Raw genomic sequence first — 109829 nt, 5'->3', positions numbered from 1 at the left:
TTCTTCACCATCGAGAACGTCGACGTGGTGGACGCCACGCACATCGTGGTCGGCAACGACAACAACCTGCCCTTCTCGAGCAGCCGCGAGCCGAACAAGGCGGACGACAACGAGCTGGTGCTGCTGGAGGCGGGGGCGCTGCTGCAGGCGAAGTGATTGGTGTGTCCGGGGCGGGAATGCCCCGGATCGCAGGTGGGGCGGGTGGGGGAAATCTTGTCAGATGAGTATCATTCTCATCTTTCTGGGCTTTCTTCTCCCTCTTCATGAATCTCCGAACGACCTCGCACGCCGTCCGGCGCGCGTCGTGAGCGCTGGCGTTCGCCGTCGCCTCGGCGTGGCTTCACGTGCGATTGCCGCCATCGCGGGCGGCTATGGCGTCGCGGCGCTGTCTTCCGTCGTGCTCGCGCTATGCCTGCCCGCCGTCTTCGGCATGACGCGCAGCGAAGCCACGATGACCGGCCTGCTCGCTTCCTTCGCCATCTTCGCGCTCGCGGTGATGTGGGTCTTCGCCGCGCGCACCGCGTTGCGCGCATGGTCCGGCCTTGCCGTTGTCGCGGCGGTGCTGGGGCTGTTCCTGCTGTTGCTCATGCACGCTGCCGGAGGCGCCGCATGAAAGAAGGCTTCCGCCAGTCGATGGCCTGGCTGCACACCTGGTCGGGCTTGCTGGTCGGCTGGGTGCTGTTCATGGTGTTCGCGGCCGGCACGGCTTCGTACTTCAAGGACGAGATCACTTTCTGGATGAAGCCCGAGCTGCATGCGGTCGCGCAGGCCCCGGTGCCGCCGCTTCAGGTGGCCGAGGGCGCGGTGGCCTATCTGCAGAAGCATGGTGCGAGCAGCCCGCGCTGGTTCATCAACATGCCGACCGAGCGCCAGCCGTCGGCCGACGTGCTGTATCTCGCCGCGCCCGCCCCGGGTGCCGCATCCGGCGACAAGCCGCGCCGCCGCTTCGACCGCGTCTCGCTCGACCCCGCCACCGGCGAGGCCCTCTCCGCTGCTCGCGTCACGCGCGGTGGCGAGTTCTTCTACCGCCTGCATTTCGACCTGCACTACATGCCCGCGCAGTGGGCGCGCTGGATCGTCGGCTTCTGCGCGATGTTCATGCTGGTGGCGATCTTCAGCGGCATCGTCACGCACAAGCGCATCTTCAAGGACTTCTTCACCTTCCGCCCGAAGAAGGGCCAGCGCTCGTGGCTCGATGCGCACAACGTGACGGCGGTGCTCGCGCTGCCCTATCACCTGATGATCACGTACACCGGCCTCGTCACGCTGATGTTCATGTACATGCCCTGGGCTCCGCAGGCGGCCTACAGGGATCGCGGCGGCGAGCAGGCCTTCTTCTCCGAGGTGTTTCCAGGCACCGGCCGCGACCAGGTCAAGGCTTCGGGCAGCAAGGCACCGCTCGCGCCCATCGCGCCGATGATGGCGCAGGCTTCCGCGCACTGGAACGGCGCCGCCGTGGGCCGCATCACCGTGCACCAGCCCAACGACGCCAATGCGATCGTCGCGCTTACCCGCGCCGAGGGGCCGCAGCTGTCGTACGAGAAGCCTTCGATGATGTTCAATGGCACCACCGGCGCGCTGATCGGCGCATTCGGCGACGTGCCCAAGCCCGCGGCGGAAACGCGCGGCGTGCTCTACGGCCTGCACATCGGCCGCTTCGGCGATCCGCTGCTGCGCGCGCTGTTCTTCCTCTCGGGGCTCGCGGGCTGCCTGATGGTCGCGACGGGGCTCCTGCTGTGGGCCGTGAAGGAACGCCAGAAATACGCGAAGACGCTCAAGCAGGGCGGGCGCGTCAGCTTCGGCCTGCGGCTCGTCGACGGGCTCAACCTCGGCGCGATTGCCGGCCTGCCCGTCGCGATGGCTGCCTTCTTCTGGGCCAACCGCCTGCTGCCGGTCGGCATCGCGGAGCGCGGCGAGGCAGAGATCCGCTGGTTCTTCATCGTCTGGGGCGCGGCCGCCGTGCTGGGCCTGCTGCGGCCCACCTTGCGCATGTGGCAGGCGCAGCTTTCGGCTGGCGCGCTGCTGTTCATGCTGCTGCCGGTGCTCAATGCCTTCACTGGCCCCGCGCCGCTGACCGTGAGCCTGCGCTCGGGTCCGGCCGCGGTGGCTGGCTTCGATCTCGTGACGATCGCGCTCGGCCTGGGGCTCGCCGGTGCGGTGTGGATCGTGGAGCGCAAGCGGCGCAAGTCCATTGCCGCCAAGCAGCAGCAACATGCGGAGAAGAAGGCGCAGGCGCCGCAGCCGGCATCGACGCTCGCCGCATCGGGCCAGGGCTCGTGATGACGATGGATTCCTCGCTGCTCCTCGGCCTGGTGTTCGCCGCATCGCTCGCGGGCTTCTGCGCACTGAGCCTCGCGATGGACCGCCACAGCGAGGATGTCTTCGGCCGCGGCAGCACGCCGGGCGCGTGGCGACGCTGGCTGCAACTCGGCGGCGCGGCGCTGCTGTGCCTGTCGCTCGGGGCGAGTCTGCAGGCGGCGGGCGGCTCGATCGGCTGGGTGCTCTGGCTGGGCGCGCTCACGGCGGCGGCGCTGTCCACGGTAGCGCTGCTCAGCTACGCACCGCGCCGCTTTCACTGGATCGCGTTCGCGGCGACGGCCGTCGCGCTGAGCAGCCTGTTGCTCGCTTCGTAGTGATGACAAAGCTTGTCGCAGTGGGCCAGCTCGCTACAGCTCCCGCACAGCGCGCGGCAACCGCTCGGCCAGGATCGTGATCAGCGAACGGGCCTCGGCTTCGTCGAGCGAAGGCGCGATCCTGAAGCTGCGCTGTCCGTAGTCGAACGCGATCGGACCCATGCCCGCGCCGAACAGCGGCGGCATCGCGGCGCGTTGATTGCGGAAGAAATCGAACGAGAACTCGACGACCCGCAGCCGCGAAATCGCGTGGATTGCATAGGCGCGCGTGCGCCCCAGGCCCCAGATTTCCACGCGATGAACCAGCGAGCCTTCTTCGACCGAAATCAGCTCGCGGCCGAAGAGCTGCCACAGCACGCAGAAGAATGCCCACGCGCCACCCACGGTCCAGCCCGCGAGCCAGAGCGTGAGGAACCACCGCTCGTCGGTGCCGTGGCGGCGCGGGTGCAGCAGCTGGTTCGCGGCCGTGAACTCGCCGAAGCACCAGCCAGTCAGCCACACGCACATGAAGAGCAGGAACAGCCAGTGCTTGCGCGCGGGTACCACGGCCCGAAGGCCGCCGCCGGGCGTCGTCTCGATGACGTAGCGGGCGGCCAGCGGCTCGACGTTCATGGTTGGCCGGGCGTCAGGCCCGCATCAACGCCTCGATCTCGTCCGCCTTCACCGGCACGCCGCGCGAAATGAGTTCGCAGCCGGTGGCGGTGACGATCGCGTCGTCCTCGATGCGGATGCCGATGTTGTGGAACTGCTCGGGCACGCCGTCGGCGGGCCGCACGTAGATGCCGGGCTCCAGCGTGAGCACCATGCCTGGGTGCAGGATGCGGCTGGGCCGGTTCTTGATGACTTCGTTCGACAGCGGATCCTTCCGCTCGCTCACTTCGCCGACCTGGGTGGGCTCGACGTAGCTGCCGCAGTCGTGCACGTCCATGCCGAGCCAGTGGCCGGTGCGGTGCATGTAGAACTGGAAGTAGGCGCGCGAGTCGATCACGTCCTGCACATTGCCGACCTTGCTGGCGTCGAGCAGGCCGAAGTCGAGCATGCCCTGCGCCAGCACCTTCACCGCCGCGTCGTGCGGGTCGGTGAAGCGGTTGCCGGCCTTGGTGGCGGCGGCCGCGGCGTCCTGGCTGGCGAGCACCAGGTCGTACAGCGCGCGCTGCGGGCCGCTGAACTTGCCGTCGGCCGGGAAGGTGCGCGTGATGTCGCTGGCGTAGCCGTCGAGCTCGCAGCCCGCGTCGATCAGCACCAGCTCGCCCTTGCGCACCGGTGCGGCGTCGGCGCGGTAGTGCAGCACGCAGGCATTGGCGCCGGCCGCGACGATGGAGTAGTAAGCCGGGTACTGCGAGCCGCCGAGGCGGAATTCATGCAGCAGCTCGGCGTCGAGGTGGTATTCGCGGGCGTCCTTGCCCTCGCGCAGCATGCGGGCCGACAGCTGCATCGCGCGGACGTGCGCGCGGGCGCTGATCTGCGCGGCGCGGCGCATGATGTCCTGCTCGTGCGCGTCCTTGACGAGGCGCATCTCGTCGAGCGGGCCGCACAGGTCGCGCTGCTCGTCGGGGCACAGGGCGCCGTAGCGCACGCGAGCACGCACCGACTGCAGCCAGCCGTCGACACGGCTTTCCAGGCCCTTGTGGATGGCGAAGGGGAACCACACGGTCGAGCGGTTCTCGAGCAGCTTGGGCAGCTTCGCGTCCAGGTCGGTGACCGAGAAAGCCTCGTCGACGCCGAGCGCCGCGGGCGCCGCATCGGGGCCGAGGCGGTAGCCGTCCCAGATCTCGCGCTCCAGGTCTTTCGGCGCGCAGAACAGCGTGGCGCGGCCGTCGCCCGCCAGCACCAGCCAGGCATTGGGCTCGGTGAAGCCGGTCAGGTAATAGAAGTAGCTGTCGTGGCGATACAGGAAGTCGGTGTCGCGGTTGCGCGGCCGTTCGGGCGCGGTCGGGATGACGGCGATGCCGTCCTTGCCCAGTTGCGATGCGAGGCGTGCGCGGCGCTCGGCGTAGATCGTCATCGTGGTGGTGGTGGCTGCTGCTGAAGTCATCTTCTTGGCGTGTTCAGTTGGGCGAGTCGTTCGGGGGTGCCGACATCGGTCCAGGGGCCGGTGTAGAGCTCGGCGCTCACGAGTTCATTGTCCATCGCGGCGCGCAGGATCGGCGCCAATGGGGCTTTGCGGCCGGCCGGGTTGCCGTTCGGGATGTCGCAGTACGGCGGCGCGAAGAGCGCGGCGCGGTAGAGGCCGATGGTCGAGAAGGTGAATTTCTCGGCCGCCGTGTTGAGCGCGAGGCCGTCCGCCGCGAGACCGAAATCGCCCTTGGTGTTGTGCGCCGGGTTCGGCACCAGCCAGAGATGCGCCAGCTTGCCGCTGGCGACGAAGCGGTCGACCGACGCCTGCGTGAAGGCGAAATCCGGCGCGAACACGTCGCCGGCCGCGACCCAGAACACGTCGCTGAGCAGCGGCAGCGCGCGCACGATGCCGCCGGCAGTTTCCAGTGCACCGCCGAAGTCGCGGCCCTCGTCGGAATATGAAATCGATAGCGCAGAGTGCCCATCCAGCAAAGGCTTCGGGCCGAAGCGGTCCGAAATCTGCGCGCCCAACCAGTCGGTATTGACCACCAGTTCGGTGAAGCCGCCGACGGCCAGCGCCTCCATCGGCCACTGCATCAGGGGCTTGCCGCGCACCTCCAGCAGGGGCTTGGGGCAGGTGTCGGTCAGCGGCCGCATGCGCTCGCCGCGCCCGGCGGCCAGGATCATCGCCCGCACCGCGTTGCCGCTCACGCTGCGACCCGTCCGCGCTGCAGCTCGTTGCGTTCGCTGTGCAGGGGCTGAAACACCGACACCAGGCACTCCATCAGCGCATGGGCCTTGGCCGAGTGGTCGCCGCTGAAGTTGCAGACGTACACGTCGAGCGTCACGCCGCGCTGCTCGGGCCAGGTGTGGATGCACAGGTGCGACTCGGCCAGCAGCACCGTGGCCGTGACCCCGCCCGGCCCCTGCGGCGTGGCCGGAAAGCCGTGGATCAGCTTGCCCACCGCCTGTAGTCCGGCGGCGCTCACGGCCTTGAGGCAGACCGCGCCCAGGGCGTCGCGGTCGGTGAGCCATTGAAGGCCGCATTGGCAGTCGTGGAGGTCGGCGGTGAGGTGCAGCCCGTGCATGGGTGGCAACTCTAGCAGTCCATCCGCCGGGCAACGCAGGTGGGAACGCACGGAAGCATCGGAAGGGTGTTCAGGCCGTATCGGAGGCGTCCGGGGCTCGCCCGGTAAAATCGCGGGTTCTCCCCACCCCAATCCTCCCTTTTCCCTCCGAAAGCCCACCGCACATGGCAAACCACGCCCTGATGGCCAACGCAATCCGCGCTCTGGCCATGGATGCCGTCCAACAAGCAAATTCCGGACATCCGGGCGCACCGATGGGCATGGCCGACATGGCCGTCGCACTCTGGGGCGATCACCTGCGCTACAACCCCGCCAACCCGCACTGGTTCGACCGCGACCGCTTCGTGCTGTCGAACGGCCACGCCTCGATGCTGCTGTACTCGGTGCTGCACCTCACCGGCTACGACCTGCCGATCGGCGAACTCAAGAACTTCCGCCAGCTGCACAGCAAGACCGCCGGCCACCCCGAAGTCGACGTGACCCCAGGCGTCGAGACCACCACCGGCCCGCTGGGCCAGGGCATCACCAACGCCGTGGGCTTCGCGCTGGCCGAGAAGCTGCTGGCCGCCGAGTTCAACCGCAAGGACCACGACGTGGTCGACCATCACACCTACGCCTTCCTGGGCGACGGCTGCATGATGGAAGGCATCAGCCATGAAGCCTGCGCACTGGCCGGCGCCTGGCACCTGAACAAGCTGATCGCGCTGTATGACGACAACGGCATCAGCATCGACGGCCAGGTCAAGCCCTGGTTCATCGACAACACCGAAGAGCGCTTCAAGGCCTACGGCTGGAACGTCATCGACCCGATCGACGGCAACGACGCCGAGGCGGTGTCCAAGGCCATCGCCAAGGCCAAGAAGGAAGAAACGAAGCCCACGCTGATCGTCTGCAAGACCACCATCGGCAAGGGCAGCCCGAACCGCGCCGGCACCGCCAAGGCGCACGGCGAGGCGCTGGGCGCGGAAGAAATCGTCCTCACCCGCGAAGCCATCGGCTGGCCCTACCCCGCCTTCGAGATCCCGGCCGAGGTGTATGCCGACTGGGACCACAAGGAGGCCGGCGCCAAGACCGAAGCCGCCTGGAACGACAAGTTCGCCGCCTACGCCGCCGCGTTCCCCGAGCTGGCCGCCGAGTTCACCCGCCGCATGAAGGGCGAGCTGCCCAAGGACTTCCACCAGGTCGCGTTCGACACCGTGGTCGCCGCCCACACCAAGGGCGAGACCGTGGCCAGCCGCAAGGCCAGCCAGCTCGCGCTGGAAGCCTTCACGGCCGCGCTGCCCGAGATGCTCGGCGGCAGCGCCGACCTGACCGGCTCGAACCTCACCAACACCAAGAGCACGCCCGCGCTGCGTTTCGACGCCAAGGGCGCCGTGGTTCGCACCGAGGCCACCGAACAGCACCCCGAAGGCCAGATCGGCCGCCACATCAACTACGGCGTGCGCGAGTTCGGCATGGCCGCGATCATGAACGGCGTGGCGCTGCACGGCGGCTACATCCCCTACGGCGGCACCTTCCTCACCTTCAGCGACTACAGCCGCAACGCCATCCGTATGGCCGCGCTGATGAAGCGCCGCGTGATCCACGTGTTCACGCACGACTCCATCGGCCTGGGCGAAGACGGCCCGACGCACCAGTCGATCGAGCACGCCGCCTCGCTGCGCCTCATTCCGAACCTCGACGTCTGGCGTCCGGGCGACACGGCCGAAACCGCCGTGGCCTGGGCCGTGGCGCTGCAGAACCAGTCGCGCCCGACTGCGCTGCTGCTGAGCCGCCAGAACATCGCCTACGCACCGAAGAGCGAACTCGGCGACATCAGCCGCGGCGCCTACGTGCTCGCCGAGCCTGAAGTCGTCGGCCTCAAGAGCAAGAAGACGGCCGCCGTCATCATCGCCACCGGTTCCGAAGTGCCGCTCGCGCTCGCCGCGCAGAAGCTGCTGGCCGAGAAGAAGATCGCCGTGCGCGTGGTGTCGATGCCCTCGACCACCACCTTCGACCGCCAGGACCTCGCCTACAAGAAGAGCGTGCTGCCCAAGAAGCTGCCGCGCATCGCCGTCGAGATGGGCTGCACCGGCGGCTGGTGGAAGTACGGCTGCGCGGCAGTCGTCGGCATCGACACGTACGGCGAGTCGGCACCGGCACCGGCGCTGTTCAAGCACTTCGGATTCACGGCGGAGAACGTCGCCGCCACGGTGGAAGCCGCGCTGCGCGACTGATCGATCGGTCCGATCTCTCGCCGGTTCACGACAAACAAGTTTTTCAACCTTAGGAGCAAGTCAGATGGCTATCAAACTCGGTATCAACGGCTTCGGCCGCATCGGTCGCAACGTGCTGCGCGCAGCGGTGCAGAACTTCAAGAACGACATCGAGATCGTTGCCATCAACGACCTGCTCGAGCCCGACTACCTCGCCTACATGCTCCAGTACGACTCGGTGCATGGCCGCTTCAAGGGCGAAGTCACGGTCGAAGGCAACACGCTGATCGTGAACGGCAAGAAGATCCGCCTCACGCAGGAGCGCGACCCCGCGCAACTGAAGTGGAACGAAGTCGGCGCCGACGTCGTGCTCGAATCGACCGGCCTCTTCCTCACGAAGGAAACGGCGCAGAAGCACATCGACGCGGGCGCGAAGAAGGTCATTTTGTCGGCGCCGTCGAAGGACGACACCCCCATGTTCGTCTACGGCGTGAACGACAAGAAGTACGCCGGCGAAGCCATCGTCAGCAACGCCAGCTGCACCACCAACTGCCTGGCCCCGCTGGCCAAGGTGCTGAACGACAAGTGGGGCATCAAGCGCGGCCTGATGACCACCGTGCACGCAGCCACCGCCACGCAGAAGACCGTGGACGGCCCGAGCAACAAGGACTGGCGCGGCGGCCGCGGCATCCTGGAAAACATCATTCCCTCGAGCACCGGCGCAGCCAAGGCCGTGGGCGTGGTGATCCCCGAGCTCAACAAGAAGCTCACCGGCATGAGTTTCCGCGTGCCGACCTCCGACGTGTCGGTGGTCGACCTGACGGTCGAGCTGGTGAAGGAAGCCACGTACAAGGAAATCTGCGCTGAAATGAAGGCGCAGAGCGAAGGCGCGCTCAAGGGCGTGCTGGGCTACACGGAAGACAAGGTGGTGGCCACCGACTTCCGCGGCGATCCGCGCACCTCGATCTTCGACGCCGAAGCCGGCATCGCGCTCGACGGTACGTTCGTGAAGCTCGTGAGCTGGTACGACAACGAATGGGGCTACTCGAACAAGTGCCTGGAGATGGTGAAGGTCGTGTCGAAGTAAGGCTTCGCGGCTTCAAAGAAAAACGCGCCCGAGGGCGCGTTTTTTCTTGGGGACGGCAGCAGGTGCCGGAGGGTTCAGCGCAGTTTCTCGTTCCTGCGGAGCTCGCTGCTGAGTTCGGTGGCCATCTTGGTTGCCGCGCGCTTGGCGGCAAGACCGAACTCGCCCTTGAATTCGCTGAACTCCGCTTCGCCACGGCCCGATGCCTTGACGCGGGTCACTTCGACCCCGGCAGGATCAGTCACGACACAGGACACCTCGGTCGTGAAGTAGGTCGGCGGCCATGTGAAAGGTGAAGGCGAACCCGAGTCCGTCTTGATTTCCGGCGTGAACACCAGGGCGGCGCCCGATGCCTGCACGGCGTTGGCATCAGCAGCGGACTTGATCACGACCACGTCCTGATAGACCGCGCGCAATGCATCGCGGATCGACTTTTCCAGATCGCGGTAAGGGTAGTAGCTGATGCGGTCGCCGCCGCCGCCCGGCGTGACCGCCTGCATGGCGCGCTGGGCGTCCGTCATGGTGTACGCCACTTTCTTCTGGACCAGGGTGGCTTCGACGCGTTGCGGCGCGGCGTCGGTGCCGACATTGATGGGATGGGCGCAGCCCACGAGCAGTGCTGCGAATGCCAGCGCCATGCCGGCGCGAAGAGTTCTGGAAACGAGGGACATGAAAATTCTTCTCCGAATTGTGTTTTCTGTTCTTCAGGGGGCGAGTGCTGCTGCGAACTGGGGGTCTGAATAGACCTGGCGCAGCAACGTGCGCACGAGATCCGAGTACGCCGCCTGTCCCGCAGGAATGGCCACGATGCCTGCGAAGCTGGACTCGAAGCTGGTGTTCGCCTTGTAGTTCTTCTTGAGGCGCTGCACGCCTTCGCGCGTGACTTCGATCTGCGCTTCCATCACACCGGTGCCCGTGACGATGTTCCCCACGCTGATCTCGTTGCTGAGAATGCGGGCGTCGAGCCGCGTGCGCGATTTCGCGTCGTAGGCCGAAACTTCCTTGAGGTCGCTGACCAGCGCGTCCTCGAGGTACTTGGCAAAGGTCCCGCTGGGCGAGATCAGCCGCGCGCCGCGCAGCGACAGGTTGTTGACCGGATCGTTCGGATCCGTCGGCTGCACTTTCACCACTGCCACCGGTGCCGGTTTGGCTGCCTTGAGCCGGTCAAGGGCTTCGTAGTCCGCCGCGTAGGGCGGGGCCTTCAGTTGCGCGCAGCCCGTTGCTAGAACGGCCAGGGCACAGAAGGCAAGACCATGCATGCGAGCGATCGCCATGCTCTCCTCCTCGTTGGTTGTTGGAGACGCGACAGTAACACGGGGTTACTTCGCATGCGTGGCAATACTTCACACCGCGCCGCGCCGCGCAGGACGCGTGACGAGCCTCAGACCGGCTCGAGCACGTGGATCAGCTTGCTCTCGGTGAACTCCTTCGTCTTCTCGCTGTGTGCCTTCATGTGCGGCGCGACCGCATGCGCCTGCAGGTGCGCCAGCGTTTCCCACTTCTCGATCACGACGAAGATGTCGGGGCCGAAGCTGGCCTTCGACGTGGGGATGCCTTGCGCATCGACCGTGGCGCCGTATTCGATGCAGCCCGCCTCGGCCAGCACGGCCGCGCGGTTGGCGGCGAAGGCTTCGAGCAATCTGGCGCGCTGGCCCGGCTTGGCGGTGATGACGGCGACGACGTGGATCATTGAAAAGGTCTCCAGTTGGATGAGTGATGAATGACGACGGTCGAATCTAAGAGATTCGGCGCGACCGTGCCGGTCAGGTCCGCGACAACGCCACGGCCTTGTCCCTATCATCGCCCGCATGTTCTTCCCGCTGCCCCGCACGGCCACCGCGCCTTTTTGCCCGTCCGAAGTCAAGGGCAGCGTGGCCGTCCCGCAGGACCTGCCGTTCCACAAGAAGCTGATGCGCTACGCGGGCCCAGGCCTGCTGGTGTCGGTCGGCTACATGGACCCGGGCAACTGGGCGACCGATATCGAGGCCGGCTCGCGCTTCGGCTACGGCCTGCTGTTCGTGGTGCTGCTCGCGAGCCTCGCCGCGATGCTGCTGCAGACGCTGTGCGTGCGGCTGGGGCTTGTGGCGCAGAAGGACCTGGCGCGCGCCTGCCGCGAGCACTACTCGCCGCGCGTCAACCGCCTGCTGTGGCTGGGCGCCGAACTGGCCATCGTGGCCTGCGACCTCGCCGAGGTGCTGGGCAGCGCGCTCGCGCTGCACCTGCTGTTCGGCGTGTCGATTCCGGTGGGCATCGCCATCACGGCCTTCGACACGCTGCTGGTGCTGGGCCTGCAGGGCGCGGGCTTCCGGCGCGTCGAGGCCATCGTGCTGGGGCTCGTGGGCACCATCGCGGGCTGCTTCGTCGTCGAGCTGGCGATGGCTCCGCCCAACTGGTTCGGCGTGGCGATGGGCTTCGGGCCCAGCCTGGAGCGGCTGCACCAGCCGGGCGCGCTGTACCTGGCCATCGGCATCGTCGGCGCGACGGTGATGCCGCACAACCTCTACCTGCATTCGTCCATCGTGCAGACGCGTCTCGTCGCCGACACCGAGCCCGCGCGCCGCGAGGCGGTGCGCTTCTGCACGCTCGACGCGGTGGTGTCGCTCTCGCTCGCGCTGCTGGTCAACGCGGCCATCATGGTGCTCGCGGCCAGCGCCTTCCACGCCACCGGCCACCGCGAGGTGACGGAGATCGACGACGCCTACCGGCTGCTGGAGCCCATCGTCGGCAGCGCGGTCGCGGCCACGCTGTTCGGCATCGCGCTGCTGGCCTCGGGGCAGAGCTCGACCTTCACCGGCACCATCGCGGGCCAGATCATCATGGAAGGCTTTCTCGACCTGAAGATCCCGTGCTGGCAGCGCAGGCTCATCACGCGCGCGCTGGCGCTCGGGCCGGCCTGGCTCGGCGTGTGGTGGTTCGGCGATGGCGGCGTGGGCAAGATGCTGGTGCTCAGCCAGGTGGTGCTGAGCTTCCAGCTGCCCTTTGCGATGTGGCCGCTGATCCGCTTCACGAGCAGCCGCGTTCTGATGGGCAGCTTCGCCAACGGCCCGGTGGTGAAGTCGCTGGCCTGGCTGCTGTTCGGCGTGATCGGTGCGGCCAACGTGTGGCTGATCGCGTCGGTGGCCCTGGGCAGCGCCTAGGCTTCAGGGCTTGCCCGCTTCCTTCCAAAGGTGCACCAGCGCCTCCGGTGCCTCGGCCTCGGGCACCTCGAAGCTCACGAAGATGTCCTGCTGCTCGCCGGCGGTGCGCACGAGCACCTCGACGCGGTAGAAGCGCTGGTCGCCGCCGGACACTGTCGCGCTGGCCTGTTGCTCCGCGTGCGGCACGGCGCTTTGCAGCGCGTCGCCGATCTGCTGGCGCAGCTCCGCCGTGCAGTCGCCGAGCCGGAAGCTGCGCGGTTGCGCGAGGCCCGGCATGTAGGCCAGGCCGCCCTCGCGCGTCACGCGCACGGTGGTCGCCTCGTTCATTGGTGGCAGGCGGATCATGGCTCGATCACTCCCACGGCTTGCCAGGCATCGGCCACTGCCTTGTGGACCGCGCTGCCGGCACCGAAGCGCCGCGAGGCGACATCGGCGCTGAGCATCGCGAAGGCCTCGAAGTCGGCGTCCTGGCGCAAGCGCCTGTCGCGCAGCGTGTCGTACCAGACGCGGCCCGCGGTTTCCCACGCCGGCCCGCCGATGGCGACGGCCGCCAGATGGAACGCGCGGTTCGGGATGCCCGAGTTGATGTGCACGCCGCCGTTGTCCTGCGAGGTGACGACGAAGTCTTTCATGTGCGCTGGCTGCGGATCCTTGCCGATCACCGGGTCGTCGTAGGCGGTGCCGGGTTCGGCCATCGAGCGCAGCGCCTTCGCCTTCACGGTGGGCATGAAGAGCCCGGCGCCGACGAGCCAGTCGGCCTGCTGCGCGGTCTGCTTCAGCACATGCTGCTTCACGAGCACGCCGAACACGTCGCAGATCGACTCGTTCAGCGCGCCGGGCTGGCCCTGGTAGACGAGCGCTGCCTCGTGGTCGATCACGCCGTGCGTGAGCTCGTGGCCGATGATGTCCACCGCAATGGTAAAGCGGTTCATGACCTCGCCATCGCCGTCGCCGAACACCATCTGCGTGCCGTTCCAGAAGGCGTTGTCGTAGTCCTTGCCGTAGTGCACGCTGCCGGTCAGCGGCATGCTCGCGCCGTCGATGGAGTCGCGCTCGTACACGTCGTGGTACAGCCGCCAGGTCGCGCCCAGGTGGTCGTACGCCTCGTCGGCCGCGATGTCGCCGGTGGCGGGCCTGCCTTCGGTGCGCACGAGCTTGCCGGGCAGCATGGTCTTGTGGCCTGCGTCGTAGATCGCGCGTTCCGGCGAATTTGGCCGGGCGGTACGCGGAGGTATGGCCGTCGTGCCCTGCACCACTGCCGGTGGAACGAACCCGCGCAGCGCGCGGTGCTCGCGATCGATCGTCAGCGTGTTCACCGCGCGTTCGCTGACGGGCGCGCTGGCGTGTTCGGCGAGCCGGCTCAGCAGGTAGGGCGGCACGAAGGCGGGCGGCAGGGTCTGCGGCGTGCGCGAGGGCATGAACGGGCCTTTCTCCGGGTGTCGATCGGTTCGGAACACCGTAGCAGAAACACAGGCCCGCGCCTGTCGGATCGGGGCTCAAGCCCTGGGCGGCATGTCGTCTTTTCCGAGCGCGGCGGCCATGAAGTCGACGAAAGTTCGCACGCGCGCAGACAGCTGATGGCGCTGCGGATACACGGCGTAGATGTCGGCGTCGGGTGTGCGGTAGTTGGCCAGCACCTGCACCAGCCGGCCGCTGCGCAGGTAGCGCGCGATGTCCCACTCGGCGCGCATCAGGATGCCGTGGCCGTCCAGCGCCCAGTTGACCGCGATCTCGCCGTCGTTGGTGCTGAGCGCGCCGCGCGTCTTCACCGCCTCGGTGCGTTGCGCCGTGCCGCGCCCGCTGCTCAGCCGCCAGATGCCGTAAGCCTCGTAGCCCTGGCGGATGCCGATGCAGCGGTGACGGGTAAGGTCGTTCGGCACCTTGGGCTGCCCTGCGCGCGCGAGGTAGGCGGGCGAGGCGCACAGCAGGCGGCGGTTCGACGCGATGCGCCGCGCGATCACGCGGGCCTCGGGCGGCGCGCCGAAGCGGATGCAGACGTCGAACGCATCGTCGGTCAGCGGCGGCGGGTTCACCGAGAGCTGCAGCTGCACTTCGACCTGCGGATGCTTGCGCGCGAACTTCGAGATCAGCGGCGCCACGTGGCTGCGCCCGAAGCCCAGCGTGGCGTTCACGCGCAGCAGGCCCTGCGCCTCGCCCTTCGCGCCGCCGAGCAGTTGCGCCATGTCGTCGATCTCGCCGAGGATGCGGCGCGCGTGCGCCACGTACAGCTCGCCTTCGGGCGTGAGGCTCATGCGCCGCGTGGTGCGGTTCACCAGCGTGACGCCCAGGCGCGCTTCCATCTGCGCGAGGCGCTTGCTCACCGCCGGCGTGCTGATGCCGAGTTCGCGCGCCCCGGCGCTCAGGCTGCCGCAGGCCGCGAGCGTGGAGAAGAAACCGAGATCGGCGGGCTGGACCGGGGCTGCCATGAGTGATCCGATTGTTGAATTCAGGTTAACGATGGATTCACTTCCGGCGTGAATCGTTCGATGCGGTCGATCCTACAGTGGGTGCCCCGACAGAGCACGTACACACGAACGAGGACATCGACGATGAGCAGCTACAGCATTGCCACCATTCCCGGCGACGGCATCGGCAAGGAAGTGATCCCGGCAGGGCGCCAGGTGATGGAAGCGCTGGCCGCGGCCTCCGGCGGCGCACTGGACTTCAGCTTCGAAGATTTCGGCTGGGGCGGCGACTGGTACCGCGAGCACGGCGAGATGATGCCGGCCGACGGCCTCGACGCGCTGCGCAGCAAGGACGCCATTCTTTTCGGCTCCGCGGGCGATCCGCACATCCCCGACCACATCACGCTGTGGGGCCTGCGCCTGAAGATCTGCCAGGGCTTCGACCAGTACGCCAACGTGCGGCCCACTCGCATCCTGCCCGGCATCGACGCGCCGCTGAAGCGCTGCAAGGCGGAGGACCTGAACTGGGTGATCGTGCGCGAGAACTCCGAAGGCGAATACGCCGGCGTCGGTGGCCGGGTGCACCAGGGCCATCCGATCGAGGCCGCCACCGACGTGAGCATGATGACCCGCGCGGGCGTCGAGCGCATCATGCGCTTCGCCTTTGCCCTGGCCCGCTCGCGGCCGCGCAAGCTGCTCACGGTGGTCACCAAGAGCAATGCGCAGCGCCACGCGATGGTGATGTGGGACGAGATCGCGCTGCAGGTCTCCAAGGAGTTCCCCGACGTGAGCTGGGACAAGGAACTCGTCGACGCCTGCACCGCCCGCATGGTCAACCGCCCGGCCTCGCTGGACACCATCGTCGCCACCAACCTGCACGCCGACATCCTCAGCGACCTCGCGGCCGCGCTCGCGGGCAGCCTGGGCATTGCGCCCACCGGCAACATCGATCCCGAGCGGCGCTATCCGTCGATGTTCGAGCCCATCCACGGTTCGGCCTTCGACATCATGGGCAAGGGGCTCGCCAACCCGGTGGGCACCTTCTGGTCGGTGGTGATGCTGCTGGAGCACCTGGGCGAGGCCGAGGCCGCGCGCCGCGTGATGGCCGCCGTGGAGCACGTCACGGCCAACCCCTCGCTGCACACGCGCGACCTGGGCGGCACCGCGACCACCGAGCAGGTGACGCGCGCGGTGTGCGCGCACATAGCGGCCGAGCCGCTGCGGCTGGCGGCCTGACGGGCCCGGCCCCTCGGGGCGATTTCCACGGTATCCGCGCGCCTCGATGCGCGCACCACTACAACGACCCGGAGACAAACCATGAACGCTTCATCGAATGCGCGCCGTCGGCGCACCGTGCTGCGGGCCGCAGCTCTCGCGCTGGGCCTGGGCGCCAGCGCCACCTTGGCCCTCGCGCAGCAGGCGCCCGCCGGCTGGCCCGCGCGGCCCATCAGCCTCGTCGTGCCCTTCCCGGCCGGCGGCACCACCGACGTGCTGGCCCGCGCGCTGGCCGACAAGCTCTCGCAGTCGCTCGGCCAGCCCGTGGTGGTCGAGAGCAAGCCCGGCGCCGGCGCCACGCTGGGCGCCGACTACGTGGCCAAGGCCAAGCCCGACGGCTACACGCTGCTGATGGGCGCGGTGCATCACACCATCGCCACCAGCGTCTACAGGAAGCTGCCCTATGACTTCCAGAAAGACCTGGCGCCCGTCACCGTCGTGGCCATGGTGCCGAACGTGCTGGTCATCAACGCCGCCAACACGCCCGCGAAGAACGTGGCCGAGCTGGTCGCGCTCGCCAAGGCCGCGCCCGAGAAGCTGGCCTACGGCTCCAACGGCAACGGCACGGCGCAGCACCTGATCGGCACGCAGTTCCAGGCCAGCACCGGAGCGAAGCTGCTGCACGTGCCCTACAAGGGCAGCGGGCCGCTCACCACCGACCTGCTCGGCGGGCAGGTGGCGATGTCCTTCGACACCATCACGCCGGTGCTGCAGCACATCAAGGGCGGCAAGCTGCGCGCACTGGCCGTGACCACTGCGCGGCGCTCGTCGGTGCTGCCTGACGTGCCGACGCTCGAGGAGGCGGGGCTCAAGGGCTTCGACATCGGCACCTGGTTCGGCGTGCTCGCGCCGGCGGCCACGCCGAAGGAAATCGTCGCGCGCCTGAATGCGGAGATGGTGAAGATCATCCATTCGCCCGAATTCGCGCAGCGCATGCAGGCCATCGGCGCCGAGCCGCTGGGCGGCACGCAGGAAGAGATGGCGCGGCAGATCCGCGAGGAGACGGCCAAGTTCGCGAAGCTGGTGAAGGAAGGCGGCGTGGCGATCGAGTAAGAAAGAAATATGCGCCCCGCGTGATACCGGTTACGCCCGCGCACACCTGCGTGCGGCGCGCGCCTTGCCAAGGCCATAGGATCGGGGCTTCCGCATTCACCGCCGCCGCGCACATGTTCATCGTCACTCTCACCTACATCCGCCCGCTCGAGGAAGTCGACGCGCTGATGGACTCGCACATGGTCTGGCTCAAGAAGCACTACGAAAGCGGGCTTTTCGTGGCTTCGGGCCGGCAGGTGCCGCGCACGGGTGGCGTGATCCTGGCGCGCTCGGGCGACCGCGAGGGGCTGGAGGCGGTGCTGGCGCGCGACCCCTTCGTGCAGGGCGGGGTGGCGCGCACCGACGTGATCGAGTTCGTGCCGCGCATGACGGCGCCGAATCTCGAGGTGCTCAAGAACTACTGACAGGCTGCGCCGGCACTTCCTCGCGCCCGCCGGGATGCCGGGCGAAGCGCGGGGTGTCGTGGCCGTGCACCGGCGCCGCGTCGTCCCAGGGCCAGCCGCCGAACTGCGTGCGGCGGTAGTCGGCCATGGTCTGGCTGATCTCGGCCTGCGTGTTCATCACGAAGGGACCGTACTGCGCCACCGGCTCTGCGATCGGGCGGCCCTGCAGTACCAGGAACTCGCCGGTCTCGGCGTCACCGTTGACGATTTCCACGGCAGCGTCCGCGCGAAGCTCGACGGCCGCCGGGCCTTCCACGCGCTCGCCGGCAATCTGCGCAACCGCGCCCTTGAAGAAGTACAGCATGCGCCGCGTGCCCTCGCCGCCGGTGGCGGCGGGCAGCGTCCATTGCGCGCCGGGCGTCATCTTCAGCGTCCAGATCGCCACGTCGGCATCGGCCTGCGCGGCCCACGAATCGGGCGGCGGCGCCAGCGGCTGGATCGGGGCCCTGCCGTTGGCGGGATCGTCGCCGAGCCGGCCGGCGATCACCGCGACCTCGGTGCGGCCGCCCTTCGCGTCGTCGGAAACGAAGCGCGGAATGGCCTCGGACCAGAACATCGTGAAGTGCGGTTCGGCCATCTTGTTCTTCGCCGGCAGGTTGAGCCAGATCTGGAACAGCTCCAGCGGGTTGGCCGAGGCGTTGTCGAGCAGCGGGAACATTTCCGAATGCACGATGCCCTTGCCGGCCGTGAGCCACTGCACGTCGCCGCCGCCGAAGCGCGCGGTGGCGCCCAGCGAGTCGGAATGGTCGACGAGGCCCTTGCGCACGATGGTCACCGTCTCGAAGCCGCGATGCGGGTGCGAGGGAAAGCCCGGCACCGTGTCGCCGTGGTACATGCTCCAGCCGTCCTTGCGGCTGAAGTCCTGGCCGATCTGGCGGCCGGCCAGCGAGGCCTCGGGGCCCATGCGGCCGTTGGCCTTCGGGTAGGCGTCGTCGTGGTAGACGCAGAAGAGGAACGGGTCGATCGTCTGCCACGGGAAACCGAGCGGCTTGACCTGGACGATGGGGCCCTTGTTGTTGTCGGACATGCGGATATTCCTTTCCATGTGGGGCGCGACCGATGGTGCCGTGCCGGTGGATGGAATATCGGGGCGCCGCCGTCTTCCGCCAGGGGCCTTCCGTGCAACAGTGAAGAGCGCATATGGAACGATGGGCATCGCTCTTCTCCCTCGTCGGTGCCGGTCCGGTTCTTCTCTTCTCTTACTGCTTCGGCATTTCGGCGTTCGGGTCCATGTAGACCAGCTCCCACAGGTGGCCGTCGACGTCCTGGAAGCCGTGGCCGTACATGAAGCCGTAGTCCTTCGGCTCGCCCGGGATGGTGCCGCCGGCGGCCTTGGCCTTGGCCACCAGCTCGTCGACCTCGGCGCGGCTCTCGCACGAGAGGCACAGCAGCACCTCGGTGCTCTTGGCGGTGTCGGTGATGCTCTTGGTGGTGAAGGTCTTGAAGAACTCCTCGACCAGCAGCATGACGTGGATGCTGTCCTTCTGGACCACCATGCACGCAGCATTGGCGTCGGTGAACTGCTCGTTGAAGGTGTAGCCCAGCGCGGCGAAGAACGCCTTGGTCTTGTCGAGGTTCTTGACGGGGAGGTTCACGAAGATCTGTTTGGTGGCCATGGTGTCGTCCTGTAGATGAAAAAGAGTGGATGTGGGTTGAGTCCGGTGTCCCGTTTCGCCATGTGTTGTGTACACCGTCCACAAAAGATATCAAAGAAAATGTACGGCGTCCACATATTTTTTCAAACAGGCGGATTCGACCCTCCGCGGCGCAGGTGCCGGCATTGCATGCGGTGAAAAAGAGCGGGCATCATGGCCGCATGGAAATCGAGTTCAAGTTCTGCATTCCCCCGAGCCGCCTGAAGGCGGTGGAAGCCGCCCTGAAGCGCGGCACGGTCGTGCGCACCCGCCTGCAGGCCCGCTACTTCGACACCGCCGACCAGCGGCTGGCCGCCGACGGCATGGTGCTGCGGCTGCGCAAGGAAGGCCGGCGCTGGGTGCAGACCGTGAAGGCCACCGGCGACAACGCCCTGCACCGGCTGGAGCACAACGTCGACCTCGGCACGGCGGGGCCCGCGCCGCAGATCGATCCGCTGCGTCACCAGGGCACGCCCGTGGGCGAGCGGCTTGCGAAGCTGCTGGCTGAAGGTACGCCACTGGTCGAACGGCAATCGACCGACATCGTGCGGCTCACGCGCGATCTGCGCGTCACCGGGCCCGGCGGCGCGGTGGTGGAAATGGCGCTCGACGTCGGCAAGGTCGTCGCGCACGCCGGCACGCCCGAACAGCGCGAATCGCCGGTGTGCGAGCTCGAACTGGAGCTGAAGCGCGGCGACGTGCAGGGCCTCGTCTCGCTCGCGCGGCGCTGGTCGCAGCAGCATGGACTGTGGTTCAGCACTGTGTCGAAGGCCGAGCGCGGCGCGCGCCTGCTGGCGGCGCAGGAAACCGTGGAAGCGGTGAAGGCGGAGACACCGCGTTTCGCCGCGCAGCATCCGGACGGGCAAGCCATCCAGCGGGCCGTGGTGGCGTCGTGCCTGGCGCAGATGCTGCCCAACGCCAGCGAGATCGCGGCGGGCAGCACGGATGAGGAACAGATTCACCAGTTGCGCATCGGCATCCGCAGGCTGCGCACGGCGTTGCGTGAACTCGCCGAACTGGGCCTGCTCGACATCGCCGAATGGGAGCCCCCGCTGGTCGACGCCTTCCGCGCACTCGGCGCACTGCGCGACCGCGAGCAGGTCGTGAAGCTGGCGCAACCCCGTCTGCGCGAGGCTGGCGCTCCCGACTTCGACCCGCTGGCCGGCGACGACACGGCCGCCGACGCGCCATCGCCCGGCGACATCGTGCGCGCCCCGGCGTTCCAGAACGTGCTTGTCTCGCTGATCGGCTTCACCGCTGCTGAGCCCGTGCAAGCTGCGCCGGCAACCACCGATTCCGATGTGCCGACCGACCCGCTGGCACCCACCCCGATCGGCGCCAGCGCCGCCCGTCGCCTGCTGCGCAAGAACCTGCTGCGTCTGCACGAGCAGGTGCTGCGCGACGGCGAACGCTTCGAGTCACTGGACACCGAAAGCCAGCACCGCGTCCGCAAGCGCCTCAAGCGCCTGCGCTACCTCGCCGAATTCGTGGTGCCGCTGTTCGATGAAAAAGAAGAAGGCGGCAGCGCCAGCCGCTACCTGAAGGCCCTGCGTCCCGCGCAGGACGCATTGGGCGACTACAACGACGAGGCCGTCGCGCTCGCTCTGTACCGGGAGGCCACCGCGCGCGACGCACGCGCGTGGTTCGCCGTGGGATGGTTCACCGCGCGACACGCGGCCGGCGCGAAGGCCTGCCGCAAGGCGCTGGAAAAGATCGAAGACGCGCCGAGGTTCTGGAAGAAGAAATAACCGCTAGCCGGGCGCCGGCGGCCGGGCCGGCAACCGCTCAGTGATGGTGCCCGTGCGCCCCATGAACATGCCGGTGCTCGATCTCCACCGGCTGCGCCGCGCGCACGTCCGTCACCTGCAGGCTGAACTTCAGCGCCTTGCCGGCCCACGGATGGTTGCCGTCCAGCAGCACGACCGGGCCCTTGATCTTCATCACCGTGAAGACGTGCTCGCGGCCGTCGTCGAGGCGGCCCTGCAGCTGGCCGCCGACCTTCACGCCGGGCGGGAAGTCGGTCTTGGGGATGCTGCGAACCAGCGACTCGTCGCGCTGGCCGAAGGCGTCTTCGGGCGCGAGGTTCAGCACGGTCTGGTAGCCCTTTTCCTTGCCGTCGAGCGCTTCCTCGATCTTGGGCAGGGTGTTCTCGTATCCACCATGCAGGTAGGCCATCGGCTCGGGGCTTGCCTCGATGAGCTTGCCCTGGGCGTCGGAGACCTTGTACTTGATGGTGACGACGGTGTCTTTTTCGATTTTCATGGGGTCGCATTCTCAGCCGAAACCCGAAAGCACTGGCGGCCGGGCCTTTGCCGGCGGCCCGGCTACCTGAACGCGTCCATCTGGTCGAGCTTGCCCATCACCAGCCCGATGAAGGCCGACACCGCCAGCGGTAGGTGCTTGCGGCTCGGGTAGACCACGTTGAGCCCCCGGCCCCTGTATTCGTATTGCGGCAGCACCCGCACCAGCAGGCCCGCGTGCTCGTCGCGCGTCGCCATCGCGGGCGGCAGCTGCGCGATGCCCAGCCCGGCCAGCGCCGCCTTGCGCAGCGCCTGTGCGGTGTTGCCGGTGAAGCGGCCGGAGACCTGTACCTCCTCATCCACGCCGTCGGGGCCGGTGAGTTGCCAGATGGCGTGGCCGGAGGGGCTCGAGGGCGTCACGCAGTCGTGATGGGCCAGGTCCTGCAGGTTACGGGGCTCGCCGCGCCGTTCGATGTAGGCGGGGCTCGCCAGCAGGCCGCCGCTGCGGGTGATCAGCCGCCGGCCCACGTAGCCCGAGTCGCGCAGCACGCCGCCGCGGAAGGCCACGTCGATCTGCTCCGCGATCAGGTCGGCGGCCGCGTCGCTGAGCACGAAGTCGAGCTTCACCAGCGGATGCGCGGCCAGGAAGTCGGCGACCCATTCCATCGGGAAGAAGTCGAAGAAATCCGCCGGCGCGGCCACGCGCACGAGGCCGCTGGGTTCCTGGCCTCCGGCCGCCAGCGCCTGTCCGGCGGCGGCCAGCCCGTCGACCAGCCCCGCGCACTGGTCGTGAAAGGCCTGCCCGGCGCTCGTCAGCGTGAGCTTGCGCGTCGAGCGCTGCATCAGCCGGGTGCCGAGCTGCGACTCGAGCTGCTGGATGCGCCGGCTCACGTTGTTGGGCGGCAGGCCCAGCCGCCGGGCCGCCTCGGCAAAGCTGCCGTGGCGCACCACCTGCACGAACATGGCGACGTCGTTGAGATCGAGCATGGCGGGTTGATTCCTTCAGTTTATGGACGAGTGCAATCCGACTCTACCGTCTAGTCGACCAATGGGTGCATGCCTAACCTTGTGCCCATGACTACTTCATCCCTTGCTTCCCCCACGCAGCGCCGCATCGTCTGGGGCGTCCGCATCCTCCTGGCACTGGCTTTCGGCGCCGCCGGCACGGCCAAGCTGGCCGGCGCGCAGCAGATGGTCCAGGTGTTCGACGCGATCGGCTTCGGCCAGTGGTTCCGCTACCTGACCGGGCTGGTCGAGGTCGGCGGCGCCTTGCTGCTGCTCGTGCCCGCGACCGGCTTCCTCGGCGGCCTGCTGCTGGCCGCGACCATGGTCTGCGCCGTGGCCACGCACCTCGTGCTGATCGGCGGCAATCCCGCGCCGGCGGTGGTGCTGGCGCTGCTGTCGGGCTTCGTCGCCTGGCGGCTGCGGCCCGTGTCCCGGCCCGTCATCTCGGCGGCCTGATTTCCTTTCTTCCAACTTTTTTCCGGAGTACCCCATGACCCAGCAAAAGCAACCCCGCATCGGCATCATCCTCGGCTCCACCCGTGAAGGCCGCTTCGGCGAGAAGCCCGCGCAGTGGATCCACGAGATCGCCGTGCAGCGCACCGACCTCGCCTTCGAGCTGGTCGACCTGCGCGACCATCCGCTGCCTTTCTTCAACGAGGCGGGCGCGCCGGCCTGGGGACCGGTGAAGAACGAAGCCGCGCAGCGCTGGCAGGCGAAGCTGGCCACTTTCGACGGCCTGATCGTCGTCACGCCCGAATACAACCACGGCCCGAGCGCGGTGCTGAAGAACGCGATCGACTGGGCCTACAAGGAATTCATCCGCAAGCCGATCGGCTTCGTGGGCTATGGCGGCGTGGGCGCGGCCCGCGCGATCGAGCAACTGCGGCTGGTGGCGGTCGAGATGCAGATGGCACCGGTGCGCAACGCCGTGCACATCGGCATGGTCGAGTTCCTGGGCATCTGGCAGCAGGGCAAGAGCTTCGGCGACTTCCCGCACCTCGCGCAGGCCGCTGGTGCCATGCTCGACGACATCGCCTGGTGGACCAAGGCGCTGAAGGGGGCGAGGGAGGCCGCATGATGAGCACCGCTGTCGAAACAACCGCCCGCGCCATCGTCTACCGCACGCGTGGCTCGCGCCACGGCGGCATCACGCGGCTGATGAGCCCCGGCGACCTGGGCGAATTCCTCAAGCCCTTCGTGTTCCTCGACCTCTTCGGCTTCGACGTCACTGGCGGCCACAGAGGCTTCGGCCTGCACCCGCACTCGGGCATCGCCACGCTGACCTGGCTGATGGAGGGCGACACGCTCTACGAGGACACGACCGGCGAGCAGGGCCGGCTGCAAGGTGGCGGCGTCGAGTGGATGCGCGCCGGCAACGGCGTGTGGCACACGGGCGCGCCCGCACCGGGCGTGGAGCGCGTGCGCGGCTTCCAGCTGTGGGTGGCGCTGCCGGCCCCGGAAGAGAACGCACCGGCGCAGAGCATGTACCTCGCGCCCTCGCAGGTGCCGAAGGAAGGCCCGGCGCGCGTGCTGCTCGGGCGCTACGGCTCGGCGCAGAGCCCGATCGCCGCGCCCTCCCCGATGAACTACCTGGCCGTGCAGCTGAAGGACGGCGAGCGCTGGAGCTACGTGCCGCCCGTCGGTCACACGGGGGGCTGGGTCGCGGTCAACGAAGGCGCGCTCGAAACAGGCGACGACAGGGGCGGCCCCATCGGCGCGGGCGAGCTCGCGGTGTTCGAGGAGTCGGGCGCTGCCATCGACTTCGTCGCGCATGGCGACACCTCCTTCGTGCTGGGCTCGGCCGTGAAGCATCCGTACGACCTGGTGTTGGGCCACTACTCGGTGCACACGAGCAAGGCAACCCTCGACCAGGGCGAGGCCGAGATCCGGCGCATCGGCGCGAGGCTGCGGCAGGAAGGCCGGCTCGCGTAATCCAGCGTGCGCCCGGCGGGCGGCTGCGCCAGAATCGTTCGCTTCTTTTCATCGAACGACTCCGCAGCCAGCAGCCCCCGCCATGAACATCGCCGATTCCTTCGTCGCCAACGCCGCCCGTTTCGTCGAGATCCGACGCGACATCCACGCACACCCCGAGCTCGGTTTCGAGGAGCACCGCACCTCCGAGAAGGTGGCGAAGCTGCTCACGGAATGGGGCATCGAGGTGCACCGCGGCATCGCGGGGACGGGGCTCGTCGGCGTGCTGCGCAAGGGCACGGGCAGCCGCACCATCGGCCTGCGCGCCGACATGGACGCGCTGCCGCTGCACGAGGCCAACGAGTTCGCCCACAAGTCGACGAACCCCGGCCGCATGCACGCCTGCGGCCACGACGGCCACACGACCATGCTGCTGGCCGCCGCCTGGCACCTGTCGCAGCAGGGGCCCGACGACTTCGACGGCACCGTGCATTTCATCTTCCAGCCCGCCGAGGAGATGGGCAAGGCCGGTGCGAAGAAGATGATCGACGAGGGCCTGTTCGAGCGCTTCCCGTGCGACGCGGTCTTCGGGCTGCACAACTTCCCGGTGGGCGACGTCGGCCGCTTCGCGCTCAACGAGGGCGCGCTGATGGCCTCGAGCAACACCTACATGATCACCGTGCGCGGGCGCGGCACGCACGCCTCGATGCCGCACACGGGCATCGACCCGGTGGCGGCGGTGGTCACGCTCGCGCAGCAGCTGCAGACCATCGTGGCGCGCACCATTCCGAGCACCGAGCGCGCACTGCTTGCCGTCACCCAACTGCAGGGCTCCGACGCGCCCAACGTGATTCCCGACGTGGCCACGGTGGGCGGCACCATCCGCACCTTCTCCATCGACGCCATCGACAAGCTCGAAGCCCGCCTGCGCGAGGTAGCGGCCGGCGTGGCGGCGGCGCACGGCTGCACGGCCGACGTGTTCTTCAGGCGCTCTTCGCCGCCGACGGTGAACCACCCGGCCGAGGCGCGCTTCGCTGCCGGCGTGATGCGCGAGGTGGTGGGCGACGACATGGTCACCGACGACTTCCCCGCCGTGATGGGCGCCGAGGACTTCGCGCACATGCTGCTCGCGCGGCCCGGCTGCTACGCCTTCCTGGGCAACGGCGACGGCGACCACCGGCTCGACGGCCACGGGCCCGGCCCTTGCATCATCCACAACACCTCGTTCGACTTCAACGACGAGATCATCCCGATCGGTGCCAGCTACTTCGTGAAGCTGGTGCAGCGCTGGCTGCCGTCGGGCGCCTGAAGCCTTCCCTCCTTTTGTTGTTGATGATGAAGAAGAAAGCGGCCACCACGATGCCTTCGACCCTGTTCACCCGACGTTCCCTCGGCGCGCTTGCCGCCGCTGCGGCGCTCTGCGCGTTCGCGCCCGTGCATGCGCAGCAGCGCGTGCTCCACATCGTCGTGCCCTTCGCCACCGGGGCGGTGCAGGACACGGTGGCGCGCGCCTTCAACAACGAGCTGGGCGCGGCGCTGAACGCCAGCGCCATCGTCGAGAACCGCGCGGGCGCGGGCGGCACCGTGGGCGCGGCCCTGGTGGCGCGCGCGCCGGCCGACGGCAACACGCTGATCCTCGCGGCCGCGAGCCACAACATCGCGGGCTTTCTCTACAACAAGCTGAGCTACGACCCGCTGAAGGATTTCGTCGGCGTGGCGAATGTGGGCAACGCGGGCTATGTGCTGGCGGTGGCGAGCGGCATGGGCGTGTCGAACACGGCCGACTTCATCAAGGAGGTCAAGGCCAACCCCGGCAAGTACAACTACGCCTCGGCCGGCAACGGCAGCGCCACGCACCTGGCGATGGCGTCGTTCCTCGCGAAGGCGGGGCTGCAGATGACGCACATCCCCACCAAGTCGACCGGCGAGGCCGTCAACGAGGTGCTCGCGGGCCGCGTGCAGGCGGTGATCTCGTCGAGCATCGGCGTGATCGGCTTCCAGGACGACGCGCGCGTGAAGCTGCTGGCCTCCACGGGCCAGTCGCGCAGCCCCTTCCTGCCGAAGCTGCCGACCGTGGCCGAGAGCGGCCTGCCGGGCTACGCCTTCGATTCGTGGATCGGCCTGCTCGCGCCGGCCGGCACGCCCAGGGCGGAGGTGGAGCGCATCAATGTCGCGGCCAACAAGGTGCTGGCCGATCCGGCGATCCAGGAGCGCTTCAAGCGCCTGGGCGTGGAGCCGCGCAGCCAGAGTGCCGACGAATTCCAGAAGCTGCTGCGTTCGGATTGGGATGCCATGGGCGCCGTGGTGAAGGCTTCGGGGGCGAAGATCGATTGAGAGGGTCCGGGGCTTGCCGCGCCCCGTGTAGGACGCCGGTCAATTGACAACGCGCCGGCCGCGTTCATGCTTCCTCGTGGGTTCCGGGGCATTCCGCCGCGGACCGCGAAAGGAGCTTTTTCATGGACCCGACGTCGCCATTCAACCCGCCTCCGGGCCAGCCGGTGAGCAGATCGCCCAAGGCGCTGTGGGCAGTGATCGGCGCTCTATCAGTGGCCGTGGTGGCGCTGGGCGGGGTGCTGCTGCACCGGCAGCAGGGGCCGGATGCGGCTGCGAGTGCGCCGCCGCCTGTCGCCGCCGCCGCGTCGCCCCAGGCCCCGGACGATTTCAAGCCCGAGGCGATGCCGGCGCCGCCTGTCGCGCCGGCACCTGCGCCTGCCAGTGCGCCGAACGTTGCGCCGGCCCCGTCCCCCATCCAGCCCGCGATGCCTCAGACGCCGGCTCAGGCGATGCCCGCGCCGGCACCTGTCGCCGCCGCGCAACCCGCTCCGCCGCCTTGCGCGGTCTGTGGTCGCGTCGAATCGGTCCGCCCCGTGCAGCGCGCGCAGAAAACCACCGGCGTGGGCGCGGTCGCGGGCGGCGTGGTGGGCGGCCTCGTCGGCAACCAGTTCGGCCATGGCAACGGGCGCGTCGCGACCACGGTGCTGGGCGCGGTCGGTGGCGGCTTTGCCGGCAATGCCATCGAGAAGCACGTGCGCACGGTCACGGTCTACGAGGTTGGCGTGCGCATGGACAACGGCACGCTGCGCACCGTCGAGACGAAGACCGCGCCGCCCATCGGCAAGCCCGTGACGCTGCGGCGCGGCGTGCTGACGCCCGCGGACGGGCACAAGTAAGAAAGGACGCGGCACCCGTCAGGCCCTCGGGCCGGACGGGTGCTTTCCGCCGTCGGTATCACAGAAGAACCCGGCCCGGAAGAGCGCTTGCCCCACGGATATCTTGACGATATATCCTTAATATATTTAAAGTGCGGCGCTTCCACACCGCATATCCAAAGGAGCGATCAAGTGAGCAATCCCCGCTGGCAAGGCATCTTCCCCGCCGTCACCACCAAGTTCCACGCCGACGAGAGCATCGATGCAGAGGGCACGGCCCGGCACATCGACTTCCAGATCCGCAACGGCATCCACGGCCTCGTCACCTGCGGTTCGCTGGGCGAAGCCAGCACGCTGACGCTGGAGGAGAAGCTGCAGGTCGCGAAGATCGCGCTGGAAGCGGCCGACGGCCGCATCCCGGTGCTGGCCAATGTGTCCGAGACCAGCACGCGCGAGGCACTGCGCTACGTCGATGGCGCCAACAAGCTCGGCGTGGCCGGCTTCATGGTGATGCCCTCGGTGATCTACGTGGCCGACGCGCGCGAAGCCATGCTCAACGTGCGCACCATCGCCAACGCGGCGCAGAAACCCATCATGGTCTACAACAACCCGGTCGCCTACCGCGTCGACTTGAAGCCGCAGCACATGGTCGAGCTCGCCGACTGCGAATGGATCGCCGCCATCAAGGAAAGCACCGACGACATCCGCCGCATCACAGACCTGCGCAACACCGTGGGCGACCGCTACCAGCTGTTCCTCGGCGTCGACGACCTCGCCTACGAAGGCCTGGCGCTGGGCTGCGACGGCCTGCTGGCCGGCGTGGGCTGCGCCTTCCCGCGCGAGACCGTGGCGCTCTACGACCTGATGAAGGCCGGCAGGTTCGCCGAGGCGCTCAAGCTCTACCAGTGGATGACGCCGATGCTCCACCTCGACGTGTCGACCAAGCTCGTGCAGAACCTCAAGCTCATCGACGCGCTGGTGGGCGTGGGCACCGAGCACATGCGCCGCCCGCGCCTGCCGCTCATCGGCGCCGAGCGCGAATTCATCGAAGGCATCGTGAAGAAGGCGCTCGCTACACGCCCTGTTCAATATCAGTCGGTCATGTAATAAACCGACGGCGCGCTGGCGCCGACTTACCCGTCGGCCGCCGGCAGCGTGTTTTTCATCGTCCCCAACCCGTTAGGAAGAAGCATGAAGACAAAAGCAAGCATGGTTTCGTTTCTCGGTCTCGCCGCCGTGGCCCTCGCCGGCCAGGCGCATGCGCAGGAGCAGGTGGTCAAGATCGGCCACAGCGGCCCGCTCTCGGGCCCCAATGCCTTCGCGGGCAAGGACAATGAAAACGGCGTGCGCCTCGCCATCGAGGAGCTCAACGCGAAGAAGCTCGTGGTCGGCGGCAAGACGCTGAAGTTTGAGATGGTCTCGGAAGACGACCAGTGCGACGCCAAGACCGGCGTGAGCGTGGCGCAGAAGTTCGTGGACGACGGCGTCAAGTTCGTCATGGGCCCGTACTGCTCGGGCGTGGCCATTCCGGCCTCGCGCATCTACAGCGACGGCGGCACCATGGTCTCGACCGTCGGCACCAACCCGAAGGTCACGCAGGGCGGCTACAAGAACCTCTACCGCATCATCGCTAGCGACAACCAGATCGGCGGCGCCATGGCCGTGTATGCGGCCAAGGAGATGAAGGTGAAGAAGGTCGGCGTCATCGACGACCGCACCGCCTTCGGCCAGGGCCTCGCCGAGGAGTTCACCAAGGAAGCGAAGAAGCAGGGCCTGACCGTGGTCGGCCAGGAGTTCACCACCGACAAGGCCGTGGACTTCACCGCCATCCTGACCAACATGAAGGCCAAGGCGCCCGAGGCGATCTTCTTCGGCGGCTACGCGCCGCAGGCCGCGCCCATGGCGCGCCAGATGAAGCAGCTGGCCGTGCCCGGCAAGCTGCTGGGCGGCGACACCGTCTGCAGCCCCGCCACCGGCAAGCTCGGCGGCGACGCGGTCAACGACCTGGTGTTCTGCGCGCAGGGCGGCTCCATCCTCGAGAAGGCGCAGAGCGGCCCGGCGTTCAAGGAGAAGTTCAAGAAGCGCTTCAACATCGATGCCGACGCCTACGCCGCTTCGTACTACGACCAGGTGCTCTTCATCGGCGAGTCGATGAAGAAGGCGAACTCCATCGATCCCGACAAGGTCGGCGCCGAACTCTACAAGGGCACCTACAAGGGCGTGGCCGCGACCTACGCCTACGACGACAAGGGCAACATGAAGCAGGCGCCGATCACGGTGTTCACCTTCAAGAACGCGGCTCCCGTGCCCATCGCAAGCTACTGATCCGAAGCGAAGAAGAACATGCAGCGCATCCAGGTCATCGACTCACACACGGGCGGCGAGCCCACGCGCCTGGTGATCGGGGGCTTCCCCGACCTGGGCAAGGGCAGCATGGCCGAGCGCCGCGCGCTGCTGGCCGAGCGGCACGACAAGTGGCGCGCCGCAGCCGTGCTGGAGCCGCGCGGCAGCGACGTGGTGGTGGGTGCGCTGCTGTGCGAGCCCGTCTCCGCCGATGCGGCCGCGGGCGTCGTCTTCTTCAACAACGCCGGCTACCTCGGCATGTGCGGCCACGGCACCATCGGGCTGGTCGCGAGTCTTGCGCACATGGGCCGCGTCGGCATCGGCGAGCACCGCATCGAGACGCCCGTTGGCACCGTGACCACCACGCTGCATGAAGACGGCTCGGTGAGCGTGCGCAACGTGCCGGCCTACCGGCACTTGCGGCAGGCGGCGGTCGAGCTGCCGGGCCATGGCACCGTGCGCGGTGACGTGGCCTGGGGCGGCAACTGGTTCTTCCTCGTGAGCGAACACGGCCAGCGCGTGGCGAGCGACAACCTCGCGGCGCTGACCGACTACACGGCCGCATTGCGCAAGGCGCTCGCGGCGCAAGGCATCACCGGCGCGGACGGCGCCGAGATCGACCACATCGAACTCTTCGCCGACGACAGTGAAGGCGCCGACAGCCGCAACTTCGTGCTGTGCCCCGGCAACGCCTACGACCGCTCGCCCTGCGGCACCGGCACCAGCGCCAAGATCGCCTGCCTCGCGGCCGACGGCAAGCTCGCGCCGGGCGAGGTGTGGAAGCAGGCCAGCGTGATCGGCAGCGTCTTCGAGGCGAGCTACGCGCTGGACGGCGAAGGCCGCGTCATTCCCACGCTGCGCGGCCGCGCGCACATCAGCGCCGAGGCCACGCTGCTGATCGACGACGCCGATCCCTTCGGCTGGGGCATCCGGCTCTGACATCGGGCGGAATGGACGCGGACGTCATCGTCATCGGCGCCGGCATCGTCGGCGCCGCGTGCGCGCATGCGCTGGCGCGGGCGGGCGCGAAGGTGCTGGTGCTCGATGCGGGCATCGGTGGTGCGACCGGCGCGGGCATGGGCCACCTCGTGGTGATGGACGACAACGCCGCCGAGCTGGAGTTGAGCCGCCGTTCGATCGCGCAGTGGCGCGAACTCGCGCCGTGCATGAGCGAAGACTGCGCATACAGCGCCTGCGGCACGCTGTGGATCGCCGCGAACGACGAGGAGATGGCCGAGGCCGGGCGCAAGCAGCAGCGGCTTCGCGAGCACGGCATCGAAAGCCGCCTGCTCGATGCGCGCGAACTGGCGCGCGCGGAGCCCGCCTTGCGCAAGGGCCTCGCGGGTGCGCTCGAAGTGCCTGGCGACGGCATCCTCTATGCGCCGAACGCCGCGCGCTGGCTGCTCGCGCAGGCTGCGGATTCGATCCGTGTCGAGCACGCGAAAGTGGATGCCATCGAGGACGACGGCACGCTGCGCCTCGCGGACGGCACTCGCCGCACTGCGCCGCAGATCGTCCTCGCCAACGGCATCCAGGCGACGGCGCTGTGTCCCGAGCTGCCGATACGCCCGAAGAAGGGCCACCTGCTCATCACCGACCGTTATCCGGGCACGGTGCATCACCAGCTCGTCGAGCTCGGCTACGTGACCAGCGCGCACCACAGCGACGGCGACTCGGTCGCCTTCAACGTGCAGCCGCGTCCCACGGGGCAGCTGCTGGTCGGCTCGTCGCGCCAGTTCGACACCACCGACCCGGCGGTCGAGGCGCCGATGCTGGCGCGCATGCTCCAGCGCACGCTGGACTACCTGCCGGGGCTCGCGAACCTCAACGCGCTGCGCTCGTGGACCGGCATGCGCGCGGCCTCGCCCGACGGGCTGCCGCTGCTGGGCAAGCACCCGTGGCGCGAGAAGCTCTGGCTCGCCGTCGGCCACGAGGGCCTTGGCGTGACCACAGCGCCGGGCAGCGCGCACCTGCTCGCCGCGCTGATGACCGGCGCGACGCCCGATTTCGATGCGGCACCCTACGCGCCTCGCGGACTGCGGGAGCTGACATGAACGGCCACACGCTGCTGAACATCGATGGCCATCTGGTCCGCGTGAAGGCGGGCAGCTCGGTTGCCGCCGCGCTGCGCGTGGCCGGCGGCATGGGCGTGGCCCGAACCTCGGTCACGGGCCAGCCGCGCGCGCCCTTCTGCGGCATGGGCGTGTGCCAGGAGTGCCGCGTGCTGATCGACGGCCGGCGCAGGCTCGCATGCCAGACCGTCTGCACCGAAGGCATGCGCGTGGAGACGGCGGAATGACGAGCGACATTGCGCTGGAACATTGCGACGTGCTGGTCATCGGCGCAGGCCCGGCCGGCATGGCCGCTGCCGTGGCGGCCGCGCCGAGCGGCGCATCGATCGTCGTGATCGACGACAACCCCGCGCCCGGCGGACAGATCTGGCGCGACGGCCCCGGCGCGAAGCTGCCGCCCGCCGCGCGCAAGTGGCGCGATGCGCTCGAGCGCCACGCCAACATCCGCGTGCGCAGCGGCACGCGCGTCGTCGCCGTGCCGTCGCCCGGCGAGCTGCTGCTCGAAGACGCGGAGCGCGCCACGCGCATGCGATGGGGCAAGCTCATCCTCTGCACCGGCGCGCGCGAACTGCTGTTGCCCTTTCCCGGCTGGACGCTGCCCGGCGTGACAGGCGCCGGCGGACTGCAGGCGCTGGTCAAGGCCGGCATGCCGGTCGAAGGCGAGCGCATCGTCATCGCGGGCAGCGGCCCCTTGCTGCTCGCCGCCGCAGCAACGGCGCGCGCGGCTGGTGCGAAGGTGCTGCGCATCGCCGAGCAGGCCTCGTTCGCCTCGGTCGCACGCTTCGGCGCCAGCCTTGCGCGCTGGCCGGGCAAGGCCGCGCAGGCTGTGACGCTTGCCGATCCGCAGTACCGCACTTCGTCGTGCATCGTCTCGGCGCAGGGCGCGACGCAGGTCGAGTCGGCGCGCCTTCGTCAAGGCGGCAGCGAGGTCGAGATCGCCTGCGACCGCATCGCCTGCGGGTTCGGCCTCGTGCCCAACACGCAGCTGGGCCGCTTGCTCGGCTGTGCCCTGGTGGCCGCGGGCTTGCGGGTCGATGCGCTCCAGGCCACGAGCATCGCGGGCGTCTACGCAGCGGGCGAGTGCACAGGTTTCGGCGGCAGCGAGCGCGCTTTGGCGCAGGGCACCATCGCCGGGCATGCAGCCGTGGGCAACGAGCATGCGGCGAAAGCGCAAGAAGGCGAGCGCGCCCGCTGGGACGCCTTCGCCGCGCAGCTGCATCGCAGCTTCGCGCTGGCGCCCGGCATCAAGGCCATGCCGCAGCCCGACACGCTCGTGTGCCGCTGCGAGGACGTGCCCTTCTCCGCGCTGCAAGGCTGCACCGGCTGGGCCGATGCCAAGCTGCACCGCCGCTGCGGCATGGGCGCCTGCCAGGGGCGGGTCTGCGGCGACGCCGCGCAGTTCCTCTTCGGGTGGACGCCGCCTGCGCCGCGCCCGCCGCTGTCGCCGGTGCGCATTGCGACGCTTGCCGGTCTTGGCGATGGCGCCGACACCCGACAATGACGCCGCCGCATCCGCAGAACAAGACCATGGCCTCCCCGAAGAACCCCGTCGCTTCCCGTCCACCGCCCAAGCGCCGCGCTGCCGACGAGGCCTACGACGCCATCGAGACGCTGCTGTCGACCATGCAGCTGCAGCCCGGCAGCCAGATCGTCGAGGCCGAGCTCGCCGAGCGCACGGGGCTGGGCCGCACGCCGGTGCGCGAGGCGCTGATGCGCATGGTGTCCATCGGCCTCATCGTGCAGCAGCCGCGGCGCGGGCTTCTGGTGTCGGCCATCGACCTGGCCGACCACCTCGACGTGATCCAGACCCGGCGAGTGCTCGAACGGCTGATCGCCGCCTGCTCGGCGCGACGCGCGACCGCGCAGCAGCGCATCGACATCGTTCGCTGCGCGGAGCAGATGGTCGAGGCGGCGGGCCGTGGCGATCTCACCGGCTACATGCGCGCCGACCACGCGCTGGATCTCGTCAATCACCAGGCGAGCCACAACGACTCCGCGGTGCGCGCGGTGATCCCGCCCATCGTGCAATGCCGGCGTTTCTGGTACGCGTACCAGCATGAGGGCGAGATCGTCGAAGGCGCGAACGCGCACCTCGAACTGGCGCAAGGCATCGCGACGGGCGACGAGGCCGCTGCCGTCGCAGGCGCCGAACGGTTGATGGACTACCTCGAAGTCTTCGCCCGCAAGATCATCGACAAGTAGCGGCGAGTAGCGACGAGTAGGTCGAAGGTCCTCGCCCCGCACCCCGGGGAATTCCGCTGTCCCGCCGGGGCATGCGGGGGCCATACTGGCCCGCATGGCCGTCGCTCCCCGCGCCCAACCCGAAGACTTCTTCACCACCGACGAGTGGCAATCGCTCACCGCGCGCTCGTCGTGGAAGGGCCTGTGGCTGGTGCTGCATTGCTGGGGCGTGATCGGCGCCGCGATGCTCGTCGGCATCGTGTGGCCGTGGACCATTCCGCTCGTGGTGCCCATCGTCGGGGCCCGGCAGCTCGGGCTCTTCATCCTCATGCACGATGCGGCGCACGCGGCCCTGCATCGCAACCGCAAGGTCAACGACTGGGTCGGCTACTGGCTGTGCTCGTCGACGCTGCGCGACTACCGGCCCTATCACCTGCAGCACCACCGCTTCGTGCAGCAGAACGAAGACCCCGACCTCGTGCTCTCGGCGCCCTTCCCGATCACGCGCGCCTCGATGTGGCGCAAGGTGGTGCGCGACCTGAGCGGGCAGACCTTCTACAAGCAGCGCTTCGGGCATGTCGCCGTGGGCATCCGCAGGCGTGCGCCGGGTGAATCGGCGCTGAAGGTGTTCGGCCGCGAACTCGCAAAGGACCGGCGCTTCCTCGTTGCCAACGGCCTCGGCTTCCTGGCCTTCGCGCTCGCCGGCTACTGGTGGGCTTGGCTTTCGATGTGGCTGCTGCCGATGGCGACCTGGCTGCCGCTGGTGAGCCGCGTGCGCAACATCGCGGAGCATGCGCTGGTCGCGCAGAACGAGCCCGATCCGCTGCGGCAGGCACGCACCACGCGCGCGGGCTGGCTCGAACGCACGCTGGTGGCGCCCTACTGGGTCAACTACCACTGCGAGCACCACATGTTCACCAGCCTGCCCTGCTGGGCCCTGCCGAAGGCGCACCGGCTGCTGCAGCGGCAGGAGGCCATCGCGCGCATGGAAGTGCAGCCGGGCTACCTGGGCCTGCTGAAGCGAGCCACCGCGCTGGCTGCTGCCTAGCGCGCGATTGCGGCGGCGGGTCTCGCCGTCGGTTGCCCGCCGCGCTGCGCATGCTGGCTCAGCCAGATGCTCGCGATCACGATGAGGATGCCCAGCACCTGCCACGTCGACAGGCTCTGCCCCAGCAGCGCCCAGCCGAGGATCACGGCCATCACCGGGCTCAGGAAGGCCAGCGGCGCGATGGTCGAAGGCTCCAGCCGGGCCACGCCGCGGAACCACACGATGTAGGTCAGCGCGGCGCCCACGAGGCCCAGCCAGCCGAAGCCGATCCAGTTGTGCAGCGTGAGCGCGGGCAGCGGCGGTTCCAGCAGCAGCGCCACCGGCAGCAGCAGCAGGCCGCCGGCGGTGAGCTGCCATGCGGTGAAGGTCAGCGCCGACACCGGCGGCTGCCAGCGCCGGCTCAGCACCGTGCCGAAGGCCATCGATACGGCTGCGGCAATGGCGGCCGCGATGCCGAGCGCGTCGAGCGCCGCGTTCGGCGTCAGCACCAGCAGCGCGACACCACCAATGCCGACCACCGCCGCCGCCACGGACAGCGCGCGCACCGGCGAGCCCAGGAAGACGCTGGCCAGGAACACCACCAGCAGCGGCTGCACCGAGGTGATGGTGGCTGCCACGCCGCCCGGCAGCCGGTACGCCGCGAGGAACAGCATGGCCCACAGCAGCGAGAAGTTCAGCGCGCCCAGGATGAAGATGCGGCCCCACCACGCGCGCTCCGGCAGCTGTCGCACGATGGCTAGCAGCAGCAGGCCCGCGGGCAGCGCACGCAGCAGCGCGACGGTCAGCGGGTAGTTCGCGGGCAGAAGCTCGGTGGTGACGATGTAGGTGCTGCCCCAGATGGCGGGCGCGGCGGCGGTGAGCAGGATGTCGGTGGTGCGGCTGGTCATGGCTCGAATCTAGTGAGTTGACCGGTGGTTGTGAATGTCCGAATAATGAATTTATTCTTTACCGTCAGTCGTCAATCAGGCATGGACCATCTCACCGCCCTCAAAGTCTTCCGCACCGCCGCCGCCACGGGCAGCTTCGCCGGCGCCGCGCGGCAGATGGGGCTCTCGGCCGCGGCCGTCAGCAAGAACGTCGCGGAGCTGGAGGCGCACCTGAAGGTGCGGCTCATCAACCGCACCACGCGGCAGATGAGCCTGACCGAGGCGGGCGCGGCCTACTTCGAGCGCCTGTCGCGCATCCTCGACGAACTGGGCGAGGCCGACGCGGCGCTGGCGCCCATGGGCAGCAGCCCCGGCGGCGTGCTGCGCGTGAGCGCGCCGCTGACCTTCGCGCTGACCTCGCTGTCGCCGGCCATCCCCGAGTTCATGGGCCGCTATCCGAACCTGCGGCTGGAGCTGAACCTGCAGGACGCCCGCTCGGACATCATCGGCGAGGGCTACGACCTCGCCATCCGCGGCAGCGACCGGCTGGAGGACTCGAGCCTCGTCGCGCGCAAGCTCATGACCATGCATCACGTGCTGTGCGGCGCGCCCGCCTACTTCGCCGCCGCCGGCCGGCCCGCGCAGCCCGAGGACCTGAAGGCCCACGAGTGCGTGCAGTTCACGCTCTCGGGCCATGCCAACAAGTGGACCTTCACGCGCGCCGGCCGCAGTGTGGCGGTGCCCATCGACGGGCGCTACAAGGTCAGCTCCAGCATCGCCGTGCGCGACGCGCTGCTCGCCGGCTTCGGCCTGAGCCTGATCCCGCGCATCTACGTCGAGGCCGAGCTGGCCTCGGGCCGGCTGCAGGCGGTGCTCGAGGACTGGGAGGCGGACGAGACGCCCGTGTATGCCGTCTATCCCTCGCGTCACTTGGCGGCCAAGACCCGCGCCTTCGTCGATTTCCTGGTCGAACGCTTTTCCGCGCGCTGACCGTTCAGCAGCGCACCCACGAAGGTGTGGCGCACCAGCAGCTGGTAGCTGGTGAGCGCCGCCAGCGAGGTGGCCGCGATGTTCAGGCCCATCTTCGCGACCGCGCCGACGGGCGCGTCGAACAGCAGGATGCCGAAGCCGATGGTGCCGAGCATGTGCATTAGGTACACCCAGTACGCGCTTTGCGACAGGTAGGCCAGCACGGCGTTCTGGCGCGGCAGGTAGCGCATGAAGGCGCCGACGAGGGCCAGGCTCCAGAGCCATGCGGTCGCGTTGTAGGTGAGGGCGATCCAGAACTCCGGATGCGGCAGGCGATGCGCACCGGCGCCGCGCGAGGCGCCAAGAAGCATCACCGTCGTAACAAGGAGCACCAGCCCGGCCGCGGCGTAGCCCCAGCAGCGCGCCGCGAAGAGCGCCAGCAACCGCTCCCGCTGGCCGTGCACGTGCCAGCCGGCCGCGAAGAACAGCCCGCTCTGAATCCACTCGCCCAGCGGCGGCATGAACGAACCGCTCACCGTGACCATGCCCGATGGATAGAAGGCGCCGACGACCGCCAGCGGCAGCGCGAGCACCACGAACCCCCAGCGCCGCCCGGCCAGCGTCGTGAAGCCGTGGGCCAGCGCATCGCGCATCCGCGCCGGCACGAAGCGCTGCAGCCGCACGGCGGCCCATGCCAGCACGCAGAGCCAGAGCAGCTGGTAGAGGAACCACAGGTGCATGGTGTTGAAGGGCGATCCGCCGGGCTGCCGCGCTGGCGTCAGCGTGGGGTCGATGCCCGGCACGCCGCGCACCGTGAGATGGATGTAGACCATCGCCAGCACGGTGGTCGCCGCGAACAGCAGCGGCCAGAAGATCGCGAAAGGCAGCGCCAGCCGCAGGCCGCGGTTCTTCAGCATGCCGTTCGCGCCGCGCCGCTCGACCAGCAGCGCGGCGAAGAAGCCGGCCAGCAGGAAGAACACCGGCATGCGGAAGCTGTGGATGAAGAGCACCAGCAGGTCGGCCGCCGGCGATGTCTTCGGATCGCGCCAAGGCAGCGGCGATTCGATCGTGAGATGGTTGACCGCCACGTGCAGCACGATGCCGAGCCACATCATCAGGGCGCGGAGGTTGTCGAGCGCGTGGAGCCTTTGCGAAAGGGGTTGTGCGTTGTTCATGCGGCCCACTGTCGGGCCTCACGCAACGTCAGGGTCAAGCGCTGGCGGCGGTCGGCGGCGGATTTTTCTGCTGCAGCACGGCCATGGCCCGCAGCAGGTAGTCGCGCACTTCGGGCGTGGTCACTGCGGCGGCCTGCAGCACCGGTTCCGCGTTCATCGCCTGCATCAGGCGGGCTGCCAGGCCGGGGTCGTGGCCGGTGAAGGCGTCGAACAGGCGCGCCCATTCGCGCGCGATGGCCTGCACCCGCTCGTCGTCGGGCGGGACGCCGCGCGCCTTCAGCGCGGCGAGTTCGCCCGCCAGGAGCCGCCATTCGTCTTCGGGTGGGCGGCTCAGCTGTGCGAGATCGTCGGTGGTCAGGTGGCGCAGCAGTGCGGCCATGCGCATGCCGATGGCTTCGCCGATGTAATCCAGCAGTTCGGCGGGAGGCCCGTCGTCGCTGCGCGCCACGGGCTCGCGCCGGTACATTTCGCCCCAGCGCGTGATGAGGTCGAAGCTGCCGTCCATCCACTGGCCCATCAGCGTCATCCAGCGGGCGGCCAGCGGCTGCGCCTCGGGGGCGTTGGCCGGCACGCCGCGCGACATCAGCGCGGCCACCTCGGCCACCAGCGGCGGCCACCGGTCGGCCACGGTCTTCCAGTTGGCCATGAACGACCTGATCTCCGCGGGGCTGAAATAGCGCCCGTAGGTGGTCATCTTCTCGAGCGTGTCCAGCCAGTCCTTCATGTCGGGCTGGGCGCCTTCGTCCAGGCGCTGCTGCAGCAGGCCGAGCCGCTCGCGCAGGGCGGTGGCCTGCGCGATCTGCTGGTCGAGCGATTCGATCTGCCGCGCGATGATGGCGGGCATCGAACCGCCCTCCGCGCCCAGCAGCGTGCCTATCTCGGCCAGCGGCAGGCCCAGCAGGCGCAGCGCCTGGATGGCGTGCAGCCGGGCGACGTCGGCCGCGTCGTAGAGCCGGTAGCCGGCCTCGGAGCGCGCGGAGGGCGCCAGCAGGCCGATGGCGTCGTAGTGATGCAGCGTGCGCACCGTGAGGCCGGTGTGCCTGGCGAGTTCCCCGACCTTGAGCAGCATCGCCGGCTCCCGCTGGGGCTCAGTCGGCACCGGACACCGGACCGGGGTCTTCCCAGCCCAGCAGCTCGGCCAGTCGCCGCACGACCCATTCGGCTTCGGTCGCCGACACGCCCGATTCGGGTGTGGCCAGCCCGGCGTGGATGCGCCGCAGGATCTCGCTCTCGACCGGCACCTCGGTGTGGTGCTGGATCTGCGCATGGCCCACGAGATGGCTGGCGAGGTCTTCGCAGATCTCGTAGCGCTCGCGCACCACGCCGATCGGCTCGCTCAGGCGTTGCCGCGCGTCGGTGTAGACGGCGAGGAACGAAGGCGGGATGAGGATCTGGTTGTCGTCGGACATCGATCGCGGGCTCGTCAGCGCGCGGCCCCAATGACAAAACGCGCCCGGGGGCGCGTTCGTCGTGGCTCCTTCGGGAAGCCTGCAGGGGCCGATGCCGGATCAGCCGCCCTTCTTGGCGCGCTTGCCGGGGTTCTTCTTGCTGCGCGTTGCGGTGCCGCGTTCGAGGCTGACCTTCTGGCCGCCACCGGAGCGAGGCACGGTGTAGCCGGGCAGCGGCGTCGGCTTCGGGGTGGCAACGCGTTCGGCTTCGGTACGGAATGTCTTGGGCATGAAAAGCTCGGGTAAAAGTGATGTTCGAACCTGCAATTAGGCCACATTCGAGGATTTCATATGCCAATAACGGGGACAACGGGCGGTGCCGAGCGTCCGCGCTTCGTTTCGGGCTCGCTGTTGCGTCACGTCTGCGTGATGGCGGGCACCGGCGCCATCGGGCTGATCGCCGTGTTCGCGGTCGACCTCATCAACCTGTTCTACATCTCGCTGCTCGGCGAAAAGGAGATCGCCGCGGCGGTCGGCTTCGCGGGCGTGGTGGGCTTCTTCCATGCGTCGCTGTGCATCGGGCTGACCATCGGCATCGCGGCGGTGGTGTCGCGCACGGTGGGTGCGGGGCGCATGGAAGATGCGCGGCGCATCGGCACTTCGAGCCTCGTGCTGATGACGGCGCTGTCGGTGGTGGCGGGCACGGGCACGGCGTTCTTCCTGCATCCGGCGCTGCAGGCGCTCGGCGCCCAGGGCGAGACCGCGCGGCTCGCGCATCGGTATCTCTCGGTGACGGTGCACACGCTGCCGCTGCTGGGCATCGGCATGGCGACATCGGCGCTGCTGCGTTCGATCGGCGATGCGCGCCGCTCGATGACGGTGACGCTCGGAGGCGCCTTCGTGACGGCGGTGCTCGACCCGATCCTGATCTTCGGCTTCGGACTGGGGCTCGACGGTGCGGCCATCAGCGCGGTGGTCTCGCGCATCGTGCTCGCGGCCATCGGGCTGCACGGCGTGGCGGTGAGACACCGCATGCTCGGGCGCTTCGATGCCTCGCGGCTGGCCGGCGATGCGCGCGCGCTCGGCACGGTGGCCGGGCCGGCGGTGCTGACGAATCTCGCGACGCCGGTGGGCGCGGCCTTCGTCACGCATTCGATCGCGCAGTTCGGGCCCTCGGCGGTGGCGGGCGCGGCCACCATCGACCGGCTGACGCCGGTGGCCTTCGGGCTGGTCTACGCGCTCAGCGGTGCGGTCGGGCCGATCCTCGCGCAGAACCTGGGCGCGGGGCAGTTCCGCCGCGTGCAGGAGGGGCTGCGCGGCAGCCTGCTGTTCATGGTGGCCTCGGTGGCCGTGGCGTGGCTGGTGCTGGCGGTCGGGCAGGGCGTGCTGATCCGCGCGTTCTCGGCCGAAGGGCAGGCGGCGGAGCTGATCTCGCTGTTCTGCAGCTGGCTGGCCGCGAGCTTCTTCTTCGCGGGCGGGTTGTTCGTGGCGAACGCCTCTTTCAACAACCTCGGGCATCCGCTGCTGTCGACGGGCTTCAACTGGGGGCGCGCCACGCTGGGCACGATTCCGTTCGCGTGGTGGGGCTCGCACTACGGCGCGGCCGGCGTGCTGATCGGGCAGGCCGTGGGCTCGTCGATCTTCGGGCTGCTGGCGGTGATCGTGGCGTTCCGGCTGGCCGCGAAGCTGGCGCGGCAGGAGGTGCCGGCAGGTGCGGCCCCGGCGCTCGATTCGCCGGTGGCGCCGGCCTCGCCGCAGGCGGCTACTGCTCCAGCAGCCGCACCTTGACCGACTTGCCCTTCACGCGGCCGGCCGACAGCTTGCGCACGGCTTCCGCCGCGATGGCGCGGTCCACCGCCACGTAGGTCGAGAACTCGTTGACGTTGATCTTGCCGACCTGCTCCTTGGCATAGCCGCAGTCGCCGGTCAGCGCGCCCAGCACGTCGCCGGCGCGGATCTTCTCCTTGCGCCCGCCCACGATCTGCAGCGTGGCCATGGGCGGCTGCAGCGGCGCGCCCTTGCCCGGCGTGAGTTCGGCCAGCTCGTGCCATTCCGACTCGCGGCCCTGCAGCTGCTCGATCTTTCCGACGCTGCCCATCTCGTTCATGCTGGCCAGGTTCAGCGCCAGGCCTTCCGAGCTGCCCTGCTGCCCCACGCGGCCGGTACGGCCGACGCGGTGGATGTGCACTTCGGCATCGGGCGTCACGTCGACGTTGATCACCGCCTCCAGCTGCGCAATGTCGAGCCCTCGCGCCGCCACGTCGGTGGCTACCAGCACCGAGCAGCTGCGGTTGGCGAACTGCACCAGCACCTGGTCGCGCTCGCGCTGCTCCAGTTCGCCGAACAGCGCCAGCGCGCTGAAGCCCTGGGCCTGCAGCACCTCGACGAGGTCGCGGCACTGCTGCTTGGTGTTGCAGAAGGCCAGCGTGCTGACGGGGCGGAAATGGTCGAGCAGCAGGCTCACGGTGTGCAGCCGCTCGCTGTCCTTCACCTGGTACCAGCGCTGGCGGATCTTGCTGCCCTCGTGCTGGGCCTGCACCGTGATCTGCTCGGGGCTCTTCATGAACTGCTGCGCGAGCTTCGCGATGCCCTCGGGGTACGTCGCCGAGAACAGCAGCGTCTGGCGTTCCTTGGGGCACTGGCGCGCCACCTTCACGATGTCGTCGAAGAAGCCCATGTCGAGCATGCGGTCGGCTTCGTCGAGCACCAGCGTGTTGAGCGCTTCCAGGTTCAGGTTCTCGCGCTCGAGGTGGTCCATGATGCGCCCCGGCGTGCCCACCACGATGTGCGCGCCGTGCTCCAGGCTGGCGACCTGCCCGCGCAGCGCGACGCCGCCGCAGAGCGTGACCACCTTGATGTTCTCCTCGGCGCGCGCGAGGCGGCGGATCTCGGTCGTGACCTGGTCGGCCAGTTCGCGCGTGGGGCACAGCACCATCGCCTGCACGGCGAAGCGGCGGGGGTTCAGGTTGGAGAGCAGCGCAAGGGCGAAGGCGGCGGTCTTGCCGCTGCCGGTCTTGGCCTGCGCGATCAGGTCCTTGCCGAGCAGCGCCGGCGGCAGCGCTGCCGCCTGGATCGGCGTCATCTGCGTGTAGCCGAGCTGCGTGAGGTTGGCCAGCATCTGGGGCGAGAGCGCCAGAGCGGAGAAGCCGTTGCCGGCGGTGGAATCGGGTGTGGTCATGGTTCAGCGGGAGCCGGCGGGACGCACGAATGACAAAGGCCTTGCGGCGCCCTTGGTGAGCGCAGCAAGGCCTTCGGTCGGTCGGGTATCAGCGGCGGGGTGCGTTGTTGTTGCCGGAGCCGCCGGAACCGGAGTTGGTCGGCGGCGGGCCGCGACGTTCCAGGTGACGGAAGGTGATGCGACCCTTGGTCAGGTCGTAGGGCGAGAGCTCGAGCGACACCTTGTCGCCGGCCAGGATGCGGATGTGATGCTTGCGCATCTTGCCGCCGCTGTAGGCGATCAGCTGATGGCCGTTGTCCAGCGTGACGCGGTAGCGCGAGTCGGGCAGGACTTCGGTCACTGCGCCGTTCATTTCGATCAGTTCTTCCTTGGGCATCTGTGGTTACCTCTGAATCGTTCGATGTGTGTTGGAGATTGAATTGGGTGTGATTGTTTCAGCCCGCGTACGGGAGCGCGAGACGGACGCGCTATTCGCTTCAACAGGAACGAAGGCAGTGGTGGCCATCATGGGCGCCGGTCTGGCACTCCAACACACTGTGAAGCCGGCTTGCGAGCGAGAGGCCTGGAGAATCCGAAGGCAGCGCAGGTTGGCCGGCGGTATTGACGAAATTCTTCGTCGTGGTATCGAAACGAACCCGACATTATAGCTTGCGGGGCATGACAGTTGCCCGCCTTCAAAGCAACACCCCAAAGAAAAAGGCCCCGAAGGGCCTTGGCTGTTGCATTGATTGCTATCAAAAACGCAGTGTCTTGCCTGATATTCATGCGGTGGCGGCTGCAGCCGGCGGCGCACCCGCCACCCGCGCCTTGCGCGCCGCGCGCAGCAACAGCATCAATCCGGTGAACTGGCAGGCCGCGCCCACCCAGCCCACCGAGCCGACACCGAACAGGCCGATCGCCACACCGCCCAGTCCCGAGCCCGCCGCAATGCCGAGGTAGATCGCCGAGGCGTTGAGCGACAGCGTCATCGGTGCGCGTTCCGGCGCCAGGCGGATCAGCCGCACCGCCTGCGCCGGCCCGAAACCCCAGCCCGCGAAGCCCCACAGCGCCGACAGCCCCACGATCGCCGGCAGCGCCAGCCCGTGCGGCAGCATCTGCGCAGAGAGCGAGAGCCCGCCCAGGATCAGAACCAGCATCAGCGCGAAGCCCTGCGCCATGCGGTCGGCGCCGAAGCGGTCGGTGGCCCAGCCGCCGGCTGCGGTGCCGATGGCCGCCGCCACGCCGATGGCGAAGAACACCGCGCCCACGCCCTCGGCGCCGAAGCCCAGCGTGCTCGACAGGAAGAGCGCGATGTAGGTGTAGAAGCTGAAGCCGCCCGTAGCCCACAGCATGGAGATCAGCAGCCCTGGCAGCACGCCCGGTTCGCGGGCCACGGCGAAGGCCGGCGCCTGCTTTTCGGCGGCCGGTGCCTGCGCCAGCCCGCGCGGCAGTCCGAGCGCGAGGCCCCAGGTGGCGAGCGCGGCTACAGCGGCGATCAGCAGGTAGGCCGTGCGCCAGCCACCCCAGCCCGCGATCCACGCGCCCAGCGGCACGCCGAGCGCGACCGCCACCGTGCCGCCGCCGCTCACGATGGCCAGCGCCCGGCCGCGCAGCGCGGGCGACACCATCGCGGCCGCCACCGCGCTCGCGGTCGGCAGGAACACGCCGGCCACCAGCCCCAGCGTGACGCGCGCCAGTGCGAGCTGCATGAAGCCGTGCGCCATCGACGCCGCCAGCGTGAGCCCCGAGAAGGCCGCGAGGCTGGCGATCAGCAGCTGCCGGCGCCCGAAGCGCGCCAGCAGCGCCGCCATCACCGGCGAGCCGATGGCATAGCTCAGTGCGAACAGCAGCACCAGTTGCCCGGCCCGCGCGGCGCTGATCTGCAGGTCGGCCGCCAGCACCGGCAGCAGCCCCGCGACCATGAAGCTTTCGGTGCCGATGGCGAAGGCTCCCAGCGCGAGCCAGCCCAGGCTCAGCGGCAGGCGCTCGGCCGGCCGGGATGTGGAGGAAAGAGCCGTGTTGTTCATGATCGATGACTCCGTGGCAAGTGTGTTCAATGCCTCCAGAATAGATTTGCAATTGGCTCTTCAAAAGAACCACAATCTGCGAAGTTCATGGAGCCACTTTTCGAACTCGCCATCCGCCTGCCGCCCGCCGGCTCGCGCGACCTGCTGCGCGAGCTGCACCGCCAGCTGCGCGGCGCCATCCTCGACGGCCGGCTGCAGCCCGGCGCCCGCCTGCCCGCCACGCGAGCGCTGGCGCTGCGGCTGGGCGTGTCACGCAACACCATGCTGGCGGCCTACGACCTGCTGCTGAGCGAGGGCTACCTGCTGGCCCGCCCCGGTGCCGGCACCTACGTGGCCGACACGCTGCCGGCATCGAGGCGCGGCCGCGCACCCAGGAAATTCCTGGCGCTCCGGCGCGACCCCCGGCTGGTGCCTCCGGGCGTGCCGGGCGCCGACCTCGCGCCCACCCTGCAGCCGCAGCCCGCGCGCGACGACTTCCGCGTCGGCCTGCCCGACGTGAGCCTCTTTCCCTTCGACATCTGGCGCCGCCTGAGCGACCGCGCACTGCGCCGCATCGCGCGCCAGACGGCCGACTACGCCGATCCGCAGGGCCAGGCCGCGTTGCGCGAGGCGATCGCCGGGCATGTGTCGTTCACGCGCGCCGTCGGCTGCACCGCCGACGACATCGTGGTCACGGCCGGCGCGCAGCAGGCCTTCGGGCTGCTCGCGCGCATCCTGGTCGTGCCGGGGCGCACGGTGGTTGTGGTCGAGCAGCTTTTCTATCCCTCGCTGCGCGAGGCCATGCTGGCAGCCGGCGCGAGGGTGGTGACGGTGCCCACCGACGCCGAGGGCCTGTGCGTGGACCGCATCCCGCCCGAGGCACGCGTGGTGTGCGTGACGCCCTCGCACCAGTTCCCGACCGGCGTGGCGATGTCGCCGCAGCGTCGCGCCGCGCTGCTGGCCTTCGCGCGGGAGCGCAATGCCGTCGTCGTCGAGGACGACTACGACAGCGAGTTCCGCTTCGCCGGCCGCCCGCTCGACGCGCTGCAGACGCTGGACCGCGCCGAGTCGGTCTTCTACATCGGCACCTTCTCGAAGAGCCTCTTTCCCGCCCTGCGCCTGGGCTTCGTGGTGGCGCCGCCCTGGGCCCGCGCGGCGCTGGTGCGCGCGCGAGAACTGGCCGACTGGCACGGCCCGGTGCTCGGGCAGGAGGCGCTCGCGGCCTTCATCGCCGAAGGCCACCTGGCGCGCCACATCCGCAAGATGCGCAAGCTCTACGCCGCGCGGCGCACCGTACTGCTCGACGCGCTGGCGCGCCACGGCGCGGGCCGGCTGGAAGTGATTCCTTCGAGCGCGGGCCTGCATCTGTCGACATGGCTGCACGGTGGTGCGCGCGACCACGTCGTGGTGGAACGCGCGGCCGCGGCGGGCATCACGCTGCCGCCGTTGTCGCGCTACGCGCCGGAGTCGAGCGCACCCGATGCGCCCAACGGCCTGGCCTTCGGCTACGGCCTCATCGGCGAGTCGCAGATCGACGGCGCGATCCGTCGACTGGCCCAGCTCCTGTAGCGCTCAGGCCCTGTCCAGCGGCAGCTGCGTGGTGAACTTCGTGGTCGACAGCACCACGTCGCTCGAATAGTTCTCCAGCTCCAGCGCGTCGCCCAACTGTTCCTGCGCGAAGGCCTGGTACTCGGGCAGCGAGCGCGCGCAGATCACGAGCACGAAGTCGGTGTCTCCCGCCACGCAGTGGCACTGCAGCACCTGCGGCAGCGCATGCACCTTGCGCTCGAAGGCCTGGATCGCCTCGCGCGTGGTGCTGCGCAGCGCCACCCGCGAGATCACCAGCACCGGAAAGCCCACGCGCGCCGCGTCGAGGATTGCCACTTCCTCGCGGATCACGCCCGCGCGCCGCAGCCGCTGCACGCGCTTGAGGCAGGCCGAGGGCGAGAGGTTCACGCGTTCGGCCAGCGTCTGGTTCTGCAGGCCTGCGTCGGCCTGCAGCTCGGCCAGGATGCACTGGTCGATGCGATCGAGATCGAGGGTGCCGGTTTTCATGGTGCCGCCAGTGTGGCGCAAGGCGCGGGCAATCGGATTCGCTTTGGGGCCCTCACAACGACACCGGATTCTCCGGCCGCTGGCTACGCTGGCCGCATTCCCCACGACAAGGAGCATCCGATGGCAGAAGGCGCAACCTACGACCCGGTGGCGAGCAGGCACCTCGTGCGCTACGGCATGGGGCTGAGCCCGCACGTGATCGTCAAGGCGCGCGGCGCCACGCTGTGGGACCAGCACGGCCGCGAGATCCTCGACTTCACCTCGGGCCAGATGTGCGCCACCATCGGCCACAACCATCCGCGCATCGTCGCGGCCATCCAGAAGGCCTGCGAGGGCGCGCTGCACCTCTACAGCGGCTTCGTCGGGCCGGCCGTGCCGGCGCTGGCGGGGCGGCTGGCCTCGATGCTGCCGCCATCTCTTTCGAAATCGATCTTCCTCTCCACCGGCGGCGAGGCCAACGAGGCCGCGGTGCGCATGGCGCGCGTGACCACCGGCCGCTACGAGATCGTGGGCCTGAACGGCGGCTGGCACGGCGTGACCGGCGGCATCGCCTCGCTCACCTTCGCCGGCCGGCACCACGTCGACTACGGGCCGCGCAAGCCCGGCACCATGTCGATTCCGGCGCCCAACTGCTACCGCTGCCCGGTGCGGCACTGCCGCGACGCCTGCGACACCACCTGCCTGGACGTGGGCTTCGACATGGTCGACGCGCAATCCAGCGGCTCGCTCGCCGCCTTCATCGCCGAGCCGGTGCTCAGCTCGGGCGGCGTGATCGTGCCGCCCAATGGCTACTTTCCGAAGCTCAAGGAGAAGTGCCGCGAGCGCGGCATGCTGCTGATCCTCGACGAGGCGCAGACCGCCTTCGGCCGCATGGGCGCCAACTTCGCCTTCGAACAGGCCGATGTGGTGCCTGACATCCTCACCGTGTCGAAGACGCTGGGCGGTGGCGTGGCCATCGGCGCGGCCATCACCAGCGAGGCCATCGAGCAGGACTGCCACGACAAGGGCTTCGTGCACGTCACCTCGCACGTCTCCGACCCGCTGCCGGCCGAAGTTGCGATGGCGGTGCTCGACGTGCTGGAGGAAGAAGACCTCGCCCGGCGCGCGGCCGAGATGGGCAAGCGGCTGCGCCAGGGCCTGGAGACGCTGAAGGCGCGGCACGAAGTGATCGGCGACGTGCGCGGCCACGGCCTGCTGCAGGGCGTCGAGCTCGTGAAGGACCGCGAGACCCGCGAGCCCGACGCCGTTCGCGGCCGGGCCATCACCGAAGCCTGCATGGAGCGCGGCCTGAGCATGAACATCGTGTCCGTCGGCGGCATGGCGGCGGTGTGGCGCATCGCGCCGCCGCTGAACGTGAGCGCCGCAGAACTCGACCGGGGGCTCGAGATACTCGACGACGCGATCCGGTCGACGGGCTAGCCGATCCCCAGCATCCGCTTGTTGGCCGCCACGTCCACGCCGCCCGCCGCGAAGTCGTCGAAGGCCCGGTCCGCCGCGCGGATGATGTGGTCGGCGATGAACTTCGCGCCCTCGCGTGCGCCGTCTTCCGGGTGCTTGATGCAGCACTCCCACTCCAGTACCGCCCAGCCGGGGAAGTCGTACTGCGCCATCTTCGAGAAGATGGCCTTGAAGTCCACCTGACCGTCGCCCAGCGAGCGGAAGCGCCCTGCCCGGTTGATCCAGCTCTGGAAGCCGCCGTACACGCCCTGCTTGCCGGTCGGATTGAACTCGGCGTCCTTCACGTGGAAGATCTTGATGCGCTCGTGGTAGTGGTCGATGTAGGCCAGGTAGTCGAGCTGCTGCAGCATGAAGTGGCTCGGGTCGTACAGCAGGCAGGCGCGCGGGTGGTTGTTCACGCGCTCCAGGAACATCTCGTAGCTCACGCCGTCGTGCAGGTCTTCGCCGGGGTGGATCTCGTAGCCGACGTCCACGCCCACGGCGTCGAAGGCGTCCAGGATGGGCCGCCAGCGGCGCGCGAGTTCGTCGAAGGCTTCCTCGATCAGGCCCGGCGGGCGCGGTGGCCACGAGTACAGGTAGGGCCAGGCCAGCGCACCCGAGAAGGTCGCGTGCGCCGTGAGCCCGAGGTTGGCCGAGGCCTTCGCCGCAAGGTGCAGCTGCTCGACGGCCCACTGCTGCCGCCGCACCGGGTCGCCGCGCACCTCGGGCGCCGCGAAGCCGTCGAAGCCCGCGTCATAGGCCGGATGCACCGCCACCAGCTGGCCCTGCAGGTGCGTCGAGAGCTCGGTGATCTGCAGGCCGTGGCTCGCCAGCGTGCCCTTCACCTCGTCGCAGTAGGTCCTGCTCTCGGCCGCCTTCTTCAGGTCGAACAGGCGCGCGTCCCAGCTCGGGATCTGCACGCCCTTGTAGCCCAGGCCGGCGGCCCAGCCGGCGATGCCGTCGAGGGTGTTGAAGGGAGCGGTGTCTCCCGCGAACTGGGCCAGGAAAATGGCGGGGCCCTTGATGGTTTTCATCGGCTTGTCTTCCTTATTCGTTGGGGCGGCGTTGAAAGCATACTTGGCGTGTCGTCCGACCCCGTGCGAGAGGCCAACGAGCCAAAATGGACTTTCCTTTTCGCATCACCCGTCCGGTTCCCACCGACGACAGTCCCGCGATGACACAACCTGTTTCCGCCAGGCTCAAGATCGGCCTGTCCGCCTGCTTCTCGCATGCCGACCCGGCCCGCTCGCTCTTCACCAACAAGACGCTGCAGTACGTCGAGCAGTCGATCGCGCACTGGCTCATGTCCGCCGGCGCCATGGTCGTGATGGTGCCCTGCCCCACCGGCGAGACCGCGCGCGGCGACACCAAGCTGTCGCACTACGCCGAATGGCTCGACGGCGTCGTGATGCACGGCGGCGCCGACGTCTGGCCCGGCAGCTACGGCGAGGTGCCGCTGAAGGACGCCTGGATCGGCGACCGCATCCGCGACCTCTACGACCTGGCGCTGGTCGAAGCCTTCGAGCAGGCCGGCAAGCCCATCTTCGGCGTGTGCCGGGGGCTGCAGCTCATCAATGTGGCCTTCGGCGGCACGCTCTACCAGGACATCGAGGAGCAGCACGGCCACCCCCAGACGCTGAAGCACCGCGACCCGGTGACCTACGACCAGAACTTCCACCAGATCGAGATCGTGGAAGGCACGCGGCTGTCGAAGCTCTACCCCGAGGTGCGCACCGCGCGCGTCAACAGCATCCACCACCAGGGCATCAAGGGCCTCGCGCCGGGCTTCGAGGTCGAGGCATGGAGCCTGCCAGACCGCGTGCCCGAGGCCATCCGCCGCCGCCCCGAGAAGGGCCGCAGCTATATCTCGGCGACCCAGTGGCACCCGGAGTTCCACAAGTACGGCAGCACCGAGACCGTGGACGACACGCCGATCCTGCATGACTTCCTGTGGGCCTGCGCCACCGCCAAGGTCGCGCCCAAGACCACGCCGCGCTCCGGCTCCGGCAAGATCCGCGACCGCGCCGCCCGCGTGCTGCGGCAGGCGCTGCTGCGGCGCTGAAGAAGAAGCCCGCGGGCTAGGCCCGGCTCACGAAGGTGGCGGCCGGCACGTTCGTTTTCCAGAAAGCCTCGTTGCGAACAGGCGCGCCCCAGGCTTCCAGGTAGTCGAGCACCATGTCCCGCGTCAGGCGATCCCTGACCAGCCTCGATGCATAGCGCTCGGTCTGCTCGAACCCGAGCGGGGTGCCTTCCTGGAAGAAGTCCCAGCGATCGTCCTTCATCACACGCACCGTGCGCCTCGGCTTGCCGTCCGCATCGACCTCGAACGAGTTGATCGGGTCTTCCGCCTGCTGCGAGGCGCTTCGCGCCTCGGCGACGTCGAACAGGAACTGGGTGCAGTACGAGCGAAAGAAGTAGTCGCTCGACGCGGCGTGCGGCATGAACGCCGTGAGGTGCGGGGCGGCTTCCGGCACCCATAGCAGCATGGTGGAGCCTTCCCCGCTGTACGACTGGGATGGGAAGACGAACGGCGTGGCCGCCACCTTCACCTTCATGGGGGGATGGTCGTCGAAGGCGCGGGTCACCTCGCTCAAGGGGGCGCGAACGACGACGAGGTTGAAGTACGCCCGGTCAAGGGGCCCGGATTGCGCCGCAATGGTCATGCGCGCGATTTTCGACCACCGGAAGCGGGCGTTTCAGTCAGCGCCAGGCGGCGCGCAACAGAGCCGCCGGATCGGAAGTACCGGCGCTGATGCCGGTCACCGGCCCCCAGTCGGCGTCGAAGCGGCTGGACATGAAGGCGGCCGATTCCTCGGCGCTCGCGTGCTCCAGCATCAGGCAGGCCTGCGCGGCCAGCACCAGCCGTTGCGTGAAGCGGCGAGCCTGCTGTTCCAGCTCCTGGGGCGGCAGCTGCGTCATCCGGCGCACGGCCTGCAGCGCATCGAGCACGCGGGGCTCGCCGGTGGCGATGCCCTGCAACTGGTCGAGCACGAGGTGCACATCGTCGGGGTTGCGCGAGACGGCGCGCAGCACGTCCAGGCACATCACGTTGCCCGAGCCTTCCCAGATCGAGTTGACGGGCGCCTCGCGGAAGAGCCGCCCCATCGGGCCCTCTTCCACATAGCCGTTGCCGCCGAAGACTTCCATCGCCTCGCCGGTGAGCGCCACCGCGCGCTTGCAGTTCCAGAACTTCGCGGCGGGCGTGAGCAGCCGGCGCCAGGCCGTGTCCAGCGGTGCCGTGGAGCCGAAGCGCGAGGCCAGCCCCATCGCCAGCAGCGTGGCGCCCTGCGATTCGAGCGCCATGTCGGCCAGCAACGCGGTCATCACCGGCTGGTCGGCCAGTGCCTTGCCGAAGACGTGGCGGTTGCGCGCGTAGTGCAGCGCCTGCGCGAAGGCCTGGCGCATGAAGCCGGCGCTGGCCAGCGCACAGTCCAGCCGCGTCACGGTCGCCATCTCGATGATGGTCGGGATGCCGCGGCCCTCCTCGCCCACGAGCACGCCCCAGGCGTCCTTGAACTCGACCTCGCTGCTCGAGTTGGAGCGGTTGCCCACCTTGTCCTTCAGCCGCTGGATGTGGATCGCGTTCTTGCCGCCGTCGGGCCGCCAGCGCGGCACGAAGAAGCAGGAGGAGCCGTGCTCGTCGGTCTTGGCCAGCACCAGGTGGCCGTCGCACATCGGCGCCGAGAAGAACCACTTGTGGCCGGTGATGAGGAATTCGTCGCCCCACGGCCCGCTGCCCGCAGGCACAGCGCGCGTGGTGTTCGTGCGCACGTCGCTGCCGCCCTGCTTCTCGGTCATGCCCATGCCGACGGTGATCGAGGTCTTGCCCTCGAGCGGAATGTCGCGCGCATCGTGCTCGTTCGACGCGAGCTTGTCGCGCAGCGCGGCGTACAGCGCTGCGTTGCGGCGCACGACCGGGATGCAGGCCTTGGTCATGGTGGTCGGGCAGGTCGAGCCCGACTCGATCTGGCTGTGCATGTAGAGCGAGGCGCCATAGCCCACCCAGGCCGAGGGCCGCTCGTCGAAGAACGGCAGGTTGGCGATGCCGTTGCGCCGGGCGATGGTCATCATCGTGTGCCACGCGGGATGGAAGCTCACCTGGTCGATGCGCTCGCCGATGCGCGAGTGGGTGTGCAGCTCGGGCTCGTGGTGGTTGGCGTCTTCCGCGGCGCGCAGCGTGGCCTCGGCGCCGTACTCCGCGCCCTGGCGCACCAGTTCGTCGTCGCGCCAGGCGGCGCCGCCGCGTGCCACAGAGGCGCGCAGCGTGGGGTCGCTGGTGTAGACGTTGTAGTCCTTGAGCTCGGGGACCTGGTTGTCGGGGTGGATGCCGGTGGTGGTCATGGTCGTTTCTTCCGGATGAAGGCTCAGGCTTCGGGGCGCCGCTCGCGCAGCACCAGCGTCTGGGTGGCGATGCCGATGGGGCCGCTCTCGTCGTAGAGATGGGACACGACGAGGCCCGCGCCGCCGCCGTGGGCCTCTGTGGCCGAGCTCACGCCGATCCACTCGCCCTGCGGCACGCGGAACAGGTTCATGCTCATGTCCGCGTTGGTGAACAGGTAGCGCTCGGCCGGCAGCACCCAGCTCAGGCCGTTGCCGAAGTCGGCGGCGGCCGCCGCGCGCATCGCGGGCGATGTGGCCGTGCCGTGCAGTAGCGGCACCGCGAGGCGGAACCATGCGCCGCACGGGCCCGGTCGGGTGGGGTCGCCTTCGGCGACGCGCGTCTCCATGGCCGTGCCGTAGAACGACACGCCCCTTGGCAGCCCCGGAATGCGCACGGGCTCCTTGCAGTCGCGCGGCAGCGGCAGCATCTGCCGCCGTGGCCAGCCGGGCAGGTCGGGCGGCAGCGCCAGCGGCTGTTGCGCCAGCAGCAGGGCATTCGCCCGCGCCACCAGCACCTCGCCGGCGAACAGGTCGATGCCCACGCGCACCGTGGAGCGCGAAGCCTGCACCTGCGCGCGCGTGGTCAGCGGCGCCACGGGCACCGGCTTCACCAGTTCGGTGGTGAGGCGCGCCAGCTGCCAGCCGGGACCGGGCGCGGCCCGCTCGGCTACGTACGCGAGCAGTGCGCAGGGCGCACCGCCGTGCTGCGCGCGCGGGTCCCAGGGGCCGCGCGAGAGTTCGCTCGGCAGCCAGGTGTCGTCGCCCTGCACGGTGTAGACAGAGGGGGGGGAAACGTCCGGATCGATGTCGTCTTGAGCCATTGCAGAATGCCGTTCGATGGGTCAAAAAATTCTAGGAACAACCCGCCCCCGAGGTGTTCGGGTTCGGCTGCGCTGATGGCCGCCTCCCGCGCAGCCGCCGCCCCGAGGAGAAAGCCGCGCCAGTCCCGCGCGCGCCACACCTCGCAGGCGCTGCAGGAAGCCTTTGTTCGGCTTTTGGTCGAGAAGGGTTTTGCCGCCATCACCATCCGCGAGATCGTGTCCGTGGCGGGCACGGGGCTCGGCAGCTTCTACGAATACTTCGAGAACAAGGAAGACCTGGCGCGCGTGTGCCTGCACCTGCGCTCCAAGGCTCTGCTGCTGGACATGCGCGAGGCCGTCGCCGCGCACGCGGGCCGGCCGCTCGCGGAGATCGTCGATGCGGTGATCGACGCGCAACTGGAGGCGCACCGCGCGCAGCCGCTGGCCTGGGGCGCGCACTACCTGCTGGAGCGGCATCTCTCGGGCCCCGAGGCCTACCGCAAGATGTACGACCGCTTCGTGGCCGAATGGGTGGGAGTGCTCGACGCGGCCATTGACCTGTCGCCGGACTGCCAGAAGAAGGAAGTCGCCCGCGTGTGCCAGACCATCATCTACGGGCTGTTCGCGCACCTGCACATCGGCACGGGCGGGCGGCCCGACCTGCAGGCGCTGTCACGGCAGCTGCGTGCCGCGTTGCATGGTTACCTGGCGGGCGTGGCCTGATCAGCGCGAGCTGCTGTTCCTGGAACCGCTGACGCTGGCGTCGATGGTGCCGAACACCGTGACGCCGCTGCCGCTGGACGAAGACGCGGCTGAGGGGCCTGCGTTGCCAGCCGAACCCGTGCCGGCGCAACCCGATGCCAGCACCCCCATTGCGATCGCGAACGCGGCGGCGATGAAAGACGACTTCAACGGAATCTCCTGGATGGTTGGACCGGGGCCACTATAGGCCGGCCGCGTAAAGCGGCCTGTAACAGCACACCCGGCGCCGTCAGGGTTGTTGGCGCAGCCTGCCCTTACTCGGGCTTGGCGCCCGAGGCCTTCACCGCCGCACCCCACACGCCGATCTCGCTCGCCACGAAGCGGTCAAGCTCGACCGGCGTCGTCGGTGCGGGCTCGGCGCCGCGCTCGCGGATGAAGCGCGCCATCTGCTCGCTCTTCAGGATGTCCGTCACCTCGCGGTTGAGCTTTTCGACGATCTCGGGCGGCGTGCCGCGCGGCGCCATCAGGCCGAGCCAGCCCACGGCCTCGAAGTTCTTCGTGCCCGCCACGCCGCTTTCGCGTACGGTGGGCACGTCGGGCAGCTGCGAGGAGCGCGTGGCCGAAGTGACGGCCAGCGGCACTGCCCGGCCCGACTTGATGTGCGGCAGCGCGGCCGTCACCGAGTCGATCATCAGCGGTACCTGGTTGCCCAGGAAGTCCGACTGCGCCGGGCCGCTGCCCCGGTACGGAATGTGCGTGACGAACACATGCGCCGCCGCCTTGTACATCTCGCCCGACAGATGCTGCGTGCCGCCGATGCCGGCGCTCGCGTAGCTCAGCCGGCCGGGCTCGGCCTTGGCGCGCGCGGTGAGCTCGGCCAGCGTGCGGATGCCGCTCTCGGGCGTGGCGAGGAACACCAGCGGCACCTTGGCGACCAGCGAGATGCCGACCAGGTCCTTGCGCGGGTCGAAGCCCGGCTTGGCGTAGAGCGTCTGGTTCACCGCCATCGCACTGCCCGCCACCACCAGCGTGTAGCCGTCGGGTTGGGAGCGCACCACGAACTCGGTGCCGATGTTGCTGCCGGCGCCGGCCTTGTTGTCGACCACCACCGGCTGGCCCAGCCGCCTGCCGAGCTGCTCGGCCAGCGCGCGGGCGAAGATGTCGGTGGCCTGCCCCGGCGGGAAGGGCACCACCAGCTTGACCGGCCTGTCGGGCCACGCGGCGGCGTGCGCCAGGCCCGCGCCGCCGAGCACCGCTGCGGCCAGCGTGGCCAGCGCCACACCCGTGGCGAAGTGTCTGCGCAGCATGGATCAGGGAGCCGAGAGGTGCTTGCCCACGATGCCCGCGAGTTCGAACATCGTCACCTGGTCCTTGCCGAACACCGGCTTGAGCTTGGCGTCGGCGTTGATCGCGCGCTTGTTGGCCGCGTCCTGCAGGCCGTTGGCCTTGATGTAGTCCCAGAGCTTCTTCACCACCTCGGTGCGCGCGACCGGCTCGTTGCCGATCACCGCCGCCAGGGCGTCGCTGGGCTTCAGGCCCGCGCCGGGCTTGCGCGGCGCGGCGGCCTTCTTCGCGGCCGGGGCCTTCTTGGCGGCGGGCGTCTTCTTCGCCGCCACCTTCTTTGCAGCGGCCGTCTTGCCCGCGGGCGCGGCCTTGCCGAAGGTCTTGCGCGGCGGGAACTTGCTGCCGCCCTCGCGCGGCGCGAACTCGAAGGTCACCTTGCCCTCCTCGGCGTTCCAGGTCAGGAAGGCCTTGAAGGCACGGCGCGTGCGCATGCTCACGAACTTGTCGAGCAGGTCGGTCTTGCCGGTGGCGAGCAGCTTTTCCATCTGCGCGCGCTCCACCGGCTGCTGCAGGATGATCTTGCCGGTCTTGAAGGTGCAGCTCGGCGTGGGCTGCGAGTTGGTCGGCACCGACTTCTCGCAGACGTAGTTGCTGCCGTGCTCGAACACCGGCGCGCCGCACACCGGGCAGGGGCCCACGGTGTCCTGCTCGCTGAAGTCGACGATCTCGCCGCTGTCCTCGTTCTTGTCGTCGCCGAAGTCGAACTCCAGTTTCCAGTTCTTCGCTTCCTCGTCGTACTTGATGACGATCTCGGAGGTGAAGGGCCAGCCGGCCTTGGAGCGGAAGCCTTCCAGCGGGCCGATGTGCTTGTCGTGCAGCAGCGCCTCGGCCTCGGCCACCTCGAAGGTGCGCCCGGCCGGCGACTTGCCGAACGAGAAGCCGCAGGCGTCCTCGCCCGTGCCGCTCTTGCCGGTGCAGGCGTAGCGGCGGTAGTTCTCGCGCACGATGCCGCCGCAGTTGGGGCACGGCGTGCGCAGGGTGGCGTAGTCGCCCGGCACGGTGTCGCGGTCGTACTCCTTGGCCTTCTTGACGATGTGCTCCGTCATCTCGGCGATCTCGCGCATGAAGGCGTCGCGGCTGAGCGCGCCCTTTTCCATCTGCGCGAGCTTGTATTCCCACTCGCCGGTCAGCTCGGCCTTGGAGAGTTCCTCCACGCCCAGGCCGCGCAGCAGCGTCATGAGCTGGAAGGCCTTGGCTGTCGGAATCAGCTCGCGGCCCTCGCGCAGCATGTATTTCTCGGTGATCAGGCCTTCGATGGTGGCCGCGCGCGTGGCTGGCGTGCCCAGGCCCTTCTCCTGCATGGCTTCGCGCAGCTCGTCGTCGTCGATGGTCTTGCCCGCGCCTTCCATGGCGCCGAGCAGCGTGGCTTCGGAGTAGCGCGCCGGCGGGCGCGTCTTCAGGCCCTTGGTGTCGACCGACTCGGCCTTCACGATCTCGCCCGGCTTCACCGGCACGAGGCGCTTGCCGTCCTTGTCGTCTTCCTTCTCGTCGTCCTGGGCTTCCTTGCCGTAGATGGCGAGCCAGCCCGGCTTCACCAGCACCTTGCCGTCGGTGCGGAAGGGGTACTTCCTGCCGCCCTGCTCCACCGTGCTGATGCGCGTGGTCACCTGGTATTCGGCGCTCGGGAAGAACACCGACATGAAGCGTCGCACCACGAAGTCGTAGAGCTTCTGCTCGGCCTCGCTCAGGCCGCTGGGCGCCTGCAGGGTCGGGATGATGGCGAAGTGGTCCGACACCTTCGCGTTGTCGAAGATGCGCTTGTTGGGCTTCACGTAGTTGCCGTCGACCGCCTGCTGGGCGAAGGGCGCCAGGTGCTTCATGCCGCTGTTGGCGAGCATGCCCATGGTCTGCTTGACCACCGGCAGGTAGTCTTCAGGCAGCGCGCGCGAATCGGTACGCGGGTAGGTCAGCGCCTTGTGGCGTTCGTACAGGCTCTGCGCCAGCGCGAGCGTGGTCTTGGCGCTGAAGCCGAAGCGGCCGTTGGCCTCGCGCTGCAGCGAGGTCAGGTCGAACAGCATCGGCGAAGCCTGCGTGGTGGGCTTGCTCTCTTCCGTGACGGTGGCGGGCTTGCCGCGCGAGGCGTCGGCGATGGCGCGGGCTTCCTGCTCGTTCCACACACGGTCGGCGCGCTGCTCGGGGTCGGGCTCGCCGTTGGCAAGCAGCGGCGCGTTGGCCTTCTTCCAATCGGGGTTGAACCACTTGCCCGGGTACTCGCCGGCTTCGGCCGCGAAGGTGCCGTGGATTTCCCAGTAGTCGCGCGAGACGAACTTGCGGATCTGCTCCTCGCGCTCCACCACCACGGAGAGGGTCGGCGTCTGCACGCGGCCCACGGTCGTGAGGAAGAAGCCGCCGTCGCGCGAATTGAATGCGGTCATGGCGCGCGTGCCGTTGATGCCCACCAGCCAGTCGGCCTCCGAGCGCGAGCGCGCGGCGTCGGCCAGGCCCTGCATCTGCTTCTCGGTGCGCAGCGCGTCGAAGCCGTCGCGGATGGCCTGCGGCGTCATCGACTGCAGCCACAGCCGCTTGACCGGCTTGTTCAGGCCCGACTTGCCGCCGGCGTACTGCTCGATGAGCCGGAAGATCAGCTCGCCCTCGCGCCCCGCGTCGCATGCGTTGATGAGCTGCGTCACGTCCTTGCGCTTGGCCTGCTTGACCACCGCGTTCAGGCGCGTCTTGGTCTTGTCGACCGGCTTGAGGTCGAAGTGCGGCGGGATCACCGGCAGGTTGGCGAAGCTCCACTTGCCTCGCTTGACGTCGAACTCCTCGGGCGCCTGGATCTCGACCAGGTGACCGACAGCGCTGGTCACGACATAGCTGTCGTTCTCGAAATGCTCGTCATGTTTGTCGAATTTCCCTGCCACCGGCGTGAGGGCGCGGACGATGTCCTGCGCCACCGACGGCTTTTCTGCGATTACCAACGTCTTCATCAACAGTTCCTAAAAAATTCAGGCCGGCGCCGGGCCGCCCCAAGGCGGCCTGCGGCCCCCTCGGGGGGCAGCGGCGACACGCAGTGCGGGAGCGTGGGGGCCACATACAATCTGCGGCTTCCCGCGTGCGCACGCGCGCACACGCATGTGTGCATATTCAAACTAACAGACTTCGGCGATGCCTTCCAAATCCCCACTTCCGGCCGGTCGTGATACGCAAGCCACCGCACTCCCCGAGGCTGATGCGAAGCCCGCCGCCAAGGAGCGTTCCGGCCGCCGCCGCATCCAGATGCGGCGCTCCGACGTCCACGGCAACGGCGTGTTCGCCGTGCAGGACCTGGCCGAAGGCGAAACGCTGATCGAATACAAGGGCGAGGTCATCAACTGGAAGGAGGCGCTGCGCCGCCATCCGCACGACCCGAGCCAGCCGAACCACACTTTCTACTTCCACATCGACGACGGCCGCGTGATCGACGGCAACGTCAAGGGCAACGATGCACGCTGGATCAACCACTCGTGCGAGCCGAACTGCGAAGCCGACGAGGTCGATGGGCGCGTTTATATCAAGGCGCTGCGCAACATCGTCGCCGGCGAAGAACTCAACTACGACTACGGCCTGATCATCGACGAGCCGTACACGCCGAAACTCCTTTCCGAATTTCCTTGCTGGTGCGGCTCCGAGCAGTGCCGTGGCACGCTGCTGACACCCAAGGATGAGGACGAAGAGAAGAAGAAAAAGAAGAAGGCGAAGAAAAAGGCCGAAAAGAAGAAGGCCGAGAAGAAGGAAGCCAAGAAGGCGGAAAAAAAGGCTGAGAAGAAGGCCGTAAAAAAAGCGAAGAAGAAATCCGCGAAGAAGGACAAGTCCGCCAAGGACTGACCGATGAACAACAGCAGCACGGCCGACTGGTTCCAGGACCGGATCGCCGCGGCGGTCGCCCCGCTGCTGCCCGGCTTCGCGGTCGAGGCCGTGGCCGAGATCGACTCCACCAACACCGAGCTGATGCGCCGGGCGCGTGCCGGTCGCGTCGAGCCCGTGCTGCTCGTTACCGAGCGCCAGACGGCCGGGCGCGGCCGGATGGGGCGGCCCTGGCAGAGCAGCGACGCGCGGCAGCAGGAATCGGCCTCGCTCATGTTCTCGCTGGGCTTGCCGCTGGCGCCGGCCGACTGGTCGGGGCTCTCGCTGGCCGTGGGTGTCAGCGTTGCAGAAAGCCTCGATCCTTCCGGCGCGCAGAAGGTCGGCCTCAAGTGGCCCAACGACGTGTGGGTCAACGATCGCAAGCTGGTCGGCATCCTCGTCGAGACCGCATTGCCCGCCAATGGCCGGCCCGATGCATCGCGCTACCTCGTGATCGGCATCGGCGTGAACATCGGCGCGCGCGAGGCCGACGGCATGCGCACGCCGCCGGCCTGGGTGCACCAGTGGCGTCCGGACGTCAGCGCGCCCGAGGTGCTGGGCGAAATGGTCTTGCCGCTGGTGCGCACGGTGCTCGACTTCGAAGCCCGCGGCTTCGCGCCCTTCGCCGAGCGTTTTGCCGCACGCGACGTGCTGCGCGGTCGCGAGGTGACGCTCAGCGACGGCACCGCCGGCCTGTGCGAAGGCGTGGCCTGGGGCGGCGAGCTGCAGGTACGCACCGACGCCGGCCTGCAGCTGGTCTCCAGCGACGAAGTGAGCGTGCGCCCTCGTGGCATGAGCTTCTGAGCGTATGAAGCTGCGCCTGCTCCTCGTCGTACTGCTGCTGGCCAATGCCGGCTATTTCCTGTGGGCGCGCGGCGATCTTGCAGGCTTCGGCCTGGCGCCGGCTGCGCTCGGCGAACGCGAGCCGCAGCGCGTGGCGCGCCAGATCCATCCCGAATGGCTGCAGATCCGCAAGGAAGCGAAGACAACGGGCGCGCCCGCGCCCTGATCTCCCGGATCAGGGCTGCGCCGCCTCGCCCTCGAAGCGCACCGTGAAGAGCGCCCCCGGCGGCTGCTTGCCCGGATGCGCGTCCTCCAGCTTCACCTGCGCGCGATGCTGGTTCGCGATCTCGCGCACGATCGGCAGGCCCAGCCCCGAGCCATCGGCCTCGTTGCCGAGCACGCGGTAGAAGGGCTCGAACACCAGTTCGCGGTCGGCTTCGGCGATGCCCGGGCCGTTGTCCTCCACCTGCAGCAGCAGCACCTGGCCGAAGGGGTCGGCCAGCACGCGCACGGTGATCAGGCCGGGGCGCTCCGGCGTCGAGGGCGTGTAGTTGATCGCGTTGTCGACCAGGTTGCGCACCAGCTCCTTCAGCAGCGTCGCATTGCCGTCGAACACCACGCCCGGCGCGCCGGCCTCGGCGCCGTCGTAACCCAGGTCGATGCGTTTCTCGATGGCGCGCGGCACCGCCTCGCGCACCACCTCGATGGTGAGCCTGGCCAGGTCGCAGGGCTGGTGGTGCGCGTTGGCGCTGTTGCCCTCGGCGCGCGCCAGCGACAGCAGCTGGTTCACCGTGTGCGTGGCGCGCTTGCTCGCGCGGCCGATCTGCTTGAGCGACTGCTTCAGCTCGTCGGCGTTGGCGCCCTCGCGCTGCGCCAGGTCGGCCTGCATGCGCAGGCCCGCGAGCGGCGTCTTCAGCTGGTGCGCCGCGTCGGCGAGGAAGCGCTTCTGAGTGCCGATCGAGTCGTTGAGCTTGTCGAGCAGCTCGTTGACCGATGACACCAGCGGCACCACTTCCAGCGGCACCGACGACTCGTCGAGCGGGCTCAGGTCGCCCGGGCGCCGCTCGCGGATGCGTGCCTCCACCACCGACAGCGGCTTGATGCCGCGCACCAGCGCCAGCCAGATCAGCAGCACCGCCAGCGGCAGGATGGCGAACTGCGGCAGCAGCACGCCCTTGATGATCTCGGCCGCCAGCACCGACTGCTTCTCGCGCGTCTCGGCCAGCTGCAGCAGCGTGGGCGGCACGTCGTCGGCGCCGCTGGCGATCCACATCGAGGCCACGCGCACCGGCTGGCCATGCACGTCGCTGTTGTGCAGGAACACCTGGCCGGGCGGCAGCGGCTCGTCGAGGCCGGGCTGAGGGATGTCGCGCTCGCCGCTCAGCAGGTTGTCGTAGCCGTCGAGCAGCTGGTAGTAGACGTGGCCGCTCTCGTCGGCCCGCAGGATCTCGCGCGCCGACTGCGAGAGCACGAACTGCGCGTGCCCTTCCTTCATCGTCACCAGTTCGGCCAGCGCCTTCACGTTGTGCTCGAGCGCGCGGTCGAAGGGCGCGTTGGCGATGCCCTGCGCCACCAGCCAGGTGACGCCGATGCTCACCGGCACCAGCAGCAGCAGCGGCGTGAGCATCCAGTCGAGGATCTCGCCGAACAGGGAGCGCTGCGCGCGCTGGAAAAGCTTCAAGGGATGGATTCCTGAGGGCGTTGAGAAATATCCGCCGGGCGTGATTTTGTGGTGTGGCGCCGGACCGTCTTGCGGGCTTCGGCGCGGTCGCCCGGTTGTAGTCTCTGCGTGCAGTTTCTGCAATTCGAAAAAATCTCAGGGAGTGAATCATGAAGACCCAATCATTGGGCGGCTGCCCACGGCCGTTCCGGATTGCCGCGACCGTGCTGGCAGCGGGAGCGGGCCTCACGGCATGCGGTGGTGGTGGTGGCGGAGGAGGCGGTGGAGGGATGCCGTTGTTGCCGCTGCCATCGACTGCGCCGGCACCCGCGCCATCACCGGCGCCCGCGCCAGCGCCTGCACCAGCCGCGAACCGCGATCCCGTGGCGGGCAGCGAGCCGCTGCCGTCGCTGAGCGCGCCCCAGCCCGGTTCGACCGCAGCGGTGGGCAACGACAGCGAAGGCATCTACGGCTCGCTGGTCAACCTCGGCTTTGTCGGCGCCGACGGCTCCGTGGCCGCGAAGTTCGTTGTCGGCACGCTGTGGGGGTCGATCAAGGTCGCGGGCCTCGACTGGTCCTTCAACCCCGATACGCAGCACTACTTCATCGATGCCTCGCCCGTCACGGGCTCAGGCACCTTCGTGTCGAAGAAGTCAATGAGCGGGACCTATGCCTACGGCTCGCGCGCTCCGTCGAATTTCGGGCCCCTGGGTTATGCCGCGGAGAACGCGCTCGCGGTGACGCAGGGCAGCGTGGTCGGCAAGTGGGCCAACACGGACACGAGCTTCGGTATCAGCGTCACGATCGAGGTCGACGACAAAGGGGCGTTCACCGGCAAGACGGTGGGCGTGCAGATCGGCACCTGCAGCATTTCGGGCACGGTCGCGCAGGCACAGCCCGGCACGAGCAAGAACATGTACGGTTTTGCCCTGAACGCGGTCAACGCCGCTACGGAAGCCAAAGACGCCTGCAAGCTCAGAACCGACCTGCCCTACAAGGGGCCGGCTGCCATCGGCCTCGTGCCCGCGGGGACCTTCGACAGCAATGGCTTCTTCCGCAGCATCATGTTCCTGATCCGGACCAGCGACGGCTCCACGCTGTCGGCCGGCCTGCGGAAGCAGTCGTAGCGAGGCGTGTGCGTGAACTGGGCGCCCGGCTCAGTTCTGGATCTTCTCGAGGCAGTAGCCCAGCCCGCGCACCGTCGCGATGCGCACCGGGCCCTTCTCGATCTTCTTGCGCAGGCGGTGGATGTAGACCTCGATGGCGTTGAGGCTCACTTCCTCGCCCCACTCGCACAGGCGGTCGACGAGCTGGTCCTTGCTCACCAGCCGGCCGGCGCGCTGCAGCAGCACTTCGAGCAGGCCGAGTTCGCGCGCCGACAGTTCGATCATCTTGCCGTCGATGGTGGCGACGCGGCCGGCCTGGTCGTACACCAGCGGGCCGTGGCGGATGGTGTTGCTGGTGGCGCCCATGCCGCGCCGCGTGAGGGCGCGCACGCGCGCTTCCAGCTCCTGCAGGCTGAAGGGCTTGGCCATGTAGTCGTCGGCGCCGTGGTCCAGGCCCTTGACGCGCTCCTCCACGCTGTCGGCCGCGGTGAGCACCAGCACCGGAAGCTGCGAGCCGCGCGCGCGCAGGCGCTTCAGGATCTCGATGCCGTGCAGGCTGGGCAGCCCGAGGTCGAGGATCAGCAGGTCGAACTCGTCGTGGGTCATGAGCGCGGTGTCGGCCTGCGAGCCGTTCGCCACATGGTCGACCGCCGCGCCCGAGGTGCGCAGGCTGCGCAGCAGTGCGTCTGCAAGCACCTGGTCGTCTTCGGCAATCAGAATCCGCATGCGCCACCTCCGGCCTGTTTCGGATGTCGGGCGCCGGGCCGGCGCCGTTCACATTTGTCTCTGAGGCGAGTCTAGCCCGCTGTGTAGGCTTCGAGTCCGATGGTTACCACGGTGGCGATCTCGTCCCCCACGCTGCTTCGGAACTCCTTCTCGGCCTGCGTCACCGCGCTGCGGAAGGCGTCGAGCCAGGCCAGCCCGTCGGCGGTGAAGAGCACCCGCCGCGCCCGCGCGTCGAGCGGATCGGGCCCGCGCGTGACCAGCCCCCAGGCCTCGCACTGGTCGACCAGCGCGCCCATCGCCTGCTTGGTCATGCCGGCGCGTTCGGCCAGTTCCGTGAGGCGCGAGCCCTCGCGCGCCAGGTGCCGCGTGATGTGGATGTGCGCCGCGCTCACCTGCGCGCGCGCGGCGAGGTTCGACAGGGCCAGCGGTACGTCGACGTCGTGCGCCATCAGCTCCAGCACGCGCTCGTCGAAGCGGCGCATGGCGTGGCCCAGCAGGCGGCCCAGGTGGGTCTGGCGCCAGGCATCGGGATCGGTGGGAAAAGTGGCTTCGGCCATGGTGTCAAATGGTAAAGCAAACTGACCAAAAAACAGGTTTACGCCAAGGCATCAGCCTCTACACTACTGTTCAAGCATCCAGCCTGTAGTTAAACGCAGATGGATCAAGTCACACACAAGCCATTGATTTTCAAGGAGATTTCCACATGGACGCAGTCGTCAAGGGTTCGAGCATCGCAGGCGCCAACACCGAAAAGGCCAAGGCCCTGCAAGCCGCGCTGGCCCAGATCGAAAAGCAGTTCGGCAAGGGCACCATCATGCGGCTCGGCGAGGGCGAGGCGCTGGAAGACATCCAGGTGGTCTCCACCGGCTCGCTGGGCCTGGACATCGCCCTGGGCGTCGGCGGCCTGCCGCGTGGCCGCGTGGTCGAAATCTACGGCCCTGAATCGTCGGGCAAGACCACGCTCACGCTGCAGGTCATCGCCGCCATGCAGAAGCAGGCCGGCACCTGCGCCTTCGTCGACGCCGAACACGCCCTCGACGTGCAATACGCCCAGAAGCTCGGCGTGAACCTGTCGGACCTGCTGATCAGCCAGCCCGACACCGGCGAGCAGGCCCTCGAGATCGTCGATTCGCTGGTGCGCTCCGGCGCCGTCGACCTGATCGTGGTCGACTCGGTTGCCGCGCTCACGCCCAAGGCCGAAATCGAAGGCGAAATGGGCGACTCGCTGCCCGGCCTGCAGGCCCGCCTGATGAGCCAGGCGCTGCGCAAGCTCACCGCCACGATCAAGAAGACCAACTGCATGGTCATCTTCATCAACCAGATCCGCATGAAGATCGGCGTGATGTTCGGCTCGCCCGAAACCACCACCGGCGGCAACGCGCTGAAGTTCTACGCCTCGGTGCGCCTGGACATCCGCCGCATCGGCACCATCAAGAAGGGCGACGAGGCCATCGGCAACGAAACCAAGGTGAAGGTGGTGAAGAACAAGGTGTCGCCCCCGTTCAAGACGGCCGAGTTCGACATCCTGTTCGGCGAAGGCATCAGCCGCGAGGGCGAGATCATCGACATGGGCGTGAACGCCAAGATCATCGACAAGTCGGGCGCCTGGTATGCCTACAACGGCGAGAAGATCGGCCAGGGCCGCGACAACGCCCGCGAGTTCCTGCGCGAAAACCCCGCGCTGTCGCGCGAGATCGAGAACAAGGTGCGCGAGTCGCTGGGCATCCCGCTGCTGGCCGCCGACGCCGACGCCACGCCCGAGAAGCCGCAGAAGGCCGCGAAGGCGGACAAGGGCGAGTAAAGACCGAGCGCGGCTCCCCGGGGGGGCCGCGCGAGCGACCCCCGAATGGCATTCGACGCCCCCTCCCTCAAAGGCCGCGCACTGCGCCTGCTGAGCCAGCGCGAGCATTCGCGCGCCGAACTGGAGCGCAAGCTGGCCAGGCACGAGGAAGAGCCCGGCACGCTGGCGAAGGCGCTCGACGAGCTGGCGGCCAAGGACTTCATCAGCGAGCCGCGCGTGGTGGCTTCGGTGCTCAACCAGCGTGCGGCGCGTTCGGGCGCGCTGCGGGTGAAGCAGGAGCTGCAGGCCAAGGGCATCGCGCCCGAGGCCATCGCCGAGGCGGTGGCCGGCCTGCAGGAAACCGAAGTCGAGCGCGCCACGGCCGTGTGGCGCCAGCGCTTCGCCGGGCCGCCCGCCGACGCGAAGGAGCGCGCGAAGCAGATGCGATTCCTGATGGCGCGCGGTTTCCCGGGCGCTGTCGTGTCCAGGGTGCTGAGGAGCGATTTCGATGATGAAGCCGACGAATGAAGACCGCGCCGCGCAGTCCCGCGTCATCACGCAGCGCGTGCAGTGCGAATGGCGCCGTGCCTATGTGCTGGCGGCCGATCCGAAGCGCCTGCCCGACTGGGCCAGTGGCCTTGCGAAGAGCGCGCTGGTGCCGCACGGCGACCACTGGATCGTGCGTACGCCCGAGAGCGGCGAGGCGCGCATGCGCTTCGCGCCGCGCAACGATCTCGGCGTGCTCGACCACTGGGTCGCGCCAGAAGGCGTGCCCGAGGTCTACCTGCCGTTCCGCGTGATCGGCGTGGCCCCCGACGCCTGCGAACTGCAGTTCACGCTGCTGCGCCAGCCGCACATGGACGATGCGGCCTTCGAGCGCGACGCGCAGTGGATTGCGCGCGACCTGCGCTCGCTGCGCAGCCTGCTCGAAGCCGACTGACTCAGCCGCGCAGCACGAGCGGCGCGAACTTGCGCCGCGCCTTCAGCTGGTCGGCATCCCACTCGATGCCCAGCCCCGGCGTCTCAGGCGCCACGGCATGGCCGCCCTCGATGCGCAGCCGGCTCGTCGTCAGGTCGTCGAGCTGCGGGATGTATTCCACCCAGCGCGCATTCGGCACCGCCGCGCACAGGCTCACGTGCAGCTCCATCAGGAAGTGCGGGCACATCGCGATGTTGTGCGCCTCCGCGAGGTGCGCGATCTTGAGCCACGGCGTGATGCCGCCCACGCGCGCCATGTCGGCCTGCACGATCGAGCAGGCGCCCTGCTGGATGTATTCGGCGAACTGCGACGGGTGGTACATCGACTCGCCCACCGCGATCGGCACGCTGGTGCTCGCCAGCAGCTGCGCATGCGCGCGCACGTGTTCGGCCGGCATCGGCTCCTCGAACCAGGCGAGGTCCAGCGGCGCGTACTGGCGCGCGCGGCGGATGGCCTCGGCCACGGTGAAGCTCTGGTTGGCGTCGACCATCAGCTCGAAGTCCGAACCCACGGCCTCACGCACGGCCGACAGGCGTGCGATGTCCTGCGCCACGTGCGGCTTGCCCACCTTGATCTTCGCGCCGAGAAAACCGTCGGCCTTCGCGGCAAGCGTCTGCTCCACCAACTGCGCGGGCTCGATGTGCAGCCAGCCGCCCTCGGTGGTGTAGACCGGCACCCGCTGCTGCGCCCCGCCGGCCAGCCGCCACAGCGGCAGGCCCGCCGCGCGCGCGTTGCGGTCCCACAGCGCGGTGTCGATGGCCGCCAGCGAGAGGCTGGTGATGGCGCCCACGGCGGTGGCGTGCGTGTGGAAGAACAGGTCGCGCCAGATGGCCTCGTACTGCTGCGGGTCGCGCCCGATCAGGCGCGGCGCGAGGTGGTCGTTCAGCAGCGCCACGATGGACGAGCCGCCGGTGCCGATGGTGTACGTGTAGCCCGTGCCCGCCGAACCGTCGTCGCAGCGCACGGTGACCATCACCGTCTCCTGCGTCACGAAGGACTGGATGGCGTCGGTGCGCTTGACCTTCGGCGCGATGTCGATCTGCGCGATCTCGACCTGGTCGATCTTCGCCATCGTGCTCAGCCCGCGTTGCGTGTCACGTCGGCCGGCAGGTCGGCGCCGTGGAACTTCTTGTAGATGTTGTTGAGCTCGCCGCTCTTGAGCTGCGCCTTCACGAACTCGTCGAGCTTCGCCTTCAGGCGCGGCTCGTTCTTGCGCATGCCGATGGCCAGCATGTTGACCTTCATGGTGAACTTCGGCTCCATCTGCTTGGCCGGGTTCTTCTCGTTGATGGTTTTGAGCAGCGGCGGTGCGGTCGCGAAGATGTCGGCCTGCCCGCTCACCACCGCGGTGATGGAGGTGGCGTCGTCGTCGAAGCGCACGATCTGCGTGCCGGCCGGCAGGATCTTCGTCACTTCCTGGTCGTTGGTGGTGCCGCGCGTGGCGATCACTTTCTTGCCCGCGAGATCGGCCGGTCCTGTGATCGTCATGCTCTTCGGCGCACCCACCACGGCCAGGATGGCGGCGTAGGGAACCGAGAAGTCGACCACCTTCTCGCGCTCGGGCGTGACCGACATGCTGGAGATCACGATGTCGGCCTTGTCGGTCTGCAGGAAGGGAATGCGGTTGGCGCCGGTGGTCGGCACGATCTCCAGCTCGAGGCCCAGGCTCTTGGCCAGCAGGCGCGCGGTCTCGACGTCGGAGCCGGTGGCGTTGAGCTTTTCGTCCTTCAGGCCGTAGGGCGGCACGGCGAGGTCGATGGCCACGCGGATCTTCTTGACCGCCGTGATGGTGTCGAGCTGGTCGGCATGCGCCGCGCCGGCGAAGGCCAGGGGCAGGGCCAGCGCGAGGGCCGACAGCAGGGCGCCGCGGCGCTTGAGCGAAAGAGAAGAAGTCATCAAGGTCTCCTGGAGTTGTCTGACGAAGAAAAAATCAAAGCCCGGTGCCGATGAACTGGCGCAGCTCGGGCGTCTGCGGGTTGCTGAGGATGCTGGCGTCGCCCTCCTCCCACACCAGTCCCTGGTGCATGTAGATGACCTTGTCGGCCACGCCGCGCGCGAAGGCCATCTCGTGCGTCACGAGGATCATGGTCATGCCCTCGGAGGCGAGCTTCTCCATCACCTTCAGCACTTCGCCGGTGAGCTGCGGATCGAGCGCGGAGGTGACTTCGTCGAACAGCATGAGCTGCGGCTTCATCGCGAGCGAGCGCGCGATGGCCACGCGCTGCTGCTGGCCGCCCGAGAGCTGCTCGGGGTAGGAGTTGGCCTTCTCCGCCAGGCCCACGCGCTCGAGCACTTCCATGGCGATGGCGGCGGCTTCCGAGGCGCTCATCTTCTTCACCGACTGCGGCGCGAGCGTGATGTTCTGCTTCACCGTGAGGTGCGGGAACAGGTTGTAGCTCTGGAACACGATGCCCACGTCCTTGCGCAGCGAGCGAAGTTCGAGCGCCGGGTCGTGCACCGCGTGGCCGCAGCACTGGATGGTGCCGCTGTCGATGGTCTCCAGCCGGTCGATGCAGCGCAGCGCGGTGCTCTTGCCCGAGCCGCTCTGGCCGATGATGGCGACCACCTGCCCGCGCGTCACCGAGAACGACACGCCCTTGAGCACATGCAGCTTGCCGAAGTGCTTGTGGACGTCGTTGAGTTCAACCACGGGCTGCATTGAGCTTCCTTTCAAGGGCGCGACTCCATCGCGAGAGCGGATAACAAAGAGCGAAATAAAGAAGCGCCGCGCAGCCGAAATACAGGAAGGGCTGGAAGGTCGAGTTGTTCAGAACCTTGGCGTTGTAGGAAAGCTCGGCGTAGCCGACCACCAGCGAGGCGATCGAGGTGTTCTTGATGATCTGCACCAGGAAGCCCACCGTGGGCGGCGTCGCGATGCGCAGCGCCTGCGGCAGGATCACTCGGCGCATGCGCTCGATGCGCGTGAGCGCCAGGCATTCGGCCGCTTCCCACTGGCTGCGCGGCACGGACTGGATGCAGCCGCGCCAGATTTCCGCAAGGAAGGCGCTCGCGTAGATGGTGATGGCCAGCGCCGCCGCCGCCAGCGCCGGCACCGAGCCGATGCCGACGATGTTCGGGCCGAAGAAGCACACGCCCATCAGCACCAGCAGCGGCGTGCCCTGGATGACCTGGATGTAGCTCGCCGAGGCCACGCGCACCGCCTTCACGGGCGACACGCGCGCCAGCGCCAGCGCCAGGCCGATGAGCCCGCCGCCGATGAAGGCCAGCGCCGAGAGCTGCACCGTGCCCCATGCGCCCATCAGGAGAAAGCCGAGGTGTTCGACCGGCATGAATTTCATGTCCGGGCCCTCCTCACAGCGGCGTGCCGAGCTTGCGCCGGCGCGGGAAGATCAGCATGCCCAGCAGCCAGAAGCCCAGGCGCATCGCATACGACAGCGCCAGGTACACCACCCACAGCACGATGAAGATCTCGAAGTTGCGGAAGGTGTCCGACTGGATGCGGTTGGCCACGCCGAAGAGCTCTTCCGCGCCGATCGACGACATGATGCTGGAGGCCAGCATCAGCAGCACGAACTGGCTGGCGAGCGCCGGGTATACGCGTTCCACCGCCGGGCGCAGGATCACGTGCCAGAACACCTGCACCTTCGAGAGGCCGAGGCATTCGGCCGCTTCGAGCTGGCCCTTGTGGATCGACTCGATGCCCGCGCGGATGATCTCGCAGCTGTACGCGCCGATGTTCACCACCAGCGCGAGCACCGCGCCCACCATGATCGGCATCGTCACGCCCGCGCTCGACAGGCCGAAGATCAGGAAGTAGCTCTGGATCAGCAGCGGCGTGTTGCGGATCGCCTCCACGTAGCCGCCCGTCAGGCGCTGCACCCAGCCGTGGCGGCTGTTGCGGCCCAGCGCGCAGACGGTGCCCAGCGCGAAGCCCAGCACGGTGGCGAGGAAGGACAGCTGCACGGTCGTCCACGCGCCTTCGAGCAGCAGCGGCCACTGCTCGAGCACGGGCATGAAGTCGAACTGGTAGTTCAATGCGTTGGGCTCCGGAAGTCCAATGAAAGCAAGGCGGAAAGAAAGGGGCGACTACGCGGCGCGAGCGAGCGGCAGGCACGAAGGCCCGAGCGGCTCGAAGGCCTTGTAGGTCAGGATGAATTCGCGATGCCCCAGCGCTTCGGACTTGGTGGCGGCGCCATCGGCCACGCGGCGCACCGCGTCGAAGATTTCCTTGCCCACTTCCTGCAGCGTGCCGCGCCCTTCGAGGATGCGGCCGGCATCGACGTCCATGTCCTCGTGCAGGCGGCGGTAGGTGTCGGGATTCGCGCACACCTTGATGACCGGTGACACCGCTGATCCCACCACCGAGCCGCGCCCCGTGGTGAACAGGATCACGTGCGCGCCGCAGGCGATGAGCTCGACGATCTCGGCGTTGTCGCTGATGTTCGGGAAGCCGAAGCGCGGCTCGCCGTCGGGCACAACGTCCAGCAGATAGAGGCCGCCCTGCGGCGGCACGTCGCCGGGCTTGACGATGCCGTTGATCGGCGAGGCGCCGCTCTTGGCGTACGCGCCCAGCGACTTCTCCTCGATGGTCGAGAGCCCGCCGTCGGCATTGCCCGGCGCGAAGCTGCCGTGGCCCATGGTGCTGTAGTAGCGCGCGGCCTTGTTCACGCATTCGACGATGGCCTCGCCCAGCTCGGGCGTGGCGGCGCGCCGCTTCATGTGGAACTCGCAGCCGATCAGCTCGCCGGTTTCCTCGAAGATGCAGCGCGCGTCCTGCTCGATCAGCAGGTCGAAGGCGCGGCCCACGGCCGGGTTGGCGGTGATGCCGCTGGTGCCGTCGGAGCCGCCGCAGATGGTGCCCACCACCAGCTCGTTCATGGCCATCGGCACGCGCTGCTGCTGCGCGAGTTCGGCCAGCGCCCAGTGAACCCATTCCGTGCCTTCGCGGATCGTGCTGCGGGTGCCGCCTTCCTGCTGGATGGTGAGCGTGTGCGCCGGCCGGCCCGAGGCGGCGACGGCCTCTTCGAGCTTGCGCTTGTTCATGCTTTCGCAGCCCAGCGAGATCAGCAACGCCGCGCCCACGTTGGGGTGCGTGGCAATCGCCTGCATCATGCGTTCGGCGTATTCGTTCGGGTAGCAGCCGGGGAAGCCGACGAGGTGCACCTCGGATTCGCCGTCCTGCTGGCGGAAGTTGAGCGTGATCTCGCGCGCCACGTGATGCGCGCACTCGACGAGGTAGGCCACGACCACGACGTTGCGGATGCCCTTGCGGCCGTCGGCGCGCGGGAAACCCTGGATCTGGAGGTTGGGAGCGTTCATGCGGAGGAGTGCGCTTCAGGCGTGGCCGACGAAGGTCTTGCCCTCGTCCAGCGTGTAGGTCGGCGTGTAGTCGCTGTCGAGGTTGTGCGTGTGGATGTGCTCGCCCGCCGCGACCGGCGCGTGCAGGCTGCCGATGACGGCGCCGTACTTCAGCACCTGCTCGCCGGCGGCGATGGCGTGGCGGGCGAGCTTGTGGCCCAGGCCGATGTCCTTGGCCAGCGTGACGGCGCCGCTTTCGAGCTGCACGGCCGTGCCGGCGGCAAGGTGCGTGCAGGCGATCAGGCAGTTGTCGCCGGGCGAGAGCAGCACCAGCCGGCTGTCGATGGATTGCGGGTTCGGCATCCGGCGGCGCTCAGAACTTGCGGTACTTCAGGTAGGCCTCCTGCGGGTCGGTGCCCGCGAGGATGGCGGTGCGCACGAGGTTCTCGCGGCCCATCATGTGTTCGGCCTCGGCAATGATGGCCTCGGCCTGCGCGAGCGGCAGGCGGATCACGCCGTCGGTGTCGGCCAGCAGCAGGTCACCGGGGTTCACCGTGACATCGCCGATGCGCACCGGCACGTCCATCGCCTCGGGCAGCCAGTAGCCGACGATGTCGCGCGGCGTGAAGTAGCGGTGCCACACCTGGAAGCCCTGCTGCAGGATGAATTCGGCGTCGCGCACGCCGCCGTCGGCGATCACGCCCAGCACGCCCTTGCGGCCCAGCGTCTCGGCCGAGAGCTCGCCCATGTGCGAGACGGTCGAGTCGTTGGGCTGGATCACGGCGATGTGGCCGGGCTTGGCGCGCGAGAGGAAACCGGTCCACGCCATCAGCGTCTCGTGCGGATCGGCGGTGGGGTCGACGCGGCCGTTCACCGTGAACGCCGGCCCGCAGAGCTTCTGGCCGGCGATCAGCGGGCGCAGCGTGGGCGGCAGCGTGAAGTCGCGCAGCCCCGCGGCGCGCATCACGTCGTGGAGGATGCCCGTGTAGCAGGCCTGCAGGCGGGTGAGCAGCGAAGGTGCGGGGACGTCGGGGGCTTGGGTCATGGGGTGAATCTTGTTTTCTTAGATAAAAACACTTTTCATGAATGAGATTACCAGCGGCGCTGTTACCGGAAGCTGGGGTTTGCGCTGATTCGAGGGTAACTACCGAGCCGATGGCTGGTGAATGCGGGTTCTGGCGGGGGTGACAACGCGCGCGGCTCGCGTATATTTGATTTCATCAGTGAAATATCTATTTCACATGTGCGTCACAACTCTCAACCAAAGGACATCGCAGTGACTTCACGCGTTCAAGGAAAGAACATCCTCGTTACCGCCGCTGGCAAGGGCATCGGACGCGCCAGCGCGCTGGCGCTGGCCCGCGAAGGCGGCACCGTGTGGGCCACCGACGTGGACGAGGCCGCGCTGGCCGAGCTCGCCGCGCTGGCCCGCGAAGAGGGCCTGACAGGCCTGAAGACAGCCACGCTCAATGTGCGCGATAACGCCGCGGTGCAGGCTTTCGCGCAAGTCACGGGGCGCCTGGACGTGCTCTTCAACTGCGCCGGCTTCGTGCACAGCGGCAACATCCTGGCCTGCGAGGAGGCGGACTGGGACTTCAGCATGGACCTCAACGCGAAGTCCATGTACCGCACCATCCGCGCCTTCCTGCCGGCGATGCTGGAGCACGGCGGCTCGATCATCAACATGGCCTCGGCCGCTTCGAGCGTGAAGGGCGTGCCGAACCGCTTCGTGTACGGCGCCTCGAAGGCGGCAGTCATCGGGCTGACCAAGGCGGTGGCGGCCGACTTCATCCAGCAGGGCGTGCGTTGCAACGCCATCTGCCCGGGCACCGTCGAATCGCCCTCGCTGCGCGACCGCATCTCGGCGCAGGCCCAGCAGGCCGGCACCGACGAGGCAGCGGTGCGCGCCGCCTTCGTGGCACGCCAGCCGCTGGGGCGCGTGGGCAAGCCCGAGGAGATCGCCGCGCTGGTGGTCTACCTGGCTTCCGACGAGTCGGCCTTCACCACCGGTGCGATCCATATGATCGACGGTGGATGGTCGAACTGAACAACGGGGAACGATGAAGCAAGCAGCACCAGCGCCGGAAGAACAGCAGGGCCAGGAAGCCGACGAAGGCGCCGCGCCGGAAGGCGAGGGCGCGCTGCGCTATGCCGCGCCGGCCCTGGAGAAGGGGCTGGACATCCTGGAGGCGCTGGCCGACAGCGTCTCCGGCTACACGCTCAACGAACTGGCGCAGAAGGTCGGGCGCAAGGTCAGCGAGATCTTCCGCATGGCTGTGACCCTACAGCGGCGCGGCTTCGTGCAGGTCGACGAGAACGACCGCTACACGCTCACGCTGCGCATGTTCGAGCTGGCGCACCGCCAGCAGCCGCTCAAGAGCCTGGTGAGCGTGGCGCTGCCGCTGCTGCGCGAATTGGCCAACCGCTCGCGCCAGTCATGCCATCTTGCGATGTACCAGGGCGGGCGCGTGGTGGTCATCGCGCAGGTCGAGAGCCCGGAGCGCTGGTCCTTCGGACTGAAGGTGGGCGTGGTGATGGGGCTGACCGATACCTCGTCAGGCCACGTGCTGCTGGCCTTCCGCGACGAAATCGACCGCGCCCGCATGCTGCGCGCCCACATCGGCGTGGAGGGCGAGCTGGAGATGGACCCGGGCGAACTCTTCGCCATCCTGCAGGACGTGCGCGAGCGCGGCTACTCGGCCATGCCGAGCAGGCAGACGCGCGGCATCACCAACATCGCGTTTCCGGTGATGGGGGCGGCCGACCATGTGATCGCGTCGATCAACGTGCCGTACATCGAGCGCATCGACCAGAAGTCGGCGCCCGACGTCGCGCAGGTGCGCGGCATCGTGGGCAACATCGCCGGGCGCCTCTCGGCACTGATGGGGGCCAGCGGCTACAACGACAACGAGTAGCGCCGGCCGCCAGGAGAGGGGCTCGCTCAGTTGGCGTCGGGCGCTTCGTCGAGCTGGGGCGTCTCGTTCTTGTGCGCGGCGATGTCGCGCACGTTCTTCTGTACGGCCACTGCGCCGAACAGGCTCAGCAGGAAGGCCATGGCGTAGAAGCCCTTCTCGCTGGGCGCCAGCGTGGCGTTGAAGAGGCCGACGGCGAGCAGCGCCACCGACAGCAGCAGCGAGATCCAGCACAGGCCGTAGTAGATGCCGGTGACCTGGATGCCCTCGAGGCGGTCGCGCACCGTCTTCTGCAGCGACACGGCGGCGAACAGGCCGTACATCAGCACGGTGAAGTAGTAGCCCTTCTCGTTGAGCTGCATGGCGGCGTTCCACAGCCCGATCAGATAGACGACGGCGCCGATGAACAGCGCGGCCCAGGATGCGGCGACGAACGCGGCGGTCGGTTTCTGGAATCTGACAGTTGCCATGGAGTCCTCCTCGTGTGGTTGGTGCGGGGCGATTATGGTGCCGGGGCCGATGGCATCATGCGCGGCGGTCGTCCAGGGCGGCCATCGAACAACTACGGAGGAGTCTTTCCCATGTCATCCGACCCCGTCGGCCAGCAATCCCTCGTTCGCACCGGCGCCAAGGCCGGCTTGTCCTTCGCCGGTTCGGTGATCAAGGGCGGCCTGCTTGGCGTATTTCTCGGTGGCGGCGTTTTCTTCTTCTACCTGGGCCAGCTGCAGGGGCCGGGCAACACGGCGGCTCGCGCTGGTGGGGCCGGTGCGGTGCTGGCGCTCATCACTTCGCCGCCGCTGCTGGTGGCGATGTTGCTGCTGCTGTTCGTGGTCGTCTACGTGATGCTGGGCGTGCATCAGGGGCGTGCGCGTGCGATGCAGCACCTGGTCGAGGCGCGCGGTGAGGCCGTGTCGCAGCGGCTCGGCGGCGCGATCGCGGGGCGCATCGAGGCCATGCCGCGCACGCACGGCGCGCTGCATCGCGCGGCCGACTGGCTCTCGGTCGACGCGCTGAGCAAGCAGCTCGCGCCGGTGCTGGGCGAAGGCAAGGCGGTGCGCGCGGTCGTGGCCTTCGTGACCGACAGGCTGCCCCTGAGCGAGATGCTGGCCGAATGGCAGCAAAGCCGCGCGGAACATGGCGATCAGCCGGCGGCAGGCGAGGGCGGTGCGACGCAAGACCCGGCGCTGCGCGCCCTGCTCACGCGCCGCATCCATGAGACGCTGCAGGACATGGCGACGCCCTCGCGCAAGCCGCTGTACATCGCGCTGGGCGCGCATGCGGCCCTGCTGGGCGTCGGGCTCTGGCTGGTGAACTGAGGGGCTGGCGAGGCGTGGCGCTCAGAGCGCCAGCATCAGCTTCAGGTTCTGCACCGCGGCACCGCTGGCGCCCTTGCCGAGGTTGTCGAGGCGGGCGATCACCACGGCGTGGCGGTGGTCCTCGTTCGGGAACACGCGGATCTCGAGGTTGTTGGTGTCGTTGAGCGCCAGCGCCTCGAGCTTGCCGTCTTCGGTGGGCGGCAGCACCTTCACGAACTTCTCGGGCGTGTTGCTGCGCGCGTAGTGCGCGGCCAGCGCGTCCTGCAGGTCGCCGGCCTTCGGCTTGCCGGGCAGCAGGTCGAGGTGCAACGGCAGCTGGACCAGCATGCCCTGCTTGAAATTGCCCACCGACGGGATGAAGACCGGCCGGCGGGTGAGGCCGGTGTAGGTCATGATTTCGGGGATGTGCTTGTGCTTCAGGCCCAGCGCGTAGATCTCGAAGGCCGGGGCCTCGTCCTTCTCGTAGGCCTCGATCATCGTGCGGCCTCCGCCCGAATAGCCGCTCACGGAAGGCAGCGAGATGGGGAAGTCGGCCGGCAGGATGCCCGCGTCGACCAGCGGGCGCACCATGGCGATGGCGCCGGTGGCGTAGCAGCCGGGGTTGCCGACGCGCTCGGCCTTGGCCACGGCCTGCCAGTGGCCCTCGGTGAGTTCGGGAAAGCCGAACACCCAGCCGGGAGCGATGCGGTGCGCCGTGGAGGCGTCGATGATCTTGGGCTTCTTGCCGGGCAGCTGGTCGATCAGCGCGACCGATTCGCGCGCCGCATCGTCGTGCAGGCACAGCACCACCAGGTCGACACCGGCCATCAGCTCGCGCTTGGCGCTGGCGTCCTTTCGCAGCTCGGGCGCGATGCTCACGAGTTCGACCTGCGGCATTGCCTGCAGACGTTCGCGAATCTGAAGGCCGGTGGTGCCGGCTTCGCCGTCGATGAAAACCTTGGCCATGATGGAGGTGCCCCAGGGTAACTAGAAGAAAGTACGTATTGCCCGCAACCCCACGTACAGCATTGGTGCGGCGCACCATGATACAGTCCGCGATTGTTCGCCGCCCCCAGCCGTCAGGCTGCCGTCGCCCGCGAACAACAGAGCATAGACCCTCTCAGCCCAGATCTCCCGATTTCTCAACCTCCTCCTTCCGAGAGACATCCCTCATGAAGATTCACGAGTACCAAGGCAAGGAAATCCTTGCCAAGTTCGGCGTGCCGGTGCCGCGCGGCATCCCGGCCTATACGGTCCAGGAGGCGGTGGAAGCCGCCCAGAAGCTTGGAGGCCCGGTGTGGGTCGTCAAGGCCCAGATCCACGCGGGTGGCCGCGGCAAGGGCGGTGGCGTCAAGGTCGCCAAGTCCATCGAGGACGTCAAGAAGCTCGCCGGCGAGATCCTCGGCATGCAGCTCAAGACGCACCAGACCGGCCCCGAAGGCCAGAAGGTCCGCCGCCTCTACATCGAAGACGGCGCCGACATCCAGAAGGAATACTACGTTTCGGCCGTGACCGACCGCGCCACCCAGAAGGTGGCCTTCATCGCTTCGAGCGAAGGCGGCATGGACATCGAGGAAGTGGCCCACTCCTCGCCCGAGAAGATCATCACCGTGTTCGCGGACCCCGCCCTGGGCCTGACCGACGAACAGGCCAAGCAGATCGCCGACGGTATCGGCATGCCGGCCGATTCGACCGCCCAGACGGTCGACATCCTCAAGAAGCTCTACACCTGCTACATGGAGACGGACGCCTCGCTGGTCGAGATCAACCCGCTCAACCGTGACAGCAAGGGCAACGTCATGGCGCTGGACGCCAAGTTCAACTTCGACAGCAACGCGCTGTTCCGCCACCCCGAGATCGTCGCCCTGCGCGACCTCGACGAGGAAGACGCGGCCGAAGTCGAAGCCTCGAAGTTCGACCTCGCCTACATCTCGCTGGACGGCAACATCGGCTGCCTGGTGAACGGTGCCGGCCTGGCCATGGCCACCATGGACACCATCAAGCTGTTCGGCGGCGAGCCGGCCAACTTCCTGGACGTGGGCGGCGGCGCCACCCCCGAGAAGGTCACCGAAGCCTTCAAGATCATGCTGAAGAACAAGAACGTGGAAGCCATCCTCGTGAACATCTTCGGCGGCATCATGAAGTGCGACACCATCGCCACCGGCGTGATCGCAGCCTGCAAGGCCGTGAACCTGCAAGTGCCGCTGGTCGTTCGCATGAAGGGCACCAACGAAGTCGAAGGCAAGAAGCTGCTGGCCGATTCGGGCCTGCCGATCATCAGCGCCGACACCATGGCGGAAGCGGCCCAGAAGGTCGTGGCAGCAGTCAAGAAGGCCTAAGGAACAAGTCATGTCGATCTACATCAACAAAGACACCAAAGTCATCACGCAGGGCATCACCGGCAAGACCGGCCAGTTCCACACCGAGAAGTGCCAGGAATACGCGAACGGCAAGAACGCCTTCGTGGCCGGCGTGAACCCGAAGAAGGCCGGCGAGTCGATCTTCAACATCCCGATCTTCGGCTCCGTCAAGGAAGCCGCCACGCAGACCGGCGCCACCGTGTCGGTGATCTACGTGCCGCCGGCAGGCGCCGCGGCCGCCATCTGGGAAGCCGTCGAGGCCGACCTGGACCTGGCGATCTGCATCACCGAAGGCATTCCGGTCCGCGACATGCTCGAAGTGCGCAACAAGATGAAGGCCAAGGAAGCGGCCGGCGGCAAGAAGACCCTGCTGCTGGGCCCGAACTGCCCCGGCCTGATCACGCCCGACGAAATCAAGATCGGCATCATGCCCGGCCACATCCACCGCAAGGGCCGCATCGGCGTGGTCTCGCGCTCGGGCACGCTGACGTACGAAGCCGTGGCTCAGCTGACGGAAATCGGCCTGGGCCAATCGTCGGCAGTCGGCATCGGCGGCGACCCGATCAACGGCCTGAAGCACATCGATGTGATGAAGGCATTCAACGACGATCCGGACACCGACGCGGTCATCATGATCGGTGAAATCGGCGGCCCGGACGAGGCCGACGCAGCCCGCTGGTGCAAGGACAACATGAAGAAGCCGGTCGTCGGCTTCATCGCCGGTGTCACCGCCCCTCCCGGCAAGCGCATGGGCCACGCCGGCGCGCTGATCTCGGGCGGCGCCGACACGGCCGATGCCAAGCTGTCCATCATGGAAGAATGCGGCTTCACCGTGACGCGCAACTTCTCGGAACTGGCAAAGCTGCTCAAGGCCAAGCTGTAAGAACCGGCCCCGCGACACTGGCCGCAGAGCCGGGTCATGAGAGGACCACGCAGAAATTAAAAAGCGCCCGCACTGGATTGCGGGCGCTTTTTTCAATAAAACACAGTGGGATCAGAGACATGGAATTTCTTCAAAGCACAGATTTCTGGTTAGGTCTGCTCAAGATCATCTGGATCAACATCATCCTGTCGGGAGACAACGCGGTGGTGATTGCCATGGCGGCGCGTTCGCTGCCGCCCGCGCAGCAGAAAAAGGCCGTGCTCTTCGGCTCGGGCGCGGCCGTGGTGCTGCGCATCGTGCTCACGGTGGTGGCGGCCAAGCTGCTCGCCCTGCCTTATCTGCAGATCATCGGCGGCCTGCTGCTGCTGTGGATCGGCTATCAGCTGCTGAGCGAGGAAGACGACGGCGAGGGCGAATCCAAGGAATACGGCAGCATGATGGCGGCAGTGCGCACCATCCTCCTGGCCGACCTGGTGATGAGCCTGGACAACGTGATTGCCGTCGCGGCTGCCGCACAGGGCAGCATGGTCCTGTTGATTCTTGGCCTGGCGATAAGTATTCCCTTGGTGATTTTTGGCAGCACGCTCATGATCAAGCTCATGGAACGCTTCCCGATCATCGTCATGCTGGGCGCTGCGCTCATCGGCTGGGTCGGTGGCGAGACCATCGTGCAGGACGCCGTACTGCGCGACACGCTGGCTGCCAATCCTTGGCTGCACTACGCGGCCGCGGCTGCCGGTGCCGTGTTCGTCGTGGCCGCCGGCCGCCTGATGCAACGGCGCGCGCACGCCGCTGCACACTGAGTACCAGAGAGATCGGCGCTGACAGACCATGGCGAGTGTCGGCGTCTCCCTTTTCTCCACTCGCCCTCCGCTGACCTGGGAATTCGCCTTCCTGACCGATGTCGGGCGGATGCGCGCGCACAACGAGGATGCGGTGCACGTGGATCCCGCCCTCGGGTTGGCCCTGCTGGCCGACGGCATGGGTGGCTACAAGGGGGGCGAGGTGGCGAGCGCCATGGCCGTCTCGCTGCTGCACGCTAGCTTCGGCCGCTGGTTCGCCCAGGCCGGGATGCAGGCGCCAGCCCGCGTGGTCCGGCGGGCGCTCCAGGCGGCCACGGACGAGGCCAACAGTTCGATCCTGCATGCCGGCACGACCAATCCTGAGCTGCAGGGCATGGGAACGACCCTGGTGCTGGCGGCTTTCCGGCCGCAGCGCGTGGTGGTCGGCCACATCGGCGACTCGCGCTGCTACCGCGTGCGCAACAACAAGCTGGAGCTCCTCACCCGCGACCACTCGCTGCGCCAGCAGCAGCTCGACGCGGGCGCCATCACCGCCGAGGAAGCCCTGAATTCGCCTACCCGCAACCTCGTGACGCGCGCCGTCGGCGTGGAGGCCCAAGTCTTGCTGGAAATGCACGAACACAGCGCAAGACCGGGCGATCTCTATATGCTTTGCTCCGACGGGCTCAGCGAGATGGTTTCGGATGAGCAGCTTTTCACGCTTCTAGGACACGATGTCGGGCTTCAGAAAAAAGCATCACTTTTGGTTGCAAATGCCAATGACAATGGCGGACGGGACAACATCTCCGTTGTCCTGGCCAGCGCGAGCGTTGCGGAAACGCCCCGCACGGGCAGGTAGCAGCAGGCTCCGGGGGCGGCTTTCCGGCGTGCCTGCCGTCTTTCAAGCTTTGGATTCGGGGAGTCGGCAATGCCGAAGATGATCATTTCGGTCGATGGCGTTGTCATCGGGCAAGTGGCGCTCGCCAAGGAACGCACGACACTGGGACGCCGTGCCTACAACGACATCGTGATCGACAATCTGGCGGTCAGCGGCGAGCACGCCGTGCTGCACATGAGCGGTGGCGAAGTCGAAATTGAAGATCTCAACAGCACCAACGGCACCTACGTCAATGCGCTCGCGATCCAGAAGCAGGCGCTCAAGGACAACGATGTCATCGAGGTCGGTGGCTGCCGCATCCATTTCCGCGCGCGCAGCAATCTGGATCCGGCCATCGGCGCCGGGTCGGTCCGGGCCACTTCGGGCGAATATCCGTCCGGCGCCATGCCGCTGTCGTCGGCGCCCACGGAGTCGGGAGCGCTGGTCGAGCTCGGCATTCCCGTGCTGCGCGTGCTTTCCGGCGCCAACGAAGGGCAGGACGTCGGGCTGCAGAAGGTCGTCACCACCATCGGGAAACCGGGGGTCGCAGTGGCTGTGGTCACGCGCCGGCGGCAGGGCTACGTGGCCGCGGGCGTCGAAGGAAGCATCACGCTCAATGGCCTGGAGCTGGGAACCGAGGCCGTCGCCCTGCAGGAGCGCGACGTGCTCGAGCTGGGCGGCGCCACGCGCATGCAGTTCGTGCGCATCTGAGCCGCTTTTTCCCCTGGCTTGCCGCGGTAACAACGTCCGCACGGACCGGGCACCGTGAGAGAAGAGTTGCGGCGGCACTGGCCGCGCATCGCCATCACCCTGCTGCCGGTGTTGCTGGCGCTGGCGCATGCCACCGGCGCCTGGCGGCTGGACGCGCTCGAACGCCTTGACCAGCTGATCTACGACGTCCGCCTGCGCGCCACCATGCCGGGCACGCCCGATACGCGCGTGGTGATCGTCGATGTCGATGACGCCAGCCTGGCGCGCCAGGGCCAATGGCCCTGGCCGCGCGACAAGATCGCCGGCCTCGTCACCGAACTGCTGACGCGCCAGCAGGCGGCCGTGCTCGGCTTCGACGTCATGTTCCTCGAGCCGGACCGCAGTTCCGGGCTCGAAAGGCTGCGGAAGATCGCGGATGGCCCGCTGAACGGCGTGCCAGGCCTTGCGGCCGAGGTCGAGCGGCTTGCGCCCTCCCTCGATCACGACGCCACGCTCGCCGCGGCGCTGGGCGGACAACGCGTGGCGCTGGGCTACTACTTCACGCGAACCGGGACGCCGAGCGCCAAGGGGCAGTTGCCCGCTGCCCCCTTGTTGCCGGAGAGCGTGTTCCCCCCCGGCGGCACCTATGCCACGGGCTGGAACGGCTTCGGCGCCAGCCTGCCGGAGCTGGCGAAGGCGGCGCCGGTCGCGGGCTTCCTGAACACGCTCGTCGGTGCGAATGCCGATGGCGTCATCCGCAGCGTGCCACTCATCGCCCGCTACGACGGCGACAAGGCGCAGCCGGGCTACTACGAGTCGCTGGGGCTCGCTGTCTACCGGCTCGCAAGCGGCTCACCGCCCGTGCGGCCCGCCTTCGCACCGGGCAGCGGTGCCACGCCGCAGCTCGAATCGCTGAGGGTGGGCCCGCTGCGCATTCCGGTCGACGGCACGGGCAGCATGCAGGTGCCGTTTCGCGGCCCCGGCGGTTCGGATGGCGGATCGTTCCGCTATGTGCCCGCCGCCGACGTGCTCGAAGGCCGGCTCGGCCCCGGTGAGCTGAAGGGCGCGATCGTGCTCGTGGGTACCACGGCCCCGGGGCTGCAGGACCTGCGCGCCACGCCGGTCGAGGCCGCGTTTCCGGGCGTGGAGGTGCATGCCAACGTCGTCTCCGCCCTGCTCGACAGGCGGCTGCTCGGCGTACCCGACTACGCGCCCGGCTATGAAGTGCTGCTGGTCGCTGCAATGGGGCTCCTGCTGGCCTTCGGTCTCTCACTGCTGTCGGCGCCGCGTGCCGTGCTGCTGGCTGCGGGTGTGACAGTTGCGCTGATCGGCCTCAACGCCTGGCTGTACGTGGGCTACAGCCTCGTGCTGCCGCTGGCTTCCGCGCTGGCGATGACGGCGCTCGCCTTCGCGCTCAACATAAGCTGGGGCTACTTCGTCGAATCGCGCGCGCGGCGCGGGCTGGTGCGGCTCTTCGGCACCTACGTGCCGCCCCAGCTCGTCAACGAGATGATGGCGCACCCCGACCGCTACAGCATGCGCGCCGAGAGCAAGCCCATGACCGTGATCTTCTGCGACATGCGCGACTTCACCCGCCTGTCGGAGCAGATGGCGCCGGCCGAGCTGCAGGCCTTTCTCAACACCGTCTTCAGCCGGCTCACCAACGTCATCAGCGCGCACCGCGGCACCGTCGACAAGTACATGGGCGATTGCGTCATGGCCTTCTGGGGTGCGCCCATCGACACGCCCGACCACGCCACGCTCGCCGTGCGCGCAGCGCTCGACATGGCCGACGCCGTGCGCGACATCAATCGCATCCACCGCGCCAGCGGCCGGCCCGAGATCAGCGTGGGCATCGGCATCAACAGCGGCGTGATGAGCGTGGGCGACATGGGCTCCACGGCGCGACGCAGCTACACGGTGGTGGGCGATGCGGTCAATCTCGCTTCCCGCCTCGAGGGCCTGAGCGGGCACTACGGCGTGGAAGTGGTCGCCAGCGGCGCGACGCGCGAACTCGCGACTGGCTTCATCTGGCAGGAACTCGACAGCGTGCGCGTCAAGGGAAAGGCACAAGCCGTTGCCGTTTTTACGCCTCTCGCAGCGCGCACACCCGAAGCGATGGAGCAGACGCAGCAACTGCTCGAACGCTGGAGCGAAGTGCTCGCCGCGTACCGCCGCCAGGACTGGGCCATGGGCCGAAACTTGCTCGCGCCCCTGCTCGCCGCGGATGCGAAAAAAGTCCTTTACCAGCTCTACGCCCAGCGTTTAGCCTCGATGGCGTTGCGACCGCAAGACCCGAACTGGGATGGCGCGACCCGGTTCGAGACCAAATGACGACAGACACATACAAAGGGGTCTTTCACAATGCAGGTTCGTGTGCTGGGTTGTTCGGGCGCCATCGCCAAAGACTGCCGCACCACCTCGTTTCTGGTCGACACGGATCTGCTCGTGGATGCGGGCACCGGTGTCGGAGACCTCACGCTCGATGAGATGGTCCGCATCGACGACGTGGTGCTCACGCACAGCCATCTCGACCACATCGCCGCACTCCCCCTGATGCTCGATGCCATCGGCAGCCGCCGCAAGCAGCCGCTGCGGGTGCATGCGCTGAGCGCCACCATCGACGCGTTGCGCACGCATGTGTTCAACAACGTCATCTGGCCGGATTTCGAGAGCATTCCGAGCCTCGAGGCACCCTTCGTGAGCTTTCACGACATCGTGGTCGGGCAACAGCTGTTGCTGGGCAGTCGAGAGCCCAAGCTGGTCGAGGTGCTGCCTGCGTTCCACACCGTGCCGGCCTGCGGCTTTGCCGTGCGGCGGGCCGAGGGGCGCGCCCACTGGGTGTTCAGTGGGGATACCGAGCGCAACGCGTCCTTCTGGGAGCGGGTGAACGAACTCGAGGTGGCGATGCTGGTGATCGAAACCGCCTTCAGCAGCCGGGAGCAGGCGCTGGCGGAGCGCAGCTTGCATCTGTCGCCCGCGGTGCTGGCCCAGGAGCTGGCGCACATCAGGCCGGGCAGGCGTTACCCGATCTACATCACCCACACCAAGCCCGCCGAAACCGACGAGATCATGAGCCAGATCGAGGCGCTGGTGGAGGAGCAGGTGGAGGGGCTGGCGCAGCGGGATATCCGTTGGCTGAAGGCGGATGGCATCCTGACCTTCTGACAGCGGGTGACGCATTGGCATGACAAATTTGTCACCGTGTGTAGCATTCTCGGGCGGATTCTGTCACATCGTGTAACGCCAAAGTGGGTAGAGGTGACGTGTTCGGTCGGCGGGAGGCCCTGAGAGTGGGTGGCACAGATGCTGCGGAAGATACCTCGCTCCGGGCAGGTTCCCGGGCGTAACAACCAACCTACCTGGAGTTAGTTCAATGAACCGTCGTACTCTCGCCCGCCGCGCTCAGGCCGGCTTTACCCTTATCGAATTGATGATCGTTGTGGCGATCATTGGTATCTTGGCTGCTATCGCTATTCCGCAGTACCAGACGTATGTGGCGAAATCGCAAGTGACGCGCGCTATTGGTGAATCCGGCGCTCTTAAAACAGCAATCGAAACTTGCATCTTGAACGGTCAACTAACGGTCGGTGCCGCAACCGGGAACTGTGATCCGCAAGCAACGGGCTCGAACATTCTGGGTGGCAACACGAAGAACCAGCTCGGTGTGAACCTCCCCACCGGTACTAGCGTTCCAATGGTGAGCACGCCGCTCGCCGGCGCCGGTGCTGACACGATTACTGCCACGCTTGGCAATAGTGCCGCAGCTGGAATTTCGGGCAAGACGATCATTTGGACGCGGGGCGCGGATGGTTCGTGGACCTGCCAATCCAACGTTTTGATCAAGTACGCTCCGCCTGCTTGCCCCACTAGCTCGGCTAGCTAAAGCAAGGCAAGCTGCAATCTTAAAAACCGCCTGAACAGGCGGTTTTTTTTGTCCCAATGCTGGATTTAATCTGTCCAGAAATTCGGATCATGATTTCAATATGACTCGGCAGCTCAAAGAGTCGCCTTTGATGTCGAGCTAGTGGATCAACGCAAGAAATGGTGACCAGTCGTCGATGCGAACAGAGTACCCAGCGCCAACTATTTTGCGCTGTCGTGTTATCTCAAAATCGCTATCGCTGGCCACCCACCCCAACATTGCAACGACCTGCCATGCCGCTGGCACGGGTGTGCCGTAGGGCACATTTCTGCGACTGATATCTGTCCACCATTGTTGTCACGTTCGGCAACGTCGCAGGAGGGCCTTTGCAAGTGTTAACGGCGAACACAATCACTTGGACACGGCAGACGGACAGAAGCTGGGATTGTCGCGTCGCCAATACCGAGCCCAAAGACGTGGGCATTGCATGCTCGCTGTAAGGAGATGCGTTAGCGAATGCGATTTTTCCCAAAGTCAATGACACCAAGAAGAAGTGGTGAGTGGATCGCGCCTTTGCTTCTTGTTTCGTTGGTGCTGGCGCTGATTGCCCCGAACTTTATGGTCGTTCGCAGCGCTGCCAACATTTTCGAAGCGTCGCACACAGAGAGCATTGCTTACGCGATCTGCTTCTGGGCGCTGGTTTTTGCCGTTATACCTCGCCTCTGGATGGGGCTTGTCGTGGTAGCGGTGTGTTCGCTTTGGTGGTCGCTCGAAGTCTTCTTACGCTTGAACTTCGCGCAGCCGGTGACACCAACTTTCGTTGGCATGGCGCTGGACTCGGATGTACGGGAGATGTCTGAGTTTCTATTGTCAACGGGATGGGAGGTGTTGCTTCCGATCGCGCTGTTTATCAGTGCCACCATCGTGTTGGGGCGCCATTTGTATCGCAGGCGCGCCAGATGGACACACCGTTCGCGCCAATGGGTCTTGCTGGCCGTTCCGGCTACCCTGACCGGATTGATGCTGTCTCATGCAGACAGGGGCGATGCTGCAGCTGCTTCGGAGCCTTTCGTCAATACGGCGGGCAGCATGGGTGCCGTCTTTGCAACGGTCTATCCGCTTGACATGCCGCTATCAGCGATCCGGGTACACCGGGACGCATCGGTCATCCGACGACTCAGAGCAAAACTGAGCGGCTTCGACTTCGAGCCGAAGCTCGCCGACGCGCATCCAGACACGGTCGTGCTGGTGATCGGAGAGTCCTCGCGCTCCGATCGATGGCAGCTTTTTGGCTATGGGCGCAAGACCACGCCAAGGCTGTCTGCGATGAGCGACCTAATTCTTTTCCCCGACGTGGCTACGCAGTCGGTCGCTACGCGATATGCCGTGCCCAACCTTATCTCCCGGCGACCGGTACTGACGAGCGATGGCAAAGTTGCTCTTAGTGCGGAACCGTCTATCCTGGCGGCGCTGAAACAGGTGGGCTATCGGACCTCTTGGTTATCGAATCAAGGGGTAGGAGGCTTCTACGAGAGCCCCATCGCGATGTACGCGGACGATGCGGACGAGGCGGTCTATTTCAACCCGACAAGTTACGACGCACGTGGAACCTACGACGAGGCGTTGCTTGCGCCATTACGCCGAAGGTTGGATATCAAAGGAAGAAAATTCGTCGTGCTGCACACGCTTGGCAGCCATTTCGATTTTTCGCATCGCTACCCGCCGTCCTTCGACATTTACCGCCCTTCGTTGACGACCGTTCCGGCGCAGGATGGCATTAAGCAAAATGCCTCGCTTGCGGTGCAGGTCAGCAACGCCTATGACAACAGCATCCAGTACACGGATTCGCTTCTGTCACAAGTCATCGAAGCCGTCGACGGCAAAGGGGATGCGGCAGTGGTGATGTACATCTCGGATCACGGGCAGGATGTGTTCGACGAACAATGCCAAGCGAAGGGCATCACACGAGCATCGAGTCATTCGTTTACTGTGCCAACGCTGATCTGGGCGAGTGCAAAAGCCAAGATGCAGATCGGCGACCGACTTGATGCAATTTCGAGCTTTCGAACCCAGCCCAAGGTTGCCAATGCCGTGCCCCAGACTTTGCTTGATCTCATTGGTGTGATAACCCCGTCTGCCATGAGAACGCCCAGTTGGTTTGATCGTGAGCATGGACCTCGGCGGGTCTTCTCCGCACAGGGATGGACAGACTTCGACAAGTCTGCTGCACGCGATGCATGTGAGATCAAGCCTTAGTCCGAACTGCATGTAGCGCTCATGCATACGCTGAAAGGGTGTGGGGAGCACGGCTTTGCGCGCTCGGCCTGCGGCAGCCCCACCTCGGTGTATCAGCTATCCGCCCCTATCACGTCCAGCGCGTACTGCTTTGCCCCGATCTGAATCTCAGATGTGCCCGGTGGATAGACCTTGCCTGAGTTCATGCCGTGTAGATCGGCGATTCAACGTATTCCTTGAGTTGCGTCAGCGCAAAGACTGAGCAGCAGCGATTCTCTTGCGGGATTTCGGCCATCTACATATTTACGGCTTTGCAAACTATTTCAAGCAGGCTCTCGATTGGAGAGCCCGAATCTCAATCAATCGTCGGCACTTCCCGCCAATTCAACAGCCGCAACCCTGTCCCCTTGCCGAAGTCGATCGGCGGCTGATTCACTTCACCCTTCACATTGCCAACGATACCCTGCATCCTGCCGTTGTTGTTGATGATCTGCATGTCGGTGATCGCACTGGTGTAGCCGACGTACGCTGCTCCCGTGGTCAGCGCAGTCGTGCCGGATCCATAGTTCACTGCATAGATGCGGCTCTGACCCGAGGGGCTGCAGGCATCGCCGGTGGTCAGCAGGCTGGAAAACACCACGACCCCGTTGAACGATGTCGCACCCAGGGTCACGCGCCAGGTAATTCCCGAAGTCGCATCCTTGCCCAGATCAAGGTACCAGCCCAGTCGCGTTCCGAGGTTGAACGCGGTAGTACCTGTCAGGTTTGCTTCTGTGAGTGCACCCAGATTGCTGCGTGTGATTGGGTAGGTGCCTCCGGTACCGAAGCCCGACGCAGTACCGTCGATGATCGCGTAGAAGGATTGACCCGCCGTCGAATTGATGTCCACGGTGTCGAGCAACTGACCCGTGCCGAACAGCACATAACGTTTCTTGCTCTTTGGATCGATTTCCACCGCTGGTTGTGTCGTGATCGGCTGAGCCGTGCTGCTGGCATCCGCCAGGGTCGCCAGCTTCAGCGGTGCAGGGTAGGAGCCGCTGCTGCCCTTTGCGGCCGTCACATCGAAGCGCCAGAGCTGTCCGTTCAGGTCGCCTGCATAGAGTGCGTCCGCGGTGCCGTCCGTGAAGTCGGTGATATAGGCGGTCAGCTGTGTCAGGCCGGCTGATGAATTACCCGTCTGAACCTTTTCGAGCAATGCACCGGTCTTCGGATTCACGAAGTACACATAGCCGAAACCGTCGCCGTTGTTGTAGCCCGAAGTGAAGACCACGACCCAGCCGTACTTCTTGGTCTTCAACACTACGGGCGTGCCGAAGCTGTAGCCCAGAGTGCTGCCAACACCAGTAGTTGCGCTGGAGAACTCCCAGAGCACCTTGGTCTTGATGTTGTCTTCGCTGGTCATGCTCGCCGGATCGGTGACGTCAATGGCATAGAAACCTTTGCCGCCCTTGCCAAGCCCGCCGATCAGCACGGTTCGCCAGTCCGAATTGCTGCCCGTTGCCGTGGTCGTGAAAACGCCGCCTGCAGTATTGAAGTCGATGTCGAAGGCCTTGGGCGATGCGTCGACGTAGTAGTGGTGTTGGTAATCCGGATTGCCGAGCTGTCCCAGACCGTCGAGTGCCGGGGTCGCCGGGCTGCTGGGGCCCGAGAACAGCATGCTCGGCACGTATGCGAACAGTTCCCGGCCTGCGGTCGTTCCTGTCAAGGCGCCGTTGAACGCGTGCATCATGCCGTCGTTGGCGCCCGCGTAGACGATCGTCGGTCGGGAGGCGTAGTCCGTCTTGAACTTTGCGTAGCCGGGGTTGACGGTGTTCGAGAACTGGCCCGAGGGCGGCCCCACCGGCGTAACCTTCGCGTTCACGATGTCGCCGAGCAGCAAGGCGCGGCGGCGGTAGGGCTTGGTGTCGTCGGTGGTTGTCTTTTCCTTGCTGCGGTCGCCGCGCAGGTAGTTGAGGAAGTCGCCGCTGTCGTCGCCTGTTGCCCAAGGCGTATCGAGCGCGGTGGACTGGGCTGTGGTCAGGTTGGCCTTGCGAAAGGGCACGCCCGCTGTTCCGTTCCAGGTGAGCACCCGACGCGCGGTGTCCCAGCCGGCGCCAGCCAGCTGGTTTTCCAGCGTGGTGGAGGTGTTCCACATCTCCGTGAGAGTTGGCACGCCAGCTGGAAACGTGAGCTGGCTGCCGGAGAGCACACCGGTCCATCCGTTCGAGTCGTACTGCGATGCATAGGACGCCGCGCCGGTAGACGACACCTGCGGGCTCGACAGCGAAAACGATGTGGTGAACGACTTGATTGCGTTGGCGATGCTCGCGAAAGCTTTCGTCAGGCCATCCACCATCGAGTCGGGGCGACCTGCGGTGAAGTAGTTGTCGGGCCGAGGTTGAGTAGTGCCGGCGCCACGCGTGTCAGTGAGCATGTCGCCGCTTGTCGCCCACCAGGTTTGCGGAATGGCGTCGTTGAACGTGTATGGATCGAACGTGCTCTGCATGCTGGTGGGTATCTTGAGACCACCGAACTTCGCGGCCAGGTAGAACTGGTTGTTCGCCTGGAAAGCCTGTTCGAGCACGTCGACCCAGTAGGTTTGAACTGTCTGCTTGCCGATGGTGTTCGATTTGTTTGGATCGTCGGGCCGGATGTCCTTGGTGTTCGCGTCGTACGCAAGCCCAGCCATGAGAGCCGAGTTGTTGCTGCAGCAGTTGTTCGAGATGTTGGTGCGCGTGCCGAGGTCGTCTCCCATGCCTTGCAATTGGCCGACCTTGTTGGTTGCCGTCACTGCGTTGACGGTCGTATCGGCCGTGACCTTTGCAGGCATCGCCGGTTCGTTCGCGTTGTTCGTGTTGCCGGGCACGTTCTTGTCGGCGTGGGTGTAGATGTCGCCGATGCCCAGGACGAAGTTGCGCTGGCACGAGTACTGGATCGGGTCGTCCCAGTTGGTAATGACCGGGAAGCCGTCGAGTCGTTTCGCCGTGGTGTTGGTATCGGTGGTATTGAGGTTGCTCCACTCCGGCACGTTGCCCAGATTGCGGTAGTAGCGCAATGCCGCGTAGTAGAGCTCGCTGACCGGGTCGTTCGACTTGTAGTTGCCGGGAATGATCTGGCCGAACTTGTTGAGGTAGTTGATCACGCCGCTGTCGGCAATGGTCACGCCGTTGGCCGAGGTGGCGGTGGCGTCGGCCGGGTTGGGGTTGCGAACAAACACGCCGGTGTTCTCGTCCCATTCCTTCTGCGCATTGCTGGTGTCGGGCAGTCCGGGCACCGGTTGCAGCGGCCCCACGAACTTCTGGCGTGCGCGCATCACGCCGCCATCGCGGCCGTTGCCATCCTCGTTCAGATAACCGAAGGCGCTGAAGCGCATGCGTCGTGCGTATTGCTGGATCAGGCCCTCGGGCTTCCAGTTGTTTCCATACTGCTTGCAGTTGCTTTCCACGCCGCCGGGGGCGTTGGGGTTGCATACCCTGTTGCGCATGGTGTAGTCGTTGGTGACCGCGGCGCCGATGTCGCTGGTGAAGGTGTTGAAGCCGTTGTCGCCTGGCTTCTTCCACAGGAATTGCATCACCGCGCCGCCGCCGTTCTCGTAGTACTCGATCTTCACGTCGAAGCTCTGCCCCGCAACCAACGCAACTGTGGCGTCATAGCTGGTCGGGCCCTGGTCGATCCACTTGTCGATCAACAGTACCCCGGACACCCACAGGCGCACGCCATCGTCCGCCCGCGCACGGAATGTGTAGGTGCCGGTGGCAGGCGCCACGAAGGTTCCCGTGAAACGGGCGGCGAAGTTGTCCGCGCCAATGCCTGTCACGGGGGCACCGTTGCCCCAATCGTGGTCCACGGTGTCCTGACTCACTGTGACGGTGGGGGAGCCCGTGAGCGTCTTGTTGGCGGCGTTGTAGTACTCGCCCTTCATCGACGCGCCGGACGCGGTGATACGCATCGCGTACTTGCGGCCGTTGACCGAAATGCCGAGGCTGGTTGCGTTGCTGAATGGCGTAGCGCCCGAGATCTCGCTTGTGGGAAGCGTGCGATCAGCGAACAGACCTTGCCCAGCGTGATAGCCCTTCTCCAGGATGGTGTCTGTCGCTGTATCGACCACACGCCTGCCACCCGTCATTGCCCAGCGGAACGGATCGATGGTCGCTGTCGCTGCCCAGTTCAGGAAGTTGCCACTCCACATCGTGCCAAGCGTGCCACCGCACTTGCGGTCGGTGGCCACGCCGGTCGGGTTGAAGAAGCTCTTGTCGCCGGTGTTGGTTTCGTTGGCCGTGGTGTCGGACACATAGGTGTAGCACTTGTTCGGATCGAAGTACCCCAGGAATGTGCTGGCGCTGGAATAGGCCGCGGTATGCGCCGTGCGAGAGGCGGTCGGCCATTCCACAGACAGCGTCAGAGCAAGATTGCCGGGCACGTTGGAGGTGGCGAAGACGGGTTGGTCTGCCAGACTGGCGGCGTTGATCGGCAAGGGCGTGCCGACGAGTGCGCTCGCCAGCGCGGTTGTGCCGGCGAGGCGCGCGGCAAGGATCGAAATCTTGTTCATGGTTCTTCCGCGATGCGTTATTCGGGCTTCGTGAAGGAGGACTGCAGGAAAACCTGCGTGTCGCGAGGACCATCCACGCGCACGCTCAATCGATAGACCAGCGCCTTGGGCGGAGGCGGGCGCCCTGATTCCTGGACGCTGCCGCCGCGCACGTCGGTGGTTGCGGGGGCGTAGACGCAGGTGCTCTTGCTCGAGGCGCCGGAGGTGTTGCACAGGCGATCGATGAGGTAGCGGATCTTCACGAAATCTGCGGGCCGTTCGATGGTGTCTGATGCCTTCGCGTTGTAGAGATCGTCCTTCAGAAGCGCGAGCGGGATGCCACGGTCGTTGGAGTCGAGCCGGACCGCGCTGTAGTTCGATGCCTGCGCGTCGTTGTAGTCGGCGCCCACGGCAGACAGGGCGCCAGTGCTGAACAGCGCCAAAGCCTTGACCGCCGCTTGTTCGCCCTGGTTGACGAGGTCGCGCTTGAAGGCCAGGTTGCCGGCACCGGAAAGTGATGTGTTCATCGACCGCATTACCGCTACGCCGCCCGCGAGCAGGATGACAAGAACGATCAGGCAAATGAGCAGCACGACGCCGCGCTCCCGGCGTGGCCGGTGCAGGGGAGTAATCATGATTTGGGCAGCAACAGGACGTTGCGCAGCGGGATGGTGAATTCGACGACGCGGTAGCGATAGCGGCGGTCGTCGTTCGTCAGGGTGACAGCGGCGCGGGTGAGGCCGGTGTCGGCGAACATGGCGGGAATGGTTTCGGAAACCACGCCGCGCTCAAGTGTCGCGCTGCGCAGAACCAGCCCCACACGTACGGCTACCACCTGTCTGCTCAGCGCTCCGGAGGTCATCATGGTCTTGATGTCGAAGCCCGTGGCGTCAGGTGCTTTCCACGTGTCGATGATGCCGTCCGTGTTGGTGTCGAGGCCATAGAGTGCATGCATTTCCATGACGCCGTCGGCCAGGGTCTGCGGGGCGTCAGTGCCGTCGCTGCGCAGAAGGTCGTAGCTGACCAGTGTGTTGTTCGTTCCGATGCCGAAGAGCTGGAACTGCACGTTGTTGGCTGCGCCATTGCCCAGCGGCGTGAAATAAGCGCTGCCGGTGGCCGCCAGTGAGGCCAGCGTTGTGCCGACGCCTGCCGTGTAGTAGGTGCCGTTAAGCGTCACAAGCTCGTTGTTCGCGCTGTCTGCAAAGGAAGAGTCGACCTGCTCAAGCAGGCAGTCCGTGGTGCCGACCTGGCTGACCAAAGCGATGTCGTTCTTCCGCAGTTGCACTGTGTTGTCAAGTCGAATGATGTTGGCGCTGGCCCCCGCCGAGATGATCGGGCGTGGCACGTCACCGGTCGCGGCGTTGCCGCCCATCACCATCAGCACGTCGGATTTGCCGTCCGACGACTGTCCTTTGCCAATCAACAGCGGTGCGATCCGCAAATCGGCGACACCGGTGGCGTCGCCGAGGAATTTCTCGAACGGCACCGGAAAAACCGTAGTTCGCGGCAGGATCGCCGCGTTGCTGCGCTTGGCCTGCAGCTTGCACCCGAATACGCCCAGGTCCCACGATTGGGTAAAACCGGAGCCTGCGCTGCGCACCGCACGGTCCAGCAGGTAGGCGGCGTAGGACCCCGATTGATTGATGTCGTTGACCGACGTGGTCGTGCGCTTGGTCGATTCGCCGAAGATCACCGCACTTGTGACCGCCAGCGTCACCACCAGTGCGATGACCATGGCAACCAGTAGCTCGATCAGGGTAAGGCCGCGTTCGCGCACTGCGCGCCGGGCTTGCTGAATGCTCATCAGGGCAACTCCACATGGGTAGTGAGCTGGCTACCCGTGCTGCGCGACGGGGCTTGCCAGGTGATGGTCACGTCGGCCGCCTTGCCGGTTCCGGCGACATCCACTTTTCCAACCCCATTCGGCAAGCCGCCGGTCTGCGGCGCGGCGACACGCAGCTTCCAGGCATCCAGCGCTGCAGCTGGGACCGTGGTCGACTGGTTGAGCCACATCAGAGCCACCACTTCGTTTGCGAGCAGTGCTGCGCGATTACGGTCTTCGGCATCCACCGAGAAGCTGACGGCTCGTGCCTGCAGGCCGATCAGGCCCAGCAGGCCCAGGGAAAAGAGCAGCACCGAGACCAGGACTTCAAGCAGTGCGATGCCGGCCTGGCTGCCGCTGTGGCGACTTGTTTTGCTTGGGTGTTTCATCGCTAGGGGCAGCCGTCTGGCTGGGTGGCTGAAAGGGTTCGCGCCGGGTCGCACATGCGGACTTGGCCGCCCAGCGCGACGAGGACGCGCAGCGGTCGGTCGCCCGTCTTGCTATCGCTCATCGTGATGTCGTACTGGACGGCTGCGGCGGTGCACTTGGCGCTGGTGGGGCCGGGCGTGTCGTTTGCCACGAGACGGCCGATAGAGCTGAAGCAGACGGAAAGGGGGCCGGAGATAGCCACGTTGGAGCCGACGTCGCGCAGGATGCCCGCCTCGACAAACGCTGCTGTCGCATCGGAGTCGGTCGGGACCACCGTACTGGTAGCCCAATTGCTGCCGTTGACCTTGGCGGTGTAGCTGGTGGAGGTGGGTTTGTCGTCCGTGAGCGAGAACACCACTTGCCGGCTGCGGCGGGTGGCCTCCGTCTGCGCCTGCCGCAAGCCGTTCTGCAGCGAATCACTGACAGTACGGATCTTGTTGTTGCGCACCCAGCCGAGCATGGATGGTGTGGCAAGCGCAGCGAGCAGCGCCATGATTGCCACCACGACGATCATTTCGACCAGCGTGAACCCCCTGCGGTAACGCTGGGAGAGGCTGGTTTTCAGCATGCCTGGCCCTTCTTGACGATCCAGGCAGTGGTGCAGGGCGTTGTCCAACCCGACCACGCGGTGGGCATGCCTGTCGTGGCGCGAATGTTCTGCTCGCTGATGGTGTAGACGACACCGTTGGCTGGTCCGCTTCCTGTTGCCGTGAGCGTGAACGTCGTATCGGTCGGCACAACGGTTGCACAACTGATCACGAAGTTGCCGAAGGTGCGTTGGCTGGCGGCAATGCCAGCGTCGCAAGGCGGCAGGATGGTGGCGCTGACCTTCTTGTATGTGCGGTTGTCCTGAAAATACCGTTCCATGTCCGCGCGCATGGTGGCCAGCCCATTCGTGCCGTCCACCACGTACCCGCGCCGCACATAGTCCTGATAGCTCGGAATGGCGATCGCGGCGAGCACGCCGATGATCACCACGGTGATCATGATTTCGATCAGGGTGAAGCCGCGAGACTGGTCACCACGGGCGATCCGGCTTCGAGCAGGTTGTTGTTTCATCAAAGGACACCTTTCAGTCCCGACCGGCAGAGCCGGAAACGGGCGGGAAACAATTACACAGAGTTGTTAAAGGATGTCTCTGAATGTTTGTTTTTGCAAAACCTTCCATCTCCCGGCAATGACCATTCGTCGGCAGTTCGGCCCGGCACAATGGGCCGGATGACGTCCTGCGTAGCGCCCGCCAGCTCCGTTCTGCCCGCCTCCAGGGCGCTCGACGTCACTCGCACGGCTCTTGTCGCGCTGCCTTTTCTCTGTCCCTTGGTTGCCGGCCCCTCTGTCAACGTATGGCAGCTGCTGGTTTCCTGGGTTTGCCTCGCGGCGCTGTTGCTGACGGGACCCGTCGGCTCACCAGCCCTCGGTGTTTGGGGCTGGCTGGGCCTGGGGGGCCTTCTTGTCGCACTCTCCGCGTGGGGCGCGCTGTCCGTATGGGGGCCGGCCTGCCTCGCAATCGCAGGAATCGCGGCGGCGACGAGCCTGGGCAGCGGATTGGTGCGCGATGGTCAGGCAGCCGCCTCGTTGTTGGCCAAAGGTGTACTTGTCGCCGGTCTTGTCAGCGCTGTTCTGGGCTTGCTGCAGTACTACGGCCTGGCTGAACCGCTCGTGCCATGGACCACGTCGCCGGCGCTGGGGCAGGCCTACGGCAATCTGCGCCAGCGCAACCAGTTCGCGACGCTGATCAGCCTGGCTTGGTGCGCAGTCCTGTGGCTTTACGCGACGAGTGATGCACAGCGCACACGCCGTGGTCTCGCGGCGGCGGGGGTGCTCTTGTTGATCGCCGCAGCCGCATCGACCTCGCGCACAGGCCTTCTGCAACTGCTGTCGATCACTGGGGTGGCAGCTTTCATCGCAAGGTGCGAGCGACAAGGCTCGACGGCCCTGTATCGCCTCCCGGCCCCAAAATGGCTGCTCACGACGATCCCGTTGTACTTCGCGATCGCCTGGGTGCTTCCGCGGCTGGCTGGAGGTGGCAGTGGTGCAGTCGAAAGCATGATCGAGCGCCTGAAGTCCGGCGCGCCCGACGACCACAGTCGCTTGCTGCTCTGGCGCAACGTGCTGGCTCTGATTTCAGAGCACCCGTGGACTGGATGGGGGTGGGGTGAACTGGCCTTTGCGCATTACAGCGCTTCGTACAGCGGGGGGCGCTTCGTCGAGATCCTCGACAACGCGCACAACCTGCCTATGCATCTAGCGGTCGAACTCGGAATCCCTGCCGCAGTGCTGATTTGTGGCGGCTTTCTCTGGCTGGTTCTTTCCGCCCGACCATGGCGTGAGCGCGACCCGGTTCGGCTCATGGGCTGGGGCATGCTGTGGGCGATCGTCCTGCACAGCCTGCTCGAATACCCACTCTGGTACGGACCATTCCAACTGGTCTTCGGTCTTTGCATCGGACTGCTGTGGCCAGGTCGGAGTGCCCGACCCATGGCAAAGGCGGCTCCGTTCGCCGCCGTGGCGCTGTTGGGTATTGCAGGTTATGCAGGCTGGGACTACATCCGCATCAGCCAGATCTACCTGCCTCGCGAAGAACGGCTCGCGCAATACGAGGACAACACGCTGGCGAAAATCCGCTATTCCCGGATCTTCGTCAATCAAGTGCAATACGCGGAACTGACGCTGACGATGGTCACGCAAGCCAATGCTGGCGCAGTGCATGAACTGGCGCGGCGCATCATGCATTTCTCGCCCGAGCCGCGCGTCATCGTCAAGCTCATCGAGAGCGCCGAATTGCTGGGGCGCAAGGAGGAGGCGCGGGAAGAGGCGGAACGCTTCAGGAACGCGTTCCCATCGGACTTCGCCCGCTGGATGAGAGAGGATGCCGGCGAAGGCATCGCTCCCTAGCAGCGCGATTACGGCGCCATCCAACTCCCCGACTTCCCCCCATGCTTCTCCAACACATGCACATCGGTAATCCGCATCCCCCGATCCACCGCCTTGCACATGTCATAGATTGTCAATAGCGCCACCTGCACCGCAGTCAGCGCCTCCATCTCCACCCCCGTCGGCCCCACGGTCTCGACAGTCGCCGTGCAAACCACCTGCGGTGCGCTTCCCGCATCGGCCAGCGCGAACGCCACAGCCACCCGGGTCAAGGCCAACGGATGGCACAGCGGGATCAGGTCGCTCGTCTTCTTCGCCGCCTGGATGCCCGCGATCCGCGCGATGCCCAGCACATCGCCCTTCTTCGCCGTGCCGGATTCGATCAGCGCCAGCGTTGCCGCCTGCATCTCGATGCGGCCCGTGGCCACGGCCACGCGGTGGGTTGCCGGCTTGGCGGCCACGTCGACCATGTGGGCCTGGCCCTGGGCGTCAAAATGGGTGAGGGTGCTCATGGATGAACGATCGGGTTGACGGTGCATCATACGAGCCCGAGCCACAGACGAGGAATGCCGCGCTTGACTCCCCCACGCCACTCCAGAAGCAAGCTGACGCCCGCCCTGCGATCGTTGTGCGCTAGCGTTTTGATAGCTTCGCAGGCCCTGCTGCCGGTGCCCGCGCTGGCGCAGATCCAGCAGGTGCTTCCCGGCATGGGCGACGGCGGCGAGATGACCGCCAGCGCCGAGCGCCACCTCGGCGACCAGATCGCCCGCGAGCTGTATCGCGACACCGACTACATCGACGACCCGGTGATCGCCGCCTATGTGCAGGAGATCTGGCAGCGCCTGCTGGCCGCCGCCCGTGCGCGCGGCGAACTCACGCCCGAACTCGACGAGCGCTTCGCCTGGACGATCCTTCTGGGCCGCGACCGCAACATCAATGCCTTCGCGCTGCCCGGTGGCTACCTCGGGCTCAACCTCGGCCTGGTGGCCGCGGTCGGCAGCCGCGACGAGCTGGCGACGGTGCTCGGGCACGAGCTCTCGCACGTCACGCAGCGCCACATCTCGCGCATCATGACGAAGCAGGGCAAGCAGATGCCGCTGATGATCGCTGGGCTGATCCTGGGGATGATCGCCGCCAGCAAGAGCCGCAACGGCGATGCGGGCCAGGCCATGATCATGGGCAGCCAGGCGATGTTCGCGCAGAACCAGCTGAACTTCTCGCGCGACATGGAACGCGAGGCCGATCGCGTCGGCTTCGGCGTGATGACGCAGGCCGGCTTCGCGCCGCAGGGCGCTGCCGCGATGTTCGAGAAGCTGCAGTACGCCTCGCGCCTCAACGACAACGGCTCGTACCCCTACCTGCGCAGCCACCCGCTGACGACCGAGCGGATCTCCGACATGCAGGGCCGTTTCCAGTTCCGCATGGACGCCGTGCCGCCGCTGCCGCTGGCCATGGACCACGCGATGATCGCCTCGCGCGCCCGTGTGCTGACGCGCCCGGGTGTCGACGTGCTGCGGCTGTGGATCGACTCGGCCGCCAGCGGCGAGTTCGCGAAGAGCCCCCCGGCCCAGCAGGCCGGCACGCTGTACGCGGCGGCGCTGTCGGCGAAGGAGATGCGCGACTACAAGGCTGCGCGCGCGCTGGTCGAGCGTCTGGTCGCGCGCACGGCGGACGACCCCGCCGCGGCGAAGCAGGCGCGCTGGCTGAACGCGGAGATCGAACTCGCAGCAGGCGCGGCGCCCAAGGCGGCCGCACTGCTCGACGCCAGGTCGAAGGAGCGGCCCGAGATGCTGCTCGCCGCCGAAGCCGCCACCGCGATGCGCCAGCCCGCGCCGATGATCCCGGTGCTGCGCGACTGGGTGGCCGCGAATCCGCGCGACGCGACCGTGTGGCGCGCGCTCGGCAACCTCTACGGCGCGCAGAACGACACGCTGCGTGCGGTGCGTGCCGACGCAGAGGCGAACGTGGCGATCCTCGACTACCCCGCGGCGCGCGACCGCTTCAAGGCGGCGCAGGAACTCGTCCGCCAGTCCAAGGCGGTCGACCACTACGAGGCGTCGATCATCGACACCCGTGCGCGGGCGGTGGACGTATTGGTGAAGGAACAGGCGGCGGAGCCGCCGTTGAAGTAGGCCGCAGCAGTTGCTGCTGATCAGCGCTTCGGGGAAAGCAGCCCGCCCAGCGCGGACTCGATCAGCAGCCCCAGCAGCGAGTACAGCAGCGAGCCGATCAGCGCGGCCAGGAAGCCGTTGACGTGGAAGCCGCCCAGTAGCCCCGACGCGGCCCAGAACAGCAGCGCGTTGATGACGAACAGGAAGAGCCCGAGCGTGACGATGGTGACGGGCAGCGTCAGCACCACCAGCACCGGCCGCACGATCATGTTGAGCAGTCCGATCACCGCGGCCGCGATGAGCGCGGAACCGAAGCTGTTGACCTGGACACCGCTGTAGAGATAGGCAACCGCCAGCAGCGCCACGGCGCTGAGCAGCCATTTGAGGATGATGCGCATATGGCGCTCAGGATACCCCAGGGCCCATAAAACAACGAGCCCCGGTGCGTTGCCGCACCGGGGCTCGTCAGAGGGCGTTTCCCAGCAGTCTTACTCGGCCAGTTCGTTCGCCAGCACCAGCAGCGCACCCATGCCCATCACGGCGCCGGGAAAGGCCCAGCCCGACTGCTGGGGCGGCGTCTGGTCCGGCGTCACCGGCTCCAGGTCGACGCCGACCTTCGGGCGGCGCGCATCGACCACGTGAGTGGCCGAATGCTCGCGCTTGAGCTGTGCCGTGAGGTCGGCCAGCGGGCCCTTGGCCAGCACCGGCGTTACCTGGCCGCCGTTGCGTTCCAGCAGAGGCGTCATCTGCGCCTGCACCTTGCTGAACCATTTGGCGCGCCAGTTCTCGCGCGCGCTGTGGCTTACCCACTTGCTGATGCGATGCGTCATGCGCGGAGCGCAGGCCACGAGCACCCAATGGCGCGCCACGACGCTGTTTGCATCCGGCGCGAGTTCGGCGAACTGCTCGCTGGCGTAGGCGGCGTCGTCGACATAAAGAATGATCTTTTCCATGGCGTGCTCCTTCAGGTAGTTAGAGTGACAGAGACTGGTTCGGACGGGAAGTTCGTGGGAGCAATGACTCTCGGCGCTCAGCCGGTCGTCACCGCCGATTCCTCGGGCTTGTTGCGGGCATGCCGTGCGGCTGTCCACTTGCCGATCGCCAGCACCAGCAGCGCACCGATGACGCCGGCCGCGTACTTGATCGTGTCGGTCTGCGGCACCTTCGGCACCCAGGTCCAGGCAGCGGTGTTCGCCAGCGCGGGGTCGGACACGGCCATCGTGCCGGCGATCCAGCCGAGCAGCATGCCGCCGGCCGTGATGATCATCGGGAAGCGGTCCATCAGCTTGATGACCAGCTGGCTGCCCCAGACGATGATCGGGATGCTCACGAGCAGGCCGAAGATCACGAGCGGCATCTGGTGGCTTTCGCCGGCGCCCTGTGCGGCACCGGCAATGGCGATCACGTTGTCGACGCTCATCACGAGGTCGGCAATGATCACGGTCTTGACCGCGCCCCACAGCTTGTCGCTGCCGGTGATGTTGCCGTGCGCATCGTCATGTTCGGGGGCCAGCAGCTTGACGCCGATCCACAGCAGCAGGATCGCGCCCACCAGCTTCAGGAACGGAATGGCCAGCAGCGTCAGCGCGAAGAAGATCAGGATCACGCGCAGCGCGATGGCGCCCGCGGTACCCCACAGGATGCCCTGGGTGCGCTGGGCCGGCGGGAGCTTGCGGCAGGCCAGCGCGATCACCACGGCGTTGTCGCCGCCCAGCAGGATGTCGATCATGATGATCTGACCGACCGCGACCCAGAACTCCGGGGTCATGAACATTTCCATAGATTTCCTCTTTGTCTTCGCGCCCCTGCCTCTCCCTTCAGGGACGACGACGGAAGGCGCATATCGATGCGTTTCGATTCATCCCGTGCGGGGCGGGTCGAAAGCGAGGAATGAAGTCCGGGTGATACCGGGAGCTTGCGAACGCTTCGACCAAACCTGCGCAGGTTCAAATCGAAGGTCTTGCTCGACAACGCACACGCGAAAAGACGCGCGCTGGTTGCCCGGCAGGCCGGAAGTGTTTTGCTTCGTATTGACGACCTGACGATTCGCGCTGCCGTGGACAGCGGTCGGGAGCTACTCCCCTTCGTGCGGCGGATTAAAGCATCGATGCTCCCGGCGGCGCAATCGAAAGTTTTCAGGAATTTAAAAAGAACCGCTCCGGAACACGCATGGATACGAGATGTGGTGCTCCTGTTTTCGTAGCGAGCATGTCCCTTCGACGCTTCGGGACATTGCCGGTCTATGATCGCCGTCCGCCGATTTTTCACGCTCCATGGCCGCCATACACATCACCGACATCGAGGCCGCCATCAACTACTGGCGCGAGAAGACGCCGTCGCCCGACGGCGTCACGCTGGGCCCCGAATTGCGCGCGCTGGCCGAGGTCTACGCGCTCATGGTCTTCCACCACGAGGACGAGGTCGACGAGGTCGGCTTTCCGCCGAAGGCCTGGGCCGCCTGGATGGCCTGGTACGAGAGCACGCCCGACACGCCCTGCATCGCGATCTGCTCCACCAGCCAGGGCGACGACGAGTGCAAGGGCTGCGGTCGCAGCTTCGACGAGGTTCAGTTCTGGCCCGGCATGTCGCCAGTCGAAAAGCGCGCCACCTGGCGCCGCATCACCATGGAAGACTCCGCCTGGCGCTTCAACCGCTATGCGGAACGTGCGCGCGAGGCGGAACGGACATCGCCCGCCGATGGCGAGCCCGAGTTCGATCCCGACGACGAGAAGAACTGGGCCCCCTGACCATGCGCCGCCTCGCGCAAGCTCCCAACCTCGCGATCGCGACCGTGTGGGCGCACGCGCTGCGCGAGGAGGGCGTGGCCGCCACCGTGCAGCGCGAATTCCTCGGCGCGGTAATGGGCCAGCTGCCGCCCGACCAGTGCCTGCCCGAGATCTGGATCGACGACGAGACCCAGTTCGATCTTGCAAAGCGCCTGCTGCACGAGTTGCAGCATCGTCCGCAGCGAAGCTGGCGCTGCGTGTGCGGTGAGCAGGTCGAAGGTGGTTTCGAGCAGTGCTGGCAGTGCGGCGAGATGATGCCGGCCGCCTAGTCGCGCGCGGGGCTCACTTCCACCGAAGCGGCTCGATATCGATGCTGTTGACGCCGTCGCCCAGCGTCAGCGTGTTTTCCTGAATGGTGGCCTGCAGCTGCATGCTGCGTTGTGCGAGCGCCGCCAGTGCCTGGGAGGCGTTCGTCGGCACGCGATACACCTTCAGGTTCTGCGGCCGCGTGAGCTTGTTCTCGATGCCGCGCCACCAGATCTCGGCCGCGTGGTTGAAGGCATAGACGATCACCTCGTCGGCCTTGCCGCAGGCCTTGATGATGGGCTTGTCTTCCGGCTGGCCGACCTCGATCCACAGCTTGACCTCGCCCGTGAAGTCGCGCAGCCACACGTCGGGCTCGTCGACGTTCGACAGGCCCGCGCCGAAGGCCAGCGTGCCGTCGCCCTGGCAGATGTCCTGCAGCTGGTGCGCGTTGAGCGCGAGCGCGACCAGCCGGATCATCATCCGCTCGTCGGTCTCGCTGGGGTGGCGCGCCAGGGTCAGCGCATGGTCGGCGTAGTAGCCGTGGTCGATGTCGGCCACCGCGAGGGTGGCCTTGAAGATGGTGGATTTGAGGGCCATGGGTGCGCGAGTGTATGCCTGCGCACCTCCGGACTCAGAACGCCACCGAGGCCTGCAGGTAGACCGTGCGCGGCTGGCCCACGTACTTGCCGCCGTTGTTGTCCACCGAGCGGTTGTAGTAGCGGCGGTCGAACAGGTTCTTCACGCCCACGGCCAGCTTCAGGTTGCTAATCGACGGGCCGAAGTCGTAGGCCGCGCGCAGGTTCATCGTCGCGTAGCCGGGGATGTTGCCCAGCCGGCCGGTCGAGTCCTCGACGGTGATGTACCTTGCGCCGTCGTCCGGCGAGCCCGGCGAACGCTGCTTCGACTGCGCATAGATGTCGGCGTTGAAGGTCCACGGCCCGCGCTCGTAGCGCGCGCCCAGCGTTGCCACCTGGCGCGAGTAGAACGGCAGGTCGCGCCCCGCGAAGGCGCCGGCCTTCGAGGTGGCCTGCGTGTACGTGTACGTGCCCGACACCGACAGCCCCTTGAGCGAGTCGCTCAGCGTGCCGAGGTCGTAGCGCAGCGCCGACTCCAGCCCGCGATGGCGCGTCGCACCCAGGTCGGTCCACTGGCCGACGTCGCCGGTGATGGAGCGCGCCAGCTGCAGTTCCTTGTCGAAGTTGATGTTGAACAGCGTCAGCTCGCCGCTCCAGGCATCGCCCTTGTAGTGCGTGCCGATCTCGTAGGTCTTGGCCTTCTCGGGGTGCAGGCCGGTGGTGGACTGCGCGAGCTGCGCGTACTGCTGCGGCCCGAACGACACGCCGGCGTTCGCGAACACCGACCACCGATCGCTCATGCGGTAGAGCACCGACAGCGTGGGCAGCCATTCGTCGGAGTCGATCTTCGGAAAGATCGCGCTGGTGGCCCGGCCGTTCGTGATGGTGTAGACGTCGTTGAACGAGCTGATCGATTCGTGGCGCACGCCCGGCGTGATCGTCCAGTTGCCGAAGTCGATGCGGTCGTCGATGTAGAACGCGTGCGCGGTCGTGCCGCCCTTGCTGGTCTGGTACGCGGGGTTGGCCAGGCCGAAGGCGTTGAAGCCGGGGCGCGGCTGGTAGTAGGCGCTGCGCGTCGCGACTTCGGAGGCCTCTTCCTTCAGGTAGCGGTAGCCGACGCTGATCTCCTGCACCACGCTGCCCGAATCGATCAGGCGCGAGTAGCGGGGCTCGACCGCGAAGGTCTTGTAGTTGCGCGGCGCCGAGGTGAGGCGGCGCCTGCCGTTGTTGGCGCCGGTGCCTTCCTGCTCGAGGTAGCTGCTGCGGTACGAGTCCGTGTAGTAGGTCAGCATCTCGAACTTGTTCACGCCGTCGTTGTGCGTGTACTTGACCGAGCCGTCGGTGCGGCGACCGGTGAACTCGTCGAAGGGCCGGTCCGACTGGAACGGGTTGGCCGCGAACTGCGCGGTCGTCAGGCCGCCGGGCATGCGCCCCTTGCCCTCGAAGTGATGCAGCGTGACGGCGACGTCGTCGGTCTTCGAGATGCGGTAGGCGCCCTTGAGCATCAGGTCGTCGATGCTGGTGTGGTCGTTGCTCTGGCGGAAACCGTCGCCGTGCGTGCCGGAGTACAGCAGCGCGAGGCCCAGGCCGTTCTCGTTCGTGCCGCCGATGAAGAGGCTGGGCGTGGTCTTGGTGCCGCCGCCGTGGCCGGCGCTCTCCACGCCCACGCTCACGTCGCCCGAGAACTGCTTCGGAATCGAGCGCGTCACGAAGTTGATGATGCCGCCCACGTTCTGGGGGCCGTAGCGCACCGAGCCCGCGCCGCGTACCACGTCGACCGCCTCGAGGCTGCCGAGCGACAGCGGCGCCAGCGACAGCTGCGGCTGGCCATAGGGCGCGTAGGCCAGCGGCACTCCGTCGAGCAGCACGGTGGAGCGCGGCGACAGGCGCGAGGTCAGGCCGCGCACGCCGACGTTCAGCGAGATGTCGCTGCCGCCGGTGCCGTTGCTCTCCTGCACCTGCACGCCGGGCACCTGGCGCAGCACGTCGCGCACGCTGGAGGAGCCGCTCTCCTGGATCTGCTTGCGCTCGATGATGCTTCGCGCGCCCGGGTGCTCGAGCACCTTGGTCTCGCTGGGGCTGCCGAGCCAGTCGCCGGTGACGGTGATGGCTTCGAGCGTTTTCGAACCGTCGGCCGCGGCAGGCTCGGCCTCGGCGGCGAAGCTCTGCAGGCTCAGGGGCAGCAGGGCCAGTGCGACGGCGGTGCGCTTGTATGCGCGTCCGGGCGCGCGTTTGTTGTGCGTGAACAAGGGACCCCTCCTAGGGTTTTGTGTTGGTTGTGATGAAACTGCGGGCAGGGCACGACGTCGCTCAGGGCGCCGTCGTGCCGTTGGAAAGCGTGTTGTTGCGGGCCGCCGCGGCCACCGAGCGCCGGCGCCACCAGAGCCAGACGCCGCTCAGGCCCAGGCCGCCGAGCGCCAGGCCCAGCAGCGCCGTGACCGCTTCGTGCAGTGGGCCGCCGAGCTCGCCGGTGTGCAGCGGATAGATCACCGCCACCGCGCCGTTGCCCGCGTCGAGCTCCTGCCACTTGCGCGCGGCCAGCACTTCGCCTGTCACGGGGTTGAGCCACACCGAGCCGATGCCGTTCGGATGCGGATCGTCCGACAGCCGGAAGCGCACGCGCATCGGCCGGCCGGTCTTGGCGGGCACCTGGATGTAGCCGATGGGCTGGCCCGGGTAGGCCTGCTGCGCCCGGGCCACGAGTTCGTCCAGCGGCAGGCGCGGGCCGGTCGCTGCACCCTTGGCGATCACCGGCGGCTTCATCGGCTCCTGCCCCATGACGCCCGAAATGAAATTGCCCAGCGGCCGCCAAGCCATGTACGCGCCCGTGGCCACCGACACCGCGATCAGCAGCCCGAGCACCGCGCCGCCCGTGCGGTGCAGGTCGAAAAGTCCGCGCAGCAGGCCGCGATCCAGCACGATGCGCAGCGACGGCGGCCAGCGCACCGGCCACCAGAGCACGATGCCCGTGACCAGCAGGAACAGGTAGGCGAGCGCGGCGAAGGCGAGCACGCCCTTACCCGTGTCGTCCAGCAGCAGGCTGCTGTGCAGTTCGAACAGGAGGTTGTAGGCGCCCTCGTGCGTGCCGCGGCGTCCCTGTTCCGCGCCGGTGACGGGGTCGAGGTAGAGCGTGCCCTCCCACTTGCCGCGCACCAGCACCCACAGCGTGTCGGTGGGCTTGCGCGGCGGGCGCAGCGTGAAGTTGGTGTCGGGGCCGAACTCGGCCGCCAGGCGCTGGCGCAGCGGCTCCAGAGGCAGCGCGGCCGTGGTGGCATCACCCGCGGAGCGGGCGACGAAGAAGGCGGGGTGGGCGGCCCGGTCGAGCGGCAGCGCCACCACCAGCACGGCGCCGAGCAGTGCCGCGAAGGCGAGGATCGGACCGAGCGTGAGGCCGATCCAGCGATGGACCTTGAGCCAGAGACGTCTCAGAGGGGCGCGCATGACCAACAGAGGGGCGGCGGGCCCCTCGATGAATGTTGTTGGCTGGCGCCCCGCGAGGGCGTTGGCTGGAAAAGATGACCACCGACGCAAAACAGCCGCCTTCAGGCGGCTGGTGCATCGGTACGGGAGGCCTAAATTCTACCGGCGAGCTCCGCCGCCTTGCCCACGTAGCTGGCCGGTGTCATGGCCAGCAGGCGGGCCTTTTCCTCTTCAGGGATCTCCAGCGAGCGGATCAGTCCGTGCAGCGCCTCGGCCGTGACAGTCTTGCCGCGCGTCACTTCCTTGAGCTGCTCGTAGGCGCCCTGCACGCCGAAGCGGCGCATCACGGTCTGGATCGGCTCGGCCAGCACTTCCCACGACGCGTCGAGGTCTTCGGCCAGCGCTTCCTCGTTGAGCTCGAGCTTGCCCAGGCCGGTGGCCAGGCTGGCGTAGGCCAGCGTGGCGTAGCCGAAGGCCACGCCGATGTTGCGCAGCACCGTGCTGTCGGTCAGGTCGCGCTGCCAGCGGCTGATGGGCAGCTTCTCGCTCAGGTGGCGCAGCACCGCATTGGCCAGGCCCAGGTTGCCTTCGGCGTTCTCGAAGTCGATCGGATTGACCTTGTGCGGCATCGTCGAGGAGCCGATCTCGCCCTTCTTCAGGCGCTGCTTGAAGTAGCCCAGGCTCACGTAGCCCCAGATGTCGCGCGAGAAGTCGATGAGGATCGTGTTGGCGCGGGCCACCGCGTCGAACAGCTCGGCCATGTAGTCGTGCGGCTCGATCTGGATGCTGTAGGGCTGGAAGCTCAGGCCCAGGCCCAGCGGCGCGGGCGTCTCGATGACCTTGCGGCTGAAGGCTTCCCAGTCGAAGTCGGGCCAGGCGGCCAGGTGGGCGTTGTAGTTGCCGACCGCGCCGTTCATCTTGCCCAGCAGCTGCACCGCGGCGATCTGCGCGCGGGCCTTCGACAGGCGCACCGTGACGTTGGCGATTTCCTTGCCCACCGTGGTCGGGCTGGCGGTCTGGCCGTGCGTGCGCGAGAGCATCGACACGTTGGCGAACTGGTGCGCCATCTCGCGCAGCTTGGTGATCAGGCCGTCGATGGCCGGCAGCACCACCTTGTCGCGCGCCGCCTGGATCTGCAGGGCGTGGCTGGTGTTGTTGATGTCCTCGCTGGTGCAGGCGAAGTGCACGAACTCGGCGGCGGCGAGCAGCTCGGGCCGGGCCTCGAACTTCGACTTGATCCAGTATTCGACGGCCTTCACGTCATGGTTGGTGGTCTTCTCGATCTCCTTGATGGCCAGCGCGTCGGCCTCGGAGAAGTGCGACACCAGGCCCAGCAGGTACTTGCGGGCGCCGCCGGTGAGCGGCTTGAATTCGGCGAAGCCGCAGTCGGACAGCGCAATGAACCACGCCACCTCGACTTGCACGCGCCGGTGCATATAGCCCTGCTCGCTCATCAGCGGACGCAGCGCCGCGAGTTTGGCCGCGTAGCGGCCATCAAGGGGGGAAAGGGCGGAAACGGTGGAAAAGCTCATGCCCGAATTTTAGGCGGCCGGCGATCCGTGGGGCGGTACCGACACATCGGGGGCGTTTTGGGGCTCCGGTTTCCCCGTTCACCTAAAATGACTATTAACAAACGTCATCAATGTATAGGGAGAGAGCCTTCATGAAACTGATCGGATCCGCCGCCAGCCCCTACGTGCGCAAGGTGCGCGTGGTGCTGGCCGAGAAGCGGCTCGATTACCAGTTCGTGATCGAAGACGTCTGGGCTGCCGACACCACGATCTCCAACTCCAACCCGCTCGGCAAGGTCCCCTGCCTGATCATGGAAGGCGGCGAGGCGATGTTCGACTCCCGCGTGATCGTGGAATACCTGGACACCCTGTCTCCGGTCGGCAAGCTGATTCCGCAGCAGGGCCGCGAGCGCGCCGAGGTCAAGACCTGGGAGGCGCTGGCCGACGGCGTCATGGACGCCGGCGTGCTCTGGCGCCTCGAAGCCACCTGGTCCGGCCGCAGCGACGGCGAACGCAGCGCCGCCTGGATCGAGCGCCAGCGCGCCAAGGTCGAGGACGGCGTTGCCGCCATGGCCAAGGGCCTGGGCGACAAGCCCTTCTGCAGCGGCATCCACCTGAGCCTGTCAGACATCGCGGTGGGCTGCACGCTGGGCTGGCTGGACCTGCGCTTTCCCGAGATCGACTGGCGAGGCGACCACGCCAACCTCGCGAAGCTGTACGACAAGCTGATGCTGCGGCCCAGCTTCATCGACACCAAGCCCTGACGAAGAAAAAGGCGCCTCCGGCGCCTTTTTCTTTTCCCTCAGGCCTGGCGCTTGCGCAGCGTGTACTGCACCACGTCGATGTTCGCCTGCGAGAACGCGGCCTCGCAGTAGGCCAGGTAGAACTCCCAGATGCGCATGAAGCGCTCGTCGAAGCCCAGCTGCAGGATGCGGCCGCGCTGCCCGAGGAAGCTCTCGCGCCAGCGGCGTAGCGTCTCGGCGTAGTCGGCGCCGAAGGCGAATTCGTCCACCACCTCCAGTCCCGCGGCCTCGGCCTCGCGGCGGAACTCGCGCGGGCAGGGCAGGCAGCCGCCCGGGAAGATGTACTGCTGGATGAAATCGGTCGAATCGATGTAGCGGTCGAACAGTTCGTCGTCGATCACGATGCTCTGCACGCAGGCGCGGCCGCCCGGCTTCAGCAGCCGGCTCACGCCCTGGAAGTAGGTCGGCCAGTAGGCGCGGCCCACGGCTTCCACCATCTCGATGGAACACACCGCATCGAAGGGCGCATCGGCGATGTCGCGATAGTCCTGCAGGCGGAGGTCGGCCGCCAGTCCGGTGGTGCGCTCCCGCGCGTAGGCGAGCTGCTCGGTGGACAGCGTCACGCCTGTCACCGAAGCGTCGAAGTCGGTGGTCGCCATCTCGGCGAGCGCGCCCCAGCCGCAGCCGATTTCGAGCACGCGGTCGCCGGGCTGCACGCCTGCCTGTTCGAGTGCACGGCGCACCTTGGCGCGCTGCGCCTCGGGCATCGGCTTCGACAGGTCGCCCTCGAACCAGGCCGACGAGTAGTTCATCGTCTCGTCGAGCCAGAGCCTGTAGAACGCGTTGCCCAGGTCGTAGTGCGCGTGGATGTTGCGCGAACTGCCGGCCTTGCTGTTGCGGTTCATGAGGTGCCGCACGCGGTACAGCAGGCGGCCGAGCCAGCTGCCGTACATCATGTCCTCGATGGCGCGGCGGTTGGCGATGAACACCTTGATCAGCTCGGTGAGGTTGGGCGTGGTCCAGTCGCCGGCGATGTAGCTCTCGGCGAAGCCGATGTCGCCCGACTTGAGTGCGGCCTTGCAGGCGTTCCAGTTGCGAAGCGTGAGCGAGGCCGTGGGGCCGCTGCCGGGCGTGGCGCCGAAGTGCCGCACCGAGTCGTCGGGCAGGCGCACGGTGAGCGAGCCGTAGGCCAGCCGCTGCAGCAGGCCCAGCACGGTGCGTGCTGCGGCGGGCGCGTCCTGGGGCAGCGAGAAGCGGGGCGCGGTGGTGGAGTTCATGGATTCGCCTGCTGCTGGTGGTTGTCGCGTGAAACGAAGTGCGCGGGCGGCGCCGGCTTGGTGACGAAAGGCACGCGCTTGAGCCACAGCTTCGCGGCCTGCCAGTGGATGCGCGCGATCAGCCCGAAGGTCATGGCGGGGTAGCGCCACAGCGCGCGCCGCACGCTGGCCGCGGTCATGGGGCCGAGCTCGCCGCTTACGCTGGTCTGCAGCAGCGGGCCGTCGGCGTCGTCGTGGTCGATGCGCACCACGGTGCGCGCGCGATCGGCGTCGACGTAGAA

Annotated in this window: 115 protein-coding genes (2 of these 115 cut by a window edge); 56 read left to right on the top strand and 59 right to left on the bottom strand. The window is 67.4% G+C overall.

Going from position 1 to position 109829, the window contains the following annotated elements:
- The 4 genes from EJO71_RS20025 to EJO71_RS20010 all read left to right on the top strand — a co-directional run.
- Positions 1 to 156: the final stretch of an esterase-like activity of phytase family protein gene (locus tag EJO71_RS20025; RefSeq protein WP_125950281.1), read on the top strand. It extends 1197 nt beyond the left edge of the window; the window shows 156 of its 1353 coding nt (coding positions 1198-1353); its start codon lies beyond the left edge, outside the window; its stop codon occupies positions 154 to 156.
- A 148-nt stretch (positions 157 to 304) separates the two neighbouring features.
- Positions 305 to 613 carry a DUF3649 domain-containing protein gene (locus tag EJO71_RS20020; protein WP_240651454.1) on the top strand — a complete coding sequence of 103 codons (309 nt, stop codon included), beginning with the start codon at positions 305 to 307 and terminating at the stop codon, positions 611 to 613.
- A complete protein-coding gene (locus EJO71_RS20015; RefSeq protein ID WP_125950283.1) occupies positions 610 to 2280 on the top strand; it encodes a PepSY-associated TM helix domain-containing protein in 1671 nt (556 codons plus the stop codon). The genes EJO71_RS20020 and EJO71_RS20015 overlap by 4 nt, the downstream gene beginning before the upstream one ends.
- Positions 2280 to 2633: a DUF3325 domain-containing protein gene (locus tag EJO71_RS20010; RefSeq protein ID WP_240651855.1), complete on the top strand. Its 354-nt coding sequence runs from the start codon at positions 2280 to 2282 to the stop codon at positions 2631 to 2633. Before EJO71_RS20015 ends, EJO71_RS20010 begins: the two co-directional genes overlap by 1 nt.
- 33 nt (positions 2634 to 2666) lie before the next feature.
- Here the strand turns inward: EJO71_RS20010 and EJO71_RS20005 are convergent, their stop codons facing one another.
- Genes EJO71_RS20005 through speD form a run of 4 tightly spaced genes read right to left on the bottom strand, consistent with a single transcriptional unit; the run spans position 2667 to position 5779 of the window.
- Complete coding sequence (locus tag EJO71_RS20005; RefSeq protein ID WP_125950284.1) at positions 2667 to 3245, bottom strand: hypothetical protein; 579 nt, start codon at positions 3243 to 3245, stop codon at positions 2667 to 2669.
- Positions 3246 to 3258: 13 nt separating this feature from the next.
- A complete protein-coding gene (locus tag EJO71_RS20000) occupies positions 3259 to 4668 on the bottom strand; it encodes an aminopeptidase P N-terminal domain-containing protein (RefSeq protein WP_125950285.1) in 1410 nt (469 codons plus the stop codon).
- On the bottom strand, positions 4665 to 5378 hold the full coding sequence (locus EJO71_RS19995; RefSeq protein WP_125950572.1) for a nucleotidyltransferase family protein: 714 nt from the start codon (positions 5376 to 5378) through the stop codon (positions 4665 to 4667). The genes EJO71_RS20000 and EJO71_RS19995 overlap by 4 nt, the downstream gene beginning before the upstream one ends.
- A gap of 20 nt (positions 5379 to 5398) precedes the next feature.
- Positions 5399 to 5779, bottom strand: coding sequence for an adenosylmethionine decarboxylase (speD, locus tag EJO71_RS19990; RefSeq protein WP_093195866.1), 381 nt, complete (start codon positions 5777 to 5779; stop codon positions 5399 to 5401).
- A 164-nt stretch (positions 5780 to 5943) separates the two neighbouring features.
- On the opposite strand from speD, the gene tkt reads away from it, so the two are divergent.
- A complete protein-coding gene (tkt, locus tag EJO71_RS19985) occupies positions 5944 to 7995 on the top strand; it encodes a transketolase (protein ID WP_125950286.1) in 2052 nt (683 codons plus the stop codon).
- A 64-nt stretch (positions 7996 to 8059) separates the two neighbouring features.
- A complete protein-coding gene (gap, locus tag EJO71_RS19980; protein ID WP_093076388.1) occupies positions 8060 to 9061 on the top strand; it encodes a type I glyceraldehyde-3-phosphate dehydrogenase in 1002 nt (333 codons plus the stop codon).
- A 74-nt stretch (positions 9062 to 9135) separates the two neighbouring features.
- On the opposite strand, the gene EJO71_RS19975 is transcribed toward gap, so the two are convergent.
- The 3 genes from EJO71_RS19975 to EJO71_RS19965 form a co-directional block, all read right to left on the bottom strand.
- Positions 9136 to 9729, bottom strand: a complete 594-nt coding sequence (locus EJO71_RS19975; protein ID WP_125950287.1) for a hypothetical protein — start codon at positions 9727 to 9729, stop codon at positions 9136 to 9138.
- A 33-nt stretch (positions 9730 to 9762) separates the two neighbouring features.
- Positions 9763 to 10332 (bottom strand): hypothetical protein, encoded by a 570-nt coding sequence (locus EJO71_RS19970; RefSeq protein ID WP_125950288.1) that lies wholly within the window; start codon positions 10330 to 10332, stop codon positions 9763 to 9765.
- 107 nt (positions 10333 to 10439) lie between these two features.
- Positions 10440 to 10748, bottom strand: coding sequence for a putative quinol monooxygenase (locus EJO71_RS19965; RefSeq protein WP_125950289.1), 309 nt, complete (start codon positions 10746 to 10748; stop codon positions 10440 to 10442).
- Between the two features lie 118 nt (positions 10749 to 10866).
- Here EJO71_RS19965 and EJO71_RS19960 point away from each other — a divergent pair, with 118 nt between their 5' ends.
- Positions 10867 to 12195, top strand: coding sequence for an Nramp family divalent metal transporter (locus EJO71_RS19960; protein ID WP_125950290.1), 1329 nt, complete (start codon positions 10867 to 10869; stop codon positions 12193 to 12195).
- Between the two features lie 3 nt (positions 12196 to 12198).
- On the opposite strand, the gene EJO71_RS19955 is transcribed toward EJO71_RS19960, so the two are convergent.
- The 3 genes from EJO71_RS19955 to EJO71_RS19945 form a co-directional block, all read right to left on the bottom strand.
- The gene (locus tag EJO71_RS19955) at positions 12199 to 12540 is read right to left on the bottom strand and encodes a protealysin inhibitor emfourin (RefSeq protein WP_125950291.1); all 342 of its coding nucleotides are present in this window, start codon (positions 12538 to 12540) and stop codon (positions 12199 to 12201) included.
- Positions 12537 to 13613: a M4 family metallopeptidase gene (locus tag EJO71_RS19950; RefSeq protein WP_125950292.1), complete on the bottom strand. Its 1077-nt coding sequence runs from the start codon at positions 13611 to 13613 to the stop codon at positions 12537 to 12539. Before EJO71_RS19950 ends, EJO71_RS19955 begins: the two co-directional genes overlap by 4 nt.
- 78 nt (positions 13614 to 13691) lie before the next feature.
- On the bottom strand, positions 13692 to 14621 hold the full coding sequence (locus EJO71_RS19945) for a LysR family transcriptional regulator (protein ID WP_125950293.1): 930 nt from the start codon (positions 14619 to 14621) through the stop codon (positions 13692 to 13694).
- Positions 14622 to 14744: 123 nt separating this feature from the next.
- Between EJO71_RS19945 and EJO71_RS19940 the strand changes: the two genes are divergently transcribed.
- From EJO71_RS19940 to EJO71_RS19930, 3 genes are all read left to right on the top strand, one after another.
- Positions 14745 to 15836, top strand: a complete 1092-nt coding sequence (locus EJO71_RS19940; protein ID WP_125950294.1) for a tartrate dehydrogenase — start codon at positions 14745 to 14747, stop codon at positions 15834 to 15836.
- Positions 15837 to 15917: 81 nt separating this feature from the next.
- Positions 15918 to 16928, top strand: coding sequence for a tripartite tricarboxylate transporter substrate binding protein (locus EJO71_RS19935; RefSeq protein WP_125950295.1), 1011 nt, complete (start codon positions 15918 to 15920; stop codon positions 16926 to 16928).
- Between the two features lie 113 nt (positions 16929 to 17041).
- Entirely contained in the window at positions 17042 to 17332 is a 291-nt protein-coding gene (locus EJO71_RS19930) for a YciI family protein (RefSeq protein WP_125950296.1), read from the top strand.
- On the opposite strand, the gene EJO71_RS19925 is transcribed toward EJO71_RS19930, so the two are convergent.
- Together EJO71_RS19925 and EJO71_RS19920 are read right to left on the bottom strand one after the other, a co-directional pair.
- Positions 17319 to 18398 (bottom strand): pirin family protein, encoded by a 1080-nt coding sequence (locus EJO71_RS19925; protein WP_206169034.1) that lies wholly within the window; start codon positions 18396 to 18398, stop codon positions 17319 to 17321. The two genes, EJO71_RS19930 and EJO71_RS19925, sit on opposite strands and share 14 nt — an antisense overlap.
- A 172-nt stretch (positions 18399 to 18570) precedes the next feature.
- Complete coding sequence (locus EJO71_RS19920; RefSeq protein ID WP_125950298.1) at positions 18571 to 18987, bottom strand: VOC family protein; 417 nt, start codon at positions 18985 to 18987, stop codon at positions 18571 to 18573.
- 200 nt (positions 18988 to 19187) lie between these two features.
- Here EJO71_RS19920 and EJO71_RS19915 point away from each other — a divergent pair, with 200 nt between their 5' ends.
- Positions 19188 to 20753 (top strand): CYTH and CHAD domain-containing protein, encoded by a 1566-nt coding sequence (locus tag EJO71_RS19915; RefSeq protein WP_125950299.1) that lies wholly within the window; start codon positions 19188 to 19190, stop codon positions 20751 to 20753.
- A gap of 37 nt (positions 20754 to 20790) precedes the next feature.
- Here EJO71_RS19915 and EJO71_RS19910 read toward each other — a convergent pair whose 3' ends face one another.
- A complete protein-coding gene (locus tag EJO71_RS19910; RefSeq protein ID WP_125950300.1) occupies positions 20791 to 21267 on the bottom strand; it encodes a peptidylprolyl isomerase in 477 nt (158 codons plus the stop codon).
- Between the two features lie 62 nt (positions 21268 to 21329).
- On the bottom strand, positions 21330 to 22232 hold the full coding sequence (locus tag EJO71_RS19905; RefSeq protein WP_125950301.1) for a LysR family transcriptional regulator: 903 nt from the start codon (positions 22230 to 22232) through the stop codon (positions 21330 to 21332).
- An 87-nt stretch (positions 22233 to 22319) separates the two neighbouring features.
- Here EJO71_RS19905 and EJO71_RS19900 point away from each other — a divergent pair, with 87 nt between their 5' ends.
- From EJO71_RS19900 to EJO71_RS19835, 14 genes are all read left to right on the top strand, one after another.
- Positions 22320 to 22706 carry a DoxX family protein gene (locus EJO71_RS19900; RefSeq protein ID WP_125950302.1) on the top strand — a complete coding sequence of 129 codons (387 nt, stop codon included), beginning with the start codon at positions 22320 to 22322 and terminating at the stop codon, positions 22704 to 22706.
- Positions 22707 to 22740: 34 nt separating this feature from the next.
- Entirely contained in the window at positions 22741 to 23328 is a 588-nt protein-coding gene (locus EJO71_RS19895; protein WP_125950303.1) for an NAD(P)H-dependent oxidoreductase, read from the top strand.
- On the top strand, positions 23328 to 24182 hold the full coding sequence (locus EJO71_RS19890; protein ID WP_125950573.1) for a pirin family protein: 855 nt from the start codon (positions 23328 to 23330) through the stop codon (positions 24180 to 24182). The genes EJO71_RS19895 and EJO71_RS19890 overlap by 1 nt, the downstream gene beginning before the upstream one ends.
- A gap of 82 nt (positions 24183 to 24264) precedes the next feature.
- Positions 24265 to 25470, top strand: a complete 1206-nt coding sequence (locus tag EJO71_RS19885; RefSeq protein WP_125950304.1) for a M20 aminoacylase family protein — start codon at positions 24265 to 24267, stop codon at positions 25468 to 25470.
- A gap of 50 nt (positions 25471 to 25520) precedes the next feature.
- Positions 25521 to 26495 carry a tripartite tricarboxylate transporter substrate-binding protein gene (locus EJO71_RS19880; protein WP_240651455.1) on the top strand — a complete coding sequence of 325 codons (975 nt, stop codon included), beginning with the start codon at positions 25521 to 25523 and terminating at the stop codon, positions 26493 to 26495.
- Positions 26496 to 26617: 122 nt separating this feature from the next.
- Positions 26618 to 27331, top strand: coding sequence for a glycine zipper 2TM domain-containing protein (locus tag EJO71_RS19875; protein WP_125950305.1), 714 nt, complete (start codon positions 26618 to 26620; stop codon positions 27329 to 27331).
- A 171-nt stretch (positions 27332 to 27502) separates the two neighbouring features.
- Positions 27503 to 28417, top strand: a complete 915-nt coding sequence (locus EJO71_RS19870; RefSeq protein WP_125950306.1) for a dihydrodipicolinate synthase family protein — start codon at positions 27503 to 27505, stop codon at positions 28415 to 28417.
- A gap of 84 nt (positions 28418 to 28501) precedes the next feature.
- Complete coding sequence (locus tag EJO71_RS19865; protein WP_125950307.1) at positions 28502 to 29635, top strand: branched-chain amino acid ABC transporter substrate-binding protein; 1134 nt, start codon at positions 28502 to 28504, stop codon at positions 29633 to 29635.
- 18 nt (positions 29636 to 29653) lie between these two features.
- The gene (locus EJO71_RS19860; protein ID WP_125950308.1) at positions 29654 to 30592 is read left to right on the top strand and encodes a 4-hydroxyproline epimerase; all 939 of its coding nucleotides are present in this window, start codon (positions 29654 to 29656) and stop codon (positions 30590 to 30592) included.
- An 11-nt stretch (positions 30593 to 30603) separates the two neighbouring features.
- Positions 30604 to 31707 carry an FAD-dependent oxidoreductase gene (locus tag EJO71_RS19855; RefSeq protein ID WP_125950309.1) on the top strand — a complete coding sequence of 368 codons (1104 nt, stop codon included), beginning with the start codon at positions 30604 to 30606 and terminating at the stop codon, positions 31705 to 31707.
- Positions 31704 to 31952 (top strand): (2Fe-2S)-binding protein, encoded by a 249-nt coding sequence (locus EJO71_RS19850; protein ID WP_125950310.1) that lies wholly within the window; start codon positions 31704 to 31706, stop codon positions 31950 to 31952. Before EJO71_RS19855 ends, EJO71_RS19850 begins: the two co-directional genes overlap by 4 nt.
- A complete protein-coding gene (locus EJO71_RS19845) occupies positions 31949 to 33226 on the top strand; it encodes an FAD/NAD(P)-binding oxidoreductase (RefSeq protein WP_240651456.1) in 1278 nt (425 codons plus the stop codon). Before EJO71_RS19850 ends, EJO71_RS19845 begins: the two co-directional genes overlap by 4 nt.
- 26 nt (positions 33227 to 33252) lie before the next feature.
- Positions 33253 to 33927 carry a GntR family transcriptional regulator gene (locus EJO71_RS19840; RefSeq protein WP_125950312.1) on the top strand — a complete coding sequence of 225 codons (675 nt, stop codon included), beginning with the start codon at positions 33253 to 33255 and terminating at the stop codon, positions 33925 to 33927.
- A gap of 94 nt (positions 33928 to 34021) precedes the next feature.
- Positions 34022 to 34954: a fatty acid desaturase family protein gene (locus EJO71_RS19835; protein ID WP_125950313.1), complete on the top strand. Its 933-nt coding sequence runs from the start codon at positions 34022 to 34024 to the stop codon at positions 34952 to 34954.
- On the opposite strand, the gene EJO71_RS19830 is transcribed toward EJO71_RS19835, so the two are convergent.
- Positions 34951 to 35841 carry an EamA family transporter gene (locus tag EJO71_RS19830; RefSeq protein WP_125950314.1) on the bottom strand — a complete coding sequence of 297 codons (891 nt, stop codon included), beginning with the start codon at positions 35839 to 35841 and terminating at the stop codon, positions 34951 to 34953. The genes EJO71_RS19835 and EJO71_RS19830 overlap by 4 nt on opposite strands.
- 81 nt (positions 35842 to 35922) lie before the next feature.
- On the opposite strand from EJO71_RS19830, the gene EJO71_RS19825 reads away from it, so the two are divergent.
- Positions 35923 to 36810 (top strand): LysR family transcriptional regulator, encoded by an 888-nt coding sequence (locus EJO71_RS19825; protein WP_125950315.1) that lies wholly within the window; start codon positions 35923 to 35925, stop codon positions 36808 to 36810.
- Here EJO71_RS19825 and EJO71_RS19820 read toward each other — a convergent pair.
- From EJO71_RS19820 to EJO71_RS34390, 4 genes are all read right to left on the bottom strand, one after another.
- Positions 36747 to 37964 carry an acyltransferase family protein gene (locus EJO71_RS19820; RefSeq protein ID WP_125950316.1) on the bottom strand — a complete coding sequence of 406 codons (1218 nt, stop codon included), beginning with the start codon at positions 37962 to 37964 and terminating at the stop codon, positions 36747 to 36749. The genes EJO71_RS19825 and EJO71_RS19820 overlap by 64 nt on opposite strands.
- 34 nt (positions 37965 to 37998) lie before the next feature.
- Complete coding sequence (locus tag EJO71_RS19815) at positions 37999 to 39033, bottom strand: MerR family transcriptional regulator (RefSeq protein ID WP_125950317.1); 1035 nt, start codon at positions 39031 to 39033, stop codon at positions 37999 to 38001.
- Positions 39034 to 39052: 19 nt separating this feature from the next.
- A complete protein-coding gene (locus tag EJO71_RS19810; protein ID WP_125950318.1) occupies positions 39053 to 39373 on the bottom strand; it encodes a hypothetical protein in 321 nt (106 codons plus the stop codon).
- A gap of 99 nt (positions 39374 to 39472) precedes the next feature.
- Complete coding sequence (locus EJO71_RS34390; RefSeq protein WP_164546861.1) at positions 39473 to 39643, bottom strand: hypothetical protein; 171 nt, start codon at positions 39641 to 39643, stop codon at positions 39473 to 39475.
- Between the two features lie 60 nt (positions 39644 to 39703).
- Between EJO71_RS34390 and EJO71_RS19805 the strand changes: the two genes are divergently transcribed.
- Positions 39704 to 41140, top strand: a complete 1437-nt coding sequence (locus tag EJO71_RS19805) for an MATE family efflux transporter (protein ID WP_125950319.1) — start codon at positions 39704 to 39706, stop codon at positions 41138 to 41140.
- Here the strand turns inward: EJO71_RS19805 and dbpA are convergent.
- The 3 genes from dbpA to EJO71_RS19790 all read right to left on the bottom strand — a co-directional run bounded on the left by dbpA (position 41115) and on the right by EJO71_RS19790 (position 44536).
- Positions 41115 to 42530: an ATP-dependent RNA helicase DbpA gene (dbpA, locus tag EJO71_RS19800; protein ID WP_125950320.1), complete on the bottom strand. Its 1416-nt coding sequence runs from the start codon at positions 42528 to 42530 to the stop codon at positions 41115 to 41117. The two genes, EJO71_RS19805 and dbpA, sit on opposite strands and share 26 nt — an antisense overlap.
- 88 nt (positions 42531 to 42618) lie before the next feature.
- Positions 42619 to 42906 carry a translation initiation factor IF-1 gene (gene infA / locus EJO71_RS19795; RefSeq protein WP_093195906.1) on the bottom strand — a complete coding sequence of 96 codons (288 nt, stop codon included), beginning with the start codon at positions 42904 to 42906 and terminating at the stop codon, positions 42619 to 42621.
- A gap of 385 nt (positions 42907 to 43291) precedes the next feature.
- Positions 43292 to 44536 carry an MFS transporter gene (locus EJO71_RS19790; protein ID WP_125950321.1) on the bottom strand — a complete coding sequence of 415 codons (1245 nt, stop codon included), beginning with the start codon at positions 44534 to 44536 and terminating at the stop codon, positions 43292 to 43294.
- Between the two features lie 87 nt (positions 44537 to 44623).
- On the opposite strand from EJO71_RS19790, the gene EJO71_RS19785 reads away from it, so the two are divergent.
- Entirely contained in the window at positions 44624 to 46084 is a 1461-nt protein-coding gene (locus tag EJO71_RS19785) for a PLP-dependent aminotransferase family protein (protein ID WP_125950322.1), read from the top strand.
- A 3-nt stretch (positions 46085 to 46087) separates the two neighbouring features.
- Here the strand turns inward: EJO71_RS19785 and EJO71_RS19780 are convergent, their stop codons facing one another.
- A complete protein-coding gene (locus tag EJO71_RS19780) occupies positions 46088 to 46570 on the bottom strand; it encodes an Lrp/AsnC family transcriptional regulator (protein WP_164546862.1) in 483 nt (160 codons plus the stop codon).
- A 120-nt stretch (positions 46571 to 46690) separates the two neighbouring features.
- Between EJO71_RS19780 and EJO71_RS19775 the strand changes: the two genes are divergently transcribed.
- Complete coding sequence (locus tag EJO71_RS19775; RefSeq protein WP_125950324.1) at positions 46691 to 47989, top strand: aspartate aminotransferase family protein; 1299 nt, start codon at positions 46691 to 46693, stop codon at positions 47987 to 47989.
- On the opposite strand, the gene EJO71_RS19770 is transcribed toward EJO71_RS19775, so the two are convergent.
- Positions 47986 to 49041, bottom strand: coding sequence for a sugar phosphate isomerase/epimerase (locus tag EJO71_RS19770; protein WP_125950325.1), 1056 nt, complete (start codon positions 49039 to 49041; stop codon positions 47986 to 47988). The two genes, EJO71_RS19775 and EJO71_RS19770, sit on opposite strands and share 4 nt — an antisense overlap.
- A 140-nt stretch (positions 49042 to 49181) precedes the next feature.
- On the opposite strand from EJO71_RS19770, the gene EJO71_RS19765 reads away from it, so the two are divergent.
- The gene (locus tag EJO71_RS19765; protein ID WP_125950326.1) at positions 49182 to 50069 is read left to right on the top strand and encodes a type 1 glutamine amidotransferase; all 888 of its coding nucleotides are present in this window, start codon (positions 49182 to 49184) and stop codon (positions 50067 to 50069) included.
- Between the two features lie 16 nt (positions 50070 to 50085).
- Here the strand turns inward: EJO71_RS19765 and EJO71_RS19760 are convergent, their stop codons facing one another.
- From EJO71_RS19760 to EJO71_RS19750, 3 genes are all read right to left on the bottom strand, one after another.
- Positions 50086 to 50601, bottom strand: coding sequence for a hypothetical protein (locus EJO71_RS19760; protein WP_171022505.1), 516 nt, complete (start codon positions 50599 to 50601; stop codon positions 50086 to 50088).
- A 106-nt stretch (positions 50602 to 50707) separates the two neighbouring features.
- Positions 50708 to 52348, bottom strand: a complete 1641-nt coding sequence (locus EJO71_RS19755) for an acyl-CoA dehydrogenase family protein (RefSeq protein ID WP_125950328.1) — start codon at positions 52346 to 52348, stop codon at positions 50708 to 50710.
- Between the two features lie 23 nt (positions 52349 to 52371).
- A complete protein-coding gene (locus EJO71_RS19750; protein ID WP_125950329.1) occupies positions 52372 to 53208 on the bottom strand; it encodes a thioesterase family protein in 837 nt (278 codons plus the stop codon).
- Positions 53209 to 53283: 75 nt separating this feature from the next.
- Here EJO71_RS19750 and EJO71_RS19745 point away from each other — a divergent pair, with 75 nt between their 5' ends.
- The gene (locus tag EJO71_RS19745) at positions 53284 to 53910 is read left to right on the top strand and encodes a TetR/AcrR family transcriptional regulator (RefSeq protein WP_164546863.1); all 627 of its coding nucleotides are present in this window, start codon (positions 53284 to 53286) and stop codon (positions 53908 to 53910) included.
- Here the strand turns inward: EJO71_RS19745 and EJO71_RS19740 are convergent, their stop codons facing one another.
- The 3 genes from EJO71_RS19740 to EJO71_RS19730 form a co-directional block, all read right to left on the bottom strand.
- Positions 53911 to 54099: a hypothetical protein gene (locus EJO71_RS19740; protein WP_125950330.1), complete on the bottom strand. Its 189-nt coding sequence runs from the start codon at positions 54097 to 54099 to the stop codon at positions 53911 to 53913.
- A gap of 104 nt (positions 54100 to 54203) precedes the next feature.
- Positions 54204 to 55196, bottom strand: a complete 993-nt coding sequence (locus EJO71_RS19735; RefSeq protein ID WP_171022506.1) for a tripartite tricarboxylate transporter substrate binding protein — start codon at positions 55194 to 55196, stop codon at positions 54204 to 54206.
- Between the two features lie 3 nt (positions 55197 to 55199).
- The gene (locus EJO71_RS19730) at positions 55200 to 58160 is read right to left on the bottom strand and encodes a DNA topoisomerase III (RefSeq protein ID WP_125950331.1); all 2961 of its coding nucleotides are present in this window, start codon (positions 58158 to 58160) and stop codon (positions 55200 to 55202) included.
- Positions 58161 to 58449: 289 nt separating this feature from the next.
- Between EJO71_RS19730 and EJO71_RS19725 the strand changes: the two genes are divergently transcribed.
- Genes EJO71_RS19725 through EJO71_RS19715 form a run of 3 tightly spaced genes read left to right on the top strand, consistent with a single transcriptional unit; the run spans position 58450 to position 60064 of the window.
- Positions 58450 to 59037, top strand: a complete 588-nt coding sequence (locus EJO71_RS19725) for an SET domain-containing protein-lysine N-methyltransferase (RefSeq protein WP_125950577.1) — start codon at positions 58450 to 58452, stop codon at positions 59035 to 59037.
- Between the two features lie 3 nt (positions 59038 to 59040).
- Entirely contained in the window at positions 59041 to 59859 is an 819-nt protein-coding gene (locus EJO71_RS19720) for a biotin--[acetyl-CoA-carboxylase] ligase (RefSeq protein ID WP_125950332.1), read from the top strand.
- 4 nt (positions 59860 to 59863) lie between these two features.
- Positions 59864 to 60064: a sporulation protein gene (locus tag EJO71_RS19715; protein ID WP_125950333.1), complete on the top strand. Its 201-nt coding sequence runs from the start codon at positions 59864 to 59866 to the stop codon at positions 60062 to 60064.
- Positions 60065 to 60073: 9 nt separating this feature from the next.
- Here the strand turns inward: EJO71_RS19715 and EJO71_RS19710 are convergent, their stop codons facing one another.
- Positions 60074 to 61519, bottom strand: a complete 1446-nt coding sequence (locus tag EJO71_RS19710; protein WP_125950334.1) for a sensor histidine kinase — start codon at positions 61517 to 61519, stop codon at positions 60074 to 60076.
- A gap of 149 nt (positions 61520 to 61668) precedes the next feature.
- Between EJO71_RS19710 and EJO71_RS34960 the strand changes: the two genes are divergently transcribed.
- Positions 61669 to 62625, top strand: coding sequence for a hypothetical protein (locus EJO71_RS34960; protein WP_125950335.1), 957 nt, complete (start codon positions 61669 to 61671; stop codon positions 62623 to 62625).
- A gap of 30 nt (positions 62626 to 62655) precedes the next feature.
- On the opposite strand, the gene EJO71_RS19700 is transcribed toward EJO71_RS34960, so the two are convergent.
- Positions 62656 to 63330 carry a response regulator transcription factor gene (locus EJO71_RS19700; RefSeq protein WP_125950336.1) on the bottom strand — a complete coding sequence of 225 codons (675 nt, stop codon included), beginning with the start codon at positions 63328 to 63330 and terminating at the stop codon, positions 62656 to 62658.
- Positions 63331 to 63401: 71 nt separating this feature from the next.
- The gene (locus EJO71_RS19695; protein ID WP_125950337.1) at positions 63402 to 63887 is read right to left on the bottom strand and encodes a helix-turn-helix domain-containing protein; all 486 of its coding nucleotides are present in this window, start codon (positions 63885 to 63887) and stop codon (positions 63402 to 63404) included.
- A 146-nt stretch (positions 63888 to 64033) separates the two neighbouring features.
- Between EJO71_RS19695 and recA the strand changes: the two genes are divergently transcribed.
- From recA to EJO71_RS19680, 3 genes are read left to right on the top strand one after another with little or no spacing between them, the layout of a single operon-like run.
- Complete coding sequence (gene recA, locus EJO71_RS19690) at positions 64034 to 65131, top strand: recombinase RecA (protein WP_125950338.1); 1098 nt, start codon at positions 64034 to 64036, stop codon at positions 65129 to 65131.
- A gap of 45 nt (positions 65132 to 65176) precedes the next feature.
- On the top strand, positions 65177 to 65638 hold the full coding sequence (gene recX, locus EJO71_RS19685) for a recombination regulator RecX (RefSeq protein ID WP_125950339.1): 462 nt from the start codon (positions 65177 to 65179) through the stop codon (positions 65636 to 65638).
- Entirely contained in the window at positions 65622 to 66050 is a 429-nt protein-coding gene (locus EJO71_RS19680; protein ID WP_240651854.1) for an SRPBCC family protein, read from the top strand. The genes recX and EJO71_RS19680 overlap by 17 nt, the downstream gene beginning before the upstream one ends.
- Before the next feature lies 1 nt (position 66051).
- On the opposite strand, the gene EJO71_RS19675 is transcribed toward EJO71_RS19680, so the two are convergent.
- The 8 genes from EJO71_RS19675 to EJO71_RS19640 are packed head-to-tail and all read right to left on the bottom strand — an operon-like array spanning position 66052 to position 72393.
- Complete coding sequence (locus tag EJO71_RS19675) at positions 66052 to 67161, bottom strand: mandelate racemase/muconate lactonizing enzyme family protein (protein ID WP_125950341.1); 1110 nt, start codon at positions 67159 to 67161, stop codon at positions 66052 to 66054.
- A gap of 5 nt (positions 67162 to 67166) precedes the next feature.
- Positions 67167 to 67985, bottom strand: coding sequence for a transporter substrate-binding domain-containing protein (locus EJO71_RS19670; protein WP_125950342.1), 819 nt, complete (start codon positions 67983 to 67985; stop codon positions 67167 to 67169).
- A 34-nt stretch (positions 67986 to 68019) separates the two neighbouring features.
- Positions 68020 to 68748 carry an amino acid ABC transporter ATP-binding protein gene (locus tag EJO71_RS19665; RefSeq protein ID WP_125950343.1) on the bottom strand — a complete coding sequence of 243 codons (729 nt, stop codon included), beginning with the start codon at positions 68746 to 68748 and terminating at the stop codon, positions 68020 to 68022.
- Positions 68732 to 69379: an amino acid ABC transporter permease gene (locus tag EJO71_RS19660; protein WP_125950578.1), complete on the bottom strand. Its 648-nt coding sequence runs from the start codon at positions 69377 to 69379 to the stop codon at positions 68732 to 68734. The genes EJO71_RS19665 and EJO71_RS19660 overlap by 17 nt, the downstream gene beginning before the upstream one ends.
- A gap of 22 nt (positions 69380 to 69401) precedes the next feature.
- On the bottom strand, positions 69402 to 70085 hold the full coding sequence (locus EJO71_RS19655; RefSeq protein ID WP_125950344.1) for an amino acid ABC transporter permease: 684 nt from the start codon (positions 70083 to 70085) through the stop codon (positions 69402 to 69404).
- A gap of 51 nt (positions 70086 to 70136) precedes the next feature.
- Entirely contained in the window at positions 70137 to 71369 is a 1233-nt protein-coding gene (locus tag EJO71_RS19650) for a UxaA family hydrolase (RefSeq protein ID WP_125950345.1), read from the bottom strand.
- 15 nt (positions 71370 to 71384) lie between these two features.
- On the bottom strand, positions 71385 to 71711 hold the full coding sequence (locus EJO71_RS19645) for a UxaA family hydrolase (protein WP_093195934.1): 327 nt from the start codon (positions 71709 to 71711) through the stop codon (positions 71385 to 71387).
- Positions 71712 to 71721: 10 nt separating this feature from the next.
- Positions 71722 to 72393, bottom strand: coding sequence for an RraA family protein (locus EJO71_RS19640; protein WP_125950346.1), 672 nt, complete (start codon positions 72391 to 72393; stop codon positions 71722 to 71724).
- 231 nt (positions 72394 to 72624) lie between these two features.
- Here EJO71_RS19640 and EJO71_RS19635 point away from each other — a divergent pair, with 231 nt between their 5' ends.
- Together EJO71_RS19635 and EJO71_RS19630 are read left to right on the top strand one after the other, a co-directional pair.
- Complete coding sequence (locus EJO71_RS19635) at positions 72625 to 73395, top strand: SDR family oxidoreductase (RefSeq protein ID WP_125950347.1); 771 nt, start codon at positions 72625 to 72627, stop codon at positions 73393 to 73395.
- A gap of 13 nt (positions 73396 to 73408) precedes the next feature.
- The gene (locus tag EJO71_RS19630; protein WP_125950348.1) at positions 73409 to 74263 is read left to right on the top strand and encodes an IclR family transcriptional regulator; all 855 of its coding nucleotides are present in this window, start codon (positions 73409 to 73411) and stop codon (positions 74261 to 74263) included.
- Between the two features lie 26 nt (positions 74264 to 74289).
- On the opposite strand, the gene yiaA is transcribed toward EJO71_RS19630, so the two are convergent.
- Positions 74290 to 74730, bottom strand: coding sequence for an inner membrane protein YiaA (gene yiaA / locus EJO71_RS19625; RefSeq protein ID WP_125950349.1), 441 nt, complete (start codon positions 74728 to 74730; stop codon positions 74290 to 74292).
- A gap of 111 nt (positions 74731 to 74841) precedes the next feature.
- Between yiaA and EJO71_RS19620 the strand changes: the two genes are divergently transcribed.
- Positions 74842 to 75576: a hypothetical protein gene (locus EJO71_RS19620; protein ID WP_125950350.1), complete on the top strand. Its 735-nt coding sequence runs from the start codon at positions 74842 to 74844 to the stop codon at positions 75574 to 75576.
- A 21-nt stretch (positions 75577 to 75597) separates the two neighbouring features.
- Here EJO71_RS19620 and argC read toward each other — a convergent pair whose 3' ends face one another.
- Positions 75598 to 76521 (bottom strand): N-acetyl-gamma-glutamyl-phosphate reductase, encoded by a 924-nt coding sequence (argC, locus tag EJO71_RS19615; protein WP_125950351.1) that lies wholly within the window; start codon positions 76519 to 76521, stop codon positions 75598 to 75600.
- Positions 76522 to 76727: 206 nt separating this feature from the next.
- Here argC and sucC point away from each other — a divergent pair, with 206 nt between their 5' ends.
- The 9 genes from sucC (at position 76728) to EJO71_RS19565 (ending at position 87268) form a co-directional block, all read left to right on the top strand.
- Positions 76728 to 77894 (top strand): ADP-forming succinate--CoA ligase subunit beta, encoded by a 1167-nt coding sequence (sucC, locus tag EJO71_RS19610; RefSeq protein WP_125950352.1) that lies wholly within the window; start codon positions 76728 to 76730, stop codon positions 77892 to 77894.
- Positions 77895 to 77904: 10 nt separating this feature from the next.
- The gene (gene sucD / locus EJO71_RS19605; protein ID WP_081268719.1) at positions 77905 to 78798 is read left to right on the top strand and encodes a succinate--CoA ligase subunit alpha; all 894 of its coding nucleotides are present in this window, start codon (positions 77905 to 77907) and stop codon (positions 78796 to 78798) included.
- Positions 78799 to 78917: 119 nt separating this feature from the next.
- Positions 78918 to 79601, top strand: coding sequence for a TerC family protein (locus tag EJO71_RS19600; protein ID WP_125950353.1), 684 nt, complete (start codon positions 78918 to 78920; stop codon positions 79599 to 79601).
- Positions 79602 to 79629: 28 nt separating this feature from the next.
- On the top strand, positions 79630 to 80439 hold the full coding sequence (locus EJO71_RS19595; RefSeq protein WP_125950354.1) for a Stp1/IreP family PP2C-type Ser/Thr phosphatase: 810 nt from the start codon (positions 79630 to 79632) through the stop codon (positions 80437 to 80439).
- A 69-nt stretch (positions 80440 to 80508) separates the two neighbouring features.
- On the top strand, positions 80509 to 81168 hold the full coding sequence (locus tag EJO71_RS19590; protein ID WP_125950355.1) for an FHA domain-containing protein: 660 nt from the start codon (positions 80509 to 80511) through the stop codon (positions 81166 to 81168).
- A 54-nt stretch (positions 81169 to 81222) separates the two neighbouring features.
- The gene (locus EJO71_RS19585) at positions 81223 to 83481 is read left to right on the top strand and encodes an adenylate/guanylate cyclase domain-containing protein (RefSeq protein ID WP_125950356.1); all 2259 of its coding nucleotides are present in this window, start codon (positions 81223 to 81225) and stop codon (positions 83479 to 83481) included.
- A gap of 30 nt (positions 83482 to 83511) precedes the next feature.
- Positions 83512 to 84315: a 3',5'-cyclic-nucleotide phosphodiesterase gene (locus EJO71_RS19580; RefSeq protein ID WP_125950357.1), complete on the top strand. Its 804-nt coding sequence runs from the start codon at positions 83512 to 83514 to the stop codon at positions 84313 to 84315.
- Positions 84316 to 84523: 208 nt separating this feature from the next.
- Positions 84524 to 85033 carry a pilin gene (locus EJO71_RS19575; protein WP_125950358.1) on the top strand — a complete coding sequence of 170 codons (510 nt, stop codon included), beginning with the start codon at positions 84524 to 84526 and terminating at the stop codon, positions 85031 to 85033.
- Positions 85034 to 85528: 495 nt separating this feature from the next.
- A complete protein-coding gene (locus EJO71_RS19565; RefSeq protein WP_125950359.1) occupies positions 85529 to 87268 on the top strand; it encodes a phosphoethanolamine transferase in 1740 nt (579 codons plus the stop codon).
- A 334-nt stretch (positions 87269 to 87602) separates the two neighbouring features.
- Here EJO71_RS19565 and EJO71_RS19560 read toward each other — a convergent pair whose 3' ends face one another.
- From EJO71_RS19560 to EJO71_RS19535, 6 genes are read right to left on the bottom strand one after another with little or no spacing between them, the layout of a single operon-like run.
- Positions 87603 to 91775, bottom strand: a complete 4173-nt coding sequence (locus EJO71_RS19560; RefSeq protein ID WP_125950360.1) for a PilC/PilY family type IV pilus protein — start codon at positions 91773 to 91775, stop codon at positions 87603 to 87605.
- A gap of 17 nt (positions 91776 to 91792) precedes the next feature.
- Positions 91793 to 92389 (bottom strand): hypothetical protein, encoded by a 597-nt coding sequence (locus EJO71_RS19555; protein ID WP_125950361.1) that lies wholly within the window; start codon positions 92387 to 92389, stop codon positions 91793 to 91795.
- Entirely contained in the window at positions 92386 to 93558 is a 1173-nt protein-coding gene (locus tag EJO71_RS19550; protein ID WP_125950362.1) for a PilW family protein, read from the bottom strand. Before EJO71_RS19550 ends, EJO71_RS19555 begins: the two co-directional genes overlap by 4 nt.
- On the bottom strand, positions 93558 to 93965 hold the full coding sequence (gene pilV / locus EJO71_RS19545) for a type IV pilus modification protein PilV (protein WP_125950363.1): 408 nt from the start codon (positions 93963 to 93965) through the stop codon (positions 93558 to 93560). The genes EJO71_RS19550 and pilV overlap by 1 nt, the downstream gene beginning before the upstream one ends.
- 2 nt (positions 93966 to 93967) lie before the next feature.
- Positions 93968 to 94573, bottom strand: a complete 606-nt coding sequence (locus tag EJO71_RS19540) for a prepilin-type N-terminal cleavage/methylation domain-containing protein (protein ID WP_125950364.1) — start codon at positions 94571 to 94573, stop codon at positions 93968 to 93970.
- Complete coding sequence (locus EJO71_RS19535; RefSeq protein ID WP_125950365.1) at positions 94567 to 95064, bottom strand: type IV pilin protein; 498 nt, start codon at positions 95062 to 95064, stop codon at positions 94567 to 94569. The genes EJO71_RS19540 and EJO71_RS19535 overlap by 7 nt, the downstream gene beginning before the upstream one ends.
- Positions 95065 to 95223: 159 nt before the next feature.
- Here EJO71_RS19535 and EJO71_RS19530 point away from each other — a divergent pair, with 159 nt between their 5' ends.
- Positions 95224 to 96900 (top strand): Wzy polymerase domain-containing protein, encoded by a 1677-nt coding sequence (locus EJO71_RS19530; protein ID WP_125950366.1) that lies wholly within the window; start codon positions 95224 to 95226, stop codon positions 96898 to 96900.
- Positions 96901 to 96908: 8 nt separating this feature from the next.
- Here the strand turns inward: EJO71_RS19530 and moaC are convergent, their stop codons facing one another.
- On the bottom strand, positions 96909 to 97391 hold the full coding sequence (moaC, locus tag EJO71_RS19525) for a cyclic pyranopterin monophosphate synthase MoaC (RefSeq protein ID WP_125950367.1): 483 nt from the start codon (positions 97389 to 97391) through the stop codon (positions 96909 to 96911).
- A gap of 54 nt (positions 97392 to 97445) precedes the next feature.
- Here moaC and EJO71_RS19520 point away from each other — a divergent pair, with 54 nt between their 5' ends.
- On the top strand, positions 97446 to 99011 hold the full coding sequence (locus EJO71_RS19520) for a M48 family metalloprotease (RefSeq protein WP_125950368.1): 1566 nt from the start codon (positions 97446 to 97448) through the stop codon (positions 99009 to 99011).
- A 20-nt stretch (positions 99012 to 99031) separates the two neighbouring features.
- Here the strand turns inward: EJO71_RS19520 and EJO71_RS19515 are convergent, their stop codons facing one another.
- The 3 genes from EJO71_RS19515 to EJO71_RS19505 form a co-directional block, all read right to left on the bottom strand.
- The gene (locus EJO71_RS19515; RefSeq protein ID WP_125950369.1) at positions 99032 to 99388 is read right to left on the bottom strand and encodes a phage holin family protein; all 357 of its coding nucleotides are present in this window, start codon (positions 99386 to 99388) and stop codon (positions 99032 to 99034) included.
- Positions 99389 to 99478: 90 nt separating this feature from the next.
- The gene (locus EJO71_RS19510) at positions 99479 to 99943 is read right to left on the bottom strand and encodes a hypothetical protein (RefSeq protein ID WP_125950370.1); all 465 of its coding nucleotides are present in this window, start codon (positions 99941 to 99943) and stop codon (positions 99479 to 99481) included.
- Positions 99944 to 100020: 77 nt separating this feature from the next.
- Positions 100021 to 100770 (bottom strand): TerC family protein, encoded by a 750-nt coding sequence (locus EJO71_RS19505; RefSeq protein WP_125950371.1) that lies wholly within the window; start codon positions 100768 to 100770, stop codon positions 100021 to 100023.
- Positions 100771 to 100950: 180 nt separating this feature from the next.
- On the opposite strand from EJO71_RS19505, the gene EJO71_RS19500 reads away from it, so the two are divergent.
- The 3 genes from EJO71_RS19500 to EJO71_RS19490 all read left to right on the top strand — a co-directional run bounded on the left by EJO71_RS19500 (position 100951) and on the right by EJO71_RS19490 (position 102045).
- A complete protein-coding gene (locus EJO71_RS19500) occupies positions 100951 to 101193 on the top strand; it encodes a hypothetical protein (RefSeq protein ID WP_125950372.1) in 243 nt (80 codons plus the stop codon).
- Between the two features lie 70 nt (positions 101194 to 101263).
- The gene (locus EJO71_RS19495) at positions 101264 to 101737 is read left to right on the top strand and encodes a DUF3717 domain-containing protein (RefSeq protein WP_125950373.1); all 474 of its coding nucleotides are present in this window, start codon (positions 101264 to 101266) and stop codon (positions 101735 to 101737) included.
- Positions 101738 to 101739: 2 nt separating this feature from the next.
- Positions 101740 to 102045, top strand: coding sequence for a DUF2007 domain-containing protein (locus EJO71_RS19490; RefSeq protein WP_125950374.1), 306 nt, complete (start codon positions 101740 to 101742; stop codon positions 102043 to 102045).
- Positions 102046 to 102058: 13 nt separating this feature from the next.
- Here the strand turns inward: EJO71_RS19490 and EJO71_RS19485 are convergent, their stop codons facing one another.
- From EJO71_RS19485 to purB, 4 genes are all read right to left on the bottom strand, one after another.
- Positions 102059 to 102619 (bottom strand): YaeQ family protein, encoded by a 561-nt coding sequence (locus EJO71_RS19485; RefSeq protein ID WP_125950375.1) that lies wholly within the window; start codon positions 102617 to 102619, stop codon positions 102059 to 102061.
- A gap of 34 nt (positions 102620 to 102653) precedes the next feature.
- Positions 102654 to 104774, bottom strand: coding sequence for a TonB-dependent siderophore receptor (locus EJO71_RS19480; protein WP_240651466.1), 2121 nt, complete (start codon positions 104772 to 104774; stop codon positions 102654 to 102656).
- Positions 104775 to 104907: 133 nt separating this feature from the next.
- Positions 104908 to 106038 (bottom strand): PepSY-associated TM helix domain-containing protein, encoded by a 1131-nt coding sequence (locus tag EJO71_RS19475; RefSeq protein WP_125950377.1) that lies wholly within the window; start codon positions 106036 to 106038, stop codon positions 104908 to 104910.
- Positions 106039 to 106169: 131 nt separating this feature from the next.
- Complete coding sequence (gene purB, locus EJO71_RS19470) at positions 106170 to 107549, bottom strand: adenylosuccinate lyase (protein WP_125950378.1); 1380 nt, start codon at positions 107547 to 107549, stop codon at positions 106170 to 106172.
- 131 nt (positions 107550 to 107680) lie between these two features.
- On the opposite strand from purB, the gene EJO71_RS19465 reads away from it, so the two are divergent.
- Positions 107681 to 108292: a glutathione S-transferase N-terminal domain-containing protein gene (locus tag EJO71_RS19465; protein WP_125950379.1), complete on the top strand. Its 612-nt coding sequence runs from the start codon at positions 107681 to 107683 to the stop codon at positions 108290 to 108292.
- A 38-nt stretch (positions 108293 to 108330) separates the two neighbouring features.
- Here the strand turns inward: EJO71_RS19465 and EJO71_RS19460 are convergent, their stop codons facing one another.
- Complete coding sequence (locus EJO71_RS19460) at positions 108331 to 109548, bottom strand: cyclopropane-fatty-acyl-phospholipid synthase family protein (RefSeq protein WP_125950380.1); 1218 nt, start codon at positions 109546 to 109548, stop codon at positions 108331 to 108333.
- A protein-coding gene (locus EJO71_RS19455) for a DUF1365 domain-containing protein (protein WP_125950381.1) crosses the window boundary here: on the bottom strand, positions 109545 to 109829 show its 3' portion. 516 nt of this gene lie beyond the right edge of the window; the window shows 285 of its 801 coding nt (coding positions 517-801); its start codon lies off the right edge, out of view — the gene reads right to left on this strand; the stop codon is at positions 109545 to 109547. The genes EJO71_RS19460 and EJO71_RS19455 overlap by 4 nt, the downstream gene beginning before the upstream one ends.

The sequence above is a fragment of the Variovorax sp. 679 genome (assembly GCF_003952185.1).
GTDB lineage: Bacteria > Pseudomonadota > Gammaproteobacteria > Burkholderiales > Burkholderiaceae_C > Variovorax.
The sequence above is the reverse complement of the archived record's forward strand: the minus strand, read 5'-3'. Positions and strand labels throughout refer to the sequence as shown.

Coding starts and splice junctions, on each gene's coding strand:
- EJO71_RS19845 (WP_240651456.1), top strand. CDS start 31,949: ATGACGAGCGACATTGCGCTGGAACATTGCGACGTGCTGGTCATCGGC.
- EJO71_RS19485 (WP_125950375.1), bottom strand. CDS start 102,619: ATGGCCCTCAAATCCACCATCTTCAAGGCCACCCTCGCGGTGGCCGAC.
- EJO71_RS19955 (WP_125950291.1), bottom strand. CDS start 12,540: ATGATCCGCCTGCCACCAATGAACGAGGCGACCACCGTGCGCGTGACG.
- EJO71_RS19645 (WP_093195934.1), bottom strand. CDS start 71,711: ATGCCGAACCCGCAATCCATCGACAGCCGGCTGGTGCTGCTCTCGCCC.
- EJO71_RS19875 (WP_125950305.1), top strand. CDS start 26,618: ATGGACCCGACGTCGCCATTCAACCCGCCTCCGGGCCAGCCGGTGAGC.
- EJO71_RS19520 (WP_125950368.1), top strand. CDS start 97,446: ATGCCGCGCTTGACTCCCCCACGCCACTCCAGAAGCAAGCTGACGCCC.
- EJO71_RS19925 (WP_206169034.1), bottom strand. CDS start 18,398: ATGTCCGACAACAACAAGGGCCCCATCGTCCAGGTCAAGCCGCTCGGT.
- EJO71_RS19695 (WP_125950337.1), bottom strand. CDS start 63,887: ATGGCCGAAGCCACTTTTCCCACCGATCCCGATGCCTGGCGCCAGACC.
- EJO71_RS19995 (WP_125950572.1), bottom strand. CDS start 5,378: ATGATCCTGGCCGCCGGGCGCGGCGAGCGCATGCGGCCGCTGACCGAC.
- EJO71_RS19815 (WP_125950317.1), bottom strand. CDS start 39,033: ATGCTGCTCAAGGTCGGGGAACTCGCCAGGCACACCGGCCTCACGGTG.
- EJO71_RS19830 (WP_125950314.1), bottom strand. CDS start 35,841: ATGACCAGCCGCACCACCGACATCCTGCTCACCGCCGCCGCGCCCGCC.
- yiaA (WP_125950349.1), bottom strand. CDS start 74,730: ATGGCAACTGTCAGATTCCAGAAACCGACCGCCGCGTTCGTCGCCGCA.
- EJO71_RS19825 (WP_125950315.1), top strand. CDS start 35,923: ATGGACCATCTCACCGCCCTCAAAGTCTTCCGCACCGCCGCCGCCACG.
- EJO71_RS19460 (WP_125950380.1), bottom strand. CDS start 109,548: ATGAACTCCACCACCGCGCCCCGCTTCTCGCTGCCCCAGGACGCGCCC.
- EJO71_RS20005 (WP_125950284.1), bottom strand. CDS start 3,245: ATGAACGTCGAGCCGCTGGCCGCCCGCTACGTCATCGAGACGACGCCC.
- EJO71_RS19950 (WP_125950292.1), bottom strand. CDS start 13,613: ATGCCCTCGCGCACGCCGCAGACCCTGCCGCCCGCCTTCGTGCCGCCC.
- EJO71_RS20015 (WP_125950283.1), top strand. CDS start 610: ATGAAAGAAGGCTTCCGCCAGTCGATGGCCTGGCTGCACACCTGGTCG.
- EJO71_RS19465 (WP_125950379.1), top strand. CDS start 107,681: ATGAAACTGATCGGATCCGCCGCCAGCCCCTACGTGCGCAAGGTGCGC.
- EJO71_RS19915 (WP_125950299.1), top strand. CDS start 19,188: ATGGAAATCGAGTTCAAGTTCTGCATTCCCCCGAGCCGCCTGAAGGCG.
- EJO71_RS19975 (WP_125950287.1), bottom strand. CDS start 9,729: ATGTCCCTCGTTTCCAGAACTCTTCGCGCCGGCATGGCGCTGGCATTC.
- EJO71_RS19670 (WP_125950342.1), bottom strand. CDS start 67,985: ATGACTTCTTCTCTTTCGCTCAAGCGCCGCGGCGCCCTGCTGTCGGCC.
- dbpA (WP_125950320.1), bottom strand. CDS start 42,530: ATGACCACACCCGATTCCACCGCCGGCAACGGCTTCTCCGCTCTGGCG.
- EJO71_RS19755 (WP_125950328.1), bottom strand. CDS start 52,348: ATGACCACCACCGGCATCCACCCCGACAACCAGGTCCCCGAGCTCAAG.
- EJO71_RS19620 (WP_125950350.1), top strand. CDS start 74,842: ATGTCATCCGACCCCGTCGGCCAGCAATCCCTCGTTCGCACCGGCGCC.
- EJO71_RS19665 (WP_125950343.1), bottom strand. CDS start 68,748: ATGCAGCCCGTGGTTGAACTCAACGACGTCCACAAGCACTTCGGCAAG.
- EJO71_RS19540 (WP_125950364.1), bottom strand. CDS start 94,573: ATGCTGAAAACCAGCCTCTCCCAGCGTTACCGCAGGGGGTTCACGCTG.
- EJO71_RS19490 (WP_125950374.1), top strand. CDS start 101,740: ATGCGCCGCCTCGCGCAAGCTCCCAACCTCGCGATCGCGACCGTGTGG.
- EJO71_RS19930 (WP_125950296.1), top strand. CDS start 17,042: ATGTTCATCGTCACTCTCACCTACATCCGCCCGCTCGAGGAAGTCGAC.
- EJO71_RS19555 (WP_125950361.1), bottom strand. CDS start 92,389: ATGATTACTCCCCTGCACCGGCCACGCCGGGAGCGCGGCGTCGTGCTG.
- EJO71_RS19935 (WP_125950295.1), top strand. CDS start 15,918: ATGAACGCTTCATCGAATGCGCGCCGTCGGCGCACCGTGCTGCGGGCC.
- EJO71_RS34390 (WP_164546861.1), bottom strand. CDS start 39,643: ATGCCCAAGACATTCCGTACCGAAGCCGAACGCGTTGCCACCCCGAAG.
- moaC (WP_125950367.1), bottom strand. CDS start 97,391: ATGAGCACCCTCACCCATTTTGACGCCCAGGGCCAGGCCCACATGGTC.
- infA (WP_093195906.1), bottom strand. CDS start 42,906: ATGCCCAAGGAAGAACTGATCGAAATGAACGGCGCAGTGACCGAAGTC.
- EJO71_RS19810 (WP_125950318.1), bottom strand. CDS start 39,373: ATGTCCGACGACAACCAGATCCTCATCCCGCCTTCGTTCCTCGCCGTC.
- EJO71_RS19720 (WP_125950332.1), top strand. CDS start 59,041: ATGAACAACAGCAGCACGGCCGACTGGTTCCAGGACCGGATCGCCGCG.
- EJO71_RS19840 (WP_125950312.1), top strand. CDS start 33,253: ATGGCCTCCCCGAAGAACCCCGTCGCTTCCCGTCCACCGCCCAAGCGC.
- EJO71_RS19775 (WP_125950324.1), top strand. CDS start 46,691: ATGGCAGAAGGCGCAACCTACGACCCGGTGGCGAGCAGGCACCTCGTG.
- EJO71_RS19550 (WP_125950362.1), bottom strand. CDS start 93,558: ATGAGCATTCAGCAAGCCCGGCGCGCAGTGCGCGAACGCGGCCTTACC.
- EJO71_RS19850 (WP_125950310.1), top strand. CDS start 31,704: ATGAACGGCCACACGCTGCTGAACATCGATGGCCATCTGGTCCGCGTG.
- EJO71_RS19505 (WP_125950371.1), bottom strand. CDS start 100,770: ATGGAAATGTTCATGACCCCGGAGTTCTGGGTCGCGGTCGGTCAGATC.
- EJO71_RS19960 (WP_125950290.1), top strand. CDS start 10,867: ATGTTCTTCCCGCTGCCCCGCACGGCCACCGCGCCTTTTTGCCCGTCC.
- sucD (WP_081268719.1), top strand. CDS start 77,905: ATGTCGATCTACATCAACAAAGACACCAAAGTCATCACGCAGGGCATC.
- EJO71_RS34960 (WP_125950335.1), top strand. CDS start 61,669: ATGAAGACCCAATCATTGGGCGGCTGCCCACGGCCGTTCCGGATTGCC.
- recX (WP_125950339.1), top strand. CDS start 65,177: ATGGCATTCGACGCCCCCTCCCTCAAAGGCCGCGCACTGCGCCTGCTG.
- EJO71_RS19965 (WP_125950289.1), bottom strand. CDS start 10,748: ATGATCCACGTCGTCGCCGTCATCACCGCCAAGCCGGGCCAGCGCGCC.
- EJO71_RS19495 (WP_125950373.1), top strand. CDS start 101,264: ATGGCCGCCATACACATCACCGACATCGAGGCCGCCATCAACTACTGG.
- pilV (WP_125950363.1), bottom strand. CDS start 93,965: ATGAAACACCCAAGCAAAACAAGTCGCCACAGCGGCAGCCAGGCCGGC.
- EJO71_RS20000 (WP_125950285.1), bottom strand. CDS start 4,668: ATGACTTCAGCAGCAGCCACCACCACCACGATGACGATCTACGCCGAG.
- EJO71_RS19730 (WP_125950331.1), bottom strand. CDS start 58,160: ATGAAGACGTTGGTAATCGCAGAAAAGCCGTCGGTGGCGCAGGACATC.
- EJO71_RS19735 (WP_171022506.1), bottom strand. CDS start 55,196: ATGCTGCGCAGACACTTCGCCACGGGTGTGGCGCTGGCCACGCTGGCC.
- EJO71_RS19785 (WP_125950322.1), top strand. CDS start 44,624: ATGGAGCCACTTTTCGAACTCGCCATCCGCCTGCCGCCCGCCGGCTCG.
- EJO71_RS19475 (WP_125950377.1), bottom strand. CDS start 106,038: ATGCGCGCCCCTCTGAGACGTCTCTGGCTCAAGGTCCATCGCTGGATC.
- EJO71_RS19910 (WP_125950300.1), bottom strand. CDS start 21,267: ATGAAAATCGAAAAAGACACCGTCGTCACCATCAAGTACAAGGTCTCC.
- EJO71_RS19855 (WP_125950309.1), top strand. CDS start 30,604: ATGGACGCGGACGTCATCGTCATCGGCGCCGGCATCGTCGGCGCCGCG.
- gap (WP_093076388.1), top strand. CDS start 8,060: ATGGCTATCAAACTCGGTATCAACGGCTTCGGCCGCATCGGTCGCAAC.
- EJO71_RS19750 (WP_125950329.1), bottom strand. CDS start 53,208: ATGGCTCAAGACGACATCGATCCGGACGTTTCCCCCCCCTCTGTCTAC.
- EJO71_RS19575 (WP_125950358.1), top strand. CDS start 84,524: ATGAACCGTCGTACTCTCGCCCGCCGCGCTCAGGCCGGCTTTACCCTT.
- EJO71_RS19725 (WP_125950577.1), top strand. CDS start 58,450: ATGCGGCGCTCCGACGTCCACGGCAACGGCGTGTTCGCCGTGCAGGAC.
- EJO71_RS19515 (WP_125950369.1), bottom strand. CDS start 99,388: ATGCGCATCATCCTCAAATGGCTGCTCAGCGCCGTGGCGCTGCTGGCG.
- EJO71_RS19805 (WP_125950319.1), top strand. CDS start 39,704: ATGCCAATAACGGGGACAACGGGCGGTGCCGAGCGTCCGCGCTTCGTT.
- EJO71_RS19890 (WP_125950573.1), top strand. CDS start 23,328: ATGAGCACCGCTGTCGAAACAACCGCCCGCGCCATCGTCTACCGCACG.
- argC (WP_125950351.1), bottom strand. CDS start 76,521: ATGGCCAAGGTTTTCATCGACGGCGAAGCCGGCACCACCGGCCTTCAG.
- EJO71_RS19650 (WP_125950345.1), bottom strand. CDS start 71,369: ATGAACGCTCCCAACCTCCAGATCCAGGGTTTCCCGCGCGCCGACGGC.
- EJO71_RS19940 (WP_125950294.1), top strand. CDS start 14,745: ATGAGCAGCTACAGCATTGCCACCATTCCCGGCGACGGCATCGGCAAG.
- EJO71_RS19945 (WP_125950293.1), bottom strand. CDS start 14,621: ATGGCAGCCCCGGTCCAGCCCGCCGATCTCGGTTTCTTCTCCACGCTC.
- EJO71_RS19780 (WP_164546862.1), bottom strand. CDS start 46,570: ATGAAAACCGGCACCCTCGATCTCGATCGCATCGACCAGTGCATCCTG.
- EJO71_RS19590 (WP_125950355.1), top strand. CDS start 80,509: ATGCCGAAGATGATCATTTCGGTCGATGGCGTTGTCATCGGGCAAGTG.
- EJO71_RS19580 (WP_125950357.1), top strand. CDS start 83,512: ATGCAGGTTCGTGTGCTGGGTTGTTCGGGCGCCATCGCCAAAGACTGC.
- EJO71_RS19790 (WP_125950321.1), bottom strand. CDS start 44,536: ATGAACAACACGGCTCTTTCCTCCACATCCCGGCCGGCCGAGCGCCTG.
- EJO71_RS19745 (WP_164546863.1), top strand. CDS start 53,284: ATGGCCGCCTCCCGCGCAGCCGCCGCCCCGAGGAGAAAGCCGCGCCAG.
- speD (WP_093195866.1), bottom strand. CDS start 5,779: ATGCACGGGCTGCACCTCACCGCCGACCTCCACGACTGCCAATGCGGC.
- EJO71_RS19820 (WP_125950316.1), bottom strand. CDS start 37,964: ATGAACAACGCACAACCCCTTTCGCAAAGGCTCCACGCGCTCGACAAC.
- EJO71_RS19630 (WP_125950348.1), top strand. CDS start 73,409: ATGAAGCAAGCAGCACCAGCGCCGGAAGAACAGCAGGGCCAGGAAGCC.
- EJO71_RS19905 (WP_125950301.1), bottom strand. CDS start 22,232: ATGCTCGATCTCAACGACGTCGCCATGTTCGTGCAGGTGGTGCGCCAC.
- EJO71_RS19510 (WP_125950370.1), bottom strand. CDS start 99,943: ATGGAAAAGATCATTCTTTATGTCGACGACGCCGCCTACGCCAGCGAG.
- EJO71_RS19700 (WP_125950336.1), bottom strand. CDS start 63,330: ATGCGGATTCTGATTGCCGAAGACGACCAGGTGCTTGCAGACGCACTG.
- EJO71_RS19680 (WP_240651854.1), top strand. CDS start 65,622: ATGAAGCCGACGAATGAAGACCGCGCCGCGCAGTCCCGCGTCATCACG.
- recA (WP_125950338.1), top strand. CDS start 64,034: ATGGACGCAGTCGTCAAGGGTTCGAGCATCGCAGGCGCCAACACCGAA.
- EJO71_RS19565 (WP_125950359.1), top strand. CDS start 85,529: ATGCGATTTTTCCCAAAGTCAATGACACCAAGAAGAAGTGGTGAGTGG.
- EJO71_RS19895 (WP_125950303.1), top strand. CDS start 22,741: ATGACCCAGCAAAAGCAACCCCGCATCGGCATCATCCTCGGCTCCACC.
- purB (WP_125950378.1), bottom strand. CDS start 107,549: ATGAGCTTTTCCACCGTTTCCGCCCTTTCCCCCCTTGATGGCCGCTAC.
- EJO71_RS19595 (WP_125950354.1), top strand. CDS start 79,630: ATGGCGAGTGTCGGCGTCTCCCTTTTCTCCACTCGCCCTCCGCTGACC.
- EJO71_RS19560 (WP_125950360.1), bottom strand. CDS start 91,775: ATGAACAAGATTTCGATCCTTGCCGCGCGCCTCGCCGGCACAACCGCG.
- tkt (WP_125950286.1), top strand. CDS start 5,944: ATGGCAAACCACGCCCTGATGGCCAACGCAATCCGCGCTCTGGCCATG.
- EJO71_RS19600 (WP_125950353.1), top strand. CDS start 78,918: ATGGAATTTCTTCAAAGCACAGATTTCTGGTTAGGTCTGCTCAAGATC.
- EJO71_RS19920 (WP_125950298.1), bottom strand. CDS start 18,987: ATGGCCACCAAACAGATCTTCGTGAACCTCCCCGTCAAGAACCTCGAC.
- EJO71_RS19640 (WP_125950346.1), bottom strand. CDS start 72,393: ATGACCCAAGCCCCCGACGTCCCCGCACCTTCGCTGCTCACCCGCCTG.
- EJO71_RS19715 (WP_125950333.1), top strand. CDS start 59,864: ATGAAGCTGCGCCTGCTCCTCGTCGTACTGCTGCTGGCCAATGCCGGC.
- EJO71_RS19675 (WP_125950341.1), bottom strand. CDS start 67,161: ATGGCGAAGATCGACCAGGTCGAGATCGCGCAGATCGACATCGCGCCG.
- EJO71_RS19660 (WP_125950578.1), bottom strand. CDS start 69,379: ATGCCGGTCGAACACCTCGGCTTTCTCCTGATGGGCGCATGGGGCACG.
- EJO71_RS19530 (WP_125950366.1), top strand. CDS start 95,224: ATGACGTCCTGCGTAGCGCCCGCCAGCTCCGTTCTGCCCGCCTCCAGG.
- EJO71_RS20010 (WP_240651855.1), top strand. CDS start 2,280: ATGACGATGGATTCCTCGCTGCTCCTCGGCCTGGTGTTCGCCGCATCG.
- EJO71_RS19770 (WP_125950325.1), bottom strand. CDS start 49,041: ATGAAAACCATCAAGGGCCCCGCCATTTTCCTGGCCCAGTTCGCGGGA.
- EJO71_RS19970 (WP_125950288.1), bottom strand. CDS start 10,332: ATGGCGATCGCTCGCATGCATGGTCTTGCCTTCTGTGCCCTGGCCGTT.
- EJO71_RS19535 (WP_125950365.1), bottom strand. CDS start 95,064: ATGAAACAACAACCTGCTCGAAGCCGGATCGCCCGTGGTGACCAGTCT.
- EJO71_RS19865 (WP_125950307.1), top strand. CDS start 28,502: ATGAAGACAAAAGCAAGCATGGTTTCGTTTCTCGGTCTCGCCGCCGTG.
- EJO71_RS19860 (WP_125950308.1), top strand. CDS start 29,654: ATGCAGCGCATCCAGGTCATCGACTCACACACGGGCGGCGAGCCCACG.
- EJO71_RS19765 (WP_125950326.1), top strand. CDS start 49,182: ATGACACAACCTGTTTCCGCCAGGCTCAAGATCGGCCTGTCCGCCTGC.
- EJO71_RS19835 (WP_125950313.1), top strand. CDS start 34,022: ATGGCCGTCGCTCCCCGCGCCCAACCCGAAGACTTCTTCACCACCGAC.
- sucC (WP_125950352.1), top strand. CDS start 76,728: ATGAAGATTCACGAGTACCAAGGCAAGGAAATCCTTGCCAAGTTCGGC.
- EJO71_RS19885 (WP_125950304.1), top strand. CDS start 24,265: ATGAACATCGCCGATTCCTTCGTCGCCAACGCCGCCCGTTTCGTCGAG.
- EJO71_RS19880 (WP_240651455.1), top strand. CDS start 25,521: ATGCCTTCGACCCTGTTCACCCGACGTTCCCTCGGCGCGCTTGCCGCC.
- EJO71_RS19900 (WP_125950302.1), top strand. CDS start 22,320: ATGACTACTTCATCCCTTGCTTCCCCCACGCAGCGCCGCATCGTCTGG.